The sequence below is a fragment of the Vibrio barjaei genome (assembly GCF_001639065.2).
GTDB lineage: Bacteria > Pseudomonadota > Gammaproteobacteria > Enterobacterales > Vibrionaceae > Vibrio > Vibrio barjaei.
In genome coordinates this window covers 230,687-346,029 of record NZ_LQXO02000053.1, presented here as the reverse complement: position 1 = coordinate 346,029, position 115,343 = coordinate 230,687, and the positions used below count along the sequence as shown (strand labels likewise).

At 44.0% G+C, this 115,343-nt stretch carries 105 protein-coding genes and 2 pseudogenes (2 of these 107 running past the window's edge); 71 read left to right on the top strand and 36 right to left on the bottom strand.

Translation table 11 applies throughout. The features are described 5' to 3' along the window. Both AWH66_RS22195 and AWH66_RS22190 read right to left on the bottom strand, forming a co-directional pair. A protein-coding gene (locus AWH66_RS22195; protein WP_063603419.1) for a peptide ABC transporter substrate-binding protein crosses the window boundary here: on the bottom strand, positions 1 to 93 show its start. 1,530 nt of this gene lie to the left of the window's left edge; 93 of the gene's 1,623 nt are visible here — the first part of the coding sequence; the start codon lies at positions 91 to 93; its stop codon lies beyond the left edge, outside the window. Positions 94 to 469: 376 nt separating this feature from the next. After that, positions 470 to 1,087, bottom strand: coding sequence for a TfoX/Sxy family DNA transformation protein (locus AWH66_RS22190; RefSeq protein WP_083400106.1), 618 nt, complete (start codon positions 1,085 to 1,087; stop codon positions 470 to 472). Positions 1,088 to 1,534: 447 nt separating this feature from the next. On the opposite strand from AWH66_RS22190, the gene AWH66_RS22185 reads away from it, so the two are divergent. Continuing rightward, complete coding sequence (locus AWH66_RS22185) at positions 1,535 to 2,203, top strand: hypothetical protein (RefSeq protein ID WP_063603421.1); 669 nt, start codon at positions 1,535 to 1,537, stop codon at positions 2,201 to 2,203. 117 nt (positions 2,204 to 2,320) lie between these two features. After that, complete coding sequence (locus AWH66_RS22180) at positions 2,321 to 2,710, top strand: nuclear transport factor 2 family protein (RefSeq protein ID WP_063603422.1); 390 nt, start codon at positions 2,321 to 2,323, stop codon at positions 2,708 to 2,710. A gap of 1 nt (position 2,711) precedes the next feature. Here the strand turns inward: AWH66_RS22180 and AWH66_RS22175 are convergent, their stop codons facing one another. From AWH66_RS22175 to AWH66_RS22160, 4 genes are all read right to left on the bottom strand, one after another. Next, complete coding sequence (locus AWH66_RS22175) at positions 2,712 to 3,956, bottom strand: quaternary amine ABC transporter ATP-binding protein (RefSeq protein ID WP_063603423.1); 1,245 nt, start codon at positions 3,954 to 3,956, stop codon at positions 2,712 to 2,714. Then, positions 3,956 to 4,849, bottom strand: a complete 894-nt coding sequence (locus AWH66_RS22170) for an ABC transporter permease (RefSeq protein WP_006070440.1) — start codon at positions 4,847 to 4,849, stop codon at positions 3,956 to 3,958. The genes AWH66_RS22175 and AWH66_RS22170 overlap by 1 nt, the downstream gene beginning before the upstream one ends. A gap of 167 nt (positions 4,850 to 5,016) precedes the next feature. After that, entirely contained in the window at positions 5,017 to 6,027 is a 1,011-nt protein-coding gene (locus AWH66_RS22165) for an ABC transporter substrate-binding protein (RefSeq protein ID WP_063603424.1), read from the bottom strand. Between the two features lie 91 nt (positions 6,028 to 6,118). Continuing rightward, positions 6,119 to 7,000 (bottom strand): DMT family transporter, encoded by an 882-nt coding sequence (locus AWH66_RS22160; RefSeq protein WP_063603425.1) that lies wholly within the window; start codon positions 6,998 to 7,000, stop codon positions 6,119 to 6,121. Between the two features lie 93 nt (positions 7,001 to 7,093). Here AWH66_RS22160 and AWH66_RS22155 point away from each other — a divergent pair, with 93 nt between their 5' ends. After that, on the top strand, positions 7,094 to 7,975 hold the full coding sequence (locus AWH66_RS22155) for a LysR substrate-binding domain-containing protein (protein WP_063603426.1): 882 nt from the start codon (positions 7,094 to 7,096) through the stop codon (positions 7,973 to 7,975). Positions 7,976 to 8,022: 47 nt separating this feature from the next. Here the strand turns inward: AWH66_RS22155 and AWH66_RS22150 are convergent, their stop codons facing one another. The 4 genes from AWH66_RS22150 to AWH66_RS22135 all read right to left on the bottom strand — a co-directional run bounded on the left by AWH66_RS22150 (position 8,023) and on the right by AWH66_RS22135 (position 12,671). After that, positions 8,023 to 8,919: a hypothetical protein gene (locus tag AWH66_RS22150; RefSeq protein ID WP_063603427.1), complete on the bottom strand. Its 897-nt coding sequence runs from the start codon at positions 8,917 to 8,919 to the stop codon at positions 8,023 to 8,025. Between the two features lie 165 nt (positions 8,920 to 9,084). Continuing rightward, positions 9,085 to 10,284, bottom strand: coding sequence for a porin (locus tag AWH66_RS22145; RefSeq protein WP_063603428.1), 1,200 nt, complete (start codon positions 10,282 to 10,284; stop codon positions 9,085 to 9,087). Positions 10,285 to 10,694: 410 nt separating this feature from the next. After that, entirely contained in the window at positions 10,695 to 11,927 is a 1,233-nt protein-coding gene (locus AWH66_RS22140) for a porin (protein ID WP_063603429.1), read from the bottom strand. Between the two features lie 345 nt (positions 11,928 to 12,272). Next, a complete protein-coding gene (locus tag AWH66_RS22135; protein ID WP_063603430.1) occupies positions 12,273 to 12,671 on the bottom strand; it encodes a hypothetical protein in 399 nt (132 codons plus the stop codon). 96 nt (positions 12,672 to 12,767) lie between these two features. Between AWH66_RS22135 and AWH66_RS22130 the strand changes: the two genes are divergently transcribed. From AWH66_RS22130 to AWH66_RS22115, 4 genes are all read left to right on the top strand, one after another. Beyond that, positions 12,768 to 13,694 (top strand): aldo/keto reductase, encoded by a 927-nt coding sequence (locus AWH66_RS22130; protein ID WP_063603431.1) that lies wholly within the window; start codon positions 12,768 to 12,770, stop codon positions 13,692 to 13,694. Between the two features lie 184 nt (positions 13,695 to 13,878). Continuing rightward, positions 13,879 to 15,177, top strand: a complete 1,299-nt coding sequence (locus tag AWH66_RS22125) for a peptidoglycan DD-metalloendopeptidase family protein (RefSeq protein WP_063603432.1) — start codon at positions 13,879 to 13,881, stop codon at positions 15,175 to 15,177. After that, positions 15,170 to 15,820, top strand: a complete 651-nt coding sequence (locus AWH66_RS22120) for a DUF1007 family protein (protein WP_063603433.1) — start codon at positions 15,170 to 15,172, stop codon at positions 15,818 to 15,820. The genes AWH66_RS22125 and AWH66_RS22120 overlap by 8 nt, the downstream gene beginning before the upstream one ends. Next, positions 15,813 to 16,682, top strand: coding sequence for a hypothetical protein (locus AWH66_RS22115; RefSeq protein WP_063603434.1), 870 nt, complete (start codon positions 15,813 to 15,815; stop codon positions 16,680 to 16,682). Before AWH66_RS22120 ends, AWH66_RS22115 begins: the two co-directional genes overlap by 8 nt. A 3-nt stretch (positions 16,683 to 16,685) precedes the next feature. Here AWH66_RS22115 and selD read toward each other — a convergent pair whose 3' ends face one another. Together selD and AWH66_RS22105 are read right to left on the bottom strand one after the other, a co-directional pair. After that, entirely contained in the window at positions 16,686 to 17,729 is a 1,044-nt protein-coding gene (gene selD / locus AWH66_RS22110; protein ID WP_063603435.1) for a selenide, water dikinase SelD, read from the bottom strand. A gap of 130 nt (positions 17,730 to 17,859) precedes the next feature. Continuing rightward, a complete protein-coding gene (locus AWH66_RS22105; protein WP_063603436.1) occupies positions 17,860 to 19,611 on the bottom strand; it encodes a sigma 54-interacting transcriptional regulator in 1,752 nt (583 codons plus the stop codon). A 525-nt stretch (positions 19,612 to 20,136) separates the two neighbouring features. Here AWH66_RS22105 and AWH66_RS22100 point away from each other — a divergent pair. From AWH66_RS22100 to arcC, 8 genes are all read left to right on the top strand, one after another. Further along, complete coding sequence (locus AWH66_RS22100) at positions 20,137 to 23,361, top strand: molybdopterin cofactor-binding domain-containing protein (protein WP_063603437.1); 3,225 nt, start codon at positions 20,137 to 20,139, stop codon at positions 23,359 to 23,361. A 12-nt stretch (positions 23,362 to 23,373) separates the two neighbouring features. Next, complete coding sequence (locus AWH66_RS22095) at positions 23,374 to 23,880, top strand: (2Fe-2S)-binding protein (protein ID WP_062459114.1); 507 nt, start codon at positions 23,374 to 23,376, stop codon at positions 23,878 to 23,880. Positions 23,881 to 23,891: 11 nt separating this feature from the next. Further along, positions 23,892 to 25,187, top strand: coding sequence for a nucleobase:cation symporter-2 family protein (locus AWH66_RS22090; RefSeq protein WP_063603438.1), 1,296 nt, complete (start codon positions 23,892 to 23,894; stop codon positions 25,185 to 25,187). A gap of 411 nt (positions 25,188 to 25,598) precedes the next feature. Continuing rightward, positions 25,599 to 26,786: a knotted carbamoyltransferase YgeW gene (gene ygeW, locus AWH66_RS22085; protein WP_063603439.1), complete on the top strand. Its 1,188-nt coding sequence runs from the start codon at positions 25,599 to 25,601 to the stop codon at positions 26,784 to 26,786. A gap of 99 nt (positions 26,787 to 26,885) precedes the next feature. Further along, positions 26,886 to 28,088 (top strand): diaminopropionate ammonia-lyase, encoded by a 1,203-nt coding sequence (gene dpaL / locus AWH66_RS22080; protein ID WP_063603440.1) that lies wholly within the window; start codon positions 26,886 to 26,888, stop codon positions 28,086 to 28,088. Positions 28,089 to 28,189: 101 nt separating this feature from the next. Then, positions 28,190 to 29,410, top strand: a complete 1,221-nt coding sequence (locus AWH66_RS22075) for a YgeY family selenium metabolism-linked hydrolase (RefSeq protein WP_006073544.1) — start codon at positions 28,190 to 28,192, stop codon at positions 29,408 to 29,410. A 187-nt stretch (positions 29,411 to 29,597) separates the two neighbouring features. Beyond that, entirely contained in the window at positions 29,598 to 31,034 is a 1,437-nt protein-coding gene (gene hydA, locus AWH66_RS22070; protein ID WP_063603441.1) for a dihydropyrimidinase, read from the top strand. A 94-nt stretch (positions 31,035 to 31,128) separates the two neighbouring features. Then, entirely contained in the window at positions 31,129 to 32,070 is a 942-nt protein-coding gene (arcC, locus tag AWH66_RS22065; protein WP_006073540.1) for a carbamate kinase, read from the top strand. A 115-nt stretch (positions 32,071 to 32,185) separates the two neighbouring features. On the opposite strand, the gene AWH66_RS22060 is transcribed toward arcC, so the two are convergent. Genes AWH66_RS22060 through AWH66_RS22045 form a run of 4 tightly spaced genes read right to left on the bottom strand, consistent with a single transcriptional unit; the run spans position 32,186 to position 35,454 of the window. Further along, entirely contained in the window at positions 32,186 to 32,902 is a 717-nt protein-coding gene (locus tag AWH66_RS22060; protein ID WP_063603442.1) for a phosphate ABC transporter ATP-binding protein, read from the bottom strand. Position 32,903: 1 nt separating this feature from the next. Then, complete coding sequence (locus AWH66_RS22055; RefSeq protein WP_063603443.1) at positions 32,904 to 33,764, bottom strand: PstA family ABC transporter permease; 861 nt, start codon at positions 33,762 to 33,764, stop codon at positions 32,904 to 32,906. Continuing rightward, positions 33,761 to 34,618: a PstC family ABC transporter permease gene (locus tag AWH66_RS22050; protein ID WP_063603444.1), complete on the bottom strand. Its 858-nt coding sequence runs from the start codon at positions 34,616 to 34,618 to the stop codon at positions 33,761 to 33,763. Before AWH66_RS22050 ends, AWH66_RS22055 begins: the two co-directional genes overlap by 4 nt. Positions 34,619 to 34,620: 2 nt before the next feature. Further along, positions 34,621 to 35,454 carry a phosphate ABC transporter substrate-binding protein gene (locus AWH66_RS22045; RefSeq protein WP_063603445.1) on the bottom strand — a complete coding sequence of 278 codons (834 nt, stop codon included), beginning with the start codon at positions 35,452 to 35,454 and terminating at the stop codon, positions 34,621 to 34,623. Between the two features lie 454 nt (positions 35,455 to 35,908). Here AWH66_RS22045 and AWH66_RS22040 point away from each other — a divergent pair, with 454 nt between their 5' ends. The 33 genes and pseudogenes from AWH66_RS22040 (at position 35,909) to AWH66_RS21880 (ending at position 60,486) form a co-directional block, all read left to right on the top strand. Next, positions 35,909 to 38,407 carry a hybrid sensor histidine kinase/response regulator gene (locus AWH66_RS22040; protein WP_063603446.1) on the top strand — a complete coding sequence of 833 codons (2,499 nt, stop codon included), beginning with the start codon at positions 35,909 to 35,911 and terminating at the stop codon, positions 38,405 to 38,407. Positions 38,408 to 38,614: 207 nt separating this feature from the next. Then, a complete protein-coding gene (locus AWH66_RS22035; protein WP_063603447.1) occupies positions 38,615 to 39,727 on the top strand; it encodes an NADH:flavin oxidoreductase in 1,113 nt (370 codons plus the stop codon). Positions 39,728 to 39,988: 261 nt separating this feature from the next. Beyond that, on the top strand, positions 39,989 to 40,633 hold the full coding sequence (locus AWH66_RS22030; RefSeq protein ID WP_006073522.1) for a M91 family zinc metallopeptidase: 645 nt from the start codon (positions 39,989 to 39,991) through the stop codon (positions 40,631 to 40,633). 188 nt (positions 40,634 to 40,821) lie between these two features. Continuing rightward, positions 40,822 to 41,664 (top strand): histidinol-phosphatase, encoded by an 843-nt coding sequence (locus AWH66_RS22025; protein ID WP_063603448.1) that lies wholly within the window; start codon positions 40,822 to 40,824, stop codon positions 41,662 to 41,664. A gap of 179 nt (positions 41,665 to 41,843) precedes the next feature. Next, on the top strand, positions 41,844 to 42,107 hold the full coding sequence (locus tag AWH66_RS22020; RefSeq protein ID WP_063603449.1) for a hypothetical protein: 264 nt from the start codon (positions 41,844 to 41,846) through the stop codon (positions 42,105 to 42,107). A 169-nt stretch (positions 42,108 to 42,276) separates the two neighbouring features. Further along, the gene (locus AWH66_RS22015) at positions 42,277 to 42,507 is read left to right on the top strand and encodes a hypothetical protein (RefSeq protein ID WP_006073518.1); all 231 of its coding nucleotides are present in this window, start codon (positions 42,277 to 42,279) and stop codon (positions 42,505 to 42,507) included. A 206-nt stretch (positions 42,508 to 42,713) separates the two neighbouring features. Beyond that, on the top strand, positions 42,714 to 43,391 hold the full coding sequence (locus AWH66_RS22010; RefSeq protein WP_063603450.1) for a hypothetical protein: 678 nt from the start codon (positions 42,714 to 42,716) through the stop codon (positions 43,389 to 43,391). Positions 43,392 to 43,524: 133 nt separating this feature from the next. After that, positions 43,525 to 44,346: an HNH endonuclease gene (locus AWH66_RS22005; protein WP_063603451.1), complete on the top strand. Its 822-nt coding sequence runs from the start codon at positions 43,525 to 43,527 to the stop codon at positions 44,344 to 44,346. A 114-nt stretch (positions 44,347 to 44,460) separates the two neighbouring features. Continuing rightward, positions 44,461 to 45,978: an SIR2 family NAD-dependent protein deacylase gene (locus tag AWH66_RS22000; protein WP_240495649.1), complete on the top strand. Its 1,518-nt coding sequence runs from the start codon at positions 44,461 to 44,463 to the stop codon at positions 45,976 to 45,978. 82 nt (positions 45,979 to 46,060) lie between these two features. Beyond that, the gene (locus AWH66_RS21995; RefSeq protein WP_063603452.1) at positions 46,061 to 46,462 is read left to right on the top strand and encodes a bleomycin resistance protein; all 402 of its coding nucleotides are present in this window, start codon (positions 46,061 to 46,063) and stop codon (positions 46,460 to 46,462) included. Between the two features lie 128 nt (positions 46,463 to 46,590). Further along, positions 46,591 to 47,007, top strand: coding sequence for a GFA family protein (locus AWH66_RS21990; protein ID WP_063603453.1), 417 nt, complete (start codon positions 46,591 to 46,593; stop codon positions 47,005 to 47,007). A gap of 80 nt (positions 47,008 to 47,087) precedes the next feature. Next, on the top strand, positions 47,088 to 47,408 hold the full coding sequence (locus AWH66_RS21985) for a DUF4144 family protein (RefSeq protein WP_063603454.1): 321 nt from the start codon (positions 47,088 to 47,090) through the stop codon (positions 47,406 to 47,408). A gap of 86 nt (positions 47,409 to 47,494) precedes the next feature. Beyond that, positions 47,495 to 48,232 carry an SDR family NAD(P)-dependent oxidoreductase gene (locus AWH66_RS21980; protein ID WP_063603455.1) on the top strand — a complete coding sequence of 246 codons (738 nt, stop codon included), beginning with the start codon at positions 47,495 to 47,497 and terminating at the stop codon, positions 48,230 to 48,232. A 119-nt stretch (positions 48,233 to 48,351) separates the two neighbouring features. Next, on the top strand, positions 48,352 to 48,618 hold the full coding sequence (locus tag AWH66_RS21975) for a hypothetical protein (protein WP_063603456.1): 267 nt from the start codon (positions 48,352 to 48,354) through the stop codon (positions 48,616 to 48,618). 7 nt (positions 48,619 to 48,625) lie between these two features. Beyond that, positions 48,626 to 49,268 (top strand): annotated as a pseudogene (locus tag AWH66_RS21970) (alanine--tRNA ligase-related protein). Positions 49,269 to 49,318: 50 nt separating this feature from the next. Further along, the gene (locus AWH66_RS21965; protein ID WP_083400104.1) at positions 49,319 to 49,804 is read left to right on the top strand and encodes a P-loop nucleotide/nucleoside kinase family protein; all 486 of its coding nucleotides are present in this window, start codon (positions 49,319 to 49,321) and stop codon (positions 49,802 to 49,804) included. Positions 49,805 to 49,967: 163 nt separating this feature from the next. Further along, the gene (locus AWH66_RS21960) at positions 49,968 to 50,405 is read left to right on the top strand and encodes a GNAT family N-acetyltransferase (protein WP_071487869.1); all 438 of its coding nucleotides are present in this window, start codon (positions 49,968 to 49,970) and stop codon (positions 50,403 to 50,405) included. A 35-nt stretch (positions 50,406 to 50,440) separates the two neighbouring features. Continuing rightward, positions 50,441 to 51,214, top strand: a complete 774-nt coding sequence (locus AWH66_RS21955; protein ID WP_063603458.1) for a hypothetical protein — start codon at positions 50,441 to 50,443, stop codon at positions 51,212 to 51,214. A gap of 5 nt (positions 51,215 to 51,219) precedes the next feature. Next, the gene (locus tag AWH66_RS21950) at positions 51,220 to 51,996 is read left to right on the top strand and encodes a carbon-nitrogen hydrolase family protein (RefSeq protein ID WP_063603459.1); all 777 of its coding nucleotides are present in this window, start codon (positions 51,220 to 51,222) and stop codon (positions 51,994 to 51,996) included. A 37-nt stretch (positions 51,997 to 52,033) separates the two neighbouring features. Next, on the top strand, positions 52,034 to 52,534 hold the full coding sequence (locus AWH66_RS21945) for an opioid growth factor receptor-related protein (RefSeq protein ID WP_063603460.1): 501 nt from the start codon (positions 52,034 to 52,036) through the stop codon (positions 52,532 to 52,534). Between the two features lie 8 nt (positions 52,535 to 52,542). Further along, complete coding sequence (locus AWH66_RS21940; RefSeq protein WP_063603461.1) at positions 52,543 to 52,779, top strand: hypothetical protein; 237 nt, start codon at positions 52,543 to 52,545, stop codon at positions 52,777 to 52,779. 38 nt (positions 52,780 to 52,817) lie between these two features. Further along, on the top strand, positions 52,818 to 53,348 hold the full coding sequence (locus tag AWH66_RS21935) for a GNAT family N-acetyltransferase (RefSeq protein WP_063603462.1): 531 nt from the start codon (positions 52,818 to 52,820) through the stop codon (positions 53,346 to 53,348). A 31-nt stretch (positions 53,349 to 53,379) separates the two neighbouring features. Further along, positions 53,380 to 53,976, top strand: coding sequence for a DJ-1/PfpI family protein (locus AWH66_RS21930; RefSeq protein ID WP_063603463.1), 597 nt, complete (start codon positions 53,380 to 53,382; stop codon positions 53,974 to 53,976). 161 nt (positions 53,977 to 54,137) lie between these two features. After that, complete coding sequence (locus AWH66_RS21925) at positions 54,138 to 54,824, top strand: hypothetical protein (RefSeq protein WP_063603464.1); 687 nt, start codon at positions 54,138 to 54,140, stop codon at positions 54,822 to 54,824. 92 nt (positions 54,825 to 54,916) lie between these two features. Continuing rightward, positions 54,917 to 55,441 (top strand): GNAT family N-acetyltransferase, encoded by a 525-nt coding sequence (locus tag AWH66_RS21920; protein WP_063603465.1) that lies wholly within the window; start codon positions 54,917 to 54,919, stop codon positions 55,439 to 55,441. A 33-nt stretch (positions 55,442 to 55,474) separates the two neighbouring features. Continuing rightward, positions 55,475 to 55,939 (top strand): OsmC family protein, encoded by a 465-nt coding sequence (locus AWH66_RS21915; RefSeq protein ID WP_063603466.1) that lies wholly within the window; start codon positions 55,475 to 55,477, stop codon positions 55,937 to 55,939. Positions 55,940 to 56,051: 112 nt separating this feature from the next. Beyond that, on the top strand, positions 56,052 to 56,834 hold the full coding sequence (locus tag AWH66_RS21910) for a carbon-nitrogen hydrolase family protein (protein ID WP_063603467.1): 783 nt from the start codon (positions 56,052 to 56,054) through the stop codon (positions 56,832 to 56,834). A gap of 42 nt (positions 56,835 to 56,876) precedes the next feature. Further along, a complete protein-coding gene (locus tag AWH66_RS21905) occupies positions 56,877 to 57,254 on the top strand; it encodes a DUF805 domain-containing protein (RefSeq protein WP_063603468.1) in 378 nt (125 codons plus the stop codon). Between the two features lie 77 nt (positions 57,255 to 57,331). Then, positions 57,332 to 57,910 carry an O-methyltransferase gene (locus AWH66_RS21900; protein ID WP_063603469.1) on the top strand — a complete coding sequence of 193 codons (579 nt, stop codon included), beginning with the start codon at positions 57,332 to 57,334 and terminating at the stop codon, positions 57,908 to 57,910. 61 nt (positions 57,911 to 57,971) lie between these two features. Further along, entirely contained in the window at positions 57,972 to 58,481 is a 510-nt protein-coding gene (locus AWH66_RS21895; protein ID WP_240495648.1) for a hypothetical protein, read from the top strand. Between the two features lie 166 nt (positions 58,482 to 58,647). Further along, positions 58,648 to 59,097 (top strand): GNAT family N-acetyltransferase, encoded by a 450-nt coding sequence (locus AWH66_RS21890; protein WP_063603470.1) that lies wholly within the window; start codon positions 58,648 to 58,650, stop codon positions 59,095 to 59,097. A gap of 41 nt (positions 59,098 to 59,138) precedes the next feature. Further along, the gene (locus tag AWH66_RS21885; protein ID WP_063603471.1) at positions 59,139 to 59,654 is read left to right on the top strand and encodes a 2-thiouracil desulfurase family protein; all 516 of its coding nucleotides are present in this window, start codon (positions 59,139 to 59,141) and stop codon (positions 59,652 to 59,654) included. Beyond that, positions 59,647 to 60,486, top strand: coding sequence for a DUF3626 domain-containing protein (locus tag AWH66_RS21880; protein ID WP_063603472.1), 840 nt, complete (start codon positions 59,647 to 59,649; stop codon positions 60,484 to 60,486). The genes AWH66_RS21885 and AWH66_RS21880 overlap by 8 nt, the downstream gene beginning before the upstream one ends. Positions 60,487 to 60,555: 69 nt before the next feature. On the opposite strand, the gene AWH66_RS21875 is transcribed toward AWH66_RS21880, so the two are convergent. Together AWH66_RS21875 and AWH66_RS21870 are read right to left on the bottom strand one after the other, a co-directional pair. Beyond that, positions 60,556 to 60,786, bottom strand: coding sequence for a PAS factor family protein (locus AWH66_RS21875; RefSeq protein WP_063603473.1), 231 nt, complete (start codon positions 60,784 to 60,786; stop codon positions 60,556 to 60,558). A 415-nt stretch (positions 60,787 to 61,201) separates the two neighbouring features. Beyond that, positions 61,202 to 61,621: a BLUF domain-containing protein gene (locus AWH66_RS21870; RefSeq protein WP_063603474.1), complete on the bottom strand. Its 420-nt coding sequence runs from the start codon at positions 61,619 to 61,621 to the stop codon at positions 61,202 to 61,204. Between the two features lie 166 nt (positions 61,622 to 61,787). Here AWH66_RS21870 and AWH66_RS21865 point away from each other — a divergent pair, with 166 nt between their 5' ends. The 3 genes from AWH66_RS21865 (at position 61,788) to ygjK (ending at position 66,242) form a co-directional block, all read left to right on the top strand. After that, complete coding sequence (locus AWH66_RS21865) at positions 61,788 to 62,036, top strand: DUF3297 family protein (protein ID WP_006074773.1); 249 nt, start codon at positions 61,788 to 61,790, stop codon at positions 62,034 to 62,036. Positions 62,037 to 62,539: 503 nt separating this feature from the next. Then, the gene (locus AWH66_RS21860; protein ID WP_063603475.1) at positions 62,540 to 63,022 is read left to right on the top strand and encodes a tetratricopeptide repeat protein; all 483 of its coding nucleotides are present in this window, start codon (positions 62,540 to 62,542) and stop codon (positions 63,020 to 63,022) included. Positions 63,023 to 63,440: 418 nt separating this feature from the next. Continuing rightward, on the top strand, positions 63,441 to 66,242 hold the full coding sequence (gene ygjK, locus AWH66_RS21855; RefSeq protein ID WP_063603476.1) for an alpha-glucosidase: 2,802 nt from the start codon (positions 63,441 to 63,443) through the stop codon (positions 66,240 to 66,242). A 122-nt stretch (positions 66,243 to 66,364) separates the two neighbouring features. Here ygjK and yqeB read toward each other — a convergent pair whose 3' ends face one another. Continuing rightward, a complete protein-coding gene (gene yqeB, locus AWH66_RS21850; RefSeq protein WP_063603477.1) occupies positions 66,365 to 67,954 on the bottom strand; it encodes a selenium-dependent molybdenum cofactor biosynthesis protein YqeB in 1,590 nt (529 codons plus the stop codon). Between the two features lie 22 nt (positions 67,955 to 67,976). Next, on the bottom strand, positions 67,977 to 68,780 hold the full coding sequence (gene yqeC / locus AWH66_RS21845; RefSeq protein WP_167360981.1) for a selenium cofactor biosynthesis protein YqeC: 804 nt from the start codon (positions 68,778 to 68,780) through the stop codon (positions 67,977 to 67,979). A gap of 57 nt (positions 68,781 to 68,837) precedes the next feature. Here yqeC and AWH66_RS21840 point away from each other — a divergent pair, with 57 nt between their 5' ends. From AWH66_RS21840 to ssnA, 8 genes and pseudogenes are all read left to right on the top strand, one after another. After that, a complete protein-coding gene (locus AWH66_RS21840) occupies positions 68,838 to 69,431 on the top strand; it encodes an NTP transferase domain-containing protein (RefSeq protein WP_063603479.1) in 594 nt (197 codons plus the stop codon). A gap of 294 nt (positions 69,432 to 69,725) precedes the next feature. Next, positions 69,726 to 70,523: a molybdopterin-dependent oxidoreductase FAD-binding subunit gene (ygfM, locus tag AWH66_RS21835; protein WP_063603480.1), complete on the top strand. Its 798-nt coding sequence runs from the start codon at positions 69,726 to 69,728 to the stop codon at positions 70,521 to 70,523. Continuing rightward, positions 70,523 to 73,393 carry a molybdopterin-dependent oxidoreductase Mo/Fe-S-binding subunit gene (locus tag AWH66_RS21830; RefSeq protein WP_063603481.1) on the top strand — a complete coding sequence of 957 codons (2,871 nt, stop codon included), beginning with the start codon at positions 70,523 to 70,525 and terminating at the stop codon, positions 73,391 to 73,393. Before ygfM ends, AWH66_RS21830 begins: the two co-directional genes overlap by 1 nt. 118 nt (positions 73,394 to 73,511) lie before the next feature. Beyond that, positions 73,512 to 74,828, top strand: a complete 1,317-nt coding sequence (guaD, locus tag AWH66_RS21825; RefSeq protein ID WP_063603482.1) for a guanine deaminase — start codon at positions 73,512 to 73,514, stop codon at positions 74,826 to 74,828. Positions 74,829 to 74,944: 116 nt separating this feature from the next. Beyond that, on the top strand, positions 74,945 to 76,303 hold the full coding sequence (locus tag AWH66_RS21820; RefSeq protein ID WP_062459333.1) for an NCS2 family permease: 1,359 nt from the start codon (positions 74,945 to 74,947) through the stop codon (positions 76,301 to 76,303). Between the two features lie 105 nt (positions 76,304 to 76,408). After that, positions 76,409 to 76,888 (top strand): annotated as a pseudogene (locus tag AWH66_RS21815) (MarR family winged helix-turn-helix transcriptional regulator); the annotation flags it as partial. Positions 76,889 to 77,299: 411 nt separating this feature from the next. Beyond that, complete coding sequence (gene ygfK / locus AWH66_RS21810; RefSeq protein ID WP_063603484.1) at positions 77,300 to 80,416, top strand: putative selenate reductase subunit YgfK; 3,117 nt, start codon at positions 77,300 to 77,302, stop codon at positions 80,414 to 80,416. Positions 80,417 to 80,431: 15 nt separating this feature from the next. Then, positions 80,432 to 81,760 (top strand): putative aminohydrolase SsnA, encoded by a 1,329-nt coding sequence (gene ssnA, locus AWH66_RS21805; protein ID WP_063603485.1) that lies wholly within the window; start codon positions 80,432 to 80,434, stop codon positions 81,758 to 81,760. A gap of 74 nt (positions 81,761 to 81,834) precedes the next feature. On the opposite strand, the gene AWH66_RS21800 is transcribed toward ssnA, so the two are convergent. Next, a complete protein-coding gene (locus tag AWH66_RS21800) occupies positions 81,835 to 83,400 on the bottom strand; it encodes an arylsulfatase (protein WP_063603486.1) in 1,566 nt (521 codons plus the stop codon). Between the two features lie 334 nt (positions 83,401 to 83,734). On the opposite strand from AWH66_RS21800, the gene AWH66_RS21795 reads away from it, so the two are divergent. Together AWH66_RS21795 and helD are read left to right on the top strand one after the other, a co-directional pair. Further along, on the top strand, positions 83,735 to 85,282 hold the full coding sequence (locus AWH66_RS21795) for an arylsulfatase (protein ID WP_063603487.1): 1,548 nt from the start codon (positions 83,735 to 83,737) through the stop codon (positions 85,280 to 85,282). 208 nt (positions 85,283 to 85,490) lie between these two features. Then, a complete protein-coding gene (helD, locus tag AWH66_RS21790) occupies positions 85,491 to 87,560 on the top strand; it encodes a DNA helicase IV (protein WP_063603488.1) in 2,070 nt (689 codons plus the stop codon). 53 nt (positions 87,561 to 87,613) lie between these two features. Here the strand turns inward: helD and AWH66_RS21785 are convergent, their stop codons facing one another. Beyond that, positions 87,614 to 89,359, bottom strand: a complete 1,746-nt coding sequence (locus AWH66_RS21785; protein WP_063603489.1) for a methyl-accepting chemotaxis protein — start codon at positions 89,357 to 89,359, stop codon at positions 87,614 to 87,616. A 224-nt stretch (positions 89,360 to 89,583) separates the two neighbouring features. Between AWH66_RS21785 and AWH66_RS21780 the strand changes: the two genes are divergently transcribed. After that, on the top strand, positions 89,584 to 90,225 hold the full coding sequence (locus AWH66_RS21780; RefSeq protein ID WP_063603490.1) for a beta-phosphoglucomutase family hydrolase: 642 nt from the start codon (positions 89,584 to 89,586) through the stop codon (positions 90,223 to 90,225). Between the two features lie 65 nt (positions 90,226 to 90,290). On the opposite strand, the gene AWH66_RS21775 is transcribed toward AWH66_RS21780, so the two are convergent. Continuing rightward, positions 90,291 to 90,764, bottom strand: a complete 474-nt coding sequence (locus AWH66_RS21775; protein WP_063603491.1) for a BamJ family beta-barrel-assembly machinery protein — start codon at positions 90,762 to 90,764, stop codon at positions 90,291 to 90,293. A 15-nt stretch (positions 90,765 to 90,779) separates the two neighbouring features. Beyond that, a complete protein-coding gene (locus tag AWH66_RS21770) occupies positions 90,780 to 91,406 on the bottom strand; it encodes a thioredoxin domain-containing protein (RefSeq protein WP_063603492.1) in 627 nt (208 codons plus the stop codon). A 189-nt stretch (positions 91,407 to 91,595) separates the two neighbouring features. On the opposite strand from AWH66_RS21770, the gene AWH66_RS21765 reads away from it, so the two are divergent. Further along, entirely contained in the window at positions 91,596 to 92,222 is a 627-nt protein-coding gene (locus tag AWH66_RS21765; RefSeq protein WP_083400103.1) for an OmpA family protein, read from the top strand. Between the two features lie 68 nt (positions 92,223 to 92,290). Here AWH66_RS21765 and AWH66_RS21760 read toward each other — a convergent pair whose 3' ends face one another. Continuing rightward, positions 92,291 to 94,039: a formate--tetrahydrofolate ligase gene (locus AWH66_RS21760; RefSeq protein ID WP_063603493.1), complete on the bottom strand. Its 1,749-nt coding sequence runs from the start codon at positions 94,037 to 94,039 to the stop codon at positions 92,291 to 92,293. Positions 94,040 to 94,204: 165 nt separating this feature from the next. After that, a complete protein-coding gene (locus AWH66_RS21755; protein WP_062459330.1) occupies positions 94,205 to 95,509 on the bottom strand; it encodes an inosine/guanosine kinase in 1,305 nt (434 codons plus the stop codon). Positions 95,510 to 95,722: 213 nt separating this feature from the next. Between AWH66_RS21755 and AWH66_RS21750 the strand changes: the two genes are divergently transcribed. After that, a complete protein-coding gene (locus tag AWH66_RS21750) occupies positions 95,723 to 96,670 on the top strand; it encodes a sensor domain-containing diguanylate cyclase (RefSeq protein WP_063603494.1) in 948 nt (315 codons plus the stop codon). Positions 96,671 to 96,722: 52 nt separating this feature from the next. Here AWH66_RS21750 and AWH66_RS21745 read toward each other — a convergent pair whose 3' ends face one another. After that, positions 96,723 to 97,199, bottom strand: a complete 477-nt coding sequence (locus AWH66_RS21745; protein ID WP_006074376.1) for a CreA family protein — start codon at positions 97,197 to 97,199, stop codon at positions 96,723 to 96,725. A 73-nt stretch (positions 97,200 to 97,272) separates the two neighbouring features. Between AWH66_RS21745 and AWH66_RS21740 the strand changes: the two genes are divergently transcribed. Then, positions 97,273 to 97,773 (top strand): hypothetical protein, encoded by a 501-nt coding sequence (locus AWH66_RS21740; protein WP_063603495.1) that lies wholly within the window; start codon positions 97,273 to 97,275, stop codon positions 97,771 to 97,773. A gap of 124 nt (positions 97,774 to 97,897) precedes the next feature. Then, the gene (locus AWH66_RS21735; RefSeq protein WP_063603496.1) at positions 97,898 to 98,557 is read left to right on the top strand and encodes an HAD-IA family hydrolase; all 660 of its coding nucleotides are present in this window, start codon (positions 97,898 to 97,900) and stop codon (positions 98,555 to 98,557) included. Here the strand turns inward: AWH66_RS21735 and AWH66_RS21730 are convergent. From AWH66_RS21730 to AWH66_RS21720, 3 genes are all read right to left on the bottom strand, one after another. Then, the gene (locus AWH66_RS21730) at positions 98,532 to 98,744 is read right to left on the bottom strand and encodes a hypothetical protein (protein ID WP_006074373.1); all 213 of its coding nucleotides are present in this window, start codon (positions 98,742 to 98,744) and stop codon (positions 98,532 to 98,534) included. The genes AWH66_RS21735 and AWH66_RS21730 overlap by 26 nt on opposite strands. Before the next feature lie 299 nt (positions 98,745 to 99,043). Further along, complete coding sequence (locus AWH66_RS21725) at positions 99,044 to 100,480, bottom strand: methyl-accepting chemotaxis protein (protein WP_063603497.1); 1,437 nt, start codon at positions 100,478 to 100,480, stop codon at positions 99,044 to 99,046. A gap of 144 nt (positions 100,481 to 100,624) precedes the next feature. Continuing rightward, entirely contained in the window at positions 100,625 to 101,863 is a 1,239-nt protein-coding gene (locus AWH66_RS21720) for an aromatic amino acid transport family protein (protein WP_063603498.1), read from the bottom strand. Positions 101,864 to 102,440: 577 nt separating this feature from the next. On the opposite strand from AWH66_RS21720, the gene AWH66_RS21715 reads away from it, so the two are divergent. Beyond that, entirely contained in the window at positions 102,441 to 103,382 is a 942-nt protein-coding gene (locus tag AWH66_RS21715; RefSeq protein WP_063603499.1) for an endonuclease/exonuclease/phosphatase family protein, read from the top strand. A gap of 61 nt (positions 103,383 to 103,443) precedes the next feature. Here AWH66_RS21715 and AWH66_RS21710 read toward each other — a convergent pair whose 3' ends face one another. Then, entirely contained in the window at positions 103,444 to 104,010 is a 567-nt protein-coding gene (locus AWH66_RS21710) for a PhnA domain-containing protein (protein WP_006074368.1), read from the bottom strand. Positions 104,011 to 104,361: 351 nt separating this feature from the next. Between AWH66_RS21710 and AWH66_RS21705 the strand changes: the two genes are divergently transcribed. Then, positions 104,362 to 106,776: a beta-mannosidase gene (locus AWH66_RS21705; protein WP_063603500.1), complete on the top strand. Its 2,415-nt coding sequence runs from the start codon at positions 104,362 to 104,364 to the stop codon at positions 106,774 to 106,776. Here the strand turns inward: AWH66_RS21705 and AWH66_RS21700 are convergent, their stop codons facing one another. From AWH66_RS21700 to AWH66_RS21680, 5 genes are all read right to left on the bottom strand, one after another. After that, positions 106,777 to 107,694 carry a hydroxymethylglutaryl-CoA lyase gene (locus AWH66_RS21700; protein ID WP_063603501.1) on the bottom strand — a complete coding sequence of 306 codons (918 nt, stop codon included), beginning with the start codon at positions 107,692 to 107,694 and terminating at the stop codon, positions 106,777 to 106,779. A 6-nt stretch (positions 107,695 to 107,700) separates the two neighbouring features. After that, on the bottom strand, positions 107,701 to 108,498 hold the full coding sequence (locus tag AWH66_RS21695) for an enoyl-CoA hydratase-related protein (RefSeq protein WP_063603502.1): 798 nt from the start codon (positions 108,496 to 108,498) through the stop codon (positions 107,701 to 107,703). A gap of 12 nt (positions 108,499 to 108,510) precedes the next feature. After that, positions 108,511 to 110,124, bottom strand: coding sequence for a carboxyl transferase domain-containing protein (locus AWH66_RS21690; RefSeq protein WP_063603503.1), 1,614 nt, complete (start codon positions 110,122 to 110,124; stop codon positions 108,511 to 108,513). Between the two features lie 11 nt (positions 110,125 to 110,135). Next, positions 110,136 to 111,305 carry an isovaleryl-CoA dehydrogenase gene (locus tag AWH66_RS21685; RefSeq protein WP_063603504.1) on the bottom strand — a complete coding sequence of 390 codons (1,170 nt, stop codon included), beginning with the start codon at positions 111,303 to 111,305 and terminating at the stop codon, positions 110,136 to 110,138. Between the two features lie 71 nt (positions 111,306 to 111,376). Then, positions 111,377 to 111,754, bottom strand: coding sequence for a MerR family transcriptional regulator (locus AWH66_RS21680; protein ID WP_038226714.1), 378 nt, complete (start codon positions 111,752 to 111,754; stop codon positions 111,377 to 111,379). Positions 111,755 to 111,998: 244 nt separating this feature from the next. On the opposite strand from AWH66_RS21680, the gene AWH66_RS21675 reads away from it, so the two are divergent. The 3 genes in view from AWH66_RS21675 to AWH66_RS21665 are tightly spaced (at most 59 nt apart) and all read left to right on the top strand, a layout consistent with a single transcriptional unit that may run on beyond the window. Beyond that, complete coding sequence (locus tag AWH66_RS21675; RefSeq protein WP_063603505.1) at positions 111,999 to 113,198, top strand: thiolase family protein; 1,200 nt, start codon at positions 111,999 to 112,001, stop codon at positions 113,196 to 113,198. 16 nt (positions 113,199 to 113,214) lie between these two features. Next, positions 113,215 to 114,708, top strand: coding sequence for a CoA-acylating methylmalonate-semialdehyde dehydrogenase (locus tag AWH66_RS21670; RefSeq protein ID WP_063603506.1), 1,494 nt, complete (start codon positions 113,215 to 113,217; stop codon positions 114,706 to 114,708). Positions 114,709 to 114,767: 59 nt separating this feature from the next. Then, on the top strand, positions 114,768 to 115,343 hold the 5' portion of the coding sequence (locus AWH66_RS21665) for an acyl-CoA dehydrogenase family protein (protein WP_063603507.1). Its footprint extends 579 nt past the window's final position; 576 of the gene's 1,155 nt are visible here — the first part of the coding sequence; it begins with the start codon at positions 114,768 to 114,770; its stop codon lies off the right edge, out of view.

Below are 115,343 nucleotides of genomic sequence, written 5' to 3'. Positions count from 1 at the left end.
TATCGTCCCATCAGGAACACTGGCAGAGAGTGCATGAAAAGAAGTTGCGGCAAGTAAAGAGGCAATGGTGATGGGGAGCGTTTTTTTGTTCATTGAGTACATCCTATACGTAAAACTTTGTCCGTAATAACTCCCATTTATAACTAAAATTGTCTCCTATTTAAACAACTCAACTACAATTAACCTCAATAAATTTAATGATTTAATTTATAAATTAGTACAGTGGAATGTGATTAAACTCTGATAACCTATGCATGACGGGGCTTGATCTACATTTCGAAACAATTGGTCATCGATTGAAGTGGGTTTGCAATCACTTGATAAGGTTATTCGCTATCGAACCACTGAAGCACGTGGTTTAATAACGGCATGTGCTTAGTTGTCCTGTCCACTTTCAATTAACACATGCATCCAACATAGACATTGTATTAATGTTTTGCCCTGCAGTCTTTGGCCGCAGGGCGTTTTTTTAATGAGCAAGATAGTCAGAGTTTGCTTGGCGAGAAAGCGTCTCTCGCAGTGTCTCTGGAAGGATACTCCAATGGATGCCTTCCAACGCACCGGCGATATAAAACAGTAAGTTGATCCCCGGCTGTTTGTCTTGGCTACCACACACTGCTTTATACGCATTCACGGGACCTTGCTCTCGTAATTCATCTATGGAATGGATACCCGCCTTACGTAACATTCGCTCCGTCTTGTATTGCATATTAGGAAGGTCTTTGATGCGCGTGGGTGTTTCTTTACGCCTTTTTTCTTCCAAACCTACACTCCAAACTTCTTCGCAGAGCTTTGCTATTTGTTTATCGCAATGCTTTACAGCTTCAGGAATGGAATAGTAACTAGATAGGCTAGGGTAGTTGCGAGATGATGAGCGCCAGTGAAACTCGTATGGCATACACCCTAATTGCGAAAATTCGTCCTTAAACTTACTATTCGGCGCTCTAAGGTAGAGCTTGTTGCCCTTTATTAGTGCAAACATCACACCATTAGACAGAACGCCTTTCCCGCCAAATACAGAACGGATGCTTATCTCTTTAAGCTCAGTGTACGCCTGTATTGAGTCTACAAAGTTATCTAACATCATCTCTCTCCTTGAATGTGTTACGAATAGTGCAATTTGCGCTTTCGATAAGAAACTGTGATTACATTTGCATTAATTGTTCCAGATTCTTAGCCGTTACAAATTTTATGAGAGTGAGGTTGGAGTTATAGAGCGGTTAGAAACGATTTTAACGTAGAGATTCTTCGTTGTTCATAAAACTGAAGTGTGACTTTGCTAAAACGTAAAGAGGCAAACCGTGAGCAGCGAACAAGTTAAGCTCTAGTTTTTGATGCAAGTTTGAGACAGATTAGTTTTCATTCTGTTTGCTACTTACTTGAATAATGAATCGCAGCTACATTCATTAGATTACGTGTTCAGAACGTTTGTTGGTAAAGGCTTTACTGAGGTGGCTTAAGTTTGAAGTAAAGGTAACTTGTTTTAGGTTGTCGAATGCTTCAATGTAATTTCTGAATATCGTGAGGAATGGAAATGCTCAAGCCCTGCACCGTTCTAACATGGACTGATAGTCAATTGATAACGCCTGAGACTTCGTGGGTTCTGACCCATCGTCATTGCTACCCTCATTACGAACAGCTCGTACCAACCAATGCCCTATGTGAGCTAGACATCTATCTTAGACTACACCGATACTTTACCGAACCTTGTGGTGTCGTTGACCCTAGATTTCCGATTTTGGCCTTTTCATATGGAGAAGGCAAAGAGGTCAATCAACTCATTGCCGAGCAGGTCATTATCATTATGCTCAGCCAGCCAAGGATTCAAGCCTTCCTGCAGTGGGAAATTTGCGACATTGTTCTAGAGTCTCAGCCAAGTTTTAAGTCGCGTGTTACTTCCATCAAGTTCGGGCCTAACGAGACTTATATGACGACCAAAGAAGTCGCCTTGAAGGCTATTCAGTATACCCAAGTTCGCAAGGTGAATATTGTTGCTCAACTCTGGCACGCGAGCCGTTGTATTCGTCAGGCTGAAGAATGCGGTTGGCGTTGTGTTTCCTTGCGTGGGGTCGATGCTTTTGCTCCAAACGATCCACAACCTTGGGTTCGCCATCCGTTGTCTTGGTTGTTAAAAGAAAGTCGATATCGTTATACCGAGTCTCAGGAGGGTAGTTTCGCCGTTCAACCTGGTACGACGGTATAGCTGCCGTCATATCATTCGCTTCTTATAAGTCCGATCTCTCAAAATGCATTTTACTGTATGGATATACATATCCCTATGCGCTAACTTATGACTAATAACAACGCGTAAGGTAGATTTATGGAAAACGTTAAACAGGTAGTAGAAGCGTATTGGCGTGCAATGGAAGGGAATGATTTCTATTATGCAAGTGAGTGTTTAGCAGAAAGCATTGAAGTTCATTGGCCTCAGTCGAATGAAAAAATCGTAGGAAGAGAGAACTTTGCTGCGGTAAACACTGAGTATCCCGCTAATGGGTTATGGCAGTTTGATATTGTTTCTATTGTTTCTATTGTTGCAGACGGCAATATGGTCGTTACCGATGTTAATGTCACTGATGGAAAGATCAAAGCAAAAGCCATTACGTTTCATACCGTTGTAAACGGAGAAATCGTTAAGCAAGTAGAGTATTGGCCGGACGATTATCCGGCGGCAGAATGGCGCAAACGCTGGGTTTGCGCCATTAATTAGGTTAGGCTGCGCCCTTTTTTGGCTCAGACGTTTCCTCTTCCGAGGTTTCATTTTCGCTGGTGTTATCACTTAGCACATCAGCAAGCGTTGACTTAGATAGGTGGCCTTGAAGGTCACCGTTGTCATCCACAACCGGAAGAGGGTGATCGTTATCCAACGTTTCTGGAATCACTTCCTCTAATAGAGCATCGCTTTTCACCGCTGGGACATCGTCCAACATCTCATCAGGAATTTCCTTATGGTAATCAGAGCGTTCAACTTGCTCCAACGCTTCTTGGGTGATGACTCCTTGGTATCCTTCATCAGTGACAACGTAACCATAATCGTGTTTTGAACGACGCATTTGTGTCAGCGCTTCTCCCAGAGTTTCGGCGGTAATGCGCGAAATAGGAGGTTGCATCACTGTCTCTACGGTTAACGCACGCGCACGATTAACGTCTTTAACAAAGGCTTCTACATAGTCATCCGCTGGGTTCAGCAATATATCGACAGGTTTATCTTGTTGAACAACCACACCATCGCGAAGAATGGCGATGCGGTCACCTAGGCGTAGCGCTTCATCCAAATCGTGAGTGATAAAGATAATAGTCTTGTGCAGCTTTTCCTGCAGTTCGATCAGTTGGTCCTGCATTTCGCTGCGGATTAACGGATCGAGTGCCGAGAATGCTTCATCCATTAACAGGATATCGGCATCGGTACATAGGGCGCGAGCAAGGCCAACACGTTGTTGTTGTCCTCCTGAAAGTTGGCTAGGGTATTGCTCCTCATAGCCTTCTAAGCCTACGGTCTTAATCCATTCTTTTGCCTTGGCTAAGCGATCTGTTTTGCTTAAGCCTTGAATATGTAGACCATATGCCACGTTGTCGATGACCGATTTATGTGGAAGCAACCCAAAGCGCTGAAAGACCATTGACATCTTATGGCGGCGAAAATCTCGCAAGTCCTTATCGGATAGTTTCATTACGTCAGAGCCATCAACAATAATCTCACCTTCAGAAGGGTCGATAAGGCGGTTAAAGTGACGAATCAATGTGGATTTACCCGAGCCGGAAAGTCCCATAACGACGAAAATTTCGCCAGGGTAGACATCAAGGTTGATGTCTTGAAGTCCGAGAGTATGGCCAGTACGCGCCAGTAGCTCATCTTTAGTCTCACCGTCCTTGACGGCTTGTAAGTATGACTTATCTTTGGGACCAAAGATTTTATAGAGGTTCTTAATTTCAATAATCGGTTGAGGCTGAGTCATTATTCTCTTCCTCCTAAATGAGCTTGAGTACGTTTAGCGTAGCTTTGAGAAACACGGTCGAAGATGATAGCGAGTGCTACGATCGCTAAACCGTTGAGTAGACCAAGAGTGAAATACTGGTTGGTAATTGACTTAAGTACAGGCTGACCTAGTCCCTTTACACCAATCATGGATGCGATAACGACCATTGCTAGTGCCATCATGATGGTTTGGTTAATACCCGCCATGATATTCGGCATGGCTAGCGGTACTTGAACACCAAATAGACGCTGCATAGGACTTGCACCATAAGCGGTTGCGGCTTCTAGTACTTCTTTATCAACTAAGCGAATCCCCAGATCTGTCAAGCGAATGACTGGTGGGATCGCATAGATAACCACGGCGATAACGCCAGGTATTTTGCCAATACCTAGTAACATAACGACTGGGATCAGATAAACAAACGCGGGCATGGTTTGCATAATATCCAGTATTGGTGTGATGACGGCGCGTGCTTTTTTAGATTGCGCCATAATGATACCTGTGGGTATCCCAAGCGCTATAGCGACAAAGGTGGAGACGAGAATAATACTCATGGTTCTCATGGTATTGTCCCACATTCCGAAGAAGCCGATTAGAAAGAATGCAATCCCAACTGAAGCGCTGAGCTTCCATGAACGACTAGCCAAATAGGCAAGGCCGACCAAAATACCGAGGATCAGCCACCATGGACTAGAAAGAAGCAGTTTTTCAAACCAGATTAAAAAACTTAAGAGAGGATCAAAGATGGATTCTATGGCGTCGCCATATTCGCGAGAGAAGTCGCGATAAGCACCGTCGAGGGTTTTACGAATATCGAGTAGTTGTTTTCTATCGAGCTGAGGTATTTCACTCAACCAACTGGCATTAGACATCTGTTACTCCTTGATTACTTCTGCCATTTGAGAAGATCCCTATGTTAGGGATCTTCTTTTAGTTTGATTGACGCCAACGAGTGCCATCATGGCGAGTGTTGGGTCAATCTCTGACTCTAATTTGCCTCTAAATCCGAAGAGGCAATCCTTCTAGAGCTTTATTTCTTTTACAGTGCATCAACAGCTTTTTGTACTTTTGCGGCTACGTCTGGTGACAGCCAAGCTGCCCACGTATCTTTGTATTCCTTCATAAAGTGCTCTACGGCATATTCACCATCCGCTTGCTCGTCTTCCATCCAAGCTAGTAGGCCATTCATTTGAGCATTGGTAAACTCACGCTGTTTGAAGTACGCCATTGCGTCTGGTGACTTCTTGGCAAAGCTATCGGTAACGACCGTTTCAACGGCTGAAGGTGGGTACATGGTTGGTTTAGGGTCTAGACATTCCTCTTGGGTAATACAGTCTTTGAACATGGTCTCGTCAACACCGCTGCCGAAGTCTACTTTGACCATTTTGTATTTACCAAGAACCGCAGTCGGTGCCCAGTAATAACCAAACCACGCTTCTTCGCGCTCATAGGCTTTCGCAATCGAGCCTGAAAGACCTGCACCTGAGCCAGGGTCAACCAGTTCAAATCCGGCTTTTTCCATGCCTAGCGCGTTGAAGAGATTACCGGCTGAAATTTGGCAATTCCAACCTGCTGGGCAAGTATAAAATGCTGACTTACTTGGATCTTCAGGGTGTGTGAACTTCTTCGCGTTGGCGAGTACACCTTCGATTGTTGCGAGAGAAGGATCTTGTTTGACCATATACTCAGGAACCCAGAACCCTTCTTCACCGCCATCGGTAAGTGTGGTTCCTGCGTATTGAATCTGACCTTCCTTAACACCGAGATCTAAGGCTTCACGCATTGAGTTACTCCAGAACTCAGGTGCGATATCAGGTTGTCCTTTTGAAATCATGGATGCGCCTGTTGGCATGGTATCGCCGGGAACAAGTTCTGCATCACAGTCAAAACCGTGTTCCAGAATAAATTTATCGATGTTGGCGATGAGTGTGGCTGAATTCCAGTTCATGTCAGCGATAGTGACAGTACCACACTCGTTTGCGGAGGCTGTTTGAAGACTTGATGTAGCTAAAAGAGATGAGAACAATAACGTCCTAGTTAAGCGTTTCATAGTGATTTTCCATTTCAGAGTTCGCTATTAAGTATATGAAATGGAAAAAATATTACAAATTGCATTCACAAACTGTTCACATTGCTGTGAGCTAGGTTTCAACAATCGCGGTCTCTTTATGCATTCGTTTGCGCTTCTTCTCATGTTTGGTTAACCAGACAATAGGAACGACAATCATCAAGGTACCAATTGCCATAAAGATATCGGGGACTTCACCAAACCACAGCAAACCCACTGCCACTGCGCCAATCAAACCGCTGTATTCTGCACTGGCGATTTTGTTGCTATCCACAGAACGATAGGTCAACACGCAGGTCGCCGCATAAATCAAAATAAAAGTGCTTGATGCGGCGGCCACTGGAAATGAACTCCAGTCCCAAGGTTGACCTTCCATGTATGCCAAACATAACGAGACTGGCATTCCAACAAGGTTAGTGACGAGTAACGTGTGTACGACAGATTGCTGTTTAGGCAGCTTGCGAATTAATAGGTTGTTTACCGCAATAGTAAGCGCAACCACTAAGGCCGATAAGGCGGCAAAGTCGACTTGATCAGGCCTTATAATGACTAACACACCGGCAAAGCCCATAACCGCTGCCGCGATGGTTTGGCGCGATAGTTTCTCACCGAAAAACAGACCAGCTAAAGGTAGCATCATCAGCGGCGCTGCATAGAAAATAGCATTAGCTGTTGCCAACGGCATCGATGAAATGGCGTAAACCATAAATATGGCACCAAACAACCAAACGTGCGCGCGCAGTGCATGCCACTTCAAACCTTCGGTGATGTCTTTTGGTTTACTAAATAGGAAAAAAGGCAACAAGATCAGAACGGCTGACAACTGACGGAAGAAGACAAACTGAAATACAGCGACGTCATTACCCACACTTTTAATCAGTGCGTCTGACAAAATAGCAATTTGATTACCAAACACGAGCAAAAGCATCGCTACGCCGACTGTCATTGGTTTCATGTTTATTCTCCTCTTCCACTTTACGAGAGCATACGAGATGTCCTAGGATGAAGTGAAATGATAAATATTCACTTAGTATGAGATATTTAGATAATGAAACTTCCTCCGTTACGTGCCGTCCATTGTTTTGAATCTGTAGCAAGAAACCTCAGCTTTTCACTTGCCGCTGAAGAGCTCAATGTGACCCAAAGTGCCATCAGCCATCAGATTCGTTTGTTGGAAGAGTATTTAGGCGAAGTGTTGTTTATTAGGCAGGGGAGGAAGCTGTCACTATCTCAGATTGGCGAAAGCTATTTGGAAGAGATTAGCCCCGCCGTTGCGTCTATTGCTAAGGCCAGCCAGAGAATTAGAGAAGGGGAGCGTGGCACGATCCGTTTGGCGCTCTACAGTTCGTTAGCCGTAAAGTGGTTGATTCCAAGGTTGTCTGATTTTAAGCGCCTGTATCCAGAAATCGAGCTGACACTGAACATGGTGGCGGAAGACCCTGAGTTATCAGATAACATCGGTGATTGTTTTATTACGGTAGAGAAACCAAAAAGGAACTTTGTCGCCGAGCCATTGTACAACGAGATTCTATACCCTGTTTGCAGCCATAAAATATGGAAAGAGATAGATGGAAAAAACCTTCCTGAAGCGTTGTGGAACTATCCCATCTTGTCGACGGATTCAGTATTCAGAGAAAGAGGTAAAGACTGGCTAAAATGGTGTCAAGCAGGCGGTATTACCATGCCAAAAGACCTAGATATGCAGCACTTTAGTCATATGTTGTTGGCCGTAGAAGCGGCAAAGTATGACCAAGGAATTACGTTCGCCAATGGTTACATGATGACTGAGCGAGACTTACAAGATTTGGTCGTGATCCCTTCACATGGATTGGAAACGGGCGACAATTTCTATTTTGTTTACAAAAAGAGTCGTGCCCGACAACCGGAAATTAAGAAGCTGGCAAGTTGGTTACAACAGCAGTGTGGTTAGCGTTCTCCCTAGTTCGATTAGGAAGAACGCTTAGTGTATTTAACGTATTAGGCTGGCTCTTTCACTTGCTTAGTGACAAGAAGTAGCTCATTGACTTTATTGATAGAGAAGGTTTTGTCGACCGCTAAGGTAAACTCGCATAATCCCACTTTAATGATGAGCGCGTTTAGTTCAGGGAAGTGAGGATGAGGCTCTAGTGATACGTTTTCAATCAAGCCTATTCGAATAAAGGTGTGACCGAATTTATAGTTGGCATCTTTAACATCAATAATATGTTTACCTTGGTTAGCGATAATCAAATCAACGCCATCGGTCATGATCATTGAGCGCAACAGTTTGTACTGTACGAAATTATGGTAAAGATCCATGATGCTCGTGCGTTTTCTTTCGGTGAGCATCATCTCGCTTTGGTAAGCCAGTATGTGCAGCGGTTCCAACAGCTTTTCAGTGCCGCAATAGAAACTGTATGTCACTTTGTCCAACAAACTCGCGTCATTTAGTTCTGTAGAAATAGGGTAACTGGTTCTAGGAGAGACGATTTCACGCAATAGTTTTATCACATGGCTGGCAACATCTTGAGACACGAGGTTGTATTTGATGATCATCTCACCTTGAATCGATTGAAGGCCAATGTAGTTGTCGAGCAAGTCTCCACCATGTGTGAGGAACAGCACATCGGTGTACCACATTTTCTCTGCTTGAATGCGCTCACCATCAATCTTCAAATGCATGATGAAATCTTGTTGAATGATGACAACTTCAGGGTAAAGCAACATGCCTGGCTTCATATTTCTACGTTCTTGATGCACAGGGATCTTAAAGCTGTATACCGCGTCTTCAAAAAAATGCTGTTGTTCAGAGAACTGGGGTGGAATGTCTTCTTGCGATTTTATTTCGATCAACCAGGGGCCAAACTGGTCATACTCTTTCTTTAGATCGTACATACCTACCTTCCTTGTTGTCTATTATTTGCTCAATATAACTCTATGTAAAATAATAGCAGGTTGTTGTGATCTTACTCGAAAGACCACCAATAAATGATGGTGATTTGAATTGTTTTATGTTGTGGAGCAGAGGCTAAACTGCTCCACTTTGTTTATCCCTAGTCTTTAAAACAACACTGCTGCTCCTAAGAATAAATGATTAGATGAGCCGCGATAGTCGGTCGGTTGATTCGTGTTCCAGTTTAACGTGTCGTTGAGGGTGACATCGTCTCTATAACCCTCAACATAGATTTCCCCCCACGGGACGGGAGCCCAAGCCGCACCCAAATTAATCATCGCTACTTTAGTATTGGTCTTGCTAGCCAGATCATCTTTGTCTAACGCCCATTCATAGCTGCCGTAGAGACGAATATTTTCAGTCACATATAGGTTAGCACCTAGACCAACATTATCCGTGGTGCCTTTGAACGCCGGATTGGTTGCGCCATCTTCAGACATAAATCGTTCGTAGCGTCCGGAGACAGAGAGTAACCCCTCAGAAAAATGATGTTCAAAAGCAACGGCAAACTGCTTAATGGTTGCATCCGTTGCGGTCAGGCTAGCACTTGGGTCTGGTATACCAAGCAAGTCGATAAACTCGCCATTAATATGATTGGCTTGGTTATATGCAGCTGCTACGTAAGTACCGAAATCAAAAGTATAGGTTGCAGCGGCACCAAAGCCATTATCTATGGTGATAGTAGGGCGCGTCGCAACAGGTGCATACACGGAGCCAAAGTTAAGGCCATTACCAAACGAGATTTGGTCCTCATTACGACTGGCTTGATATTGCAGTCCAACATAGTAATTCTCGGACTCTTTTGACCACACGACAGTATTCTTGGTTCGTCTGCTACCCAGCTCATCAGACTGCATCATATTTAGGCCGCCAGCCCAGTATGCGTAATAGCCCTTGTCTGTTTTCATATAAGGGCTTTCTTGGCGACCAATGGTTACTTGACCATAAATATCATGGCCGAAGCCAACATAGGTTTGGCGCTGCTGTAATGCAATGTCCGATGTATCTGATTGAGTGCCAAAGTTAACATCCCATTCCAGCTTCACGAGACCTTTAAACTGCCCATGAGTGTGGGAGATATCGAAGCCCAAATATGAGCCTGGATCTTCTACGTGGATAACATCACTATTGTAGTTGTAGCCATTGGCGTTACCCATGGCGGTAGTTGAGTTGTAATCATAACGGCTAAGCTGTGCGGCTATCGCCCCGTAAATTGATAGCTCAGTGCCTTCATCGTTGTAAAGCTCTATTGCATTGGAAGAAAAAGTTGCCAAAAGTGCTAGGAAAATAGGGTTCAGTTTAGTCATGTTTCTTAAGCTTATAATTAGGTGTAAAAGTCTCTGCCTACGTTTTAAACGCTAGCGTGTCATAGTATTTGATTATTGTTTTAAAAATGGCTTTGTTTGAATTTGTTATATTTTTGTTTAAGTTCCAATATTCCTCTTGATTAGGTGGTTGATTGACCGGAGTTTAATTAAATTGCGTAGAGTTATTCATGGTATAAATCACAACTTATAGTTTTATAAGTTTTTATGTAATTAATTAGGCTATGGTAATGACTCTTACTTATAGAATTAATGAATGGATTAGGGTTGAGGGGAGTAAAGAAATCTGTCGGTGATTTAGGTATGTTGAAATATCAAGGGTGAAATGTGGTTGGAATGTAAAAATGCCTCCTGAGAAGGAGGCATTAAATAGGTCACGTTTTAGTCACTGTTTAGAAGAAAACAGCTGCGCCTAGGAAGAAGTGAGCGCCTTTGGATTCAGTGTCTGCTGGAGCAGCGCCAGTCTCATAGTTAATGCTGTCGTTAAGCTGTACGTCATCGTAGTAACTTTCTAGATACACTTCACCCCAGGCGACTGGCGCCCAACCAAAGCCGATATTGTATATATTTGCTTCAGATTGCGTTTTACCTGTCAGGTTGTTGTTTTCTTTAGCATATTCATAACTTCCGTAGATTCGCATTGATTCCGTAAAGTAGAAGTTAGCACCTAATCCGAAGTTGTCAGTTTTACTGTCGAAGATTGGGCTGTTACTACCATCTTTTGCTTCGAAGTGCTCATATCGTCCGGATACAGAAATCGCCCCATCCATAAAGTGGTGCTCAGCAGCCAACGCATATTGTTTCACTTCAGCGTTGTCGGCTGTACCAGTGGCGCTGCCTAAGATATCAATGAAATCACCATTGATATCATTCGCTTGGTTGTATGCAGCAGATAAATAGGTACCGAAGTCAAACGTATATGCTAAAGCGCCACCGAATCCATCTTTTATTTTTATCTTTGAACGAGTTAAACCATTCGCGTCGATCGAGCCACCGACGATAAAGGAACCAAAGTTTAACCCATTACCGAAAGCAATTTGCTCAACATCGCGTCGCGCTTGATATTGCAATCCTACGTACAAATTATCGAAATCATTTTGCCAAACGACAGTATTCGGAGAACGGCGACTTCCTAGTTCGTCAGACTGCATCATATTTAGACCACCAGCCCAGTATGAGTAATAGCCTTTATCAGTTTTCATATATGGGCTTTCTTGGCGACCAATCGTCACGGTACCAAAGTCCTCGTGGCCGAAGCCGGCGTAAATTTGTCTTGCGGTAAGTGCCTCTAAACTATCTCCATATCCATTAACGTCTGTTTGAGTCCCGAAATTAACATCAAACGCTATCTTAGCTACACCTTTAAACTTTCCTTGTGTATGACTGATATCAAATCCAACATATGACCCTGGATCTTCGATAAATGTAGAGTCACCGTTAAGGCCATAGGCATCATCTGATCCCATTGGTGTTGATTTATCATAATCATACTTACTAACTTGTGCAGCAATCGCACCATACATAGTAAGTTCAGTGCCTTCATTATTATATAATTCAATAGCATTAACTTGAGACGCAGCAAATACACTTACCGCTAATGTAGAAAGTTTGAATAGACTTTTCATAGTTATTCCCTTTTTTATAATTTCCGTTTTTTGGATAAAACAATCCCCATTCAAAAATAAATTCATTTTTGAATACCACTATTAGGGGACATGGTTTGAAGCAGATTAATTATGCTTTGTTGATTGTTTCCTACTTTATTAATAAATGCGTTATTTATATTTAGTGTAAGATATTTTTTTCAAACATGTGTTTAACCTCGGTCACATTTATAGGACCGATGATTGCTCATGTATAGGTTAGTTAGATAGAAGGAGGTGCGTTCTTTTTATAAAACGAATAGTTGTTAATGAAATGTTATTCTTGGTGATGTTTCGGTAATAAAGTTGAGGGGTTTTTGAGTGGATTCATAACTCAGCAAGCGAAGTCAGTAGTCGTTTCATTCCTGATTGGTCCAAATATCCATCTGGCTTTTTGGTCGCGCGCAAATATTGATAAGCAGTGATGCGCTTACGATGCTCGAAAATGTCCTTTTCAGCCAGCCGAGTACCGTTAACGGCATCGTAGGCCAGTTGGTAGGCTTCCATATCGACAACCTCTGCTTGGCGGTACAGGTATCCGCATCCTGTCGCTAACCATTCGAGTGAGCAGTTAGCTTTCATGGCTATTTGGTTAGCTTTTGCTAAGCTTGGTTCACTACCTTTTAAGTATTTGCGAATGAGTGCTTCTGATAGTTCGACACGTCGAGCAAATCCACTAACACTCTCTTGTCCAATCAATTCTTGTAGTCTGTCTGCAAAGCTCACAACTTCGTACTCTAGTTCGTTTTTTCGAAGTTTACCCGTTGAGAGCTAGGTAAAACAAGCATAGGATGTTGGCAGACTTAAATAAGGAGATAACCAATGGTTTCGAGTGTTACAGCTGTTTCGAAAGTGACAATGGCGCCAAATGGACCAGAGTTTTCAGAACTGGTTCAGGGGTATTGGCGATTAGCCGATTGGGGAATGACACCGCAACAACGTCTGACCTTCCTTAAACAGCATATTGAACTCGGTGTTACTACTGTTGATCATGCTGATATCTACGGTAACTATGAGTGCGAACGTTTGTTTGGTGAGGCGCTAGCACTAGATAGTTCAGTCCGTGAACAGATTCAAATTGTCTCTAAATGCGACATCAAACTGTGCTCAGATAAATATCCGGATCGTAAGATCAACCATTACGATACCAGTGCAAAACATATTTATGAATCAGTAGATAACTCGTTACAGCGCTTGGGCGTAAATGAGCTAGATGTGCTGTTAATTCACCGTCCAGACGTTTTAATGGATGCTGATGAAGTTGCTGATGCGTTTAATGAACTATACAAGATTGGTAAGGTCAAACACTTCGGTGTTTCAAACTTCTCGCCACGCCAGTTTGAATTATTGCAATCGCGTTTGAGCAAACCACTAGTGACTAACCAAGTAGAAATTAACCCGCTTAATTTTGAAGTGGCTCATGACGGTACGCTAGATCAATTGCAACAACTTCGTGTGTTGCCAATGGCATGGTCAACACTTGCTGGTGGAGAAATCTTCAACGGCAAATCGGAACAAGCGAAGCGAGTCCGAGCAGAGCTTGAGGCAATTCGCACCGAAGTAGGGGCGGTCAGCATCGATCAGGTGATTTATGCGTGGGTTAAGCGTCTTCCTTCGAATCCTTTACCTATCATTGGTTCAGGCAAAATTGAACGAGTTAAAGCAGCCGTTGCTTCTCTAGAAATAGAACTTACTCGTGAACAGTGGTTTAGAGTTTGGGTTGCAGCAAAAGGTCACGGTGTGCCATAACCCCCTTAATTTGCCCTCATTAAATGACGAAAACCTTGCTGTGATTCATGGCGAGGTTTTTTTCTAACAATCGCTGACTTGGCGAATAATGCTTACTGTGATACATATTCTGACACAAACGGTATTTATTATTAGTTAAGGTGATGTTATAACATAACAATTGTGTTTTAGTTATTGTTATCTTATGAAGTCTCCACGATACGTCTTGTTTGCTATCGCTGCTGTCTCTTTTTCCCTCGCAGCATATCTCTCAATAGAACAAGAACAGCCTCAGCCCGAACCTGTAACCATTAAAATTACACCATACAAATCTACGCTGAATAGCCCTGAAACTAGCGCTCCAACCCAAACGACATCGCTGCAAGCAGAAAAGCCTGACCTTGCTAAAGTGCATTACATCGTTAAAGTTGGTGACTCGCTAAGCACCATTTTCAATGCCTGGGATTTGTCGTATAACACCCTGCAAAGTCTACTAGAGGCCGATTTAAACTCGCTGAAACTCGATACTATTAAGCCCGGCGATCACCTAGAAATGGTGATAGATCGAACGACTAACCAGCTCAAGCAATTGACCTATCATGAGAGTTTAGTGGAAAGGGCAGTATATAAACGCTTGGAAGATGGCAGCTACAGCTATGAATTTATTGAAGAGCAAGGTGAGTGGAAAACACATCTCTTCTCTGGAGAAGTGGTTGGCAGCTTTTCGAGTTCGGCGCATAAAGCAGGATTAACGATCACACAGATCGCCAACATTACCCGAGTCTTGAGAGACAAAATAAACTTCGCCAAAGACTTTAGAGCGGGTGATACTTTTAACATTCTGGTCAATGAGCAATACCTGCGAAACCATTTAACGGGTAACACTGAAGTACAGGGAATCTCGATTACAATTAGAGGAAAGGAAGTCGCTGCGTTTCTGGCTGAAGATGGTCGTTTCTATGATCGTGAAGGCAATAGTTTAGAGCAAGCTTTTGACCGCTATCCCGTTGCTAAACCATATAGAAGAATCACCTCACCATTCAATCCACGACGTATACATCCTGTCACTGGACGTATTTCACCACATAACGGTACTGACTTTGCAACGCCTGTCGGCACGCCTGTTCATTCAACCGGTGATGGTAAGGTAATTGCGGTGCGCAACCACCCTTATGCGGGCAAGTATTTAGTTATTGAACATAACAGTGTCTACAAAACACGATATTTACACTTGCAGCGTATTCTTGTGAAACGAGGCGACCATGTTAAACGGGGTCAGAAAGTAGCGTTATCCGGGGCAACTGGGCGCTTAACGGGGCCGCATTTACATTTTGAAGTGCTAGTGCGAAATCGTGCTGTTGATCCAATAACAGCTAACTTGCCAATGGCAACGTCAATCCCAGCAGAAGATAAGCCCGCCTTTATTGCTCGAATCTCAGAATTCGACCAACTTGTAGGTAACAAAGACGACAGTCGTATTGTTCAAGAAAAACGCCATGTTTAATTGGTTCGTATTGAAGGCTTTCTATTGGCGCAGAGTATTCGTTGTTGCTTTGTTGACGCTGGCGACCAACGCCAACGCACATCCGCATTCGTGGATAGGCAACCAGTTAACGGTCAATGGCAAAGGGACGTTGGTGGATAGCATCAGCATGGAGTGGGTGTTTGATCCTTTCACCAGTGCCTACGCACTAGATGGTGATTTTTCAGTCTTCGATAGCGATGAAACAGCGCATAAAGAAGCGGTAAGGTTGATGTCTAATCTATTGAATACGCATTACTTTACTTATTTGTATGTTGATGGCGAACCGCTTAAATTTCGTTTGCCACAGGTCTACGCATTAACTAAGCGAGGACGACGTATGGTACTGACTTTTACATTGCCGTTGTCGCGCGCTATCGATGTCTCGACTCAGGAGCTGGATGTTCAGGTTTACGATAATACGTACTTCATTGATATTTCATGGAAAGACCCGTCGACCATTGCGCTTAGTCCAGACGTAAGTGACAAGTGCAAAATTACCCTTGAAACTCCAAGTCCGTCTCAAGAAATTCTTGATTACGCGAACTCATTAGGCATCGATGAACAAGGAGATGACGACCTTGGTGCCCATTTCAGTCAAAAAGTGAGCATACATTGTGAATAGCTTTAACCGCTGGGTTCAAGCTTTAACGCTGGTGCTAATAGTGGCTGTTTTTGTCACAGTGATTGTGGGTGTGATAGAGAACATTGACTCCCTTAGATGGACGTTTGTTTCGGTACAGCGATCACTGCTAGAGCAACTATCTGACTACTTGGATCGAGTTGATTCTGGCGACTGGCAGGCACTCATTATTACTGCGTTGTGCACATTTGCCTATGGTTTTACTCATTCATTAGGACCGGGGCATGGCAAAAGTGCTGTGATGTTGCTCGCGACAAGCTCAACCTTAAGCCGATGGAAACTAGTTTGGCTAAGCCTACTTATCAATATGTTACAAGCTGTAGTGACGATCTCCATTGTTTTACTTGCCAATCAGTTCTTATCTATTGGGTATCGGGCTTCCATAGGCTGGGTTGCATCCATCAATCAGTTTGTAGGCGCTGGTATGGTAGTGCTTGGCGTCGTTTATTTGATTAAAGGTTGTATCAAGCAAAAACGGCCGCGCGGACCTGAAGTCAGTGCAGTGGTGACATGGAACTTCTCAAACGTTGTATTATATGGATTGCGACCTTGCAGCAGCACGGCATTGATAGGGCTTTTCAGTATGCTTTGGTTTGGTTGGCAACTGTCGTTAGGTTTGATGTTGGCGAGCTTTTTCGGCAGCTTTTTATCGTTAAGCTTAGTGGTAGTGTTCGGTCAAAGCGCTTGGTTTAAGCTGGAATCTTTACTTCATCGTCGACACAAAAACCAAGAGAAACAATGGATGTGGGGTTATGTCGCGGTTTTCGCTATTGCAAGCTTCTATATTATGGTTGGCTGGTTGTTTTGGGAGACAAGTGCAGTACAAATGTCTCCCATCTTGTGACTATTAACGTTCTATTTTAATTTGTGGTTGCTGACTATTGGCTGGCTGAGTCAGTGACCCAATTCTTGTCGCCGTAACACCACAACTTCTGCAGAAGTTCAGCATATCGTTTACGCCGCTCTTTTCTACCGCCAGAAGCAGGCCACCAGAAGTTTGTGGATCGCATAAGATGGCTTTGTCAAAGTCGCTTATTTCACCCAGCATGTGTTTGACTGAGTCATAGTTTCTATGGGTGCCCCCGGGAATGGTGCCTAACTCAATATATTCCTCAACGCCAGGTAACAAAGGGATTGCAGGTAAATCGATATGGGCATCTAGATTGGAGCCATTACAGACTTCAGTAAGGTGACCAAGCAAGCCAAAACCCGTCACATCTGTAATAGCTTTTACTTGTGAAAACTCGGCGAGCTGTTGACCAATCACGTTGGACTCACACATCCATTTAACTGCTAGCCCTTTATGCTCTGGCTTAAGCTGCTTTTTCTTTTCAGCGCTGGTTAATAAACCGATACCTATAGGCTTGGTTAAAAATAGATCACAGTCAGCGGTGGCTTTTGAATTCTGTTTGATTTGATCTAATTTGCCAGTTCCGGTTACGGCTAAGCCAAATATCGGTTCTGGAGAATCAATAGAATGGCCGCCCGCAAGCTCAATACCTGCTTTTTGGCAGACGCTGCGTGCTCCCTCTATAACTTTTCCTGCAATCTCTGGAGCCAATTTGTCGATAGGCCAGCCTAAAATCGCTAGTGCCATAATAGGTTTCCCACCCATCGCATAGATGTCGCTAATAGCGTTAGTGGCAGCAATACGGCCAAAATCAAACGGGTCGTCAACGATTGGCATGAAAAAGTCGGTGGTACTGATAACGCAGTGTCCATCGCCAATATGATAAACCGCGGCATCATCACGGCTAAGGTTGCCAACGATTAATTGATCACTGCTTGGCGTAGGTGTGTAGGAGGCGAGAATTTGGTTAAGGACTTTAGGTGACAATTTACAGCCACAACCGGCACCATGACTGTATTGGGTAAGCGCGATATTTTCCATAGCAACAACTCCGTACGTAAGTGAATTAGGGAGAGAAGCATCAATGGGGTAATAACCAAGTGCAGACTTGGTTATTACAGCGCCCCATTTTAGCTATTGAGAGCGTTCAACAAGAGATTGTCGAAAATAGTTAGCTATAGCACTTCTCGTTCAGACCATATTTTTTGAGTTTTCGATAGAGAGTAGCAATTCCTATGCCTAGTTCTTCCGCGACTAATTTACGGTTGCCTAATCGGCCAATTGCTTCTTCGATTCGGACTCGTTCCATGTCTTCTAAGCTCATTCCTGAATCCTGAATAGGGCTAGGTTTGGGCTCAGGCTGATGTGCTTCAAAGTGAGGGGGGAGAAGGTCAACATCAATCTGTTCGCCTTCCGGTACGATATTAATCAGATACTCTACTAAGTTACTCAATTCACGAACGTTGCCCGGCCAGTGGTAACTGGTTAAACAGCTCATAGCTTCTTCAGACATACCCGGGTAATTGGTACCCAGTTTTTGGGTATGTATGTCCATAAAGTGATGAACCAACAAAGGTACGTCACCTTCGCGCTCACGCAATGCAGGTAGTTGCAAAGGAATAACGTTAAGTCGGTAGTAAAGGTCTTCACGGAACTTGTTGGTAGCAATCATCTCGGCGAAGTTTCGGTTGGTCGCAGAAATAATTCGAATGTCTACTGGAGTAGCTGTGTTAGAGCCAATCGGCATGACTTCCCGCGCTTCTAGTACACGAAGCAGTTTCGCTTGCAACTGCATCGACATATCGCCGATTTCGTCCAGGAACAGTGTGCCGTTATTTGCGGCTTGGATTAAACCAACCCGGCCTTTGCTGGACGCACCGGTAAAGGCACCCTTGGTATAACCAAATAGTTCACTTTCCAGAAGCTGATCCGGAATCGCCGCACAGTTAATCGCAATAAATGGGTTTTGTGCTCGTCCGCTAAGCTTATGAACAGCGTTGGCGATGACTTCTTTACCTGTACCACTTTCACCATTAATAAGAACACTCGATGGGCTCTTAGAAATGCGTGACATGAGTCCTTTCAGCTTTTGCATTTTTGCACTTTCACCGATGACTTCGGCAAATACGGCATTGGTCTCGTAAGGCAGGACAGGGTTATGTGGTTGGTAGAATGACATTAAGAATAATTTGTGACTTCGGCAATTGTAAAACTGACCGACTAATAATTCTTCTCGACGACCAATAGAAACAATATGTTGCTGTTGGTGATCATTACTACCGCGACATTGTGATAGAGGTCTAATATTTATTTTCTTTTCTGGTAGTTCCTGAATAGTAATATTTAGGTTAGCTAGGGCTGGTTGATTGCCATATTTAACGTAGTTATTTTCATCAAGAACTAAAACTCCTTGGTCCATATTGTCAATTAAGTTAATAAAGACATCTTCGAGGCCTTTATTTGGTGTTTGGTTTTCTGTGACTTTTGCCACAACAAGTTGCGCGGTATGTTTTATGTAGTCGGAAAAAAGCTTCGCATTGTCTTTAATAGTCTGTTGAGATTCTTCTGTAAAAGCGACAAGGCTCATTACGCCAATACAACGATCTTCAAGAAGAATAGGAACACCTAGGAAGGCAGTTTCTCGGCACGCATCCTTAGTTGTGCACTCGGCACAGAGCGGATCGGCTTGAGACTTGATGAGTGTTTTTTCTTCTTTTGTTTCAATGATGTATCTAAAAAGTCGTGAGCTGGCGTTGAGTTTTTTTCCAAAAAATTGGCTATAGGGGCCTGTTCCCGCGATACGGACCAAATCCGCGTCAACCACTTCAGCATCCACCTTGAGAACGGTAGACAGCATCTGGGTGAATCGGATGATGGTTGGCTGTATAGCCATGAGTTCGGAAGCGTTCTTAGTTTCAGGCATAATGTTTTAATCGTTATTAAGAGAATGACATTCTATTTTTAATTACTCCTTATGAGTTTGATTTAGGTCAGAGACAAATGTACACGCCTGTCAATTTTCAGAGCTTTGGTATCTGGGTCACATATTTATCAATACGCACTTTTGAATAAATAAGCATTATTTCCATTTGATGTCTGAAAATGAGAATTTCTCCAAATGAGTCTATCAACCCGTGAGGCTATCAAATTGATAGTCTCACAATGATAATCTGCAATTTTCAGGTTTATAAATAAATTAACTTAGATTCGAGTATTTTATAGCTAAGATATATATCGCCGTTATATCAACCGATAAATAAAATCTCCATCACAGTTTTTTAGGTAGTTCATTTTTAACAAGAATATTTATGCTGACGATTGACTTTATGAAATTAATGGCTTGATAAATGCTTTGATCTAGCTTTCCGGCACGCCTGCTTTACTGCTCTATTTCGTGGGCGTGCCGCGAATCGTGATGCACACCTCATTCAACCAAGAGGGAGTTATTATGAATGAAGCTGGCTTAGGCAGCAGAATGCCTCGAGTAGATGGACGAGCCAAAGTAGAAGGTACGGCAGTTTACGGCGACGATGTTCACATATCGGGTTCTCTTCACGGAGTTTGCCGTTACACAGATATACCTGCGGGTAGAATTCTTTCTTTAGATACCACGGACGCAATGAAAGTCCCTGGCGTCGAGCGAATCATTACTTATGACGATATTCCAGGAGACCCCAAAGTAGGGGTGATCATTCGAGACTTTTACCCTATATGTCAGGAATGGGTACGTTTTAGTGGTGATGTCATTGCACTCGTTATTGCAGACAGTTACGAGACTGCTTGTGAAGCAAGTGAAAAGATCCGAGTCGAATATGAACCATTTCAACCCGTTACTGACCCAGAGTCAGCGTTAGAAAGTGATGCAAGACTGATTCATCCGGATAAAGATTCTAATGTCGTTAACACTCACCACACCGTTAAAGGTGATGCAGATAAGGCCATTGCGAAGGCCGATGTGGTTATCGAACACACCTATCAAACGCACTATCAAGAACATGGCTATATTGAGCCAGAATCAATAACCACTTATCTCGACCCCAATAATAACGAGCTGACTATCGTTGGTTCGATTCAAAACCCTCATAGAGTAAGAAGCTTTGTAGCCGGATTCCTTGGCATTCCACAAGCAACCATCAATGTGAAGCGTTCTGTGCTTGGTGGCTCGTTTGGTGGTAAAGATGACACCATTGATCATCTTGCTTGTCGAGCGGCGCTATCCACTTACCTTACCAAGCGTGCAGTCAAGTTCTCCTATAACAGAGAGCAATCGCTCATCGAAAGCACCAAACGTCACCCATACACCATGCGTTACAAAGTAGGCGTATCGCGTGAGGGTAAAATTGAAGGGATTAAAATCAACATCATCGCGGATGCTGGTGCCTACGCGACATGTACACCGTTTGTAACTTGGCGCTCTTCGGTTCAAGCCGCTGGTCCGTACGATATTGACCATGTTCGAGTAGACGTGACAGGGGTTTACACTAACAACAGCGTATCGGGTGCAATGCGTGGTTTTGGTTCTCCTCAGATTATTTTCGCCCACGAATCCTTGATGGATGAGATAGCACTAACATGCGACATCGACCCAATTACTGTGCGTGAACGCAATGTTCTGAAACAAGGCTCCTTGAGCATGACAGGGCAATGTTTTGACCAGCACACGGTCTCGGCATCAGAAGTATTGAAAACCGCAGCAGAAAAGTCTCAGTTTTATGAGCGCATGGCGGAAATGAACGCTAAGAACAACGTCAATTCGCCCATCAAATATGGTATTGGTTTAGCGCTTAGTTATCGTGGTTGTTCTTTAGGCGCGGAAGGTGCGGATAACTCCACCGCGTTATTATCGTTAAATGCAGACAGCAGTCTAAATATCTCTACTGGTGTGTGTGAAAACGGACAAGGCCTGCAAACTACCATGGCGATGATAGCGGGTGAAGTGCTAGGTGTGCCTTTGGATATGGTGCGTTTCTCAGAGTCGCCTACGAGCCTAATCGCTGACGGCGGACCAACCGTTGCATCTCGCGCCACAATGACGGGCGGTAATGCGGTGAAACTCGGCGCAGAAACCATCCGAGCTCGTTTGTTTGATACCATAAAATCCGACCTCGAAGTCACGCGAATTGAAGACACTACATGGCGAAACGGTCAGATTAAATCGAACTTACAATCTGATATTCAAGTGCCACTGCAAGAGGCGATTTCACGTTGTCGTCAGCAAGGGATTAACCTTGCGGCCTACGGTTGGTTCGATCCACCGCCGATTCACTGGGATGAGGAGAAGGGCACAGGCTCACCTTACTTTACGTGGGTTTACGGCTGCCAAGTTGCAGAAGTAAAAGTAGACACCTCGACCGGTAAAGTAGATGTACTTGGGGTAACCGCAGTACACGATGTAGGTAAGGTCATTAACCCTGTCGGTTTTGAAGGCCAAGTAGCGGGTGGTATCGCTCAAGGTATTGGATTCGGTATTTTAGAAGACTACAATATCGAACAGAGCGAAGTGAAATCCGACAACTTCGACACCTACTTAATGCCTACCATCAAAGACATTCCTAACCTCAATATCCACGCGATAGAAAACCCCGACCCAGCAGGCCCTTACGGCGCGAAAAGTATTGGTGAACCTGCCGCAGAGCTCGCAGCTGCTGCCATCGTTAATGCTGTTGCGTTTGCCACTAAAAAACGTCACAGAACGTTACCACTGACACTGGAGCAAGTGTACTTAGGCTACAACCTTAAAAAGCCAGTACGTCAAAGCGAGCTCTTATGCAGCGGTGATAACCATCATCAAGTGAACCGCTTGTGCGATCTCAATGTGACTCGACCTGAAACCTTGGGTGAGGCGTTGTCGTTAATGCAGCAAGGTTCAATGACTATCTTAGCGGGTGGTACCGATGTGCTTGTTCAGCATCGTTTGCAAGAAACCGCAGCACCGCTACTCGATATCACGGGCCTCAAAGAGCTAAAAGCCATCACTCACGAAGGTAACAGCATAATGATTGGTGGTGGTGCATGCATCACTGATGTAGTGGAGCACGAAGAAGTCCGTCACCACTTCCCATTATTAGCAACAGCATGCAAAACCATAGGTTCAACACAAATCAGAAACCGTGCAACGTTAGGTGGCAACATTGCCAATGCAGCACCATGTGCCGACTCAATTCCGCCGTTGATCGCTTACAAGGCAGAAATTGAGCTAGCGTCTGAAAAACAAGTGAGACGTTTACCTATTGCTGAGCTTCTTAAAGGTGGTTATCGCACGGACATTCAACCAGATGAGCTACTGACTAAGATCATTCTTACGATTCCAGATAAACCATTCGAGCTAACCGAATACGTTCAACTAGGACGTCGTAATGCACTGAACATCACGCGTTTGAGCTTGAGCTGTTTGATGAATGTCGAACAGGGCATAGTCAAAGAGTGTCGCCTCGTTGATGGCGCACTATTTAGCTACCCACGACGCTTGTATCAAGTAGAAGAAGTATTGTGTGAAACCACGTTAGACGAGCAGGTTGTTGGCCGTGCTATCAGCGTACTATCAGACATTATCGAAACAGAAATTGGTGGACGTTGGTCAGCGGCGTACAAACAGCCTGTTTATCTGAACATGTTCCGAGAGCTTATGTCGGAAATCCAAACCAAGCTGTCAGATGGCCAGTCGTTAGCATAGGAGTGCATTTCAATGGTTAAAGAAACAAAACAAATATCGCTAACGGTGAATGGCGGTGTGTATAACCTCGAAGTCACGGGTAATACACGGCTACTCGACATGTTAAGAGAGCAATTGTCACTTACTGGCACGAAAGAAGGGTGTGCGGTAGGTGAGTGCGGTGCATGCACCGTGATTAAAGATGGCAAGCCGGTTTGTTCTTGTCTGGCACTAGCTGTTCAGTGCGAAGGCAGTGAAATCGTCACCATTGAAGGGTTAAGAAAGGACCCACTGGGTGTGGTTCTTATGGATGAGTTTTTGACCACTGGAGGAACGCAGTGTGGTTTCTGTACACCGGGCATGATCATCAGTGCTTGGGCGTTGCTTAAACGCTATCCAAACCCGACTGAAGAAGAAATTCGTGATGCTCTGGAAGGCAACCTGTGCCGATGCACTGGTTATCAGCCGATTGTAGAAGCAATTAGGCGCGCCACAGAGTTTTGCAACATTCCTCAATCTCAAGTAGAGCACAGCCTATAAAAGGAAGCAGTATGGAACTCCTCTATGAATTAGACGAAAAACCCCCGTATGGCGTTACCTTATTTCTCGCAATACAGCACATGTTGGCATCAATAGGAGGTATTGTCGCAGTGCCGCTTATTGCGGGTAGCGCAATTGGCTTGCCGCCACAAGACATTGTCACGCTAATCAGCGCGTCATTGCTTGTGTCTGGTTTGGTCACTATTGTGCAATGTATCGGCTTTAAGCAAATCGGAATCCGACTCCCCGTCGTTATGGGGTCGAGTTTCGCCTTTATTGGCAGCATTATCGCCATTGGCAAAACTGAAGGGTTGGATGCAGTGCTTGGAGCCGCATTTGTAGGGTCATTTCTAGTGGTAGGTTCAAGCTTTTATATGAGCCATATTCGCAAGCTATTCCCTAACATTGTTAGTGGTGTGGTTGTGACCTTGATTGGTCTAACTATCTTACCTGTAGCAATGAACTGGATTGGTGATGCCCCTCAAGGTCACCCTGAGTTCGCGACGCTGCCGAAAATATTCTTGGCAGCCGCTTCTTTAGCCGTGGTGATAGGCGTTTCGGTGTTCTGTAAAGGCGTCGTTGCCGCATCGAGTATCATTATTGGTTTAGCCGCAGGCTATATGATGGCTATTCCATTGGGAATGGTCGATGTTACTCAAATTGCCGAAGCGAATTGGGTGGCAGCACCTATGCCCCTACATTTTGGGATGAGTTTTTCCATCCCAGCCATCATTACCATGAGTTTGGTCTATTTGGTGGTGGTTGCAGAAGCAACAGGAGACTTTATGGCACTGGCAAGCAACTGTCGTGTTGAGCTGAAAGGTAATGACTTGAAAAAAGGGCTGTTAGCCGATGGTTTAGGCAGTACCTTTGGCTCGTTCTTCTCAGCCATGCCAGTGGCAAGTTTCAGTCAGAACGTTGGTATCGTCGGTATTAGTGGAGTCGCTAGCCGCTTTGTCGTCGCAGTGACAGGCTGTTTGTTGGTACTTGGTGGTCTGTTCCCTAAATTTGCGGCATTAGCGGTGACGGTGCCAAAACCTGTGCTTGGTGGGGTTGGTTTCGTTATGTTCGGTATGATTGCTTACGCGGGTATTCGAATGCTAATGAAAGCCACGGATTCACGACGTAATGCGATTGTGGTGTGTGTGGCGTTAGCATCAGGTTTGGCGGTTACCTACGAGCCTAATCTGCTGCGTCATTTCCCTGAGAGTTTGAAACTTGTTTTCCATTCTGGCATCACCACAGGCACCTTAGCTGCCGTGACGCTAAACCTTATCCTTCCTAAGTCAAAAGCCAGCAAAGAATAACTCTTCTAAGACACTCTTCTCACCCTGAGAAGAGTGTCTATCATCCAATATCAATATGATACTCACCCTTTTACTATCGCTATCAAATTGGTTTCGGCGCTCTAGTCAGACTGATAGTTGAGTCTGTCATCGTTTTCATCCTTTCAATCGCCAATCGACGAGCCCTTATAACACGGGGCTTTCAAAGAAATTTCATTCTTTTTTATTTGATACGAATTATTGGCACAGAACTTGGAATATAAGAACCAGTGACAGAAATCTGAAGGCCAGACGATCGGCCAGTTAGGAGTAAATACAAATACAAACAAGAGGGCAAATACGCTTTGTTAGCCTGTTAAATATAAATAGCATGCGAATATTATCTTGAGTTGTATTTTTTATAGTTAATCTAGATGGATAATGGGATAGCAAATGAAAAATATGAATGAACTGATTAAAGAAATTTCTCAACTAGAATCAAAACTTCACGATAAAGACTTTCTATTAACGTGGGAGCAAAGCCCAGAAGAATTAGAAAGAGTATTAAAAACTGCACAAGTACTAAAAACCATGCGTGGTGAAAATATCGCCACTAATGTATTTAAAAACGGCCTAGGCATTTCCTTATTTAGAGACAACTCGACTCGTACTCGCTTTTCTTATGCTTCCGCTATCAATATGTTAGGCCTAGCACAACAAGATCTTGATGAAGGTAAATCTCAAATCGCTCACGGTGAGACTGTTCGTGAAACAGCGAACATGATTTCTTTCTGTGCTGATGCGATTGGTATTCGTGATGACATGTACTTAGGTGCTGGTAATGCTTACATGCGCGAAGTAGGTGAAGCGTTAGATGATGGTGTTAAAGAAGGCGTACTTCCTCATCGTCCTGCATTGGTTAACCTACAGTGTGATATCGACCACCCAACACAGTCTATGGCTGACCTAGCTTGGTTGGAAGAGCATTTCGGTGGTTTAGATCAACTTAAAGGTAAGAAGATTGCGATGACTTGGGCGTACTCGCCAAGTTACGGTAAGCCTCTATCTGTGCCACAAGGCATCATCGGTCTTATGAGCCGTTTCGGTATGGATGTCGTGCTAGCACACCCAGAAGGCTATGACCTGATTCCTGAAGTTGTTGAAGAAGCGAAGAAAAACGCACAAGAGTCTGGCGGTAGCTTCACTCAAGTAACTTCGATGGAAGAAGCATTCAAAGATGCAGACATCGTTTATCCAAAATCTTGGGCACCTTACAAAGTTATGGGCGAGCGTACTGACCTGTTACGCGCTAATGACCATGATGGACTAAAAGAGCTAGAGAAAGCGTGCTTGGCACAAAACGCACAGCACAAAGACTGGCACTGTACTGAAGAGATGATGAAGCTAACTAAAGGCGGTGAAGCGTTGTACATGCACTGTCTACCTGCTGATATCACAGGCGTGTCTTGTGAAGAAGGTGAAGTAGAAGAGTCTGTATTCGAGAAGTACCGTATTGCGACTTATAAAGAAGCAAGCTGGAAGCCATATATTATCGCTGCAATGATTTTGAACAGAAAATATCAAGATGTAGCTGGCGTTCTTGACGAACTATTAAAAGATTCAGCAAAACGAGTTAAATAAAGCACTCCCGTAATATTTACCCTAAGTAAAAAGGGTATTACACCTCGCCTTAACTCCTTTCTAAGGCGAGTGTGTAAATGGATTAAATAAGGTATCGCTATGTCAAAGTTGAATTTTAATATTCATATTGCCGATAACCAGCATTTTAATGGACGCCTCTCCGATCAGTTTTCCATCAGTGAAGCCGAAAAAGCGCGCCGATTTCATTTGCAATTAGATGGCTATCAACCAACACCTCTTCACAATCTAACTCACCTTGCAAAAGAGTTTGGTGTGAAGAACATTCTTGTTAAAGACGAAGCGTATCGCTTTGACCTAAACGCATTCAAAATGTTAGGCGGCGTATACGCTATTGCACGACTCTTGTGTGATGAATACAAGATGGACATCGACGGTTTCAATTTCGAAACTTTCAAAACTCAAATCAAAACCAAAATGACCTTCGCAACGGCTACTGATGGTAACCACGGTCGTGGTGTCGCTTGGGCGGCGAATCAACTGTGTCAAAACGCAGTTGTCTACATGCCAAAAGGCGCAGCTGATGAGCGCGTTAACAACATTCGTGCCCTTGGCGCAGAGTGCATTGTTACTGACATGAATTACGACGATACCGTAAGACTAGCCATCAAAACCGCTAACGAGCATGGCTGGAAAGTGGTTCAAGACACGGCGTGGGAAGGCTATACCGAGATCCCAACATGGATCATGCAAGGTTATAGCACCTTGGCAGTGGAAGCCGTTGAGCAAATGGTTGAGCTAGGTTTGGATAAACCGACGCACGTGTTCTTACAAGCGGGTGTAGGCGCAATGGCTGGTGGCGTATTGGGCTATCTGGCTGAATATTGTGGCCCAGGTCAGCTTCGCTCAGTCGTTGTGGAACCAAACCAAGCAGACTGTATTTATCGTTCAGGTATTGCTGAGACTGGAGACATGGTCAACGTAGACGGCGATCTTGCAACCATCATGGTTGGTCTAGCTTGTGGCGAGCCAAACCCATTAGGTTGGGAAGTGCTTAAAAACTGTGCCACTCAGTTTGTTTCCTGTGAAGACCGTGTAGCTGCGTTTGGTATGCGCGTATTGGGTAACCCTCTAAGTGGCGATCCTGCGGTTATCTCTGGTGAGTCCGGTGCGGTTGGTTTGGGTCTATTGGCAGCGGTGGAATACAGCCGTGAAAAAGAGAGCCTAAAAGAGCATTTAGCGCTTAATAAAGATTCTGTTGTTTTGGTTATTAACACTGAAGGCGACACAGATCCTGTGCACTATCGCGAAGTCGTTTGGCAAGGTAAGCACGCGACAATCTAAAACAACGTAGAAAAAAGTGACAAAGAAAGATTAGTAATTTCAAGCATTAACACTCCCAGTGGGGCAAGGCTCCATTGGGAACAGAATTTGGAGTAGTAACAATGACTGTAAGTATCCCTTTTGCAACCGTATTGGAAAAAGCGCAAGAATACAAAGCTGATATGTCTCGTTTCCTTCGCGATATGATTGCGATTCCAAGCGAAAGTTGCGACGAAGAAAAAGTCGTTCTTCGCATCAAAGAAGAAATGGAAAAAGTAGGTTTTGACCGCGTTGACATCGACCCAATGGGTAACGTATTAGGTTGGATTGGTAACGGTCCTACACTGATCGCAATGGACGCGCACATCGATACCGTAGGTGTGGGTAATCTAGACAACTGGAACTTCGACCCATACGAAGGTATGGAAGATGATGAAGTCATCGGTGGTCGTGGTGCATCAGACCAAGAAGGCGGTATGGCGTCGATGGTTTATGCAGGTAAGATCATCAAAGACTTGGGCCTAGAAGACGAGTACACATTGCTTGTGACTGGTACGGTTCAAGAAGAAGATTGTGACGGCCTATGCTGGCAGTACATCATTGAAGAAAGCGATATTCGTCCTGAATTCGTTGTGTCCACTGAGCCTACAGATTGCCAAATTTACCGCGGTCAACGTGGCCGTATGGAAATTCGTGTAGACGTATCTGGTATTAGCTGCCACGGCTCTGCACCTGAGCGTGGTGATAACGCTATCTTCAAAATGGGTCACATTCTTAACGATATCGAGAAATTGGCTGGCAACCTTGGCGACGACCCATTCTTGGGTAAAGGTACGCTAACTGTGTCTGAAGTGTTCTTTACTTCTCCAAGCCGCTGTGCGGTAGCAGATAGCTGTGCAGTATCTATCGATAGACGTATCACTTGGGGTGAAACTTGGGAAGGCGCAATCGAAGAGATTCAAAACCTACCTGCAGTTCAGAAGTATGGCGCGAAAGTGTCTATGTACAACTATGACCGTCCTGCTTACACCGGTTTGGTTTACCCAACAGAGTGCTACTTCCCAGCATGGAAGATCGACGAAGACCACATTGCAACTAAGACTCTAGAAGCATCTTACGAGCTACTATTCGACAAAAAACCACTTGTCGACAAATGGACGTTCTCTACTAACGGCGTATCTATCATGGGTCGTTACGGCATTCCAGTTATCGGCTTTGGCCCAGGTAAAGAGCCAGAAGCTCATGCGCCAAACGAGAAAACTTGGAAAGAGCATTTGGTGACTTGTGCAGCAATGTACGCGGTTATTCCTCAAATGTATCTAGAGAAAAAACGTAACCAATAAGGTAGTACCTCGCGCTAACACGTTGAGTTGTATCTGTTAGCGCGTGACGACTCACGTCGTTCTCCATCCTAGAGTGCCAACTTGTGTCTGCCTGAAGTTGGCGGAGTCCGCTCTAGGATGGGATTTTCCGTCACAGCTTATCGCGACTCCTTTATCTTGATGCGACATGTAACTTTCCGGTGATCTTATGACTTTTGAACAATTCAACAATATCGAATCCCTTCTCGATAACTCATCGTCACCATTGCTGATTCAAAATGGCACTGTGGTTGACCATGCTGAAATTCGTAAAGCCGATGTTTTGGTCATTGATGGAAAGATTGAGCAAGTCGCTGAAAACCTAAAACCCGTGAGCGAAGATACTCGCGTGGTTGATGCAACAGGGTTGTACGTCATGCCGGGTGGTATTGACGTACATACCCATTTCAACATTGATGCAGGAATCACTCGAAGCTGTGATGACTTTTTTACCGGTACCAGAGCGGCTGCTTGTGGCGGCACGACGATGATCATCGATCATATGGGCTTTGGTCCCAAAGGGTGTGATTTGTTCCATCAACTGGACGTTTACCATGGTTATGCGGCTGATAAAGCGGTGATTGACTACAGTTTCCATGGCGTTATTCAGCACATTGATGACCAGATTTTGGAACAGATGCATGCCATGGTACATGAGCGCGGCATTCCGAGCTTCAAACTGTACCTCACGTACTCTTACAAGCTGGATGATTGTTCGGTCCTTAAAGCGCTAACGCAATTGAAAAAAGTTGGCGCACTGACAACGGTTCACCCAGAGAACGATGCAGCACTGTCACTGAAACGCAAACAGTTTATAGAGCAGGGCAAAGTAGAAGCGAAATATCATGCGCTAAGTCGTCCGCTAGAATGCGAAGCGGAAGCGATAGCAAGAGTGATCAACCTTGCCAAACTTGCAGATTCTGCGCCGCTCTACATCGTCCATCTTTCTAACGGTCTAGGACTGGATTACACCCGCCTAGCAAGAGAGAACAACCAGCCGGTGTGGGTCGAAACTTGTCCACAATATTTGGTGTTGAACAGTGACCGTTACGAACGTGAAGACGCGCTGAAATACGTGCTTAGTCCACCATTAAGAGACAAAGTAGAAAGCGAAAAACTCTGGAAAGGTTTAGCGGATGGATCGATTGATACTGTCGCGACTGATCACTGCTCGTTCACGTATGCAGAACAAAAACAGCTAGGCGCAAAAGATTTTACCAAAACACCAAACGGCATTCCTGGCGTCGAAACTCGTATGCCTCTGATGTTCTCAGAAGGTGTCATAGCCGGACGAATTACCCCCAATCAGTTCGTGTCTCTAACCAGCTATGAGCCTGCCAAATTATTTGGTCTCTATCCACAGAAGGGCCATCTAGGCTGTGGCGCGGATGCCGATTTGGTGTTGTTTGACCCGAACAAAAAACAAACCATTAGACACGATAACTTACATGACAATGCAGACTACACGCCTTATGAGCCCATTGCCTGTCAAGGTTGGCCACTCATGACGTTCAGTCGAGGTAGGTTAGTAGCGTACGACGGCGAATTTACCGGAGAAGCGGGGGACGGACAGTTTATTCACCGTCAGCCTTTCTCAGCAGAATAACGACAGAAACAACTCAAATAACACACGATTTATTACATATACAGAATGTGGAGGCCGAGCACAGCGAATGATCGGCGTCTTTCAAGGAGTCCCTATGAACGCAAGCAAAACAAACAAAAGCACTGTAGTGGTTGCCCTCGGTGGTAACGCACTATTAAGACGTGGCGATGAGCCAAGCTTCGCTAACCAACTCGACAACATCAAAATTGCCGCCAAAGCGATCGCTGAAATTGCCAAAGAATACCGCGTGGTGATTGTTCACGGTAATGGCCCTCAAGTCGGTCTGTTAGCATTGCAAAACCTAGCATACGACAAAGTATCACCTTATCCACTGGATGTATTGGGCGCAGAAAGTGAAGGCATGATCGGCTACATGCTAGCTCAAGAGCTACAAAACAAATTGCCTGAAAGAGACGTGACTACGCTACTAACTCGTATCGAAGTTGACTGTGATGACCCAAGTATTTCCGATCCAACTAAGTTTGTGGGTCCAGTTTACGATGAAGCAGAAGGTCGCGCGTTAGCCGAGAAGAACGCATGGACGATGAAACGTGATGGTGAATACTGGCGTCGAGTAGTGCCTTCACCACTTCCGAAAAACATCATCGACAAACACTCTATAGATACCCTGCTAGAAGCTGGACAAGTTGTCATCGCTTGTGGCGGTGGTGGTATCCCGGTATGTAAATGCGAATCTGGCTTTAAAGGTGTTGAAGGCGTGATTGATAAAGACTTAGCCGCAACCTTGTTAGCGAAACAGCTAGGTGCAGAGAAGCTACTTATCCTAACTGACGCACCAGCAGTGTTCCTAAACTGGGGTAAAGAGAACCAACAAGCACTGCGCAGTGTGGGTCCAAGTGAGTTGAAACAATACCAATTCCCAGCAGGTAGCATGGGACCAAAAGTGGATGCGGTTGTCGACTTCGCAGAGTTTGGTGGCAGAGCCTATATCGGTGCACTTGATGAGAGCTTAGATGTACTGGCTGAAAATTGCGGAACTTGTGTATCGCTAGACTTTGAGGCGGTTCCGGCTTAAACGATTTAACTTAACCCACTCAGGCCGTGTTTGTTTTACGGCCTGTTTTTTTTCCTTACTTTTATTCGATACCTTATTTCTACTCAACACATTAGTTTACTTCGTGAAGATGTGGTTAACGTGTAAATACTTTTCCTGACTCAAAATGGCTAACTCGGTTAGCCAACTTTTCCGTTTGTTTGGCTGAGTGAGACACCATGATAATGGTGTAGCGTTTGACTAATTCTACAATCAACGCCTCTATTTGCTGCGCCGTGTGTTTATCTAATGACGCGGTAGGCTCATCAAGTAATAAAATTTCTGGCTCCAAAGCCAACGTTCTCGCCAAACAAAGCCGTTGCTGCTGTCCTCCCGATAGCGAAGCAGCATGATCACTCAAGCGATCACTGACTTCCTCCCAAAGAGCTGCTTGTTTGAGTGCGGTTTGGGCGATTTGATGTGCCTTTTGTCCGGTGACTGAGTTGACTATTCTCAATGGAAGCAACAGGTTATCGAGAATTGAACCCGGCAACAGTTGAGGATGTTGAAATACCATCCCGACTTTTTGCCTAAGTTGGGGAAGTTGGTGTTCAGGCATTTGCTGAACATAGTGTTGAGTATCATTGAGCGTAAGCTTGATATCACCTGTAGTTTTACACTCTGCAAAACAGTCATTGAGGCGATTTAGAGCGCGTAAAAATGTAGTTTTTCCAGAGCCAGAAGCTCCAGTAAGCACATGGATCTGGTGTCGATAAAAATCCATATTGGCGTTTCTGACAACTTGATTGGAGCCAAAGGCGATGGTCAAGTTTGAAACTGAACCAGCAAGCTGTGAAGAGGGTTGAAAGCTCATGTTAGGCTCTCCTTATCGATTTACGCTGAGTGAGTCCAGCTAACGAAAATAAGCTGGCAGTCAGACAAAGTAAGGTAAACGCTGCACCGAACGCCATATGCAGTTCAGTCTCACTTTGATATTGCGCACTGTAGTAAAAAATGGTGAAAGGTAGCGCTTCGTAGCGTTCAAAAATACCACCGGGCAATCCAGCGTTGGCAACCGCCCCAGTTAACATAATGACTGCTGTGTCTTCGGCGGCTCTGCCTATGGCGAGCATAATGCCTCCGATAATGCCGCTTTTCGCTTGTGGTAACAAAACGGTTCGTAACGCCTGCCATTGCGACATCCCCAAAGAAAGGGCTGTGACGTTGAGTGATGACGGAAGAGCTTGTAAAGCCGTTCGTGTAGCAACGGCCAAATAAGGGATGATTAGCATGGCGAGGCATAGTGCGGATAACAGCAAACAAGCATTGGCAGAGGGTAAAAACCAATGCCTTAAAGAGAGAATCAGCGTAAAACCAAATAGCCCCATCAAAATAGACGGAATGCCTGCAAGAATATCGATGCCAATCGCAAGGCAGCGCTTTAAGAACGACGGTTTACTCGTCGCGAGCCAAATTCCGGTAGCGATTCCAGGCAAGAGGGCAAGTGTTAGCGCCAATAAGATGACCGACAGTGTTCCAACGCACGCCGGCCAGATACCATCCCAGATAGGTTCCCGACCTAGCATGGCGTTAATGGGCAACGCATCACCAAAAAATAGCTCAGTACTTATCGTTGGTGCACCGCGATAAATAATAAAGCCGATAAAAACACTCAAAGTCGCGAGCAGCAGCAACGTGCACAGCACACTCCAGAGATGGAAGAACCGAGCTTTCATCCGTTTATTCCTCCATCAGTTGAGTGTGTCAGTTTTCGAATCAGTAAAGTAATGCAAACGCTAATGGTGAGTAGAAGTAGCCCAGCCGCAAATAACGAATTGTACATAGCGCTGCTATTTTCGGTAGCGAGAACCAAGCCAATATGAGCAGTGAGGGTGCGAACAGAATCTAAAATACTGCCTGTGATTTGTGGCGCATTGCCTGCCAACATCAGTGGTAATAGAGTGTCTCCAATCGCTCGGCTAAACCCTAACAAGGCGGCGCTTGCTATGGCGTGCATTGAGTTTGGTACGATGACGTGGGCAATCATTTGACTGTCCGTCATGCCAAGTGAACAAGAGGTTAATCGCAACTGCTGCGTCAAGGATTGAAACCGAGAGTCCAACATCATGACCATGACGGGTAAGATCAGCAATACCATCATCAACATAACAGCAAGCAGGGAAAAGCCGGAACCAATACGAAAGGTCTCTCTTAATAGTGGCACCAACAAGAAAACCGCGGCTAAACCGTAGACCACCGTCGGAATGCCAGCCATTAGTCTGACTAGGCGACGAATCCAAATAGCGATAGGTTGGTAACGGCTATATTGGCAGAAACTGGCAATGCCAAGAGCAAAAGGGAAGGCAACTAAACTGGCGGTAATAGCAAGAACACCAGAGCCGAATACCATGGGTAAAATGCCATAGTGTCCTTGATCAGGTTGCCATTGAAGAGAAAAGACGGCGACGCTTGGGTCAGTAACAACAGGCAATGCAAACCAAATCAGAAAACCAAACAATAATGACATCAAAACGAGCACTACCATCACTAGGGAAAGTAGTACCCGCTCTGGTGCAACCAAATGGTGCATGGTTAACGCTTGCTTAATGGGATATAACCAGATGCGCTGATATACTCTGCGCCTTGAGGACTATAAATAAAGTCAACAAACTCGCTGACTAAACCTTGAGGTTCACCTTTCGTGTTCATATACAATTTGCGTACGATTTTGTATTCGCCTGATGCACAAGCTTCGTTGGTTGGGTGGACACCATTGAGCGCTGGGGCTTTCACTGTGTCATCGATGTAACCAACACTGCTATAGCCAATGGCGCCAGGGTCACGGGCAATGGCGGTTTTCATGGCACCATTTGATGGGATAACGTTGGCGTTCGTTACGATAGCGGTACTGTTGAGCATCTTTTTAAAGAATACCGCGCGTGTGCCACTGGCTTCATCACGGGTAAAAAGGTTAATAGAACGGTCTTCACCACCCAGCGCTTTCCAGTTGGTGATTTTTCCAGAATAAATGTCGATAACTTGCTGTTGGGTTAGATCTTTAACGGGGTTCTCTGGATTAACGATGATAGCCACACCATCTATCGCAAAAGGAAATGTGACCAAACCCTGCTCAGCTTCACTAGGTTTTAATGCGCGACCGGTGTTGCCGATATCAACTAAACCTTTGGCAACCTGCTGTGCCCCAACACCAGAACCACCTCCAGCGATGGTGATACGAATATCAGGGTTGGATTTCATAATCGCGCGCGATGCGAGTTTCATTACGGGAATATGTGCGGTGCCGCCCGCAATATTAATGGTGCCTGATTGGCCAGCAAATGTATCGGTATCTGCGGCCTGACTAACGACTGGAATAAAGCACAGACTACAGGCCAACAGTCTGATGAGACCAGTTTTAAAACGCATAACTACTCCTTTGTCTTGAATCGAAAACATAGGGGACGAATCACGGAATGTATTCGGTGTAAATCATGTCAAATTAACCAATCTAGATTACGCCTAATCATTTTCGAAAACTATGTGACTGCTAGACAGAACTGACGATTAGTGTTTGATTTAAATCATAAAAGCCTATGATTTAAGGTTGGGGATGTATAGCTCTGCGGGATGGGTTGATGAGATGGAATCGCTTTCAATTACAACTATTTAAAATTTAAAGTTAATAGCATTTTTGCTATCGAGATTTGAACTGTGAAAGGCGAGTAAAATTTTCCTCGAAAGAGTGATGAAATTCAGTTGTGATGCTCAGTTTTTTATTATTAATTCATACTATTAGTCGTTAATTCGGTGTCGATTTTCTAACATTCTAAATTTCCTATCCTAGACTACAAATAATTGCCTCAATAGTGATAGGTCAATTATGTCCAGACTCAATCGATGGTTCGATAATATTTCAGTAACCAAGAAGCTGTTATTGAGCTTCTCTGTACCTGTCTTATTGATGTTTGTCGTTTCTGTCGCGGTGTTTCAAAACACTCAATCTATGGTGGAAGACGCACGTTGGGTGGAGCACACTCATAAAGCAATTGGTCGTGCTCAAGAACTACTGAGCCTGACTGTTGATATGGAAACAGGTAAACGCGGTTTTCTGCTCACTGGGGATGAGATCTTTTTAGAGCCATTTCATTTATCACTAGAAGTTTGGGATGAAAAAATCACCACGTTATCGAGGCAAGTGAGTGATAACCCCAGCCAAGTTGAACTACTGACACGAATCGACAACCTACACAATACTTGGTTAAGAGAAATCGCCGACAAGGTTATTATTCAACGACGTTTGGTGGAAAGCAGCCTTGCTTCAATGGAGACAATCCATGATATTGCCCTGCAAAAAGAGGGCAAGCGGCTGATCGATGAGATGCGTGCAGAATTTGCAACGTTTATTCGGGTGGAAGAAGACCTTATCACCATACGCACTATGGCGTCGTCAAAGTCGGCAAATCAAACGTCACTGGTACTGTTTTTTGGAACCTTGTTCGCAGCCATCATCTCACTCTTTGTGGCTGGTTGGAGTGCTAAACGAGTAAAGCAACGCATGGATACCCTAATCAGTGCTACCAGACAGGTAGCTGAAGGCCAGCTTCAAAATGGGTTAGAGACATTAAATCGAAGCCGTCACCTGAAAGGCGTTGATGAGTTTGCCATGTTAACGGCGAGCTTTAGGGATATGACCTTTAACCTGCTTAAGAACGACCAGCAGATGAAAGAGTATACCCAACAGCTGCGTTCTGAGAGTGAGCGAGCAGAGGCGGCAGCCAAAGCGAAGAGTGAGTTCTTATCAACCATGAGTCATGAAATTAGAACGCCAATGAATGGTGTGATAGGCATGACTAACTTACTACTCGATACCAAGCTCGACGAGCAGCAAATAAGAATGACTGAAACCACCAAAAATAGCGCTGAGTCATTGCTTTCTATTATTAATGACATACTCGATTTCTCGAAAATTGAGGCCGGCAAAATTGACTTAGAGTTGATTGACTTTGACTTGGGTGAAGTGGTCGAGGATGTCGGGGCTATGCTCTATTTTGCGGCGGAACAGAAGGGGATTCAGCTTGTTTGCCCGGCTACGCCTGTGATGGAGCTCTGTTATCGCGGTGACCCTGGTCGTATTCGCCAAGTGCTCAACAATTTGGTTAGTAATGCCATCAAGTTTACTGAAGATGGAGAGGTGGCAGTGTACGTGACCGTGGATGAGAAACGACTCACCGATAGTGTCTTGAGATTCGAAATACGCGATACCGGTATTGGTATTAGTGAAGAGCAGCAACGAAAGCTGTTCTCGCGTTTCTCACAAGCAGACAGTTCAACCACTCGAAAATATGGTGGGACAGGTTTAGGGCTGTCCATCAGTAAACGTTTAACGGAAATCATGGGCGGTGAGATTGGTGTCACCAGTGAAACGGGTAAAGGTTCGACATTTTGGTTTACGGTCTGTCTTGAAAACTCATCTAAACAATCCGTGGTCTATTTGCCTACTGGAGACCTGAAAAAACAACGTATTTTGGTGGTGGATGACAACGATACGAACTGCAATTTACTCGAGCAGATCTTCACTCGTTGGGAGATTCCATATCAGGTAGCTAATAGTGGTGAAGAGGCATTGAGGATTTTAGCTGATAACCACAAACAGCAGCAAACCTTCACCATTGCGATTCTCGATTACCAAATGCCGAATATGGACGGGGTCGAGCTAGCAAAACAAATCCAAGATAACCCTGATTACAATGACACTCGCTTGGTGATGTTCTCATCGGTGGTGCAGCGTGGCGATGCGAAGAAAATGCAGAAGGCAGGCTTTAGCGGTTATCTCACCAAACCGATGCAGCAAGCCGACCTGTTGAGTGTGTTAGAAAAAGTATCGGGATTGTCGGGAAGTGATAGAAGTGAAGCGTTTGTGACACGTCATACACCGGTGAAGAAAACGCAATACAACGCGCGTATTCTTATTGTAGATGATGTCACCACCAACCAAGTTGTGCTGCAATCGCTGCTTTCGAAATTTGGTATCAAAGTCGATAAAGCCAAGAATGGACTTGAGGCACTTGCTGCTCTTAGAACACCTGCCAACTACGACCTTGTCTATATGGACTGCCAAATGCCAGAAATGGACGGCTATGAAGCGACGAGGGAGATAAGAAACACCAACAATATCAATATCAACCATTCCATTCCCATTGTCGCGATGACAGCTAACGCACTACAAGGCGACCGAGAAAAATGCTTAGAAGCAGGGATGGATGACTATATTTCTAAACCTATTAACGCAAAAGCACTTGGTGAGTCGCTGGAACGTTGGATTTCTCATTGTCAGATAGACGACGATGATTCCAAATCAGAAAATCGCACTAGTGCTTAGCGTGACAATGTCACAAAAATGAGTCAGTCAGGCCGTTGTTTATGGCTGACTTTTTTTGTTTCTATTCCAATGAAGTAATCAAACATTCCATTGATTGCACGCCAATATATTAATCTAGATTAAGTTTTACCTCGTCCATTCTCTGTATTATCGCGCCTCGCTTTTGATACCAATAATAAGCATAACAGTACATTGAGGAGATTGGAGTTGAGCCACTTGTTCACAGAGAGTCGCATCGGCAATTTGGTGCTGAAAAACCGCTTCATGCGAAGTGCAACTTGGGAAAATATGGCGACAGAAGACGGTCATATGACTGACAAGCTTTACGCCATCTATGAAGAACTTGCCCAAGGTGAGGTTGGTCTTATTGTGACTGGCTATGCCAACATCGTAAAAGAAGAAAAACCCAATGCTGGCATGATGGGGATGTACGATGACTCTTTTATCGAAGAGTACCAAAAGCTGACCGATTTGGTTCATCAGCATGATTCGAAGATTGTAATGCAGTTGGCTTATGGCGGCACGAAAACCACGTTTAACGTTGGTGAAAGGGTGATCTTTGCGCCGAGTGATGTCCCTGAAATGGGTACGCAAACACAAGGCAAAGCCATGACAAAAGCAGAGATTGACTACATTGTTGATGCCTTTGCTAAAGCAACGTTAAGAGCGAAACAGTCAGGTTTTGATGGGGTAGAACTGCATGCTGCACATACCTATCTGATTAACCAGTTCCTGAGCCCGTACTATAACCGTCGCGATGATGAATATGGCGGTAGCTTAGAAAACCGCATGCGATTCTTAGTTGAAATCTATCAAGCTTGCCGCGAGCAAGTTGGTGATGACTTCCCGATTTTGGTAAAACTGACAGCTACCGAGTTTTTTGAAGGCGGTTTAGCGTTCGATGAAACGCGAGTGGTATGTAAAACCCTTGAATCGATGGGTGTTGATGCGCTGGTTATCTCTGGCAATATCCACGGCAAAGCTAACACTATGGTTGGCGAAACTCACGATGGTTATACCATTCAAGAGGAAGGCTATTTTCACGAATACGGTCATGCGATTAGCCAAGAAGTGAACATTCCTGTAATTACAGTTGGTGGTTTGACGGATATTGCTGCGATTGAATCGATTGCAGAAAATACCGGTATTGAGTACTTCGCACTTTCACGCCCATTGTTATCAGAGCCTAGGTTGATTAAGCGTTGGAAACAGGGTGATCGAGCGCCAGTAGAGTGTGAGCGCTGCTCAAAATGTCGTACTAAGCGCGGTAACTTCTGTGTGGTGAATAAGGAAAGAAAAGTTGCGCTTGCCGCCATGTAATCTTACCGCTACGTAACGTCGCTGTTTGCTAACCAAGTCGCTGTGTAAACTTAGTCCCAAACAGAATTAGTGTATAGGAGCCAGAATGCCACTGGCTCTTGTCGATATACCAATCTTCATGATCTAGCACGAAAAATTCCATTTTATGCCTACAACCTCTGAATAGTGACTACACTAAGTATTAACTCAATACGATCATCGCAATGATCGGTTCAGGATGAACATTGAGTGAGTAGTCGAGTATTCAAATAGAGGTAAGCTATGGCATTAATTACGCAAGTACTTAATAACTTCCCCGGATTCGCTGTTCAGTACGATCCAAGCAAAAATCCCTTTTTTCGACCAATCATGGAAGAGAACCTAAGAAAACTTAAACAAGTATCAGCGGGCAAATCGCTGCTCTCTGAAATTCAAGCGGCTAAGCCTGCGGCGCGAGGCTCGTTCCCTAACAACATCAACGTCATTTGTGTGCCAACACACCTTAACTTCACTCAAAGTGGCTTTAAGCGTGATGTGCTCTATGACAGCGATGGTCAAGCAAACGTAACGGGTATGACTGCGAGTAATCAAGCAAGGTTTGCTCCCCAGGGTTGTCCGTTCTGGATGGCTGGTGGTAGTCATAACTCCGCTGTCAATCAAACCGCAGCCACCAACGCCACTGGCTCAGTGTGTTATATGCATTTCACTAACGTGCAGGTGATGACGCGCAAAGGTGAAAAAGCGGAACCTTATGTCGTACTTGCTCACGAGCTCATTCACTCGCTCCATTGTCTTCAAGGTACAAAGATGGATGGGAAAGATGAAGAACTCTGGACAACCGGGTTAGGAAAATATTCCAACAATCCAATGAGCGAAAACTGCTTCCGCCGTCAATTCGGCTTAGCGGAGCGTACTCAATACTTCTAATCCTTTATTGCTAATCAGTTAGATAAGAGCCGCGGTGTTTATACTGCGGCTTTACTTTTGCGCGATGGCTCCTCACACCACTTTACAAAATCAGCGCTAAATCAAGGCAGTTATCGCTTGCTTGGATGATAACCAGGGTTACTATATCCATAGCTAAAATAAGGATTAACGGGTTTGGAGAGTCAACCATGTTACTAAGCAACTACCATATGCATTGTCACTATTGTGATGGGAAAGGAACACCAAAAGAGATGGTGGATAAAGCCGTATCCCTTGGTTTTAAATCGGTGGGCTTTAGCTCTCACGCTCCTTTGCCTTTCGACAACGATTTCTGCATGTTAGCGGAAAACCTAGAGGCCTACGTTGCCGACATTAAACAGCAAAAAGATCGTTCTGACATTGACGTGTATTTAGGATTAGAAATCGACTTTATCGTTGGTTTGACTGCGCCAAGCGATACGAAGTGGGACGCGTATCCCCTCGACTATAAGATTGGCTCGGTTCATACATTAGACGCCCCAAACGAGCATTATTCTATGCTTAGTGTCGACGGCCCACACGATGAATTTAAAGTGTTGTTGGATGAAGTGCACAACGGCAGCGCGCGCTCGATGATTGAAGTCTATTACCAGCGCGTTCGAGAGTTATGCGAAGCTGGTGGGTTTGATATTTTAGGTCATTACGACTTGGTCAAAAAGCACAATAAAGCGCTCGCTTTCTTTGATGAACAAGATAGCTGGTACCAAGAGATCGCCATTGCCACACTAGACGCAGTTGCAAAGGCTGGCGTGATATTGGAGGTCAATTATGGCGGTATGCTGCGCGGCGCAACCGACGATGTTTATCCATCCCCTTGGCTACTTAAGCATGCTAAAGCAAAGAATATCCCAGTACAGATTAACGCCGACGCTCACGCGCCTCATCACTTAGGTGTGTATCACGAGAAGTGTCGAGAAATCCTATTAGACGCGGGGTATCAACAGCAGCGTATCTTACTTGATGGCAAATGGCAGGATGTGTCCATTCTCTAATAGCAGCGCCGCTTTTAAACCTAATTTTAAAGCCTCAATCGTAAAGTATGTTGTAAAGCGGCTTAGCTCACAGTTATTCCTATTCTGTACTCTGTATTTCGGCTTCGTGAACTCACCCCAATTATGTGCAACGCATTGGCGTTAGGATGAACTCAGACGAAAAGTAGAGTGGTGGTTGTATGACACTGTCTAGTAAAAACAAAGCCATAACGGCATTGGTTGTCGTTATGATTTCCGCTGCGTTATTGTGGTTAGAACAATTTGGCGTAGTTCCTTTCCTGACTCTGATTATCGGCTTCTTCACTTTTATCATTCAAGTCACGTTACACATTATGGGCTACCACAACGGCGACGTTTTCGAAGCCTACCAATCCGCTGAACGCACCGAAGCCACTGCACTCACTAATCTCATCAAAAACAAGAAAGACTGCGAAAAGCGTTAGCCAAAATCAGTCCCATCTCACCTATGTACGAATAATCGACATTGATTGCATATCAATTATGCAACCAAGTTAACAGTATCCTGTGCCACAATTTCATAAAGTAACGCTCATTAACAGACTTTAACAAAATCAACAGCTTGCTCTTGCTAAAAAGAGTGCGGTAGCCGTGATGGAAAAAAGAGAAAACCGTTATTGCAGTGTTTGCGGGAAAAACACTGACCACGTCGTCGTATTGGTACGCAAAGAAAGCCCATTCAAAGAAGACAAAAAGCGTAAACGCAAAGAGTTTTTGACTGGCTTTTTGAAAGGGTGGGCTTTTGGCGCATTTCTGGCCTCGATGGACGATTTCTCACGTCATTGTATTTGCGAACAATGCGGGACTAAAACCATCGAAGACTGACGATAACCATTCAAGCGTGCTTCGCAGGACTAGAAATCCGTATTTACCTACATTAGGCGGAATAATTCCGCTTTTTCTGTTTAATATGCAACTGCATTTGCATTTTTTGTTGTAGGTGATTGAAAGTTAGGGGTAAGTTTTGCATTGTGTGGGGAAGTTAGGCGGATTAAATCCGTCTAATAAGCGTTAAGTTTCAAGGAGAGTATGTGGATCTATTAAATAATTCTTGGGTGGTTGGTATTGGTGGGGGAATACTTAGCGGCTTGATCGTAACTCTGATCACTCGCTACCTTTTCTCCAAAAAAGATAACAAAGAGTATGCTCAAAAGATTTCAGCGGTTAACAAAGAGGTCGTTTATGCACTTCGTCCAGGTATATCGGAAGGGCATATTCCAGACAATGAAGTATTAACATCGCTAATAAATGCAACCGCTCGAAAATACAGAGTTGAGCGAGATGATGTATACCAACCTAAACAAATAGCTGAAGAATTGATAAAAGAAATAATGGATTCAAGTTTTATCTCTTCTGAAACGAAAAAAAACTACTGTGAAACACTAGCTCATTTAGTGACTAAAGAGAAAACTACAGATGCGGCTTTGTCTTTGCGAGTTGAACGTAGTTCCATAGAATCTGAATATCGACAAAAGCAGACAGAAAGAATGAGTGCTATGTTGGGGGTCACGGCTGCAATGGGCACTATGGCAGTTGCGTTATCGACAGTGCTAGACAAACCCACGTTGTCGTCACCAATCAAAGAGCTGATAAATATTACCTTGCCAACCGTAACAGTTTTAGCATCAGTATTACTTGCAACAGTTGCAATGCTCGTGAGTGTAAAACTAAAAAGGTCACGAGATGAGCGCGACGAAAAAGAAACTTAACAAATTGTTCAAGCAGACAGCTAACAGTCGGCGATTTTGGTTTGGTCGAGTTTAGTGATTATGGTGGCCATGTTTGAGTGTAGAGGCAGTTAGCTGCTACTTAACAAGGCGTTAGGCAAATAAGGAGAGTTCATTGTTCGAAGTTGGAAAAATCTATAACCGTCGTTCTGAAATTCATGGAGTGTACAAAGGACAACAGTATGGTGGCATTGCAACACCTGCTCAACATCCTTACGTTTTTATATTTACCAGTGACGCTGGCGAAGAGTTCGGTTATTCAGATGGATTTGGTCCTGATGGTATATTCAGATACACGGGAGAGGGGCAGGAAGGTGACATGCAGATGGCCAAAGGGAATTTGGCAATCTTCGAGCACCAGAAAAATAAAAAAGAAATACTGCTGTTTGAATCGACCTCGAAAGGTTTTGTCCGTTTTGTCGGAGTGTGTAACTACATTGAACACCATATTGAACAACGTCCGGACAAAAATGGTCAGCTTCGTAATGCGTTCATTTTTCACTTAGATGTACTTTCACAACCAAGGCTTTCAAATGTAGAAAGCCCTAAAGCAGCGTACTTAACAAAGCCAACTCGAAGTAAGTCACTCAAGCAACTGCGTGACATTGCTACTTCAGTTACTCCGAGTAACTTAGACCCCAAAGAACAAGTCATTTATGTCCGTTACCGTAGCGAAGCCATCAAATTGTATGCAAAGAAGCGTGCGGGTGGAATTTGTGAAGGCTGTGGAGCAAAATCACCTTTTGAGACCAAATCAGGTCCTTACTTAGAAGTGCATCATTTAACTCGGCTTGCGGACGGTGGCGCTGATTATCCAGAAAATGTTATAGCTCTTTGTCCGACATGTCACAGAAGAGCTCACTATTCAATCGACAGTAAAGTATTCAACGAACAGTTAGCAATATTGGCTCTTAGTATCGAGGAAAAATTAGCCTAACAAGTTACTTAAGTGGACGCGTAACGTTCGGCGGTTTTGGCCTGAAGGAAAACGCGTTTGGTAGGTATTACGTAAGCGCCACTTAGTAAAGCGTTATGTTTTAATAGGATAGTTATGAGTTGTATTGAACAATTGTCTGAAGATGCAAAGCAGAGTCTTTTTGCATCAGTCTTTACCGAAAACTACTTCTTTTGGGTTGGTTCAGGTTTTTCTTATAATTTTGGTTATGGGAGTTGGGGGGATGTTCTTGTAGAGATAAGCAAGAAAATCGAGTATCCGTTAGTATTGGATCTGAGCAATCCTCTAAAAGCTGCCGAGCTACTTTTCTCTTTTGCTAGAAATCATCACAATTATTCTGAATATGAGTTTAATTCGCTTGTTTCAGAGGCTCTACTAGATCTCAAGAAGGAGGTTGCTGATCCTAGTTGGGTAAGACGCTTCCGGGTTCTTGCACCTAACATGATAGTTACTACTAATTGGGATAATTTGCTCGAAAGTATCTTTGATGGATTAGCCAATGTCGTTGTTAGAAAGGACTCGTGCCCTAAAGTCGCAAGCAATGGAAAAAATATATTCAAAATTCACGGAGATTTAGGTCGACCAGATTCAATCGTCGTGACCCAGAGTCAGTACTTTTCATTTCAACGTGAAGACACTTATTTGAATCGTAAAATTTACACTCTATTCTCGGAAGCATCTCCGATATTTATCGGCTACAGCTTAACGGATCCAAATATTGGCTTTCTCTATGATGAAGTTTACGCCGATTTGGGTGAAGAGAAGCCCCCTGCATTTATGATTGTTCACCCAAGTGTAAGTAATAATGTGTTAGAAGAGTCTCGCTTATTATTCCAAGATAAAAACATCTTTATCATAAAAGCTGAAATAGGTGAGTTTCTTGAAGATCTCGCTAAAGAGTACACCGAGTACAAAAAATCAAATAAGCGTTTCTTAATCCAATACAAAAATATTGAAGGTCGTTTGAGGGAGCTCTCTACAAAAATCGTAGAAAATAAGCCTATAAAAGACGAAGATATTCTCAATAGTTTCAACAATAAGGAGTCTCGAGATCAAGCGATTTCTGCATTAGTTGAGATCTTATCTTATCCGGTGCTCTATAAAGAGTTTGGTGGTGAGTTACTACAACCCGAAAATAGAATGTCATACAGAGAGGTTGACCAGTTCATTCAGGCTGTTGTCACTATATCTAATAAAAGCCGTTACCCTTCTGAAGAGGTTCGTGATCAGTTCCATATGTCGGTTCTAAAAGCATGCTCAAAAACAGATGGAGTATGGGACTTTTATACTGCTAGCAAACCTTTCATGAATGTTTTGAGAATATCTCCATTTCCGAACTCGCCAGTTTTTGAGCCTAGGATCCTTCACATTATTGATATTTTGCGTTGGTCGGCACCATCAGAGCGGGGTAAATGTTGGTCAACTTGGCGAACATTTTGTGACTATTTGGAGTGGCTATCTACTAGTGACATTGATGCTATGCTCAAACACTTGGAGGCTGATGATCAACTCAATATGAGAGCCTCAGACGTTCGTTGGTTGGAGAAGCTAAAAACTAGTACGCATTGTAATGAAGCTTTTAAACTAAGAATCGATGAACTAATTAAAACATAACAAACGACTATGGCGTTGTTACGCTCATCATCTTCCACATTAATATCACCTCAGGCATCCACCAAACAAAGGAAACCTCAACATGAGAGTCGTCCCAGAACTCTATTGTCAAAGCATCAAGGACAACATCAAGTTCTTTGTCGACGTGCTTGGCTTTGCTATCAAGTACCAACGAGAAGAAGAGGAGTTTGTTTACTTAACGCGTGAGGGAGTTGACTTGATGCTTGAGGGAGTAGGTGGCGACTCCCGAAAATGGTTAACTGGCAACTTAGAGCATCCCTTTGGACGAGGTGTTAACTTCCAATGGGATGTAAGTGATATCAACGCGTTATATTCAACAGTGCAGTCTAAAGCACCCAGTTCGGTCTTTCTTCCCATGGAAAGCAAATCTTATTTAGTTGACGGTAAAACGGTCACACAAACTCAGTTTATTGTCGAAAGCCCAGATGGTTATTTATTCCGATTTTGCGAAGATGAACGTTAATGACAAATGCTGAGTACATTATTTAGATACTTGCCCTCAAAGCCACTTTTCAGTTAGCAAACATCCATTTATGTGAGCCAGTCGCTCGAGAAAATCACACTCTATTTCATTAAATTAGGAGTAGTTCAATGTCTTATACAGAAGCAAGTTGCCTTTGCGGCGCGGTGACAATCAAGGCCGAAAATGTTAATCCCAAGTTTACTGTGTGCCATTGCCAATCCTGCAGGAAGTGGGGCGGTGCTCCATATTTTGCAGTGAAGTGTGGCACTCAAGTGAAGATTGAAGGTGGTGATAAAGTTAAAATGTATCAGTCATCGTCTTGGGCTTCTCGTGGTTTTTGCACAGAATGTGGCACTCATCTTTTCTACAAGTTTAAAGCAACCGGTGATTACAATATGTCATTAGGTCTGTTTCCTAACGTAGAAGGGTTGGAAATGGATATGCAGTATTTTAGTGATATGCGCCCAGGGTATTATTGCTTTGCAAATGAAACCAAGGAAATGACCACTGAGGAGATCATGGCGTATTTTGCTGACGAGGTATAGAGCACTATTGAGCGAACGCTACAATGGCGTGTCTCACTTGTTATCGTTAGTGCTGATCGCACAAGTATATGGGAACAACAATGGTTAAATGGCCATGTATTTTCAAACTAGAGGGCGACCCAGAGCTTATGTATCTTGGCTCTGAGTCAGCGTTAGCGAGTGAACTAGAGTCTTTGATTTGGAGTAGTGCTGACCGTTTGATCGATAGTGATGGTCACTGCTTCATAATTTGCCAAGCGAGCGGACGTTATACATTCGAACTGAACGACTCTGTTTTGTCATTATCTGAAATTACTCAACTTATTCAAGAGCACGAGTTTTCAAAAGCTGAAGTGTGTTTGACAAAAATACAGTTTGCGTCTGTGGAGCAGGCTATTCAATCGCTTTCGTTTGAGAGGTAAATGGAGTGGGGGATTCAAGCTGATAGCGACACGGGAGTTTTTAAAGGTGCTACGGTCAAGAGATTCAGATTGAAAGGAGTTTAACGGTGAAAGTTGCATTGGTTACTGGTGGTTCAAAAGGAATTGGTTTGCACGTGGTTATGAGGCTTGTAAACCTAGGATATAAAGTTGTTACCTGTTCTCGCTCAAAAGAAGCTTGGAGTAGCGCGCTTGCTGAGTATCCAGAGTTAAGTAGTGTAGATTATCACTCGGTAGATATTTCTGACGAGCATCAATTAAATCAACTGTTCAATTATATCTCTAACCAGTACGGTAAGCTTGAAGTTGCGGTGAACAACGCTTCTCCAGCACTGGTCTCGCGCGGGCAGCTGTCTGAGGTTGATACACCGCTACTTAAAGAAACGCTTCAGGTGGACTTTTTCAGTCAAGCATTATGCCTACGTGCTGAACTGCAACTAATGAAGACTGGTGCTTCGATTGTAAACGTCAGCTCCATCAACGGTCTTAGACCTACTCCGAATGCATCTATGTACAGCGCTTCAAAACATGCTTTAGAAGGGTTAACCCGATCCGTAGCGCTGGAAAACATTGGTGCTGGTATTCGGATTAACGCTGTTGCGCCAGGTGTTACGTGGACGCCTCGCTGGGAAGAAAGACAAATAGAGTCTCCTAATGTGCTTTCTGAGGTTTCTGAGGTAGTGCCTATCAAACGATTTGGGAACGTTGACGAAATAGTGAATGCGATAGAGTTTTTACTGTCAGATAAAGCCAGCTATGTTGTTGGCCATACGTTGGTAGTCGATGGTGGGCTTTCATTGACCTAGGCGCTGATGTATCAGCGTTGAGGCTTGTCATCACGACTCGAATAAAGACGTTCTGGTTTGCATTTCAATGGCGAAATTGCTGATATTAACAATAAGATATGTCGAGAGTGAGTGGTTATATGGAAGCGCCAAAAGAAGAACTTCTAGCCTTATTAGTTAAAGAGTGTGAGCTATACACATCTATTCCTGCCAGTGAGCACCAGCAAAAGCGCGATAAAAAGTGTTTTATCGATGGACTTATGACGGCTTGCCGTGTGGTAGGTATCAGTTATCAGGAATTGAATTCGATTATTGAGTCAATGCCAAAGCAGCCGAAGTTCAAGGATTTAGACGAGGAGTTGTCTACTCCTACTTATGTTCGAAATAACGTAGATATTAAGTTGTAAGTTGCGGATGACTGAAAAAGTATTTTGGATTAACCCGTACCAAACTGAGCTGCGTTCCGAGGTTACTCATATTGAAGGCAACAACGTTGAATTAAATAACACGATATTTTATGCAGAGGCTGGGGGACAAGAAAGCGATCGCGGGACGATTAACGATGTCTCCGTTTTACAGGCGACTCCAAGTGGTACACGTATTATCTATACCTTAGCCTCGCCGCCAGATTTTAAAGTTGGAGATACAGTGGTTACGTGTATTGATTGGGAGCGTCGCTATTCCTTAATGAAACTGCACTTTGCTGCGGAGGTTGTGTTAGAAAAAACTTTATCAACACTGTAGTGGCATTGTGAGAATAGGCGCTCATATTGCACAAGATAAGAGTCGTATTGACGTTGAATGGCCAGAAAACTTAACCACGTTATTGAAGGAAGTCGAAACTGAGGCGCAGCTGCTCATTGATTCTGACGCGAGAATTATCAGTGATTTCTCTGACAAAGAAAATGAGCGCAGATACTGGGAAGTAGAAGGCTTTACTCAGGTGCCATGTTGCGGTACGCACTTAAATAGAACATCTGAAGTAGGGCAGATTCAGCTAAAACGTAAAAATCTAGGTAAAGGCAAAGAACGCGTAGAGATAACGTTGTGCACATAGTTGGTTTTGCCACAACTTTGACTAAGTGTGATTAAGCTAATGGGGACGACATGGAAAGCTTAGGCAAATTGATTTTCTTTTGCGGAAAAATGGGTGCTGGCAAGACAACACAATCCAAGCTAATTGCGGCCAAGCAAAGAGCGGTACGCATTTCTGAGGATGAGTGGTTAGCCACACACTATCCCAAGCAAATCCAGTCGTTTGAGGACTACATCAAGTTCTCTACTCTTATTAAACCTTTTATTAAGTCACATGTTCAGAGCTTATTAACGGTGGGCGTTGATGTGGTCATGGACTTTCCTGCCAATACAGTTAGACAGCGTTCGTGGTTTTCATCTCTATGTTCTGAAGTGCGATGTGCTCATGAGCTTTGCTATCTCGATGTGCCGGATGAGGTTTGTTTGGTTCAAATCGGCAAGCGTCGGGTTGAGCAGCCAGAAAGGGCACATTTTGACACTGAGGAGGTGTTTCATCACGTGACGCAGTACTTTGAAGAACCGACGGATGATGAAGGTTTGAACATAGTGAGAGTATAAGCTGAAGCTTGCCTTAAGTAAGAAAAGTAATTATAAACAAGGTGTTAGTGCCATTTTCTATAGCATTTTGTTTGACTAAGTAAGTTGGTGAACAACATAGCATTGAGTGGCAAGTGGTATTGGAAACTCCACACCAACCATGAAGTAAAACAAAGGAATGACCATGGACGTTACTATCGGTAAGAGTCTTGAACTGATCTCAATGAGTCAGGCTATACGCTATCAAGTATTTACGCTTGAACAAAATATCCCAACAGAGTTGGACTTGGATGGTTTGGATAATGACTCATTTCACGCTCTAGTCTGGGATGGCGATAAGCCTGTCGCGACCGCTCGTTTAACGGTGAATCAAGACGGTTCGTCGACCATGGCGCGAGTGGCGGTTTCTGAGGAATATCGTGGTGATGGCGTTGCATCAAAAATTGTCCGGGCCCTAATAAAACACGCCAGCAATATCGGAGTGAGATGTATCGATATCCACGCCCATGCTTATTTAAGAAAGTACTACGAGAACTTTGGATTTGAATATATCAGAGAAGTTGAGATTGTTGGTGAGCATCAGCTTATTGAAATGAAGTACCAAATGGAACCTGCCGTTTAATTACGTGGGTCGTGCAGTACAGCTTGGATAAAAAGATGAATAAAAGTGTGTTGGTAGTGGGTTCAATTGTCGTCGTAGCGGCGCTATTTTACTTTGGTAAGCGAAGTGGAGAAGAATTGTCTTTGCCGGAATGTGAGCTAGCTAAGGTTGCTGAAACGCCAGTGTTTTTCTTTACCGATGACTCTATTGATGAACACCGGTTACAGGAATATATCGACTATTCAAACTTAGTATTAAGCAATTCATGTGTTCCCCTTAAGCGTACCTTGGCGGGTGTCTCTAATATCGATACCGGCGAATTTAAAGGGAATGAGGTTGGGAGTTTGCATCAACAGCTATTAAAGCAAATGACACCGAATGACCATGAAAAGCTCAAACAAACCGATAGTTACTATGTGTTGGTGCTCCCAAGCAGCCACGAGTTCACAGAAGATGGAACGGTAGGGACTGCCCATGTGAACTTTAGTCGTCGATTCTTGATCTTAAGTTCAGATAGTGACGTGCATGTTTTAGAGCATGAACTTGGGCATTTGGCTTGGGCATGGCATAACGATACGCCAGATTACTGGTTGAAAGGGGGACTGCTGCCTGAGTTTCATAAACATATTAGGTCCTATGCCAGAGGGGCGCTATGCGGTGATGCTGGTACCGTTATGACTTATGCTGAGAATCAACTGCCAATTTATTCATCACCAGATATTAAGTACTACGGCAAAGCATGTGGTAATGAAAATAGTGCTAACAATGCGCGTCTTATGCGCGAGTTCGCTGCCTCTTTGTTAAGTGCCGAAGACGATTTCAAGGAGTAGACACTGTGAAGTTTGCATTGTTACAGTTCCCAATTAGTGCTCAATCAACCAAAAACCATGAACAAATCAAGCGTGCTATCTTCGAAGCCAAGTGCGATGGTGCAGATGTGTTAGTTACTCAAGAATGCGCCTTATCTGGTTATCCACCAATTGAAATTGGTGCTGTTGCCGATATTGATTTTGAACTTCAAGACGCTGCGTTTAATCAGATTGTAGATTTGGTTAAACACACGCAGATCACTGTTTTCTTGGGGCTTATTCGCAAGTTTGGAGATAAAGCGGCGAATTCTGTTGCGATCATCAAACCCTCAGGTGAGGTGTTTTACTACGACAAAAGAGCCCTTTGGGGCTGGGATGCGGAGAATTTTGACGTAGGGAATGACTTTAATGGCGTTGTCGAGATTCAGCGTATTAGGGTTGGTGTTCGAATCTGTTATGAAATTCGATTCCCTGAGTACTTTAGAGAACTCTATAAAGAACAGGTCGATGTCGCTATCGTGAGCTTATGTGATGTCCAACAAGAGTTTGATGCCAATCGTTATTCAATTATTAAATCGCACCTTGTTACTCGGGCTATTGAAAATGTGTTTACAGTGATATCGGTTAACTCTACAACCTTTGAGCAAACCGCTCCTACGGCAGTTATCGATAAACAGGGTAATCTTGTTGTTGAAGCAGAGCGAAACACGAAATCTATCACCTATTTCGACTATGAAAAGACGGAGTATGGCTTTGGTGCAAAAGGCTGTGTCACATACTCAAATAAGCTGTTAGGTTTATAGCTAAAAATACAACAATAACTATTGTCAGGGTGAATAAATGAGTGAGATTGCTCGTTTTATAACTGGAGAAAGTCCAGATAAATTTGGTCGTTATATTGATGAGCTGTTGGCGTATAACCACTTTTGGTTGGAGCATGATCATAAGTATATTCAGGTGTTCTTCCCAATCGACGAGGGAACCAAGTTTAATCAGCATGCTCCTTTAGTAACACAGAAAGATAGAGACGTGTTTGCCGATTCAGAAGCACTTCGAGTTGCTCATTTGAAGATACTTGATGTCATGTTGGATTTTTGGGGAATGCAGAGAAATGGATTTGAAATCACCTCTGTCTTGCCGCTGAGTGGGAAGAATCACGTTTGGTTAAAAAGTCACGATCATAATCAATTAAGACTGACACGAGCGATTCGTAGTTTGTATTTGATGGGCAATGAACAGGTTGCAATAAACCTATCTGAGTTTCTCGTTGCTGCAGCTAGAGAAGACGGCACTGTGTCGGATAAAACGATCCAATATTGGCGTAATGCCTTGGAGGACTAGAGCAACTAATGAGCCAGTACAGTACGGAGAAGATGAAGGCGTTCTGTTGTAATTGCAAGGCGTTAACACAACAGAAATACACCTCGTTTGGAACAGAGGGTAAACACCCAAAGAACGAAGCTACGGGCTTTTTCTCTGGGTTATTCGCAGCGATATTAACGTTGTTGATGGATGGAGAGGCGACAGGGGATTATAAATGCCAGGTCTGTGGGACCTACCTTCATACCCCTGACAATTTAGATTAATTGGCGCTATTGCGTGATGAAGTTAAGGAGTAATGCCCGTGGAATCAGACAGAATAAAACTCGTTCCTCCTTCATTGGAGTACCAGCCTCAAATGTTGGCGGCAATCCAAGCGAGTAAAGCGGAGCTTGGAGAATATCTTCCTTGGGTACCATACGCTTTGACCCAAGAAGAATCGGTGGAGACCACCAAACAAGCGATGGAAGATTTTGAAAACTTCGAAAATGAACTGCGCTTTTCAATCATTGATAAAGAGACCGATACGTTAGTAGGTGCTGTGGGGCTGATCATTCGTGATAAGGCGGTGCCATTTTTCGAAATTGGTTATTGGCTGAATACATCAAGCGTAGGTTCAGGTTATGTAACAGAGGCGGTAAAGCTTGTTGAGCGCTATGCCTTTGAATCATTAGAGGCGAATCGGGTAATTATCAGAGCTGCTGAAACGAACGCAAAAAGTCGTTCAGTTGCTGAGCGTTGCGGCTATCACTTAGAGGGCATTGCCCTCAATGAACGTCGATTGCCAAACGGTGAACTATGTAACACGGTGATTTACTCAAAAATCAGTTTATAGAAAGCGATGGGTGTATAGGAGTAGGGGTTATATGGATATAGCAGTATTAACGTTTGATGGATTTAACGAACTGGACTCTTTTATTGCCTCGGCAATTTTGAATCGAATGAAACCGCACGGGTGGAATGTTCAGATAACGTGTCCGACGGATGTGGTGAAATCAATGAATGGTGTAGAGGTGGTAGCGCAGCAACCGTTAGAGTTTGCAAATCAAGCCGATGCCGTGTTGTTTGGCAGCGGTATATTGACGCGACAAATTGCGACGGACCAAACCATTCTGTCACGGCTTTCTCTTGACCCTAACAGGCAAATAATTGGCGCACAGTGTTCCGGTACGTTGCTTCTGGCAGCGTTGGATTTACTGAATGGAGTATCCGCTTGTACCGACCTCACCACGAAACCTTGGGTCCAAGATCTAGGAATCGAGGTGTTGGAACAACCTCTACATGCACACGGTAATGTGGCTACATCCGGTGGTTGTATTTCTTCGCAGTATTTAGCGGCTTGGGTGATAGGTAAACTTGCTGACATAGAGCATGCAAAAGCCGCTATACATTACGTTGCCCCTGTAGGTGAGAAAGAAAAGTCGGTCGAGCATTGCTTATCGGTGGTTGAGGCATATTTATAGCAAACCTACTTTATGGCAAACCTAGGCCATTCATTGTCGGTTCCTACGTAGACACAAGACGACCTTTCCATACATAGCACGCTCTTTCAGAGTGTTATTCTTCATGGATAAAAATATTGTCGGTAAATACCGATAAAGCATATTCATGTAGGCAGTGTTTGATGGGCAAATATAAACGAACCATTCCTTTATCTCTGACATTCTCATTGATTGTTGTGTTCCTTACTATATTCGCGGGAGCGAGTCTGATGGGAGAGAATCATAGAATCAATGAAGTACTCAGCGAGCGCTTTAAGAGGTTTAAAACCGAAGATTTTTCTGCGCCTTGTTTTCCTATTTCCGTTGATTCGCATTTGGTGAATATCGACGAGTCTGGGATTTGCAACAACCAAAACTTTTTACTCTACATTAGTTTGTTGAAGCGTTTTGATTTAATGGGTGGCAGCGCGTATACGCTCAAGATTAAGCGTAATAGCTTTTGGATACCGTTTCTTTTTTCGGATGAGGTAGGTGTGAGCATTCGGTTGCAAAAAGAAGATGAGAATAACTGGTTCTCTTTTGATTGGTTGCCATTTGTCGAAAAGCCAGAAGAACACTACATCGATGGCTTGTTTGTGATGGGGCGTGATCATTGGAAGTGGGCAATCAACGACGTAGAGATCAACGATGTGAAACTGCAACAGATATTCTCGGAGTATGAGCAAACGATCGACTTTAATAAATACGTCGAAAAGGTTGGCTCTCGCTATGAATTCAAAAATGGTGTGGTGGATAGCGAAAGTGCCAGCGATTTTGATAAGCGGTTACTGAGATTCAATCTTCAAAAAGTCACGGAGTTTTTGAAGTAATCGACTTGGTTTTCTAGAAGCGAAGGTATTATGTCTGCTATGGTTGTTGGCATAAAGAACTAGCAGCTTGCAAAGATAAAGGAATCAATAACATGGAACTCGTTACCCCGTCGTTAGAGCGGATGCAAGCCTTTGAGGCTTTCTACCAAGATTTTGAGCTTAACGATGTGGATAATGCGGAGTATTACCGCGAAGGTGTTAGCGATTTTCCACGGTATGTTCAGCGTTTAATCGATGAAGCAAAGGGTATCAATTTACGCCAAGGCTATGTGCCTTGCAGTCATTTCTGGTTGCTAGATTCTGAACAGAGAATTCTAGGTGCAATTCGTGTCCGCCATCATATTGATAATGGATTTCTGTCATTAGAGGGCGGTCATATTGGTTACGATATTGCCCCCTCTTATCGAGGGGCAGGCTATGGAAAGCACATGCTCAAACTTGTCTTACTCAAAGCGAATGCCTTAGGCATAGAGCGAGCCTTAGTGACCGCAGATGAAGATAACGTCGCTTCAAGACGCGTTATTGAATCCAATGGCGGTGAGTTAGAAAATATCGTAATGGGTAAGGTGTACCCTAATCCAATTGCGAGATATTGGGTTGAGTGCATTCAGGGCTAGTTTAATTATCGCCATTATTATCAGGAGGATGAAATGTCAGAGCATTACGCACAGGTAAGTTGGAAGCGAAAACAAGACGAAGTATTTAGCGATAATAACTACAGCCGTGGTCATGTATGGGAATTTGATGGCGGTTTGACGGTTCCTGCATCACCTTCACCTCATGTGGTGCCATTGCCTCTCTCCATAGAAGAAAATATTGATCCAGAGGAAGCCTACATTGCTGCCTTATCGAGCTGCCATATGCTAGTTTTCTTATCGATTGCTGCAAAACGAAAATATGTTATCGACAGCTACATCGATAAAGCAGTAGGAATACTTGCAGAGAATGAAGTGGGAAGAATGGCAGTCACCAAAGTCATTTTGCGCCCGGATGTGGTGTTCTCTGGAGAGCGTGTACCTACCCGAGAGCAGCTTGAAAAAATGCACCATTTGTCGCATGAAAATTGCTTTATCGCCAATTCCGTAAAGACTGAAATCGTGACCGAAATTAGTTAAGGATTATTGTCGTCCGATCTAGTTCTGACAATACCCGACAAAACCACTATACAATTCATTGAATAGCTATCGTATGTTAGATCAAGTTTAACAAGGACACGGCTATTCAGTGATGAAGATCTCTATTGTTCAAACCGATGTGGTCTATAAAGACAAACATCAAAACCTACTCCAAGTCGCTCAACTTCTCTCAGAAACTCAAGAGGTTGGGGATGTCATCTTGCTGCCTGAATTGTTCTCAACTGGCTATATTTTTGACTCGCCTCAGGATATCCATGAGCTGAGTGAGGAGTACCAACACAGTCTCACCATTGAAACGTTACAGCAACTGGCAGCGACTTATCAATCAGTCATCGTTGCTGGCATTGCAGAGCATGATGAAGGGCGTTTCTACAATAGCGTTGCAGTTATAGATAGCGCTGGCTTACAGCACCGCTATAGAAAAATCAGCCAAACCAATATAGACAAACAGTACTTCTCTCGCGGCGATTCATTGCTGACGTTTGAATGCCAAGGTTATGTTTTCGGAGTAGGGATTTGCTTTGACTTGTGGTTTCCGGAAATTACTCGCGAATACGCGATATCCAATGTCGATGTTTTGTTGCATCCAGCAAACTTTGGTGGCGAGCAGAGCCTACTTCTCTCTCGCACTAAAGCGATTGAAAACCACTGTTATGTAGCGACATGTAATCGAGTCGGCATAGATAAAACCCGGAGTATCGTTGGCGAATATTGTGGTAATAGCCAAGTGATATCGCCCAGTGGTGAAATTTTGGCGCAGCTGAAATCAGTAGCTGCTGTTGAAACTATCGAACTGAGTAAGATCGAGACCAAGAAAGTGATTGGTGTGGATCTGATACGCGAGATTGGAAAGATAGAAAAGCAGCTTAAGTAAAATCTGTCTTTAATGAGATAACAAACAAAAGGTAAGTGGTCTATGAATTGGTTCCTAAGTGTTTTAAAACGGCCTGTTGATTTTAAAGGTCGCGCCAGACGGAAAGAGTATTGGTACTTCTTTTTATATAGTCTGATATTAACGATTGTTCTATCGGTGATAGATAATGCGTTAGGCTGGTACAACTCTGCGGAAGACGTCGGGATTTTGAGTGGAGTGTTCACGCTGTTGATTTTGTTGCCGAGCTTAGCTGTCACTGCACGTCGTTTGCACGATACTGGTCGCTCTGGCTGGTGGATGTTGCTGTATATCATTCCAATAATCGGTTTTTTAATACTACTGTACTTCTTGGTGTTGGACAGCAAACCAGAGTCCAATCAGTATGGTAGCAACCCAAAGGCATACGAGATTAACGGATAATCGTTTTGGCTCAGATCTGGAGGTTGGATCTTAGCTGGTCTTGTTTAATTAGCGCCACATTACAAGGAAGCTGAAGTATGAATACTAAGACGCAAGAGGTTTTAGAGCGATTGGAGCGGTTAGGCAATGACAACGATCGTCTGCAGTCAGAGCGAGCGAAAAAGTACCTCAACATTACAAAAGATACCGGTGAGTTTCTCTCAGTACTGGTTAAAGCCACGAACGCGCAGCGTATCTTAGAAATTGGCACCTCAAATGGATACTCAACGATTTGGTTAGCCTCATCAATCGCGAACACCGGAATGGTGCATACCATTGAAGTCAATCCGCTTAAGATAGAAGAGGCTCGTGACAACTTCGAACAAGCTCAAGTTTTGGAAAATATTACCCAATGGTCAGGCGATGTTTGTGAAGTTTTAAAGCAAACACCTGAACAGGTCGATTTTATTTTTCTCGATGCAGACCGCAGCAAGTATTTGTCCATTGCTGAATCTCTATTCTCGCGCCTAAAATCAGGTGGGTTGCTTGTGTGTGACAATGCCATATCCCATGCTTCAGAGCTAGAAGCGTTTGCCGCCTGGGTAAAGAGCCAGAGTAACTTAACTACGTCATTGGTTCCTGTTGGGAAGGGGGAGTTGCTGGTTTTGAAACGATAGAATCGCCATAAAATCATAAGGTTATTATAGAAAATTTGCTCAAGGTCATTCAGTTTCATAAGTGCTTGGTTTAGTATTTGCTTCCCAAAAACACAACAATATGAGAATGAATGTGAAAATAATAAAATTACTGCTGTCATTAGGTGTCTTTGCGTTATTAACGGGATGTGCGACTAGGCTGGAAGCCACAGTCGCTCCGGGACAGTCGTTAAGTGAGTTGGGGAATGTATATGTTCAGCATTTTTCGCCAGACAAAAGACACTTGAATTATGTAATTGCCGATAAGTTAACGTTGCTAGGTTATCCAGCTACCCCACTTAATAGCGATAACATCCCAGACGATGCCGACATTGTGATTACATATGTCGATAACTGGCAGTGGGATATTACAAATTACATGATAAAAATAAAGATTGATTTTAGAAAAGCAGCGAGTAGACAACTATTGATTACAGGCGAATCTTACCGTACATCATTGGCTAGAAAAGAACCTGATCTCATGATTCAGGAGGCATTAGAGAAAATTCTTCAAGAAGCTGGCCTCAGGTACAATCATATCGCCATGAACTGAGCTTTGATTTAGAGAGCTTGGATATATCACTAAGGGTTCGAACTTGGGTTTTGAACCTTTTTTGTCATCTAGGTATTCACAATCCAAATTTTGAAATTAACTATGTTTAACCTCTGCCAGCCGTGATATTTTCATTCTATGTGAGTCCCTTACTAGTAGCTGAAACATGAACATAGCGTTAAGAACCATCACGCGTGACAACTTCTATGCTATTTGTCAGCTTGAAGTCGCCCCTCATCAAACTTCACATATCGATAGCAATGCCATCTCTCTAGCGGAGGCGAATTTTATGGCGTCTCCGTGGTATAGGGCTATCTATGTCAAAGAACAGCCCATTGGCTTTATTCTCGTTAACGTTGACTCCCAATCTAATAGATTCTCGCTGTGGCGATTTATGTTAGATAAAAACTATCAAAAGAAAGGCTTTGGACGTCAGGCTATTGCTTTGCTTTATCAGGAGCTAAGGCAAGAGTTTGGCATAATAGAATTATTTACGAGTGTCGTTATTGATGAAAAAGGACCTAAGCGCTTTTACCTAAGCTGTGGTTTTATTGAGACTGGCACCTTAGTGGATGGGCGAGAGATTGAGTTGGTGTTTTCTTTGGATTCGAACTGAGTTATTGCTGATTGATTGGAGTGTTTTGCACGGAGATAGTAATGGAAAAAGTGCTTATTAGTTCATGTTTGCTAGGTAACAAGATTCGCTACAATGCGAGTGGTTTATCTGTTTCAGCTCAAGAGTTAGCGTGGATTAGGTCGAATGTTGAGCTAATAGCAATGTGCCCTGAAGTCTCGGCCGGTCTTCCAACGCCGAGAGCGCCAGCGGAAATTATTTTAGGACAAGGTGCCGATGTTATTGATCGCAAAGCTTCTGTTGTTGAGGATGATGGTCATGAGGTGACCGCTGAATTCTTGCATGGTGCTGAGCTTACACTTAAGAAGTGTCGCGAACAGGGTATTCGTTACGCCATACTAGCCGAGGGGAGTCCATCATGTGGTAGCTTACAGATTTATGATGGCACATTCACTGGCGTAAAAATTCCTGGGCAAGGAGTGACTGCCGCTATGTTACTTAGGGATGGCATCAAGGTGTATAGTCAACATACGCTCGCCAATCTCAAACATGAGTTGGAAACTCTGGAGTTGCATGATCGGATGAAAGTTAATGGATAAAGACATCATAAATACAGCACTAGATAATATACGAGCTAAATCGAAGGGTAAGCCATCCACGAATACTAGCCGCATTACAATCAACTTTCACCCTGATAGATACACGGCTGAAGGGCAGCCTCTTTTACTCGCCATCGCCAAAGATGGTGAGCTGAAATCCCAGTTTGAAACCAATACGAGTAACGGCGGCTTGACGGCTTTTGAAGGTGGCGACCGTTGGTTATGGGAACAACGGGTATTTGATGGTGCTTATGACCGTGCACCTATGAATTTAAGGCCGAAATACGGCGCAGTTAACTTCCGAAGCTATTCAACTGGAGCGTCACCTAGGTTTGGGTCTGCATTTTTTGAGTTAAAACCGCATGTGCTCGAAAGAGCGACGTATTGTTACCCAGACAGTTTTTTTGAACCAGAAGATTTTGCTGTTTCAGAAACACTGAATAACCTGATCAATATAGCAACGTCTTCTTCTACCGACTTACTCGATGACTACATTGAAGCACACATTCACGGGACAGTATCGTTAAAAGATGACATAGAGTGTTTAGTCTTAGATCCTGTTTTCCAAGCCACTATGATTGAACAATATGCGCTTGAATTGGGTATTCCCATCCAGTGGCATAACGGCTATCAACTGTCTATTGAAGCAATGAACCAATACCCTGATTATCGAGGTGTGCAGTTTATCGAATTAGCGAGAGAACTAGCGCGAGATGGAATGATCGATGCAAAGTTACTTGGCATGGCGGTAACGGAACAGCACTTTGACGAGCAAGATATTAAGAAAATCTGGCACTATTTAGCGAGGTTTGGCTATCGAGATCAACCATAAAGGCGATGTATGGGGTATGACTACAAACAGAGCGTTGATTCTAACATTTTGAGAATCAACGCTTATTTTTTATGAGTTTAAGATTGAATCGGCAAGGTTAACGGCATTGTCGAGACGTTCTTTGTCGTCAAGTCGTCCTAGGCTGGCTGGAGCAAGTACGTTGGTATAGAGAGCAACCTGCTTGCTAAAGGGCAGTTCTAGTTGCTCATACAAATCTTGACGGATTTGTGCATGTTGTTCCGGGGCATGATCAGCGAGACGAATTAAAGTATCGTAAATAAGAGTTTTAGTAGTATCCATGGTTCATTATTTTGTGTGTAGCTTCGGGGGACCCCAAGTTTATCCTTTTTTGTAGCAGAATCTCTGTGATGCAGATCTATGTTGTAATTGAAATGTAAAAATATGTGCTTTGTTGCTCATTTAAACTAAGTTGATCCACTGCTTGTAAATGTGATTAGAAAGATACTATTGGTCAAATTGTAAGGACTGCATGGTGAGAATGTTGAAGATAGACACGTTTACGAGAATGGATTGGAAAGCGATAGTGCCAATGTATCGATTACACTAGCCAGAGTAGCGATAGCACCACCCACTAGAAAGTTGTGTATTTTCTATCACTTAAGTGAGCAACGAAACAGTCAGAGGTAAGCGACCTAACAGGTCGCTTTAGTACTTTCTTTCGGTTTTTCTAGATGAATATTTGGTCACGAAGGCGCTATTCGGAAGGTAGGTTTTTCTTCAGTTCCAAAAGCATAAGATAGGCACTTTCACCAGACAGTTCGTAGGGATTAAATTCGTTCGAACCAGAGAATTGAAGGTTGAGTAATGTAGTCAGGTGAGAATGTGGAATGTCCCCCATAGACCAATCACCAAATTCACGCTGGCTGATCTCTTTATAATCCAATATGAGTACATTGCTGTGTCGCGAATCGTTCAAGATATGGTTATAAGTATGATTGACCGCAGAGCGAGAACCTTCTAAACACTGTAGAAAGTACTTGTTATTGTGACTAAGTAGTCCAGTTAGGTGACGTTTTTGGTTGTGTTCACGTGATATATTGAGAATATCGTTTAACGCTTTATCATCGCAGCTTTCGCAGAGCGTACTGACATATATTAACCGTGTTAAGAACATAGCAATAACTCTGATTTTGTGACTAAGGTACTATCAAATATAATCCATGTTAGCTAAATCTGCTTAAGAAAAAGGCAGTTACCCCTTTCAAGGAGATGACTCTTCTTGAGCGCTCGTGCGGTATTGACTACAATAAGCCACTTCTTAAATACACTAGGTCATAATCATGAGCGACAACAACGCAAAGCCAGCTTTACCAGATCATCTTTCAGGTAACCCACGCAGCCCACATCACGTAGCTGAGTGTTTTGAGCACCAGATTGGTATTCGCCTAAACGGTAAAGAGCGTACTGATGTTGAAGAATACTGCATCAGCGAAGGTTGGGTAAAAATCCCTTCACCAAAGGCACTGGATCGTCGCGGTCAACCTATACTAATCAAATTAAAAGGCACTGTGGAAGCGTACTACGTTTAATTCGTTAACCACGTTTGCTTGTTCAACACATAGAGGCGTCACTCGATGTCTTTATGTGTTGAGATTTCACTTTCCACTTCACATCAAGTTCTGCGCTATTCCTCGTCTACTTCTTGCCTACCATGACAGTTCCTTACGATCACTCAGATTAAGATATGTTAATTTATCTTATCTACATTACGTTAAATTGAAATGTTCTAATGAGATCTCAAGGAAGGATAGGTCATGGAGCACTATAGCGACTATCAGACGCGCCCATTTCTCTGCCGCCATTGTAATCAACTAACGTCACACTTGTTGATATATAGCCCCAACTCAGAGTTAAAACTACAGCGAAAAGCTACCAGTGATTCGACACCTAACACGGTGTTTGGGTTAATTATCAGGCTGTTTTCGAGTCGCGAAATCGAAATAGTTGGCTATCCTGATAATGAACAACTGTATCGATGCGACCGATGTGGTAAGGCTGAAGTACATTAAAGATAAGGACTCGTTATTTACCTATGAAGACCGTCATTTCAGAAGCCATAGCGCTTCGCAAGGCCGGAAAGCACAAAGACTCTCGTCAACTCCTCGAAACATTGCTTGTTGATCCACTTTACGCCGCTTCCGCGCATTTACAGATTGCATGGTCATACGATAATGAAGGCAAAGAAAAACTCGCGATTCCACATTATAAATCGGCATTACTTGGCAAGTTAGCGGATAAAGAGCGTTTTGACACACTGTTTGGCTTAGCTTGCACTTACAGAAGTTTAGGCGAATTTGTTGAGGCGTTGCATTACTTTGAACAGACCATGTCTGAATACCCGAAAGCGGAAGAAGTCCAGCCATTTTATGCAATGTGCCTGTACAACTTAGGACGTCACAAGGAGGCCGTTCAGTTGCTATTGAATCTCTTGTTATCGACAACCAATAGCGAAGCCATAAAGGAATATAAACGAGCAATCTCTTTGTATTCAGAAGATCTTGATAGAACTTGGTAAAAAACAAGCGTAGTAGATTAAAAGTTTCTATAGCAGTAGTGAAGTAGAAATATGATATTTATTCCAAGTTTAACAGTTGTAATTTACTATTCTATTATTAGTGAATGACAACTATTAATTATGGTTGCTACTCTGAAAATATAAATTATCATATTATTCGTAAATAACTTCACATGGTTTCGGTATTTATATAAATATTGGTTTGCTTTATATTCATTTGACGAATGATGCTATTTAAATTGTCAAGTAATGTAGTGCAACGAAAGTAATCTTTCCCCAGAACCACAAATTTTCCTTCGACATTTATTGAGCGAATAACGCTAGTCAGTACTATTCATCTCACATCCCCTGCGTAGAGATTTGTTCTGCAAATCTCCATTAATAATAGTGATTAATATCACAATAAATGGATTGAAAGATGAAAAAGACTATCTTGGCTATTCTTGTAGGTTCGGTTATCTCCCTCTCTGGTTGCAACAGTTCGAGTTCAGATTCGACGGAAACACTACCTTCAACAGACGTAAGCAATTTTGTTAACGTATTAGATAGAGTAGGCAATCCGGATCGAATGAAAGACCGTGATGCGCAAAGTAACTTAAGTTATAACGCATTTACGGACTTAGGTGCGTGGCATGGTCATTTATTACCAAGCGATGATTCTGCGATAGGTTCTGCTGGTGGCATTATGATTGTCGATCAGGAGTACTCTAGTTATATAGCTAATGAAAATTTTGACAAACTTACTCTAATTGATGCAGACAACAATCAAGAAATAAATTTATTATCTGCGGAAGTTAAGGCTTTTTCTACACCAGACGCGTTACATCAAGTTATCGAAAATAATGAATTTAAGATTGAGATGACGACACGTTTTGGTACCAATCGTTCATCAATTATTGAAACCAGAATTAGCAATAAGTTAGAACAAGTGCGTAATCTTAAGCTTGTTTGGACTGGTGGTTTCCTAAGAGATTTTAGTACCGTAGGGGATGATGCCGCTGCTAATACGGTTTATAAGGCGCTTACTGGCGAAAATGGTGGTGTTGAGCTGACGTTTAACAAAGCAGCGTCTTGGTCGGGCTTAAAGAGTGAAGAGGGGGCTGAGTTTTTTGTGACTCGCTCTGTCGATAATGCGACAACTACAGTTACTGACTATAACTATCGTTCCGAAGGCTCGGTCACTATTAACGCGAATGGCAATACTACTTTCTATAACGCGTATTCTTATGTGCACAACCCAACAGAAGCTATCAGCGAAGCGAGTGCGGTGAGCACGTTGTTGCAGCAAGGCGCAACAGCAATGAGCACAGCTAAGGCTCGCTGGAATAATTATTTAAAGCATGGTTTAGCCAACGACGAGGCGACTAAAGCAGAAAGTAATGTTGCAGTGAAAGCCATGATGACCCTTAACGGAAACTGGCGCTCACCAGCGGGTATTGTTCAGCACGGTACCGTCACGCCATCGGTAACGGCTATCTGGTTCTCTGGTAACAATACTTGGCCTTGGGATACATGGAAACACGCGTATGCGATGGCTCACTTTAATCCAGATGTAGCGATGGAGAACATTCGTACTGTGTTCCAGTTCCAAGTGAAAGATGATGACCCAATCAGACCACAAGACGCAGGTTATTTATTGGATGTTGTTAACTACTCGCTACCACAAGATCGAATTGACTCTCGTTACTACGACGACAAATACGACATTCCTTCTGCGGCACAAAACGATGCGTCAATGAACTGGAATGAGCGTAATACTAAGCCTTCGCTAGCGGCTTGGGCTGTAATGGAAATCTACCATTCTCTTATCAACGAATTTGACCGTGCTAATGATGCTCAAGCGTGGATTGATGAAATGTATCCAAAGTTGGTGGCGTATCATGATTGGTGGTTATCAAACCGTGACCACAACTCGAATGGAGTTCCTGAGTATGGTGCGGCTGTTGATCCTTCGCACAACACTGATGATGGACATATGTACATTAAAGTGTGGACAGAGCTAGGTGACGATCTAAAAGCTCTCGTAGGTGCTGATAAGGTGAAAGAGATTGATAGCAACGGCACGTCGAAGCAGTATCAAGTTATCGGTGTGGACTCGTATAACTTGGTTCTGGATAACTACGAAGAGCTGGCTATTACTGGTTACAGCAATGGTTCACAAACAGCGACGTCATGGGAGTCGGGTATGGATGATGCCGCTCGTTTCGGTTTTATCTATGATTTGGCGAAAACAAACTCTCGCGATTGGATCACAACAGTATCTGCAGCAACGGAATACGATCAGCTAGGTCGTTATGCTCAGCAGCATTATAACTTCGATAACACGATTACTGGCTCGTCAGAAAACTGGACCTACAGTGATGTTTCTGATGCAAACATGGCAAAACTGCGTGATGCACGCAAAGACTGGCAGGTACGTTTTGGTGAGAACCACGATAGTGGCACCAACCTAGTTGGCTTCTCTATGCTGCAAGAATCGGTAGACCAAGCGTCTTACATGTACAGTGACAATAAGTACTTATCTGAAATGGCTGGCTTAGTCTCTGATGGCGTTGAAGGGAAAGGCCGTGGACAAGAATTTGTGGAGCATGCAGAGTTTATTAAAGACTACATCAACACTTGTATGTTTGATTCTGCTACCTCGTTCTACTACGACATTCGACTCGTTGACAAAGATGGTAACAGTTTCTTAGATTCATCAGGAATTCCAGTACCTGGGGCCGATTTGAAGCGAGTTGATACGCCTTATCAAGGCAAAAATGTTTATTGTGCGGGTGTCGTATTAACAGAGCGCGGTCAGGCTCCAGACGGCTGGTCACCATTGTTTAACGGCGCGGCGACTCAAGCGAACGCGGACAAGGTCATGGATGTCATGCTTGATGCGAGTAAGTTTGATAGTTCTACAGAATATCAAGGCGAAGGGGTGTCATTAGGAACAGCAAGTCGTGACAACCCAGCTTACGGAGCTGATATCTATTGGCGTGGACGTGTATGGTTGGATCAATTCTACTTCGGCCTTCAAGCTCTTGAGAAGTATGGACGCCATAATGATGCGGTACGCATCGCTGAAGACCTGTTCCAAAACGGTGAAGGCTTTGGTAGCGACGGCGCAATTCGTGAAAACTACAACCCAGAAACAGGGGCGGTTCAAGGTGCCAGCAACTTCAGTTGGTCAGCAGCCCACACTTACATGATGTACCGTAACTTTTACGGAAAGTAGGTGAGTTAGCTTTGTAAGTTCTAATAAAAGAAAACGCCTGATGAGACCATCAGGCGTTTTTTAATATAGTCACTACTATGGTTACCATGCGCTGAAGATGATGGATTACAGGTTAATACCCACTACCGACCACTTAAACACAACATTGCCTCAAGAACACCGCCTGCAACCGCACGAGCTTTATCAGAAATCGTGCAGTGATCAACGTTTTCACCACGCGGATCGACATCGCCCACCTTAAAGCCTTGATGAACGCTCAACCCGTTGTTGAGTAAGCCTCTGACTTTACCGCTCAACGGTGCGTAAACAACCATGTCATCGACTTTCGCGATAGGTTGTCCTTCTTCAACCAGATCACCAAGTTTTACTTCGGCAGTAAAGATACCTACGCCAGGCGCTCTAATTACCCGTTGCTCTGTATACCCTAAGATGCTGCCAGGTATACCTGAATTAGGCTGACATGGACCGTCGTAAATTACTCGACCGAGCTGATGTCCCCGATTGGTTTCTATTGCTGCGTGGCAGTCTTCACCAGCGGTGAAGCCTGGGCCTAAAGCGATGGTGACGGGTGCCATTCTTTTGTGTGTACCAAGGTTCTTTTTCGCAAGAATGGCATCAACAACAAAATCAGGTTTGATGGCCTCTGCGAGTTTTCCTGTTTCGTCAACAAACACAGGAATCTTGCCTTTTTCTAACAATCGGCAGGCTTTATCAAAAGACTGAACTTTTTCCGCAGTAATGCCTTCTACTGTGACAGGTTTACCGTAAAGGCATTGACCAAATGAGACCGTGCAGCGAATCATGGTTGGTTTTTCAATATCGCTCATGACTACTTTAAAGCCGGAATTGTGCAATCTCGCAGCGACACCTGTCGCGATATCACCTGCACCGCGTACAAGCACCAGTTTTTGATTGAAGCTGCCAACGCGTTCTTTCAATTTGGCTCCTGAAGCGCCATTTTTCGCATTAAGTACTTCAGCCAAAATGCTGATGGCGATTTCTTCAGGCGTTTCAGCGCCAATATCAAAGCCGATAGGAGAGTGAATATGATCGATTTCTTCTTGGCTGGTGCCTAATTCGCGTAAGCCTTGGAATAGTGTCTGTACTTTTCTGCGGCTGGCCATTAAACCCGTATATGTAGTCTGTTTCTGGGCGATTGCGTTGATAGCGTCTTGATCTTGGTGGTTGGTGGCGATTATCACGTAGCTGTCTGGTGTGATATCAAGAGAGTCGATGGCACTGAGCATAGTGTCGCCTAATACTCGATGAGTGCCTTGGGGGAAATGCTCCTCTGCTAAGCTGCCTTCATAAGCATCGACAACAGTAATATCGAATCCTAATGGAGCGGCGGCTTGAGCAACGGCTCTGTTTACATGACCAGCCCCTATTAAGTACAGGCGAGGGCGAGAGCCATAGACATCAATTGAAAGCGTCATTGCGCCGCCGCAATCCATACCCATCGCTTCAGGGCCGGTGCGAGTCATTCGTCCAGTAACGACGCGAGGTTTGTTTTCTTTTATTGCTTCAATGGCTTGATCGATCACGTAGCGCTCTATCATGCCGCCACCAATCGTGCCATGAATTTGTCCGCTTTGTTCTACGAGCATGGTTCCAGTGTGACGAGGAGAAGAGCCTTTTGTTTCAATGATATTGGCAAACGCAAATGGTGTATTGGTTTGCTCTAACTGTGCTGCCTTGGCGAAAATGTTCATCCAAACTACCTCTGTGTAAATGCTATAGAGTCCGATTGAAAATGTGGTGGATTGGGTTATCTGCCGTCATTTGTGTTAACGCGAGTTGAGCGAGCTGAGGTTCTTCATCAAATATCTGCTTGGCCAATTCAGTCAGTTGTGCTTTATCGCTGGCTAAATCGAATCTATTGATGACCCATATTTTTTGTTGTTGCTCACTGCATCCTTTAAACAGACCTTGGTCGCTGTGCACCAGTGCTTGAATTTGATTTTTCCCAATGACTGACCCTTCTTTGCATTTCGTTAACATACTGAATTCATTCCAACGATGAATGGCTTCAGGATTAGCCGGGTTAAGTATCGGATCTGCACCAGTGACACCAATTACCACATCACTATGGTTAGGAATGCAAGGCTCGTGCCTAGCAGGTGCCTTAAGAGGAAGTCGGTGTGAACCATCTGCTTCGACGATAAAAACAGAGTACAGTTGTTGTCGCATTAGGGATTCAATCTGGTCACCAGAGAGGCCACGAACCTTCACTTTCGCATCGTTGTCGCTAGGGCATAAACGTTCGCTATAAACAAAAGTAATACCCGTTGATGGTAATGGTGAATGAGAGGCAAAGTCCGTGACTTGATTCAGCTCTGGCGCATTAGGGAAGTACATCTTGGTGGTTGTCGTAACACATACTTTGTGGCCAATTTGCTGGTATTCATTAGCAAGCCGATACAAGAGTTGTGTCTTTCCTCCGCCACCCACCAAGGAAATAGTTATTGGCTCACGGGCACTGGTGGTTCTTGAAATTAATGAATGTGCAAACTCGGAAAAAGAATTATTTGACGACATTGGCATATTTACCCAATTCAATAGATTAAAATACAAAAAACTCAATTCGAATTTCGTATGATAAAAAATAAAAATAACATTGACTGTGTCATTCCAGCAGCCGGATTATCGTCTCGAATGGGATGCTGGAAATTAACTCTACCTTATAAAGACAATACGATCTTAGAGCAAAGTATCACAAATGCGTTGTCATTCTGTACTCGTGTGATCTTAGTGGTTGGGCATAGGGAAGATGAACTGATTGAGCAGTTTCAAGACAACAAAAAGGTCACCATTGTACGAAACCAACATTACCGCTCAGGCATGTTTTCTTCACTTCAATTAGGTATTAATGAGGTCGATACGGAGTTCTTCTATATTAGCCATGGCGATATGCCTTGTATCGCAAGAGAAATTTATAAAACTCTTTGGGAACATAAGGTTACTGGAACGTTGTTCCCCGGTAAACCGCTCGCAACAGGTCACCCAGTGTTGATACATACGACAAGCTTTAAGGCTCAACGAGAGCAAGGGAACTTTGATTCGATGAAATCGATTCTTAAGCTAGGAGAGATAGCCTACCTTAAACTTAGTGACCCTGCTATTCATTTAGATGTTGATACTCCCGAAGCCTACCAAAAACTGCTTAAGTTAACGCAATCAAAGTATTAACTATCAACTTGATAAAATAGTATCGAAAGTATCAATTTGATATTCATCTATCACCTAATAATGAATAATTAATTTGTTAATTGATGGTTAAAATCAATGACAATAAATAACACTTAGCTGGTCTGTGCAGTTTAATTTGATATTGAAAATCACGATCTATATCGCAAATTCTTTCAATATTAGACCGAGCTCACGAATACTAAATAACAAAGTAAGCATTGGCTCAAATGTTGCCTTTTACCTAGTAACAGTTTTTCTGTAATTCAATCTAATCAATGCTAAAAGGCGAAGAATATGAATATTAAATACCTCACGCCGGACACAGTGAGTGCAGCGTTGGAGCTTAAAGCTAACCATGGAAGTCAAGCGGTGTGGTTTGCCGGAGGATCTAAGTTAAACGCAGCACCGACTCGCAGTGATGCAGGTGTTTTTGTCGCAATCGACAAACTGGGTTTGGACTATATCAAACTAGATGGCAACACCCTCACTTTGGGCGCTATGAGCCGAATTCAAGATCTTGTCGACAGTGAGTTAGTCCCAAGCAACATTAAACAAGCTGCGGGGTTCATCTATTCCAGACATCTAAGAAATCAATCAACGATTGGTGGTGAAATAGCTGCTCATCAGTGTGAAGCTCCCCTGGTTCCTGTCCTGATGGCTCTCAATGCTTTAGTTCGCTTCGCGGATGACAAGCAGGTTGAATTGGAAGCTTACATTCAGCAACCAAGTGATGAGCTTATTAAAGAGATCGTCATTCCTGATATCACGCTTGCTGCACTAAGCAAACGAGTTGCAAGAAGCGCTGATGGCCTACGCGTAATTAATGCGTCGGTGTCTGTAGATAAGCAAGGCAAACAGATTGTTGCCATGGAAGGGATTGCGACTCGTTTTGACGAAATCGCTAAGCCAATAAGACTGCGCGATGTTGAAGGTCTGACATTTAGTGGTGATGAACTAGAGCAAGCCATTAAGAATTCAATTCACGCCGTGGACGATATTTGTGGTAGCGCTGAGTACAAAACTTACCTAAGTGCCATAGTGATCTCTGACCTACTAATTGAATGCCGTGAAATGGCAAAGGGGGTAGCGTAATGTCTATTCAATTTAACCTTAATGGCCGACCTGAAACGGCTCATTGCGCACCAGAAACCAACGTTCAAACACTATTGCATTCTATGGGACTACATTCCGTCCGAAATAGTGATGATGGTTGGGGTTATGCGGGCTCAGATGTGGTGTTGTTCAACGGCAAACTTGTGAACGCATCACTGCTTATCGCTGCTCAATTGGAAGGTGGCGAAGTCAAAACGGCCGAAGCACTATCTTCTTGGAATCAACTCAGTTTAGTTCAACAAGCGATGATCGATGTTGGTGTTGTTCAATCGGGATATAACGACCCAGCATTGGCATTGCTGTTGACTGATTTACTAGAGCGTATTCAACAGCCTACACGCGAAGAAATAGACGATGCACTATCTGGTTTGTTTAGCCGTGATGCTGGTTATCAGCAATTCTATGAAGTTGTTGAACTGGCAGTGAAACGCCAAGCTGATCCTCAATACACAGAGATGTTTGCGCCAGAATTTAGAGATGACTTGGATATCGTTGGTAAGAACTGTCCAAAACTCGACTCTGCGAAAATGGTTCAGGCTAAGCCTTGTTATGTAGAAGATCGAATTCCTGCTAATGCCTGTGTCATCAAAATGCTGCGCAGCCCACATGCTCATGCTTGGATCACGCATTTAGACGTATCTAAAGCAGAAGCCTTACCAGGTGTAGTGAGTGTCATAACTCACCTTAACTGTCCTGATATTCCTTATACGCCGGGTGGTCAAAGTGCACCAGAGCCTTCACCGCTTGATCGACGTATGTTCGGTCAAAAAATGCGTCACGTTGGTGACCGTGTTGCTGCTGTTGTTGCCGAGTCTGTAGATATTGCTAACGAAGCGCTGAAACTGATCGATGTTGAGTACGAAGTACTCAAGCCTGTCATGAGTATCGACGAAGCGCGCGCTCCAGATGCACCAATTGTTCATAACGAGCCTATTGAATATGGAGTAGGGGCACCAGACGATCTAGAGCAGCAAAATGCCAACGCTGATCCTCGCGAAGGTAAGCTGATTGTGAATTTCCCAATTGGCTGTGAGCCAAGAAAGAACATCGCTGCAGGCGTTCGTGGACACATTGGTGATCTAGACAAAGGTTTTGCAGAAGCGGACGTTATTTTAGAGCGTACATATGAGTCGAAGCAGGTACAGCAACTGCCAGTCGAAACCCATATCTGTTACAGCTACATGGATGGCGATCGCGTCATCATGCACGACTCTACACAAGTGCCTTGGCACGTACGTCGCCAAGTCGCCAAGATCCTTAATGTGAAACAGAACAAAGTTCACATCGTCAAAGAGCGTGTCGGTGGTGGCTACGGCTCAAAACAAGACATCCTTCTTGAAGACGTGTGTGCTTGGGCAACCTATACCACGGGTCGTCCAGTATATTTCCACCATACTCGCGAAGAAGAGTTTATTTGTAACTCCACTCGTCACGTAGCGAAAGTGACCGTGAAACTGGGGGCGACCAAAGACGGTAAGCTTACCGCTATTGATATGGAGTTCCTCGCGAATACTGGCCCTTATGGTAACCACGCATTGACGGTACCATCAAATGGTCCTGCCTTGTCACTACCGCTTTACCCTTGTGACAACGTCGATTTCCGAGTCACTACGTACTATTCAAATATCTGTCCAACAGGTGCTTATCAAGGTTATGGTGCGCCGAAAGGTAACTATGCATTGACGATGGCGATGGCGGAACTTGCGGAAGAATTAGGTATTGACCATCTCGATATGATTGAGAAAAACCGAGTCGTTGAAGGCCAAGAACTTAAGATTCTTGGTGCAATCGGCGAAGGTAAAATGCCAACTACCACTCCTAAGGTACACAGTTGTGCGTTAGAAGCGATTCTTCGTGAAGGTCGTAAACTCATCGAATGGGATTCACCAAAAGATCATCAAGGTGATTGGAAAGTGGGTCGCGGTGTGGCGATTATTCAACAGAAATCAGGGATTCCTGATATCGACCAAGCGAACTGCAGTATCAAGATGGCTTCTGATGGTACTTTCATCGTTCATTCAGGTGGTGCAGACATCGGTACAGGTCTTGATACAGTGATCGCCAAGTTAACTGCTGAAGTTCTTAAGTGTCCACTGGAAGATATTACGATTCATTCTGGTGACACTGACCATGCACCTTTCGATAAAGGCGCGTATGCCTCTTCGGGCACTTGCTTCTCTGGTAATGCAGCGAAACGCGCTGCAGAAGCGATGCGCGAGAAAATCTTGAAGTACGGTGCGGAAATGCTTGAAGAGTCGGTTGAAAATGTACAAATCGTCGCACCTGGCTTGGTAAAAGGGCCTGCTGGTGAAGTAACTTTCTTCGACATCGCTCATAAAGCAGAAAGCGGAACGGGTTGGGGACAACTGTTGGCTTCAGGATGCTTCACTACTGCTGAGTTCGCTTTCCCTTACGGGGCAAACTTTGCTGAAGTTGCTGTCAATACTAGAACCGGTGAAATCCGACTTGATAAGTTCCATGCATTGCTCGATTGCGGTACGCCAGTGAACCCTGATTTGGCACTTGGTCAAATCTACGGTGCGAGTATGCGCGCTATCGGTCACAGCTTGTTTGAAGAGCTAATTTACGACGACAACGGTGTGCCAATTAACACCGATCTTAAGAGCTATGGTGCGCCGAAGATTGGTGACATTCCAAAAGATTTCAAAGCGGTGTTGGTGCCAAGTGATGATCCAGTTGGACCATACGGTGCGAAATCTATCTCTGAAATTGGTGTAAACGGTGCAGCGCCTGCCATTGCAACAGCAATTCATGACGCTTGTGGCGTATGGCTACGCGAGTGGCACTTTACACCAGAGAAAATCCTCAAAGGTCTCAACAAATTATAACAAACAGTGCGGCAGCGGAGACCAAAAAACGCTGCCGCACATTTATTACAAATAACGGGAAGTAATGCCTCTGTTAGTGAGCAAAGTAGTGAATAGGGGCGTTAAGGTCGAGGTAATTATGCAATATACCCAATCAATTAAGGCTATTAGGGCTTCAATACTTGATATCACAAAAGTAGTTGATAAGCCTGAAGATATCGAACAGCACGTACGTTTTATTGAAGATGGACTTCTTCTTGTTGACCAAGGTCGTATCGAGTGGGTCGGCGAATGGGAAGAAGGCAAAGATAAAGTCCCAGACTCAGTACGTATTCGTTTTTATCCAGGCAAAATTGTCATGCCAGGATTTATTGATACCCATATTCATTACCCACAAGCAGAAATGGTTGGCGCGTATGGTGAACAGCTACTTGAATGGCTGAACAACTATACGTTCCCGACAGAAGCGCGCTATAAAGACAGAGACTACTCCAAGGAGATGTCTAAGTTCTTTATTAAGCAGTTGCTTCGAAATGGCACGACAACAGGCATGGTATTCGGAACGGTTCATCCAGAGTCCGTAGATGCACTATTCTCTGAAGCAAACAAACTCAATATGAGAATCGTCGCTGGTAAGGTCATGATGGACCGCAACGCGCCAGATTACTTACTAGACACACCGGAGACAAGTTACAACCAAACTAAAACACTGATTGAGAAATGGCATAAAAAGGACCGTCTGCTTTACGCGATTACCCCAAGATTTGCACCCACTTCCACACCGGAACAGTTGGAAATGGCGCATAAGTTAAGAGAGGAATACCCAGATACGTATATTCATACGCATTTGTCAGAAAACAAGAACGAAATTGCTTGGGTTAAAGAACTTTTCCCTGAACAAGACGGTTATTTAGATGTTTATCACCATTATGGCCTGACTGGATCAAAGAGTGTATTCGCACATTGTGTTCATCTAGAGGACCAAGAGTGGGACTGCATACAAGAAACGGATTCAGCTATCGCGTTTTGTCCAACTTCCAACCTGTATTTAGGCAGCGGCCTATTCAAAATGCAGGAGGCGTGGAAACGAAACGTGAAAGTAGGTATCGGGACGGATATCGGCGCAGGAACCACTTTTAATATGATGCAAACGTTAAACGAGGCATACAAAGTTGCTCAATTGCAGCAGCAAAAGCTCTCGGCGTTTGAGGCATTATATTTGGCGACATTAGGTGGAGCGAAAGCACTCTCTCTAGACCACCTATTGGGCAACTTTGAGGTTGGCAAAGAAGCTGACTTTGTTGTGATTGATCCTTGTGCGACACCGCTCCAGCAACTTCGATACGACAACTCTTCTGAACTTATTGAAAAACTGTTTGTGCTCATGACCCTCGGCGACGATAGAAGTATTTATCGTACCTACGTTGACGGGTGTTTGGTTTATGAGCGCAGCTGATTTTATGGCAAATATAGCAAATACAGCAGATGCATTGGTCTCAATACAAGGGATGACCAAGACTTAATGAAAAGGAATATAACATGTCCGAAAATATCTCAAATCAGCAAAGTACGATGGAGATTGCTGAAGATAAACCCACGTCAACCAACAATAGTTGGGTCGACAATTACTTCTTAATCTCACAACGTGGTAGTAATTTTAGGCAAGAGTTAATTGCCGGACTTACTACCTTCTTAGCCATGGTTTACTCAGTGATCGTAGTACCAAGCATGCTTGGTGTTGCTGGGTTTGACCAAGGCTCCGTCTTTATCGCCACCTGTTTGGTTGCGGCATTTGGTTCACTGCTCATGGGCTTTTGGGCTAACTTGCCGATGGCTATTGGTTGTGCGATATCCCTAACCGCCTTTACCGCTTTCAGCTTGGTGCTCGGGCAAGGAATATCTATACCTGTTGCGCTGGGAGCGGTCTTTTTAATGGGTGTTGTCTTTACTGCGATTACCGTTACAGGGGTAAGGCAGTGGATCCTAACAAACCTACCTTTTGGTATTGCGCACGGCACGGGTATTGGTATCGGTTTGTTCTTGCTACTTATCGCAGCGAATGGTGTTGGTCTTGTGGTGAAAAACCCAGTGGAAGGTCTACCTGTTAGCTTGGGTGAGTTTACTTCGTTCCCTGTTATCATGTCAGTACTTGGCTTAGCAGCGATTTTCGGCCTAGAGAAGCGTCGTGTTCCTGGTGGAATTTTACTGGTTATTGTTGCGATTTCTGTGCTAGGTCTGATGTTTGATCCAAGCGTTAAATTCCAAGGCGTCTTCGCCATGCCATCGTTTGGTTCAGGTGAAAGCTCACTACTTGGTTCAATGGACATTATGGGTGCATTAAGTCCACTTGTTCTCCCTAGTGTATTAGCCTTGGTTATGACGGCAATTTTCGATGCGACTGGTACGATTCGTGCGGTAGCGGGACAAGCTAATCTACTCGATAAAGATGGCAACATCATCAACGGTGGTAAAGCACTGACGTCTGACTCAGTCAGTAGTATTTTCTCTGGTTTTGTTGGTGGTGCGCCAGCAGCGGTTTATATCGAATCTGCGGCAGGTACTGCTGCGGGTGGTAAAACAGGTCTGACTGCCGTTGTGGTAGGTGGTTTGTTCCTATTGCTACTGTTCCTTGCTCCACTTAGCTACCTTGTTCCAGCTTACGCGACAGCGCCTGCACTGATGTATGTAGGTCTATTGATGATGAGCAATGTTAGCAAGCTAAAACTTGATGACTCTGTTGATGCGTTATCTGGTCTTGTTTGTGCGGTATTCATCGTACTAACCGGTAACATCGTGACAGGTATCATGCTTGGTTTCCTAACGCTAGTATGTGGCCGCGTGGTATCAGGCGAGTGGAAAAAACTTAATGTTGGTACTGTGTTGATTACTATCGTATTGGTGGTGTTCTACGCGGGCGGTTGGGCGATTTAAGACGCATGTCGATAAGCTCGATGAACGTGATTATAAGTAGATAAAAGCAAGGGCACCTCGAATCACTTTCTTGGTGCCCTTATTGTTGGTTGGAAGGGGATTAATATGGACCTGATGGATTGTATTGCTGAACTGTGGAAACACGAGCGACCGGAGCTAGATACAGAGCCAATGGTTCTTATTGGGCGATTAATGCGAGTGAGTAAATGTGTAGAACAAGAACTCGCGAGTTTATGCCGTCAATACAGTTTGAAAACCGGAGAGTTTGACGTGCTGGCTTCACTATTGCGCTCTTCTGCACCTTATCGTTTAACTCCCAGTGAACTCACGCAGTCTTTAATGCTGACATCAGGCGCAATGACTCATCGCCTTGACCGTTTGGAGAGTAAAAAGCTGATTGCCAGATACCATTCGAACTGTGATAGACGTTGTGTTGTGGTTCAACTTACGCAAACAGGATATGACATCGCTAACGCTCTGATTGATGCTCACGTTGATAAACAAAAACAGTTGGTGTCCGGTCTTTCTTTGGAACAACGACAACAAACCACAGCGCAATTGAAAGTGTGGTTGGAGCATGTAGAGAAGGGCGGTTATACGGAACCTCAACAGGACGAGAATGTACTTCAACGGCAGCGTAAAGCGAAAGCTATCGATATACCTAACCAGCCGGAAGTCGTATTAGAAAGCTAAACATTTAGCTGACAATTAATGTGAGAATAATGAGCTATCAATATGATAGCTTTTTTATTGTTATGATAGATGTAATTAACAAAACACTCGAACTTACTATCATAAAAAACCGCATTAAATAAGATTACACTTTAATCAAATTAATAACTATTCTCAACAGCCTTTATTATCAGACCTCTGTCACGAAATAGCAGTTAAAATGTCTTCATGTTAAGTAATTAGACAACCTTGGCTTAGTGATTGCTCTTATCTCATTAATTCATTTACACAGAAGTACAAGCGAATTAATAAAGGAGTGTTACCATGGGAGATATCATGCGCCCAATTCCATTCACCGAGCTGCTTGAACGCATGTTTGGTGAGTATCATCAAAGCAAATCGATTTTCGGCATCCCAGAAAAGCAGTTCTATAAAAAACAGACAAACCAACACCTTGCGGTCTGGGGTGAAAACTGCGAAACCCCTGTAGGACCTGCCGCCGGACCTCATACTCAATTGGCACAGAACATCGTTACGTCTTGGCTTGCTGGTGGTCGCTTCATGGAGCTTAAGACTGTTCAGAAGTTAGACCGTCTTGAAATTGCTAAACCATGTATTGATGCAGAAGATGAGTGTTTTAATACGGAATGGTCAACTGAGTTTACGTTACACAAAGCGTATGACGAATATTTGAAAGCATGGTTTGCGCTGCATCTACTGGAATCAGTATTTGATAGTAAAGCGGCGAAGCAAGCGAAATCATTTATTTTTAATATGAGTGTTGGCTATGATTTAGATGGTATTTTGACTGAGCCAATGCAAGAGTATATTGATAATATGCTCGATTCTTCAAAGCATCCAAAATTTGCACAATATTCAACAGAGTTAAAAGACTTTATCGCCAATAATAAACTGTTGAATAGCAAAACATCAGAAACTGAACTGCAACAATTATTCGAAATGGTAGATGATATTCCAGTCAGTTTGACTGAAGGGGTGACACTATCAACCATGCACGGTTGCCCACCAAACGAAATCGAAGCGATTTGTCGTTATATGTTGGAAGACAAGGGCATCAATACCTTCGTTAAATTGAACCCTACGCTGCTAGGTTATGACCGTGTTCGCAGTATTCTTGATCAAACGGGCTTTGATTATATCTCCCTTAGCAAAGAAGCATTCTCTCACGACTTGCAACTGCAAGATGCGAAGGCCATGCTTCATCGTCTAGTTAAGCTTGGTAAAGATAAGAATATCGGCTTTGGTGTCAAACTGACGAACACTCTTGGTACATTGAACAATAAAGGTCGTCTTCCTGATAAAGAAATGTACATGTCTGGTCGTGCCTTGTTCCCTCTATCTATCAATGTGGCGTTGGAATTGTCTCGCGAGTTTAACGGAACGCTACCCATCTCTTATTCTGGAGGTGCAAGCAAGTTCAACATCAGAGAGATCTTTGAAACCGGTATTCGCCCAATCACTATGGCGACAGACCTACTAAAACCAGGCGGCTACTTGCGCCTTGCTGACTGTGCCAAAGAGCTTGAAGTGAGCACTGATTGGGCAATGCGCGGCGTTAACCTAGAGCGTTTGGAAAAACTGGCAGAGAAGTCTTTGTGCGCTGAATACACGCAGAAAGAGTGGCGTGGTCCAGAAGAAATTACTGTCGAACAACCAGTGCCACTAACGGATTGTTATGTCGCACCTTGTGTAACAGCGTGCCCTATCAGCCAAGATATCCCTGAATACCTGCGTCTAATGGGGCAGCACAAGTATACCGAAGCGTTGGAAGTCATTTACGCTCGAAACGCTTTGCCTTCCATCACAGGTCATATTTGTGATCACCAATGCCAATACAACTGTACTCGTCGCGATTACGAAGGTGCATTAAACATTCGTGAAATGAAGAAAATTGCGCTAGATAAAGGTTGGGATGGTTACCAGTCAAAATGGCATCATCCAAATCTGGATACAACCAAGCAACCAGTCGCGGTTATTGGTGCAGGTCCTGCGGGTCTATCAGCGGCATACTTCATTGCTCGTGCTGGTCATCCTGTGAAAATCTTTGAGAAAGAAGAGAGCGCAGGTGGTGTGGTCAAACACATTATTCCTCAGTTCAGAATTCCTGAGAAAGCCATTAGACATGACATTGAGTTTGTTGAAGCTCATGGTGTGGAATTTGAATATGGCGCGAATCCAGATATCACTATCGACCAGCTGAAAGAGCAGGGCTATCAATACATCTGTTTGGGTATCGGTGCAGACAAAGGTAACCCTATCAAGTTAGCGGGTGACAATAACAACATTTACAAGTCTCTAGACTTCTTACGTCGCTACAACGATGGTGAAGCGTTAGCACTTGGTAATCATGTAGTAGTAGTGGGGGCAGGTAATACCGCGATGGATAGTGCGCGTGCCGCGCTTAAAGTCAAAGGTGTTGAGAAAGTAACGGTACTTTATCGCCGTACTGAAGCTGAAATGCCAGCATACAAAGAAGAGTATGACGAAGCGGTTGAAGATGGCGTGAACTTCAAGTTCTTAACCAATCCAGAAGAGTTCCATCAAGATGGCACTATCGTAGCGCGTGTCATGACATTGGGTGAATCTGATGAGAAAGGCCGCAGACGTCCAGTAGCAACCGATGAAACCATTTCACTCAAAGCAAGCGCAGTAATTACAGCAGTCGGTGAACAAGCGAACCGTGATGTGTTAACGCGTATTGGTGTGCCAATGGGTGAAGACGGTTGGCCAGCAGTCAACAATGACACTTGCGAGACTCAGGTCGAAAACGTGTTCTTGCTAGGTGATGCGCAAACTGGTCCATCATCGATTGTTTCGGCTATTTCAGGTGGTCGTAAAGCGGCGTCGGCAATTATCGAGCGTGAACTTCAATCTGAAACGTTAGCTCAAGTTGAGTCTTCAGTAACGGCAGCGGAAGTGTATCGTAAGAAAGGTGAAATCAAAGTTGCGCTGCTTGAAGCGACCAAGCTTGAAGAAAATGACCGCAATGAGTTTGTTAAGCAAGAAGCAGAGCGTTGCTTAGAGTGTTCTTATGTGTGTAGTAAGTGTGTGGATGTGTGTCCGAACCGAGCCAACATGTCACTGCCGATTCCTGGCTTCAAAGACCAGTATCAAACACTCCACCTTGATGCTTACTGTAACGAGTGTGGCAACTGTGCTCAATTCTGCCCTTGGGACAGCAAACCTTACAAAGATAAATTTACGTTGTTCAGCTTGAAAGAAGACTTTGATTCAAGCACTAACCCTGGTTTCTTAGTTCAAGGTGATGAACTGTTGCTAAGAGCTCAAGGGGAAGTCGCAACCTATCAAATTAATCAAAATGGTCAAATCGAGTTGCCAGAAACGTTAGCTGATGAAGCCACTATTATTCAGTACGTTCTATCGAACCACAAATACTTGCTTGGCGCTGTAGAAGTGTAAAAGGAGAATAGAATTATGTTGATAATTAAGAACGCAACAGCGGTACAGATGGAACCGGCCTTTATTAAGGAAGGGATTGATATTGCGATCGAAAACGACCTTATCATAGAAGTCGGTGAGTCGCTCAGTGCCAAGTATCCAAATGCTGAAGTGAAGGACTTTACTGGTAAGCTAGTAATGCCGGGCATTGTTTGTTCGCACAACCATTTCTATTCAGGATTGGCTCGCGGCATCATGGCGGACATCAAGCCAAGTCCAGATTTTATCTCCATCCTGAAGAACCTATGGTGGCGAATGGACCGCGCATTGGATGAAGAAGCCTTGTACTACAGCGGCTTGATTTGTTCATTAGAAGCCATTCGTCATGGCTGTACATCGGTGATCGACCATCACGCCTCACCAAGCTACATTGAAGGTTCACTGGCGACGTTACGTAAAGGCTTCTTAAAAGCGGGCCTTCGTGGTATGACGTGTTTTGAGACGACTGACCGTAACGGCGGCGTTGAAGAAATGGCGGCAGGCGTAGAAGAGAATATTCGCTTCGCACAACTTGTAGATGCAGAAAAAGAGCGAGGTGTTGAGCCTTATCTGGTTGAAGCTCATATCGGCGCTCATGCTCCGTTTACCGTGTCGAATGAAGGTATGGCAATGCTGTCGGAAGCAGTGAAAGCGACTGGGCGTGGCTTACATATTCACGTTGCAGAAGACCGTTACGATGTGACTCATAGTCATCATCATTACGACCAAGATATTGTTGAGCGTCTCGATAGCTTTGGCTTAATCGATAACAAAACACTGCTTGCTCATGGTTTATTCTTGTCCGAGAAGGACATTAATATCTTGAACAAACACGATGGCTTCTTGGTTCATAATGCGCGTTCGAACATGAACAACAACGTAGGTTATAACCACCAGTTACGTCAGTTCAAAAACGTCGCGATTGGTACCGATGGCATTGGTGCAGATATGTTCGAAGAGCTTAAATTTGCGTTCTTCAAGCATCGTGATGCTGGTGGTCAAATGTGGCCTGATAGCTTTATGCGTCATCTATGGAACGGTAATGAGATTCTTGGTCGTAACTTTGGTGCTAAGTTTGGTCGTTTGGAAGCGGGATATAAAGCGGATCTAACGATTCTCGATTACACCTCACCAACACCTTTGGTTGCTGACAACTTACCGGGTCACTTTGCATTCGCACTTAACGCGAGTAACGTAAACAGTGTGATGGTGGAAGGTAAGTTCTCTTACCTAAACCGTGAGTTCCCATTCGATGTTGAGCCTATTTACAAAGAGGCGCGGGAAGTCGCTGCTCGTTTATGGAAAGACATGGACAATCTTGATTAACCCTTTCGCTTGATTGACCAATAATAAAAAGACCAGCATAAGCTGGTCTTTTTTGTGAAGAGAATCTGTGGAGATTACTTCATTTGTTGTACTTGTTTTTGAAGCTGATCAAGTTGCTTCATCTTGCCCTGAAGACCTAGAGACTGATAGTCAATTGCTGCTGGGTTCATCATCTGACCTTGCTGCATTGGGTAATCAGGCAGAGTTTGGAAGAATTCGCCAAGTACGTCTTGAATTGGTACGAATAGCCACATGTTGTCTGCCATCCAACGTAGGTACATGCCAGATTCGTGTGGTGCTTTCTCAAATGGGTCAGCACGTAGGTGAATGATCTTCGGCCAGTTAGGAGAGAAACGTACCGCGTCAGTGATGTTACCTTCTAACGTTGCGAAGTGCAGTTTCCAATCATTCCAACGAACCGCGTTCAATTCGCCGTTTGCTGTGAAGTAAAGTAGAGACTCACGAGGTGCTTTGTCAGTTTTACCTTCAAAGAATGGCTTGAAGTTGTAGCCATCAATATGTACGCGCCAGTCTTTGCCGTTTGCTTTGTAGCCTTTAGCTAGCTTTTCTTTCACATCAGGAACACCTGCTGCAGCAAGAAGTGTTGGTAGCCAGTCTTGGTGAGCCATCATTTCGTTGATCTTAGTACCTGGTTCAATTACGCCAGGCCAGCGAACAAGTTGAGGAACGCGCATACCGCCTTCCCAAGTGGTGCCTTTTTCACCGTGGAATGGCGTCGCACCGCCATCAGGCCAGCTTACTGTTTCAGCACCGTTATCAGTAGAGTAGATAACAATCGTGTTGTCAGCGATGTTTAGTTCATCCAGTTTGTCTAGTAGGATACCAACTTGGTCATCGTGCTCTAGCATGCCATCCGCATAGATAGAGATACCAGATTTACCTTGATACTTCTCTTGTAGACGAGTCCAAACGTGCATGCGTGTTGTGTTGTGCCAGATGAAGAATGGTTTATCAGCTTTCACTGCCTTTTCCATAAATGCCAGAGACGTTTCTAGGAACTCTTCATCAGCATGCTCCATACGCTTACGCGTCATAGGACCAGTATCCTCAATTTTGCCATCAGCAAACGACTTGATTACACCACGAGGGCCATAGTTCTTGCGGAACTCTGGATCTTTAGGATAGTAATAGGTCTCTGGCTCTTCTTCAGCGTTAAGGTGGTAAAGGTTACCAAAGAACTCATCGAAACCATGGTTAGTCGGCAAGTGTTGGTCTTGGTCACCTAAATGGTTTTTACCAAACTGAGCCGTCATGTAACCTTGCTCTTTGAGTAGATCTGCAGTGGTTGGAGCCCAGTCAGGGATACCGTGTGTTGAACCTGGCATACCGATCGTTAGTAGACCAGTACGGAAAGGTTCTTGACCAGTAATGAAGGCAGCGCGACCTGCTGTACAAGATTGCTGACCGTAATGGTCAGTGAAAAGTGCACCTTCGTTAGCAATACGGTCGATATTTGGAGTTTCGTACCCCATCATACCTTGGTTGTATGCGCTGATGTTCCAATAACCAACATCGTCACCGAAAATCGCAAGGATATTCGGTTTATCTGCCGCAACTGCAACTGAAGATGTAGCAATAAGCCCAACGCCCATTGCAATCTTACTTAAGTGGTTTGCCATTATAGACTCCATCGTCTTTTACTCATTGATTTTGCAGTAAACACCTGTGTCGGTGCTTATTTGCTTTGCACTCTATTTGAGCGCTGCGATGGTGTCGTCTTATACAGACTATAAAAAAAAGTTATATTTGGTAAATATTCTTATCTAAATCATAAGGTTGAGTTTTTACGATCCCCTTACTTGCTAGTTAATTGCTATGTGAGATGAATCAAAAAATCCAATTAATGTTTATTAATCTATTAATAGTAGGAATTGTCTTAGATTTTTGGCGGTTATGTGTGTTTGCGACTATACGTTAATGGGCAGGAAGCGACCAACTAACGTAGAGGTTTACATGACAACACATAGAAGGTTTAAGCGGAGCTTAGCAGTTTTGGCTACCGCGTTATTTGGTATATCAGCCAGTGCATACGCAGAAGATAAGCCCAACATCTTGGTGATATGGGGAGATGATATTGGTCAGTCCAACGTCAGTGCATATACATTTGGTCTTATGGGATATAAGACGCCTAATATCGACTCTATCGCTAAAGAGGGCATGATGTTCACTGACTACTATGGCGAGCAATCGTGTACTGCTGGCCGTTCTACATTCATCACCGGTCAAAGTGTATTGCGTACAGGCTTAAGTAAAGTGGGTCTACCGGGGGCTGACCTTGGGTTGCAAGCGGAAGATGCGACTATTGCGGAGCTACTTAAGCCTCATGGTTATATGACAGGGCAATTTGGTAAAAACCACCTTGGCGACAAAGATGAGTTTTTGCCCACTAATCACGGCTTTGACGAATTCTTTGGTAACCTTTACCACTTGAATGCTGAAGAAGAACCCGAGAATATCGATTATCCGAAAGATCCCGAATTCCGTAAACAATTTGGACCTCGAGGGGTTATCAAATCCTATGCAGACGGCAAAATTGAAGATACTGGGCCTTTAACTCGCAAACGTATGGAAACCGTGGATGAAGAGACTCTTTCTGCGGCTCTAGATTTTATGGATCGCGCGGTAGCGGCTAAGAAACCTTTCTTCGTATGGTGGAACGCGACACGTATGCACTTCCGTACTCACGTTAAAGATGAGAACCTCGGTAAATCAGGCATTAGTTTTTATGCTGATGGGATGATTGAGCACGATAACCAAGTCGGCGAACTACTTAAAAAGGTCGATGAATTGGGAATCGAAGACAACACAATTGTCTTTTACTCAACGGATAATGGTCCGCACATGAACACGTGGCCAGATGCGGGTCTTACTCCTTTCCGAGGTGAGAAAAACACTAACTGGGAAGGAGCGTATCGTGTCCCTGCAATGGTGAAATGGCCGGGTAAAATTGAAGCGGGCTCGGTATCCAACAATATTATGCATCACATGGATTGGTTACCTACGTTATTAGCAGCGGCTGGTGAACCGGATGTAAAAGAGAAACTTCTGAAAGGGCACAAAGCAGGCGACAAGACATTTAAACTTCACCTTGATGGTTACAACTTCCTTCCTTACTTAACGGGTGAAAGTGAAGAGTCACCGCGTGCGGAGATTTTCTACTTCTCAGATGACGGTGATTTAACCGCTCTACGTTATAACAACTGGAAAGTGGTATTTATGGAGCAGAGGGTAGAGGGGACGTTGCAAATATGGGCAGAACCTTTCGTGACACTTCGCGTGCCAAAAATCTTCAACTTGAGAATGGACCCCTATGAGGTCGCTGATGTTACCTCCAATACATACTATGACTGGATGTTGGATCGTGTATATTTGTTAGTTCCAGCTCAAGTATATGTAGGGAAGTTCTTAGAGACCTTTAAAGAATTCCCACCAAGGCAAAAAGCGGCAAGCTTTAACTTGGACGAGGTGATGGACAAACTTCAGACCCCGACGAATAAGTAGCTAATCTGTATCTGGAAAGCGCCCTAAGTTTTGGGCGCTTTTTTTGTGGGTGTTCGTAATAAGAAGAGCTCTGTATGTTAGAGGACGATAGGAAATCGTAATTCGAGTTTAGATTCCTTTTCGCAGATTTTACATAAAGTTATCTGGAAATCGTTGGCTGATACAGTAGACTAGTGAGAGATTTGCTGATTAGAACCCTTAGAACAACATGCTGCTAACTGCCTCCCCAACCGCTGAGTTATTTACTCAACACGAATTTCGCTCTCTTGAACTTAATGGCGATAGCCTTGTGCTGCACTCGGTGCGCGCCGAAGTTCGAATTCCGTTTAGTGAATGGTCGGGAAAATTGAGTGTTAAGCGAGGGTTAGTTTGGTCATCAGTGTCGGTGTTTGCACACGAAGAGAATGGCAAACAAGTGTGTTGGGTTGTTCAGGGGGTACCTTGGAGAGAAGCGCAGGACTTTGCCAAACATGCTGTGAGTTGTTATCAGCAATGGCATCATAAACAATGCGGTTTGCTGAATACCTATCTACCGAAATGGGAAGATGAGTTACGACGCTTGCGTTCTCTGCCGCAATTTTTGCCTCAATCGCAAATGGTGTCATGGGCGGATGAAGTGAACGCGGAGTTCCTTGAAATCAACATGTCATTGTCTGAAGCGATGCGCACAATGCCAAAGCGAATCAACAACCTTATCCCATGGTTGGATGATACAGCGACAGTGCTAGCAGAACGAAACCAAACATGGTTGGAAAATGAGCGTGAGAATTGGCAGGTATTATTCTCGCAATCTGAGTCATCTCCACTTAATTACTCACAACAAATGGCGGTTCTGCATAACAACGATCAAAACCTGATCCTTGCCGGAGCAGGTTCAGGTAAAACGAGTGTGCTGATGGCGCGTGTGTCGTATTTGCTGCAAAGTCATCTCGCGCAGGCTGAACAGATACTGTTGGTGGCGTTTGGTCGAGACGCTGCTAATGAAATGAAGCAACGCCTTGAGAAAAAACTGGGTCAAACGGCCGATGCTATTTCGGTGCTGACCTTCCATCAATTAGGACTGAAGATACTCAAAGAGACTGAGAATCAACCACCTCAATTAACGCCATTAGCGACTGAGCAAACACAAAAAAACGCTTGGTGCATTGACTGGCTGAAAAAGCATTGGATGACACCAACTAACTTCAAACGTTGGCAAAAGCACTTATCTAAATGGCCTATTGCCTACTTAAAAGGAGATGAGGAACTTGGCAGTCAAAGTGAAAACCCCAAGCTCATCGCCTGGCTAGAACAGCAACTAGACCAATTGATCTCTGCTGGATTATCGAAGAAAGCGATTCAACAGAAAGTCATCGACGAAGAAGAGTATGCGCGGCTTAATAGCGAATTGGCGCTATGTTGGCCTTGTTATCAGGCCTGGCAAAAGATGCTCAAAGAGAATGAGCAAATTGATTTTACCTCGATGATTACTAAAGCGACCAAGCATGTTTCTGCTTCGCGCTTTAAATCGAACTGGAAGTTTGTCATGGTCGACGAGTATCAGGATATTTCCCCTGATCGTTTAGAGTTGGTTCAAGCCCTTTGTGAGCAAAAGCTTCAAGATGGTACCAATGCAACACTTTATGCTGTAGGCGATGACTGGCAGTCCATCTATCAGTTTACAGGCTCTGATGTTGATTTGACGACAGGCTTTGAGCAACGATTCCCTAACGCCTCTATCCACTTGTTAGATACGACATATCGTTTTAATGACAAGTTGTTGGAAGTTGCGTCTGACTTCATTCAAGCCAATCCGACACAACTGACTAAAGATATTAAGAGCCACAAATCCGCTAAGCAAAAAGCAGTGATTGTGGAGCAGGGCAGCCGTGTAGAGAAAATTCTTGAGGAACTGAATAGCAAGTCCAAACAAGGTAAATCAGTGTTGCTGTTAGGACGTAACCACTATCATAAACCGGAATTGTTTGGTGATTGGTGTAAGCAGTTTGCAAACTTGTCGTTGGAGTTTATGACCTGTCACTCTAGTAAAGGCAAAGAGGCGGATTACGTTATTGTAGTGGGTGCTGACGAGGGACAGTTCCCAGCGAAAAGGAAGTTCGTTCACCTAAATAATGCCTTGACCATAGGCACTGATACCTATGAACACGCAGAAGAACGTCGCTTGTTCTATGTTGCATTAACAAGAGCAAAAACAAAAGTGTGGGTGACGTATCAATCCTCACCATCGATATTTGTACGCGAACTGATGGAGCACGAACAAGTGCTTGTTAAAAAGTAATTGAATACAAAAAGGCCACATTTTAATGTGGCCTTTATCTTAGTTACCGTTTCCTAAATCTTAAAGATTGAAATGGCACTGTCCATTTTTGTGGTTTGGCTAGACACGTTTTTCACTTCATCTAAGCAGTTACGTGCGTTTGACATGTTGTCATTAGAAATCTCATTGAGTTCTGTAATAGATTCGCCTACCTGACCCATTACTATGCCTTGCTCTTCAATCGCAGCAGCTATTTGATCGGAGTTGGTCTGAATTTCAGCCATGTCCTCAGAGATTTGCTGTAGTGCACTATCAAGCTTCGCAGAGGCAGACAATGTTTCTGCTCCTTGAGCGTTGCATTGCTCTATGTCGGTGACCACCGTTGTCATTTGAGCCTGAATTGCACTGACGAGGTTGGTGATCTCTTCCGTGGATTGATGTGTTCGGCTAGCCAAGGCACGAACTTCGTCTGCAACTACTGCAAATCCGCGCCCTTGTTCGCCAGCGCGAGCAGCTTCAATAGCGGCATTTAGTGCCAGCAAATTGGTTTGCTCTGCGATGTCTTGGATAATGTGAACCGCTCCGCCAATTTTGCCAACATGCTCATTCAAAGAACGAATTTCATTGTTACTTTCCGCTAGCACGGAAGAAAGGGACTCGATATTGCCGACAGTGTTTTCAACAAATGCGCGGCTGTTCTGAGAGTTGTCCGCTGCTTTGTTGACCACATCAGCGGCGCTGTGAGTAGTTTGTGCAATTTCGTCAATGGTGGTTACCATTTGCTGAACAGCCGTTGCCATTGAGTTAGTGTGGTCACTTTGACTATGGAATTGATGAATCACATTCTCCAATTCATCTTCCATATTGGTGCTGCTGCTTCTAAGCTCTGACGATTGCTTTTGTGTGTTACCAACTAATGAAGCAAAGTTATCCAGTAATGAATTGACGGCTTTACCAATCGAAGCTATCTCATCGTTACCCTTAACTGACACTCTTTTAGTTAGGTCATTGTGTTCGGCGATATCCGAGATAGTAGACTGCAAACGGTTTACATTAAGGTTGATTGCCCTAACGATGTAAGTGATGAGAGCGGCAATGACAACAAGTAATAGAACAGAAATGGTCCATTTTGCGGTCATGATGGTTTGGATCTTGTCATCAAGTACACGGTTTAATTGAGCATTAAAATCTTCAAAATCTGTTTCAATCTTATGAGAATTGCTGCGAGTTAGACCAAGCAAACCTTGGTCGTAGGCAAAGCCAATGACTTCACGTTGCTTAAGGACATTTTGACCAACAGTATTAAGTGATGGGTTGTTGGTTGATTTCACGGTCACTACATTGCCAAACATAACATCATCGTGGTACTGCAATAATTCACGAGTGATGTATCGATCAAGCTCTTGATGGAATACTTCAAGAAATTGCTTAGACAAACCCTGTGAAAGGTTTAGACCAAGTACAACATAACCATTTACCAGTTTTGTGAAGGCTTGTTCGTAAGCGGTAAGTTCCGCTGATAGTTGATTTGGAAGAGAGACTCCAGCGTTGGCAAGGGTTAGCTGAAGTTCATTCTGTTGGTTACGGAACTGTTCAGCGTTAGCTCTGAACTTTACTAGGTATTTTTCGTCTTTACGTAATAAAAAGTCTTTTTCATTTCTACGCAGATTCAATAAAGTGACTTCAAGTTGACTCAGTTTAGTGAGAGCATTGGTAAGGTTCTCTGTAGTCTTCGCAAAGTAGCTACTAGACATTAACATTGAGGCGATAGCCAAAACGGATATTGACCCTAAAAGTAGAAGTTGGTGCTTGATCTTCATTATCAACCTTTTCATATTCGCGAGAAAGATATTGCCAGCAATTGGATTGGCAATATGAATATGTGTGCTTAAAATTTTCTGAGCGCGGAATGTATCAACTTGTTGATTTCTAGTCACTTATAAAAGTTTTTCTAAACTCAAAAATGGAAAGACTACACAAAACTAAGCCGTTTTTTTATTATTTACTATTGTATCGGTAAGCGTACGCTGTTCTTTAGTAATAAATGTGTAATATATCTGTCGTTGATGAATTAAAAGAGGTTAACTGCTTGTTAAATTTAGAGTTGTATGAAGGAATTATCTTCGATATGGATGGCACGTTGTTAGATACTATGCCAAATCATGTCTTAGCGTGGGAAATGACGGCGACGAAATTCGACTTTCCGTTTGATCGCCATTGGCTGCACTCATTGGGAGGTATGCCAAGTGTGAAGATCGCGGGTGAGGTGTCGAAGCGTTATGGTATTGAATTGGATCCGAAACAAGTGTCGATATTTAAGATGAATGCTTTTGCACAATTACCACTAACAGGTAAACCAATAGCACACACCTATAAAGTGTTTCAGAAATATAAAGGTACCAAACCCATGTCGATAGGTACGGGCAGTCAGCGCGACTCGGCATTGAAGCTCTTGACGCACGCTGGGGTTTTGAATGACCTAGATTGCGTAGTGTCGGCCACCGATGTGGAGAGTCACAAACCTAATCCAGAAACGTTCTTGTTAGCGGCTAAGAATATGGGTGTAGAGGCTAAGAAGTGTGTAGTTTTTGAAGACACTCAACTAGGTCTTCAAGCTGCGCATGCTGGTGGAATGGATTGCTATTTGGTTACTGAGTCAGGCTTTGAATTTCATCCGGTACAATGACCTTTACGATAGAGAACGAAACAAAAAGAACACCTTATAGGTGTTCTTTTTGTTTATCGTTTTGATTATTGAATTTCAATCAATTCAACATCAAAAATCAGTACTGCCGACGGAGGGATAGGGCCAGTACCTTTCTTGCCGTACCCCAATGTGCTCGGTATGTACAAGCGATATTTATCACCTTCAGACATGTGTTGAAGGCCTTCTTGCCACCCTTTGATAACTTGGTTCAGACCGAAACTAATTGGTGTACCGCGGTCAACTGAGCTATCAAACACAGTACCGTCGATAAGTGTGCCGTGATAGTGCACTTTAACTTTGCTTTTAGGGCCAGGCTTCTCTGTATTACCACTGGTTTCCAGTACTTCGTATTGTAAGCCGCTCTCAGTAGTAATAATGCCTTCTTTCTTAGCGTTTTCTAGAAGAAATGCTTGGCCTTGCTGGAAGTTCTCTTCACCAGCTTTGCTGTTGCTCCAAGTTCGATAGATCATGAATGCCGCTAATAGCAGGACAATGAGAGGGATTAAGACTTTAGACACAGTAATTCCTTATTGTTATTTTGTTTTTAGGTAGTTGATGGTTTCAGCAATTTCATTAATGTCTTGGTGACCCGCTAGCATCACTTCGTATTTACCATTAACGATAAACGTTGGAACTGCATTAATTTGTGCTTTAGTTGATACGGTTTCTGCTGTTTGGATGTAATTAAACAGTTCTTTTTGTTGCTCCTCACTCAGATTGTATGGGCTAACCATTCCACGAGACTCAAAGATTCTATCTAATTCAGCTTTCTTTGCGCTGCCATCCATATCTGGGTTTTGAACGAGCGCGAATAGCTCGTCTTTCATATCAGCAGGAACCACGTTGTTTTCTGACTGCATGACCGCAGAGTAGAACAACATACCTGCGATTTGTGCGCTTTCATTAAACATCACATGGACTTTACCAAGTTTACTATCAGTTAATGACTCTAGCTCAGGAAGCATTGGTTCAAGGTTACGACAGTGACCACAGCCTAGAGAGAACACTTCGGTAACTTGAGGTAAGCGCAGTGTGCTCAGGTTGGTATCAAGTGTGCGGTATTGCTTGCCCTCAACGGGTGTCGTATCAGAGTCACTACAAGCCGAAACAACAAGAGCCAAGGCCATCACAGATAAAGTTTTAGTAAGAGTTTTAAACATGTTTAAGCTTCTATAGGAAAATAACTCACAGAGTTTAACGTTTATTTAAGTCTGCTTACAAGCAAATCAGCTCGCCAAATCGTTACAAAGCAAAACCTAAATTCCGTTAGTTTTTTTCTGATTCACTATAAAGTTTCCTTATTTATCGCCGATAGTTAACAGCGTATAAAGGAATAATTGGAGAGTGACATGTTTACGTTGAAACAAGCAGGGATGGTCTTGGCGGCCTCCTTACTAGCAGGCTGTAGCGCGGTCTCATCGACAACAAGTAAACTGTTTCCAGACATGCTGCAAACGGCTCCGAAGTCGGAGTTTGATGTGATGCACCCAGAATGGGCGGATGCGCCAAAAATCGCCTCAACCAGCGTTCAAGGACCTTACGGGCAAATGCGCACCGAGTCTTGGAATGTTCTCGAGCGCTACTTGGTCAATAACGGTCTCGACTATGAACTAGTGCCAGGTGACTACGTCATGATCCGCCTAAAGCAAAAAATCCACTTTAATACTGGATCCGCACATGTAGCCAACACTTCCGCACAATGGCTGCAACAATTAGCGAGCTTTCTATCTGGTCAGCAAGGGATTGATGTTGTAATTGGTGGGCATACAGATAATACCGGAACAGTGGCAATCAACGATAAGCTTTCTGACAAACGTGCTGAGAGCGTTCGTCAAACCTTGATCAGTCAACAAGTGCCTAGGCAGATGATCTATACGCGTGGTTATGGCGAAAATGTTCCAGAGTGCACCAACCAAACACAATATGGAAAGGCCTGTAATAGGCGCGTCGAGTTGACCTTGATAGTAGCGCAGTAGATAGTTAAGACATTAAAAAAAGCGACGTTGTAACGTCGCTTTTTTCATAGCTATATCAGATAAATAGATTAACTTAATCCAATAATATTGCCTTCGTCATCAAGATCAAGAGACATAAAGGCAGGTTTGTCAGGTAATCCTGGCATCGTCATTACATTGCCGCAAAGAGCATAGATAAAACCAGCACCAGCACACAAACGCAACTCACGTATTACAACATCAAAATCTGTTGGTGCACCCTTGATACTGCCATCGGTGGTGATAGACAGCGGGGTTTTAGCAAGACATACGGCGAGGTGATTGAAGCCATGTTTTTCATAGAGCTCAAGCTGCTTTTGCGCTTGATAAGACAAAGTGACGCGAGCGGCACCGTAGCCACCTTCGCATACTGCCATGAGCTTAGATTCAATGGGTTGATCGAGTGTGTAGAGTGGCTTGAAGTTCGCTTCGTTTTCACAGGCCGCTATAACTTGCTGTGCGAGTTCTTTAGTGCCTTCGCCACCCTTTGCGAAACCTTCACTAATTGCTACTCGGCAATCTTGTTCGAGCGCTTCAATCCAAGATTTTAGAAGGTTAAGTTCTTCGTCACTATCTTGAGGGAAGCGGTTAATAGCAACGACTGCTGGTACACCATATTTAGCTACATTGCTGATATGCCATTTCAAGTTCTCGAACCCTGCTTGCAGGGCATTCGAATCATTGCCGTAGATAGAGTCTGGAATAGGCATACCTGGTTTGAGGTCATAGAGTCCAGAGTTCGCTTTTAAGCCACGAAGTGTCGCCACGATTACCGCACAGTCAGGTTTTTTATCTGTAGCGGAAGCTTTGATATTACACGCTTTTTCAAAACCCATATCAGAACCAAAACCACCTTCAGTGATCGTATAGCGGCTCAACTTTGTCGCTATGCTATCGGCAATAATGGAAGAATTACCATGAGCGATATTGGCAAAAGGACCCGCATGAATAAGCGTTGGAACACCTTCAAGAGTTTGCATTAAAGTTGGCTCAATGGTTTCTTTCATACTAACAGCCATGGCACCTGCAACCTGAAGATCTTCGGTGGTAATTGGCTCACCATCCAAAGAGTAGGCCACGACAATACGGCCGATACGTGAACGAAGATCTTTTAAGTCTTTTGAAAGCGCCAAAATCGCCATCAGTTCTGAGGCTGCTGAGATATCAAATCCGTCTTCACGCTCATAACCATTAATGGTTTTGTTCACTTCGTTTCGGCCAACTGTCACCATGCGAAGTGCGCGGTCGTTGTGGTCAACTACGCGTTTCCAGACGACATTCTTGATATCGATTTTTAGGGCTTTAAGACCGGTACGAGTTTCAAAAGCTTCATAACCTTGGCGCTGTTCGTGATAAATACGAGCATCAATTGCGGCTGCTGCGAGGTTGTGAGCGGCGGTAACCGCGTGAATATCGCCCGTCAGGTGTAGGTTCAATTCTTCCATCGGTGCAACTTGAGAGTAGCCGCCACCTGCAGCGCCACCTTTAACACCAAAAATCGGACCCATAGAAGGTTGACGAATACATGCCATGACCGATTGACCAAGTTTTTTCAGACCTTGTGACAAACCGATAGTGGTCACGGTTTTACCTTCACCTAGTGGTGTAGGAGTAATTGCGGTGACGACGACAAGCTTGCCATCAATATTGTCTTTGAGTCGGTTTACCGCGTTTAAGGAGACTTTTGCCTTGTGAAAACCTTGAGGATGAAACTCAGAGTCGAGTAGTCCAGATTGCTGAGCAATCTCAGAAATAGGGGAAAGAGACGTCGTACGACAGATATCAATATCAGATAGCATTAACGGTCCTTAAAAGCCACAAAATTATTGAGGAAAACGTTTGCGTCAGGATAATACTGGTTAAAAATTCTTTGTAAAGTTAAATATTCAGCAACCTGTTCTATTTTTAATCACTCTTTATTTAGTTGATTGTTTTGAAAACAAAAAGAGGCCGAAGCCTCTTTTTTATCGATCCCAGTATGCTTCTTCCAAGCTGTCTTCTCGTTCTGGTAACGAGCGGGTGAGTCGTGGCGAGTGCTGTGTTAGGACTTCGTAACTTACTCGGTTCGCATACTTACAAATTTGCGAAAGAGACGAGTAGGTTAAGCAAGGGGCAACATGCTTATCTGACTCAGGAACATTCTGGCAATGAAAGTCATTGGCTGTCATGTCGTGAAGTAGCGCAGATAGAGCACCATCACCTGCGCCATTGGTGTTCTTAATCTCCAGTGGACCACCTAAATATGGGCCAATATGAGAGTAGACTTTCTGTGGGTCTGCACAATCCGCTTTACGCATTGCTCGGCTAAATTCAAACTTGTTGAACTCGTCGATTTCGCCTTCAAGAATATCGTGCGTCGTTTCACGAAGTGCGACATTGTCACAATAACCGGCCATATATAGGCCATCAGGGCCAGCAGTACACAATACCAAATCTACCCAATCTAACGCTTTGTCGGCGGCGAGTAGTGGGTCAGAGAATCCGGTGAGTGCTTCACCTTCTTCTTCATTCATAGCAACGATAGTGACATTGTCTTTAATGTAATCCTGCCAGAACTTTTCGTTGCCTTCGATAACCCACTTAGTTCCCAGCGTTAACACCACGGGTACCGATTTCGCTTTTGCGATCTCGATTGCACGTGCAACCGCTTTAGGCATCGGGTCTTCTGGCTTACCACGCATTAGATAAGAAGAAACAACCAAAGCTGAAGCTTTGTTAAACACAGACTCAGGAATACTTTCTGGCTTAAGCTGGTTCATTTCACCTTCATTGATCGCGAATGTTCGCTCACCATCGTCGGTGATTAACGTGTAACAACGGCCGATTGGACCATCAACGGTTTGTAAATGGTTCAGGTTCATTCGTGAAGAAGTTCGGCATAGATAACGATAACCGTACGAACCTACTTCAATGTTCTTTGACATAACACCCAGCAAAACAGATTTGCTATCTGCCAAAACTGAATAGTTGTGTAGCGTGTTACCAATAGTGTCACCTGGGAATTGGTGAGTAATTAGTCCTTCAGCAACCAGTTCTTCATAAAGCGCGTCTGCCTTACTTTCTTCAAGCACCAGAGAGTGGCCTTTACTTAGGTCGTACTTAGCAAGAAAAGTATCGTCAACTCGTGCTTCGATATCAACGATAGTTTGACCAACACCAATAATAGTCGGTCGGAATAGCTTTGGAGCTGACTGAGCTTGGCTAACAGACAGATCTTTCTTGCTAGTTGGGAAATAGTGTTTTGACTTACGTTGTCCAGGGAATCTCATAGTAAACGCTGATGGAACGAAATTTGGCGGCATGATATCACAATGGCTTCAATAATGTTTCATAAAATTGCAGCATTTATGTGATTTGAACTGTATATGAGAGTGGGTTAAATCCAATCTTTAATCAGACTGTTAACCAATGCATAACCCTAATCTTGACATGGCTTATCAGCCTACTAACCTAAGACTAATTATAATGATACGGATTGCATATTGAATATTTCGAGCCTAAGCCCAGATAAAATTCAAGAAGTGCTTGATCGCATGGATTGTTATTTCTTTATCAAAGACAGAAATGGATGTTACACCTACGTCAATGAAGCGGTATGCCAATTGTTTGCCCGTGCTAGAGAAGAGATCATCGGTGCTGATGACAGTCACTTTTTCTCGATAGAGCAGGCAAGTGATATTATAAAAAATGATGTGTCGGTACTGAATGGCAAAACGGTTTCAAACGTTGAAGTGAACACGTTGAAATCGGGTGAGGTTAAGTACTACCAGAATATGAAGTCGCCTATTTTCAATAACCATAATGAGGTAGTCGGCATCTTTGGGTTAGCGATTGATATTTCAAAGACCGTCGCACGCCACAATGAACTTGAGTTTCTCGCTATTAGGGATGTGTTAACTGGCTTATATAATCGTCGATTTCTTGAACTCCAATTAAAGCATGAAATCGCATCATTTAAACGACATGAGCATGATATGTCTTGTTTAATGTTGGATGTTGATGGATTTAAGTCCATTAACGACCGATTTGGGCATAGTATTGGAGATTACGTTCTTCAGTCGATAGGTAAGACCCTGTTAGGGACGGTGCGAGAAGAAGATTTCTGTTTTCGGTTTGGTGGAGATGAGTTCACTATTTTACTTCCAAAAACCTCGCTGCCCGATGCTTACAGGTTGGCTGAGAGAATACGTGAAGCGGTAGCAAGTAAAACCCTCTACTCAAGTACTGGTCATCCGTTCAAGATCAAGATAAGCCTTGGTGTTGCATCACTGCAAAAAGGGTTGGAAGATCAACTGTTGGCGTTGGCAGATAGAGCTTTGATGGAAGTAAAGCTCAACGCTAAAGGGAAGAATACCAGTTACGTGTTCTGTGACCATTTAGAGTCCGTCACAAGCTGTAATGGCTGTATACAAGCGGGTCAATGTAAATAATAGCGACGGGTGGAAGCGGGTACTTCTAGTTATGAAAGTACCCGCTTATGTTTTATTGGGCTACTTCAGTGGCCGGCTCAACATAGGCGGCAGTATTCCATAGTGGAACAGTTGAGAGACTGTGCTTAAAACTGCCCGATGTCTCTTTGGTAGAATATGAAAGATACATAAGCGTTTGATTATCTTTGTCATAGATGCGGCGTACTTTCATACTCTTAAAGAAAATACTCTTAGACTTCTTGAAAACCACTTCGCCTGACTTCGACTTATCAATTTGCGCGATCATTTCTGGTGTTATCTCACCAGTTTGTCGGCATGAGATAGAGCTGTCACTTGGGTCGGATAGGCTTAAGTCAGCTTCAATGCTGGCAATATGGCAAGTGACACCAGTAACAATAGGATCGGTTAGAGTATTGAGTTTGATATCTTTTAATGTGAACATACCCAGCGATACATCACCTACCTCTTTATCACCACAACCGTATAAGGCTAGTGTCAGAGCAGGGACCAGCAAGAGCTTTTTAAACATAGAGAGCATTCCTTTTTATTAACGCTTTTGTATACCATAACCAAGGTTACTCGAAAAATCGAACAGGATTATTATGAAAGATGTCGCAGAACGACTTTATACCAACAAAAATCAATGGCTGGCGAGCCAGATAGACGTTGATTTCCCAACACCTGAAAGCGTGCAGGGAAGGGCATTGTATCAAGAGTCGTTGTCGAGCAACTACTTAGAGTCGCTTAAGGCGAACTCTGAAAACGATTTGAACATCGAGTGGCACAAGGTTGATTTCCATAGATTAACAGTCATGTTTGCTTTATTGCAGGCGAAAAGATGGGCGGTTGAACAACATCAGAATGCGATTGTGGAATTTTTCGCACAAATTATTTTGGACCAGTCGCATGACCTATATCTGGGCTTTGAGGGAGGTGAAGCTTGCGCCGCGGTGTTAATAAGTAAAGAAGATACCGTTGTTCTTTTCTCGGACTTAGTTACCTGTCATAGCGCACAGGGCTTACGTCCTGAGTCCATTATAGCGTCTCTAATACAAACCTTAGATATTGCAAAAGAATCTGACCTTTGGATTGAAAAACGGTGATCTGCTTGGAAGTTTCGATCATCAAGTAAAACAATATATAAAAACTCACGCCTAGCCCCACATATTGATCAGGGAAGTATATTAATATTTTACGAAAAATAAGTGTTGTAAGGCTTGGTGTTTGATGTCAAAAGTAAAATGTGTGTTGTTTGATTGTGATGGAACACTGGTCGATAGCGAAAGATTGTGTTGTGAGGCGATAGTTGCCACGTTTGAACAGGTAGGGGTAACCCTAAGCATAGAAGCCGTATCGGATAACTTTTCAGGCGGTAAGATAGCGGACGTTCTATCTTCCGCTCAATCATTGGCACAAAGTCATGTTTCGCTGGATTTACTAGAACCTATTTATCGTAATGAAACCCAACGTTTGTTTGAGCAGAAGCTTAGACCTATGGAGGGGGCATTGGAGTTGCTTTCTCACTTGGAGCAACAAGGCATTGAATATTGTGTTGTGACCAACAGTCCACTTTCTAAAGCTCAGAAGATGCTCTCTATTGTTGGTTTAAGTGAGAAATTCAGAGGTAAAGTCATCTCTGCTTTTGATGCCAATAGTTGGAAGCCTGAACCCGATTTACTTCAATATTCAGTGACTATGATGGGTTTTCTACCGGATGAGTGCGTTTATATCGATGACACATCGAAAGGTGTCAAAATGGGCATAGCGGCAGGTATTAGGACCATACACTTCGCCACGAGCTGTGATTATGAACAGAAAAATGCAACCTGTTTGACGTCAATGAAACAGGTCATTGAGCACATTAGTGAACAGAACAGTTTAGTGTAAAAGGTTTGATTGACGTGGCATTGAACTTTTGTTGGTAGCTACGAGTTGTTTGCTTCGTCAATTCCGTGGTGTAGTAGCCACATTCCGCACACAAGAACGTTTCGTTATCTTCTGACAACAGGCCTTCATCAGCTCCGCACTCGGGACATAGTCCTGTATATGGTTCTTGTGATTTGCTATGTGACATATCTCTCCTAACTACTCGAAGTTACCTTGACCTATTAATAGTAATACGAGCTCAAATATCTAGTGTGGAAAACTGCTCTATTTCACGTACTAATGCGACTTATGTCACTAACAGTCATTATTGGTCGCTATTTGTACATATGAGATATTGGTTCAATGAATTAGGATGTGTGTTGATGGGTAATTTTATGTGCATCAAGGTTGGTATTTGTCGTTTCTTTGTTTCTTAGAAGTAAAGCAACAAAAAAGCCAGCAATGCTGGCTCTTTAATTTGAAATGCTGCGTTATGCTCAGAGCATATTAAGTGCGGTAACGAGTCAGTACTTCACCCAGTGTAACCGTCGCTTTAGTAAGGTTTGAGACGCCCACCTCACTTTGTTCCGCTACTTCGCGAATGGTACCGGACTGAACTCGAATATCACTTAGCTCTGCTGCAATTTCAGCAGCCACCGCGCTTTGTTCCGCTGCAGATGTAGAAATCTGCGTACTCATATCCATTACTGCGCGAGAAGAGTCAGCGATAGAGTTGACATCATGTCCAATCTCCGAAATCAGTGCACTACTGGATTCGGCTTGTTCTACGGTTTGTTGAGTAATGGCAGCAATATTCTGACTTTCAGATTGAAGCTTTTCAATCATAGCTTGAATTTCAACCGTAGCTGTCTGGGTACGTCCTGCTAACGTGCGAACCTCGTCTGCGACGACCGCGAAGCCGCGGCCTTGTTCACCCGCTCTGGCCGCTTCAATAGCGGCGTTTAGTGCTAATAGGTTAGTCTGTTCAGAGATTGCATTGATGGTGGTAATTACTTCATTAATTTGGGTCGTATTATCCGTCAAAGCTGCGACAGAGTGTGAAGCTTCTTCGATAAACGCAGACAATTGATTGATATCACCGATAGCTTGTTGAACGCGTTGATAGCTAAGCTCAACTTGCTTAGTATCTTCTTCTGCTTGTTCATTTGACTGGCGAGAAATGTTCGACACTTCTTGAGCGGAAGCCGTCATCTGCTCCATGGCCGTAGCAACTGAGTCAAGTGAGGCATACTGATTGTTGATTTGGTTGTTACTCTTCACCATTTCCTCTTGGAAAGAAGAAGCGGTTTCTTCGAGGCTGGTAGCCGATGATTTAACGGTGGTGACTAACTCAGTTAAAGTGTCCATAGCGCGATCTAACGCCACACCTATGGTTCCAAACTCATCGCGGCCAGCAACAAAATTAAGACGAGAGGTTAGGTCGCCATCGGCAATTTTCTGAGTGGTGGAGTAAAGAGTAAATAGTGCACCACCGAGAAAAGTGGCTAACCAGTAGCTAAAGATAGAAAAAGGCAGTAGCCAGAGATAAGTGAGAGCAAGAGAGGTAAGTGCTTGGGACTTGACGTTGTCAATTTGTATAGAAGCTGAAGTGGTTAGGCTGTAATTTTTGCCATCCAATCCGCGAGCTGTTGCTGTCACCAGGCCGTTATTGATCGAGGATGCTTGGCCTGCGGACTCCATAACGTTGAAGTTTTTCAAAATGCTTGAGTTACCCGTTGCTGAACTTGCCTCTAAATAACTAGATAGCTTGGCTTCAGCACTAGCGATTGCTTGTTGCTCGGCATTTGAGACACTGTCTTGGTAACGACCGACCGCAGAAAAGGTAAGTGCTGCGAAAAATAGGGCAAACAGTACCCACATCTTGTCATTAATCGACATCTTGATGAACAAGGCGTCGATCTTTCTAAATTTCACTTCTCTCATGATAACTCCGGGAGTGATATTGTTATTTGAATAGACTGATAAAATTAAAGGCCCTCATTGAGGACCTTCAATCTTGGTATGATATCGACATTTTATGTAATACATTTAGATGCATTCATTTTAAATGTGATAACGATCACTTAACTAGCCAAGTGCAGGGAGGATCTTAAATGTTACAAGCAACTGAGAACCAACAATAATCACACCGATCAACATTGAAGAATAGAGTGCAATGTGTCCGCCAGCGACTTGATAGCCAGTTTCACTTGTAAGCTGTTTACGTGTTTTCGCCACCATGATGGTTGGTAGGAAGATAGCCAGTACAGCAAGTGCGATCGCTGCGTAACCTAGTGCCATGATGAAGCCTTGTGGATAGAACAAAGCAAAACATAGCGGTGGAAGGAATGTCACTAGCGCAGCAATTGCGCGTTGAGAGAATGACAGACCTCCTGTTTGCTTGGTGCCATTTTGTTTTGAAGTGAACTTGCTGCCCAAATCTCTCAAGTATTCAAAAAGACCTAAGCTCACACCCAAGAACGATGTTACTAGGGCTAGATCAGCGAATACACCAATAATGGTAGCTAGCTTCTCGACATGGACAGCTTCTGCCAATAAGCCAATTAGGTTTGACAAACCAGAGTTTTCAATCAGCGTACTTTGTTGTACCACGCCTAACGTGACGATCTGCCAGAAAATATAAATAACAAGGGGCAAGCTAGAGCCAATAACAATCGCTTTTTTCAGCGCTTTTGTGTCGCCTTCAAGATAGTTCACAATCGCAGGAATACTGCCGTGGAAACCAAAAGAAGTAAAAATGACTGGGATAGAAGCGACGATTAGACCTTGCTGGACAGGCATACTCATTAGGTAGCCTTGGGTGACATTAGGAGCCAACAAAAATAGAACGCTGCCCATTGCGATGAGTTTCAGCGTGAAGAGAACTCGATTGAGTTTATCTACTGCATGAGTACCAATGGTAACCGTTAACGCGACTAAAACCGTAAACAGAAGGGTGGCCACGGTTCCTGACAAACGAATACCAAATAGCATATCTAGACGGTCTGCAAACTGGCCGCCGCCACCTGCAATATAGGCCGCACAAAGTGCATAGAACAAAAACAGCATGGCGAAACTTGCGATGTATTTGCCTTTTTTACCCAGTACTTGTTTAGCTAGTGTGTGTAATGTCGCGGAATGATCGGCGTACTGGTGAAGTTCTACCATCAACAGAGCGGTATAAGCCATTAAGGCCCATAAGGCGAGCATGAGTACTAAAGAAGTGCCAAAACCAATACCAGCAGAGGCTATTGGAAGGGCGAGCATGCCAGCGCCAATGGTTGTACCGGCAATAATAAGTGTGCTTCCGAGAACTTTTGATTTCATTGTACAGTCTACTTTACAGCTTGTAGGTTACTTTGCATTATCGTTTTAACGAACACTCTAATTTGAGTCATTAATGCTGAATTTTCGAAGAGTATGCAGTGTAATAATTCAAATAACAAGCATAATGTAAACATAAATCTATCTAATGTAAATTTATGTTTACAATGGGTGTTGGGGTTGGCGATTTACTGGCTCCGCAATCGTTTAACAATGAGTTGTATCAAAATAAACGTCGATTTCTCTTGGGTTTCTTACTTTTGTCATATACGTTAGGTAAAACTCTATGACGAGTGTTCAAGCGATTTGTAGTTAGCGGTCTGGTGTTTAGGGCTATGAGTACAAAGGCGCTTGTTCTAAAACAGGATGACATTATGGAAACACAAACAAACGAAGAAGCACTCGAATGGCTAGATGCTATGGAGATTGGCTTCAAATTACCTGATTGCGAAGAATTGTCGCAAACGGAAGACTAATCAACATTCCTACATGCAAACCAGCTCGTACCAATTAACTGTGTGAGCACATAGACTTAAAGCCGCTACACTGAATATATGAATTCGGTTGGAGATGAGATGGTTTGCAACGATTACTACTATTCTGCATTATTCTATTCCCCTTACTCTCGGGGTGTTATCTCTACTATTTTGACCTGAACTGGCAGCTGGAAAATCTGGCCGCATTTATTGTCTTTATTCCCGCGTGTTATCTTATTCTCACGATTGTTCTGATTATCATTAAACAGATCTCAGCAGCAATGATGGCTGCGGTGTTGTCGGTTACCTCATTGGTTCTATTCGGAACGACGCCACAGTTTATTACTTCTGATGGTTGTGATGAGAACTACGTCAGTGTGATGCAATACAATACCTATTATGACAATCAGCAGCTTGGGAACTTTATTGACTTTGTTCGTGAGCGACGACCAGACATTTTGGTGTTGCAAGAAGTGTCCCCGCAACATGGGGAACAGCTTAAATTGTTGAAAGACCTTTATCCTTATCAATATGGTGGGCAGAGGCGAGTCGGTTATCCTAGTGGTCAAATGATACTTAGCCGCGCACCGTTGTATGGTATGAATACCACCACTTCGATATCGGGGCACAACATTATTCAAGTTGTTTGGCGAGCATCCAACGAACGAGATTTGTTTTTGATAGCTGCCCACCCACCATCTCCGCGATCAGAAGCACTCTGGCGTGAAAGAAATGAAGTAATTGAAGACGTTGTTGATATGGCGCAAGCGTCGCCGTTAGATGTGACCATTGTGGTCGGGGACTTTAATTTGGCGAGTACGACAGAGCGATTCGATCAACTACTACCGAGTTTTGACAAGCAACCCGTTGCTAGTTGGCCTAAATTCATTAAACGTTGGTCGATACCATTTGTGCCTGTTGTCGCGATCGACCATTTTTGGATACGGCGTGTTGGTGGCTCGCAAAACACTATTTGCTTTCGAGATAGTTTGAAACAGATTCAAGGGTCGGACCATGTTCCTGTTGAAACACGTTTTAGACTTTAGATGGGCAAAAAAAAGCGACCCTAAGGTCGCTCTTCTTTCGTTCATTATGAATTGAACATCATTATTTCTTGCGGCAGTATTCTGCAATCACATACATGGCTTGGCCGTTTGCTTTGCCTTGAACGTGCTTAGGGTCATCTGCGTTAACGCTAATACCACGAATCACAGTGCCTTGCTTGATTACTTGAGAAGAACCTTTGATTGGCAGGTCCTTGATGACCGTTACGTCGTCACCTTTTTTAAGTTCTACACCGTTTACATCACGTGGCTTTTCGATGTTTTCATCTAGACCAAGCTCCGCCCATTTGGCTACTTCTTCTTCTAGATACATCATATCAACAAGATCTTGAGCCCAACCTTCAGCGGAAAGACGCTTAAGTTGACGCCAAGCCATAACCTGAACAGGAGCAACTTGGCTCCACATGCTGTCGTTTAGGCAACGCCAGTGGTTAACATCCATTGTTTCCGGGTTTTCAATTTGGCCTGTGCAAGTGTCACAAAGCATAATCGCGTGATCAACCGTGATTTGGGTATGAGGAGCCACCGCGAAAGGCTTAAGTGCTGTTTCAGCACCACATAGTTCACATTTGTTTTCGCAGCGTTCAAGCATAGTTGCTTCAATAGACATACTTATACCTTTTATTTGGTGAGACGGGCCTAAGCCTCCGTCCGAATAGTTATGTGGTACTTACTTTGAGTATCACCGGTTTGATAGCCGCGCATTATACATGGTTTTAGCCAAAAGTGTGATCGGGAGCGACTAAAACCGCATGATAGACATTTTGGGTCGTAAGAATATTCTCACTGAGTGAGATTAAACTGCGCATCAAGGCTAGGTTTGGGTACCAGCTCAAACTTTTGTTACTCAGCAAATAAACAGCTCACATAACCCATTCGTTTTACTAGATAACTATATAGTTTAAGAGTAAAAGTAAAACTATATAGTTATTATGAGTCTGAAGCATATAAGGGAAAGTGTATGACGCGAATAAATCTCAACGGTGATTGGCTGCTAACCAGTAAACAAAAACCAGCAGTTGAAGTAACGATGCAAGTACCAGGCGACAATTACTCTGCATTACTAAAAGCTGGTGTTATCGACGATCCGTATTGGGGTTGTAATGAGCAAGAGGTCCAGTGGGTACGAGAGTGTGAGTGGCAAATACATCGCGACTTTGAGTTGACCCACGAGCTGCTTTGTTCCCAGCAGTTATTATTATGCTTGTCTCGCCTAGATACGGTAGCGAAGCTAGTCATCAACGGAACAGAAGTCGACACTTTTTCTAATATGTTTGTCGCGCGCGGGGTAGACATCAAGCCTTATGTTCAGATTGGTGTTAACACTATTTGCATCACCTTTACGCCAGCTCACCTTGAAGCCAAAAACCGAACCGTGCAGTTACCTTTCCCAATACCGTCTTCAATGGGAAGCAATAACCAAATTCCGCATATGAACTTGCTACGTAAAACCCAGTGCCATTCGGGCTGGGATTGGGGAATTTGCCTACTTGTTTCCGGAATCTATGACGATGTTTTCATCAGCGTGGTTAACGAGGTTAAATTAGATCGTGTATCAACGGAGCAAATCTGGAAAGAAGACGGTTCTGTTGAAGTTGTGGTAGAGGTTTACCACCAAGCTGTTTCTGGCGTAGAGATAACTATTGGCTTTGATGAAGTTGAAAAGCGAGTAAACAGCACTGATGGCGAGGTGACGTCAGCTAGCTTCACCGTCGAAAAACCGAAACTTTGGTGGCCCGCGGGATATGGTGAGCAACCGCTGTATGATTTAAACGTCAGAATGGATGGTCAAACAGTAAACAAACGCCTTGGTTTGCGCAAGTTGGAGCTTAACAATACAGAGGATGACATTGGCTCCGCGATGGAGTTTCGTATTAACGATTTTCCTATCACGGCGCGCGGCGCGAACTGGATTCCAATGGATGCCATGCCTGCGCGAGAAAGCAAAGCTCGTTATGAGTCGTTATTAGGTGATGCGGTCGCCGCTAACATGAATATGATTCGAGTCTGGGGTGGTGGACAGTACGAAGCCGATATCTTCTATCAAACATGTGATGAATTGGGTTTGTTGGTTTGGCAAGACCTCATGTTTGCTTGCTCGCTTTATCCATCCACTCAGACATTCATTGACGATGTAGAACCCGAAGTTCGCTACCAAGTGCAACGTTTGAAAGACCACGCCTGCATTGCTTTGTGGTGTGGTGATAATGAAGTAATCGGCGCGTTAAATTGGTATGAAGAATCGAGAACCAGCAGAGATCGTTATGTGGTGAATTATGACCGATTAAACCGTAAGCTAGCGGATTTCGTCACTCAAGAAGATTCATCACGAAAGTTTTGGTCTTCGTCTCCCTGCAACGGAGAACTCGATTATGGCGATTCATGGCACGATGATGCTCGAGGTGATATGCACTTTTGGGAAGTGTGGCACTCTGGCGCTTCGTTTAATGCTTACCACAGTATTAAACCACGATTTTGTTCGGAGTTTGGCTTCCAGTCTTGGCCTTCATTATCAGAAGTAAAAACCTTTGTACCGGAGGAAGATTGGAACGTTACATCACCTACGTTTGAAGGTCATCAAAAGAATGCCTCTGGTAATAGCATTATTACCGAGATGTTTACGAGATATTTTCGCTTTCCGGCTAGTTTTGAGCAGATGCTGTATTTAAGCCAAGTCCAGCAATCCATTGCGATTAAAACCGGTTGCGAGTACTGGCGCTCCATATCACCGATTTGTCGAGGTATGTTGTACTGGCAGTTAAACGATAACTGGCCAGTAAGCTCTTGGTCGAGTATTGAATACAGCGGTCGCTGGAAACAACTTCACTATCATACCAAACGTGTATTTGCTCCTACCTATGTACCATTTGTTGAGACTGATGATGCATTGACCTTGAGGCTGGTAAACAACCGAAGAACTCAAGAGAAGGTCACAGGTGAAGTAGTGTGGATGAGTTGGAGTGGTGAACCTCTTGGAAGCTGGAATTTGAACGCTGATATCGCACCAGATGAAAACCAAGAAGTTTGGTCGTTGAACAAATCACAGTGGCAGACGCGAGCTGACCATGGTTTCTTCTTTGTCCGCTTCGAATCTCAAGGCGAGTGGAGTCAGAATACATGGTTTGCTAAACCGGAAGTGAAACAGCTGGCCATTGACAAAGCGAAAATCCAAGTGGAGATCAACGGAAGCGCGATAATACTAACGTCTGATAAACCAGCGTTTTTCGTTCATTTGGAGCACGACGGTTCTGGGCGATTTAGTGATTCCAGTTTTACTTTGTTGCCCAATGAACCTTATCAGGTTAACTATATCGGAGAGGAGCTAGAGACACTGTTATCGACGCTACGTGTTTATGACTTAAGCAATAGCTACTAATTAACCTTGACCTTGTTTCGCCCTAAGAGCCAGAGACACTTTTGACGCTGGCTCTTTATTCAGTGCTTTACAGATTGACCAACCTGCTTGGGCGACAGACTCAAGGTCAACACCTGTAGCGATTCCTAATTCATGGCAGAGATAGAGCACATCCTCAGTAGCCACATTTCCAGAAGCTCCATCGGCGTAGGGGCACCCCCCAAGTCCTGCGACGCTGCTGTCTATGGTCTGAATACCCATTAGTAACGCTTGATAAAGATTTGCAAGCGACTGCCCGTACGTATCGTGAAAATGAACGGCCAATTGCGATGCGGGGACATGCTCCCAAACAGCTTCTAGCACCCTAGCTATTCTCAGTGGTGTTCCTGTACCAATAGTGTCGCCCAGCGATACCTCATAACAGCCCAGCTCTATCAAGGTTTGACTGATCGCTGCCACTTGTTCAGGTTTGGTTTTACCTTCATAGGGGCAATCGACGATGCAAGAGAGATAGCCACGAACTCTTACGTTGTGCTGATGAGCAGCTTCAATGACGGGAATGAACCGTTGAATGCTTTCTTCAATTGAGCAGTGGATGTTTAGCTGAGTAAAAGACTCAGAACAGGAAGTAAACACGGCCACTTCGTTAGCACCTGCCGAGAGAGCCGCTTCGAAGCCTTGTAAATTAGGCGTTAGGGCAGAGTAGGTGACTTTTTTTTGCTTAGTTATTTGTTGAAAAACGTTAGATGAGTCCGCCATTTGAGGAATACGCTTTGCTGAAACAAACGCCCCTGACTCAATATGAGTTAACCCTGCGGCTGTCAGTTGGTTGATTAGGTTTACTTTTTGTGACGTGCTTATGCTCTTTTCATTCTGTAATCCATCTCGCGGACCCACTTCAACAATTTTAACGTGACTAGGAAGGACAGAAATAGCCATTAGAATCTACTCCTCTTCTTTCCAATGAGGCGGCACTTTGTCGAAGAAGGCTTGCAGACCTTTCTGACCTTGAGAAGAGGTACGAGCATCGGCAATAACTTGGCTTGTGAAATCAATCAATTGAGGATCAATTGGATGATTGTGACAGCGCTGAATCAAAGCCTTAGTGTTTGCTATTGCGTTTGGACTATTGGCAACGAATTTGTCGACCAGTGCATCCACGAAGGGGTCTATCTTACTACCTAGTAGCACCTCGTGGATAATTCCAAGCTCCAGAGCTTGAGGGGCGCCCATGACTTCAGCACTCAACATATAACGTCGAGCATAACGGGCGCCTATGGTACGAATGACGTAAGGTCCAATGGTCGCAGGAACAAGTCCAAGTTTCACTTCGCTAAGACAGAAACGACAGTCGGCATGAGCAACTACAACATCGCAGCAGCACAGTAGACCTAATGCCCCGCCAAATGCTGAACCTTGAACGACGGCTACGGTTGGAATCGTTAGCGTGTCTAGACGCTTCATTAGTTCGGCAAGTTTTTGGGCATCTTCCAAGTTTTCGTTTTGACTTTTGTTGGCCATGGATTTCATCCAGGCCAAATCAGCTCCGGCGGAGAAGTGCTTTCCGTTACCACGTAACACTAAGCAGCGGATATTCTTGTCGTTCCCAACGCTAAGCAGTGCATCGAGCAGATCCGCAATCATGGCATCATCAAAGGCATTGCTTTTATGTTGACGATCTAACGTCAGATGAGCGACTCCTTTGGTGTCGACGGTAAGTTTAATAGTATTGAGATTAGTCATAACCGCAGCCCGTTACATTCGAAAGATGCCAAACTCACTATCGGGGATAGGAGCGTTATCAGTAGCACGCAGCGCAAGCATCAGAATACGGCGTGTGTCTTTGGGATCGATAATGCCATCGTCCCAAAGTCTAGCACTGGCGTAATAGGGATGGCCTTCATTGTTATAGCGGTCGACAATATTTTGTTTGTAGCTTTGCTCTTCTTGTTCGGGCCATTGTTGATTCTGACGTTTCTTCACCTCACGTTTTACTTGAGTGAGCACATTAGCCGCTTGTAATCCCCCCATCACTGAGATGCGTGCATTTGGCCACATCCAAATCATTGTTGGGTCGTAGGCTCGGCCACACATGCCGTAATTGCCTGCGCCATATGAACCCCCAATGATGATAGTGAATTTGGGCACATCGGCACAGGAGACCGCCATGACCAGTTTGGCACCATGTTTTGCTATACCGCCTTCTTCATATTGCTTGCCGACCATAAAACCGGTGATATTTTGCAGAAAGAGCAGAGGGATTTTACGTTTGGCGCACAGTTCTACAAAATGCGCTCCTTTCTGGGCTGACTCGGAAAATAAGATCCCGTTGTTGGCAACAATGCCAATGAGTCGTCCATCAATTCGAGCAAAACCGCAGACTAAGGTTGCTCCGTATAGTGCTTTGAACTCGTCAAACTCAGAGTCATCGACGATTCTAGCTATCACTTCACGAACATCAAAAGACAGTCTTAAGTCACTGTTTACAATGCCGTATATCTCAATTGGGTCATAACTAGGTGACCTAGTTTTTGTAGCGGTATGAGTAGCTGGTAACGTATTGCTTATGTTAGTACTTGAAACGGCTTGTCTTGCCAACTCTAAAGCATGTTGTTCGTTGTGGGCATAATAGTCAGCGACACCGGACTTTTTACAGTGTACGTCCGCGCCACCGAGTTCTTCATCGGTCACTTCTTCTCCGGTAGCAGCTTTTACAAGAGGAGGGCCTGCGAGGAAAATCGTACTTTGATTTTTGACCATGATTGATACGTCAGCCATAGCGGGAACATACGCGCCGCCAGCGGTACATAGGCCGAGTACCACGGCGATTTGCGGTATGCCTTTAGCTGACATTCGCGCTTGATTAAAGAAAATGCGTCCGAAATGATCCTTGTCTGGAAACACCTCGGCTTGGTGAGGCAAGTTTGCTCCCCCAGAATCAACTAGATAGATACAGGGAAGATAGCACCGAGCAGCGATTTCTTGGGCTCGAAGGTGTTTTTTGACGGTAAGTGGGTAGTAGGTTCCCCCTTTAACGGCGGGATCGTTAGCGATGATCATACATTGAGTGCCGCAGACCTTGCCAATCCCAGCGACAACACCTGCACAAGGTACCTTATCTTCGTATACTTCCCATGCGGCAAATTGGCCAATTTCAAGGAAATCAGAATGCTGATCGAGCAGGGCATCAATACGCTCGCGAACCGGAAGTTTTCCTTTTGCACGTTGACGTTGAATGGCGTTCTCACCACCGCCTTCTTTGATGGATGAAAGGTCGGTTTCAAGCTGTGCTACAAGCGCATTCATTGCTTTCTGGTTTTTCAGATAAAGCTCTGAGTTGGGTTTTACTTTACTGACGATTTTAGTCATAAATCCCTCCGCTATTGAGACTCTTGGAACAGCTCTCGGCCGATAAGCATGCGGCGGATTTCTGATGTGCCAGCTCCGATCTCGTAAAGCTTAGCGTCACGCAACAAACGTCCTGCTGCGTATTCATTGATATAGCCATTCCCGCCTAACAATTGGATCGCATCTAATGTCATTTGTGTTGCAAGTTCAGCGTTGTAGAGAATGACACCAGCAGAGTCTTTTCGAGTGATCTCACCTCTATCGCAAGCGCTGGCCACGGCGTACAAATAGGCACGTGCTGCATTACAGCGTGTATACATATCGGCGAGTTTAGCTTGGACTAATTGAAATTCACCAATAGAGCGACCGAACTGTTTCCTTTCATGCACGTAGGGGATAACCAAATCAAGGCAGGCCTGCATAATACCCAGTGGCCCCGCTGCTAGCACGACACGCTCGTAGTCAAGCCCGCTCATCAATACTTCAACACCCTGATTGACTTCCCCAAGAACATTTTCCACGGGTACTTTGCAGTTTTGGAATACGAGTTCGCAGGTGTTGGAGCCTCTCATGCCAAGTTTGTCGAGTTTTTGTGCGTGGCTGAATCCATCAAATTGCTTTTCAATAATGAAAGCAGTAATGCCGTGTTGAGCCGCCGAAGGGTCAGTCTTAGCGTAGACCACCACCACATCCGCATCTGGACCGTTGGTAATCCACATCTTGCAGCCATTAAGAACAAAGTGGTCATTGTGCCTTTCAGCATGAAGCTGCATGCTTATCACATCTGAGCCTGCATTCGCTTCACTCATCGCTAATGCACCAATGTGGGAACCATCAACGAGCTTTGGTAGGTATTTTGCTCTTTGGGCATCATTACCATTTCTAAAGATTTGATTAACGCAAAGGTTGGAGTGAGCGCCATAACTGAGGGCAATGGAGGCAGAAGCTCGGCTGATTTCTTCTAGGGCGATGACATGAGCAAGATACCCCATAGCAGCACCGCCATATTCCTCGCTAACAGTTACACCAAGCAGACCCATTTCACCGAGCTCAGGCCATAGATGGTTCGGAAATGCGTTATCCGCATCTACTTGTGCAGCAATAGGGGCGATGCGTTCGCGAGCAAAACCATTAATATGCTCGCGCAGTAAGTTGATGGATTCATCAAGCCCAAAGTTGAGTGGGCTGTACTGACTAATCATAGAACCTCCCTTTATCTGGAAGAGACTCTACATCCTGTTACTTTAGCAATGAATCACAGCTTCAGGAGCAATTAGCTTGCTTTTTGCTTTCCCAACGCTTCGATACAACGTTTCTTTGCCACAGATAAGTCTTCCAGTAGTGCATTAATATCTTCAAGTTGGCGTTTCAAAACCGCTTCTTTTTCATCAATTATGTTGAGCATTTGCGTGAGCTGATGCTCTCCCTGATGAGTGTCATAAAGCTCAAATAACTCTCGTATCTCAGCAAGAGAGAATCCAAGCCTTTTTCCGCGCAGGATTAACTTCAAGCGAATCTTGTCTCTGCGTTGATAAATTCGCATCGTGCCTTTACGGTCAGGTTGTATTAATCCTTCGTCTTCGTAAAAACGAATGCTGCGAGTTGTTACATCAAATTCTTTTGCGAGCTCGCTGATCTTATAAGTTTCCATCGGTTACTGCTCTCCGAACTATGGTTTGGTCAGGCTTCGCGACCACTGCATTAATCTTAAAAGTCATTACTCAATCGAATTATGTTGTGATTTCAGACATTGGCGTAATGAAAAAATGACACGTTATTAAGTTGTTTCTTTACGTTTACGTAAATGTTAGTGCTATGCTTACTCATACGTCAAGGAAATAGTCGAGAATGAAGTTTAAAGACCAACGTCGTCGCTAGGGTACAAGGAGAGAATAATGCATCAACGAGAAGTCTGGGTTGTCGCAGCAAAACGAACACCGATGGGACGGTTTCAAGGTGAACTGTCGTCATTCACTGCTCCACAGTTGGGAAGCTCCGCGATAAAGGCGGTGATGAATGATGTTGCTTTAGACAAATCCTCCGTTGATGAACTCTTAATGGGATGTGTGTTGCCTGCTGGGTGTGGTCAAGCGCCAGCGAGACAGGCTGCTCTGGGAGCGGGAATAGTGGAGTCGGTTCCTTGTACCACGATTAATAAGGTATGTGGTTCTGGCATGAAAACGGTAATGCTCGCCCATTCAATGATTCAATTTGGCGAGGCAAACTGCGTGATCGCTGGTGGTATGGAGAGCATGACCAACGCACCTTACTTATTGCCCGACGCAAGACAAGGTATGAGAATCGGGCACAAGTCTGCCTGTGACCATATGTTTACCGATGGCCTAGCGGATGCGTATGAAGGCAAGCTAATGGGCGTGTATGGCCAAGCTGTCGCTGATGAGCTCGGTTTCTCTCGCGAGCAGATGGATAACTGGGCGGCTATGTCTGCACAACGTGCGCTCAATGCGCAGCAGCAAGGCTTATTTCGCAACGAAGTAGCACCACTCGATAGCAAGTACCATGAGCCAATTAATGAAGACGAACTACCAAAAACCATCAAACTCGACAAAATTCCAAAGCTGAAACCCGCCTTTAGTCAACATGGCACCATTACCGCAGCCAACTCAAGCGCTATCTCTGACGGAGCGGCTGCGCTTTTGCTGATGGAAAAAGAGCAGGCTATAGCTCAGCATCTGAAACCTTTGGCCATCATTAAAGGACATGCATCGTTTGCGAGAAAGCCTAGTGAATTCACTTTGGCTCCCGTTGGAGCTATCAAACAGTTACTTACTAAACTCGAATGGCGAGTGGATGACGTGGACGGATGGGAGATTAATGAGGCGTTTGCTGTCGTAACACAAATTGCGGTGAATCATTTTAAATTGGATAGCGGCAAAGTAAATGTGAATGGAGGAGCCTGTGCGTTAGGTCATCCTCTTGGTGCAAGTGGCGCACGAATACTGGTTACTCTAATTCATAGTTTGCAAGCAAAATTAGCGGATTCAGAGAGCGAGAAAAGATCGCTCAAAGGTGTGGCTGCATTGTGTATTGGTGGTGGGGAAGCGACCGCAATAGCTGTCGAAATTCCGCGTTAATACGGAGAGGGAGATCATGAGTGAGAAAGTGCCTTTGTTTATCGACGGTGAATGCCGTCAATCATCAGCATCTGAATGGTTAGACGTCACCAACCCAGCGACCAATGAAATCATTGGCTCTGTACCAGTTACGCTAGAAATAGAGATGCAGCGTGCTATTGAAAGTGCCGTACAAGCGCAAAAAGATTGGAAAGACGTGCCTATTTCTGAGCGTGCGAGAGTGATGCTTCGTTACCAGCATTTGCTCAAGAAAAATCATGATGATATCGCTGAACTGCTTTCAAAAGAGACAGGTAAAACATTGGCGGATGCTAAGGGAGATGTTTGGCGTGGCATTGAAGTCGTAGAGCAAGCAGCCAATATTGCCAGTAATATGATGGGAGAGACCGTCGAGAATGTAGCGACGGACATAGATGGCTATTCTATTGTTCAGCCTCTTGGCGTTTGCTGTGGCATCACGCCTTTCAACTTTCCTGCCATGATTCCGCTTTGGATGTTTCCTATTGCGATTGCGGCCGGAAACAGCTTTATCCTTAAACCCTCTGAACAGGTGCCGCTAACATCGATTTTGCTCGCCGAGTTATTTCAGCAGGCGGGTGCGCCTAGCGGAGTTCTTCAAGTTATTCATGGCACTAAGCCTCAAGTAGATTATTTGCTGGAACACCCAGATATCAAAGCCATATCATTTGTGGGCTCGGTACCGACCGCGCAATACATCTATCAAGTAGGTACTCAACACCATAAACGGGTTCAAGCATTTGCTGGTGCAAAGAACCATATGGTGATTATGCCCGATGCCAATAAAGCTCAAGTGATAAGTAATCTTGTAGGCTCATCCGTCGGAGCGGCGGGTCAACGATGTATGGCGATTTCAGTCGCGGTATTTGTTGGCTCCTCTAAGCAATGGATAGCCGAACTTAAAGTTGAAATGGCGAAAATCAAACCTGGATCCAAAGAGGATCCTGAAGCCGCATACGGTCCATTAATCAGCCATCAGGCTAAGCAGCGGGTTTTGTCTTTTATTGAGGAAGGCAAGCAAGCTGGAGCGGTATGCGAACTTGATGGCAGTCACTGTAAAGTAGATGGCTATCCCAATGGTAATTGGGTTGGGCCAACGTTGTTTAGTGGTGTTACGACTGATATGTCTATTTACCAACAAGAAATTTTCGGTCCGGTTTTAGTGTGTCTTGAAGTGGAGACGCTTGAGGAGGCACTTGAGTTAGTAAATCGAAACCCTTACGGCAACGGTACCTCAATTTTCACCGCTAGTGGCGCTGCTGCAAGGAAATATCAACACGAAGTGCTTGTCGGTCAGGTGGGGATCAATGTTCCTATTCCCGTGCCGTTACCATTTTTCTCTTTCACCGGATGGCGGGGGAGTTTTTATGGTGATTTACACGCTTACGGTAAGCAAGCCGTGCGGTTCTACACGGAAACCAAAACCGTCACGTCGCGTTGGTTTGACGATGATATTCCTGATGGACCTAATTTGACGATTCAACTTAAGTAGTTTCTCTGCGGGAAATCGTAGAGCGCTTGAATCATGTAAGTGGATGGTGAGGTAATGCTATGGATTTTGAACTGAATGAAGATCAAAGAGCGTTTTCGGAGACGGCTTTTCAGTTTGCCAATGAGCACTTAATGCCTAATGCAGCACAATGGGACGAAGAATGTATCTTCCCTAAAGACGTGTTAAAGCAAGCTGGTGAGTTGGGCTTTTTGGCACTGTATACACCAGAAAAAGAAGGCGGTTTAGAGTTAAGTCGTCTTGACTCTTCTATTGTGTTTGAAAAGTTAAGCATGGGTTGTACGTCCACCACGGCCTTTATGACCATCCATAATATGGTGACATGGATGGTAGCCAGTTTTGGTACAGAAGAGGCTAAGCAGGCGTTTTGTCCTAGTTTAATTAGTGGAGATTGGCTGGGTTCTTACTGTCTGACGGAGGCAACTGCGGGCTCAGATGCAGCTTCATTGCTGACAACTGCCGAGAGACAAGACGACAGCTACATCATTAACGGTTCAAAAGCCTTTATTTCAGGAGGTGGAGAGACCGATGTACTAGTAGTAATGGCAAGAACGGGTGGCGCTGGTGCTAAAGGGATTTCGGCATTTGTTGTACCAGCAGACTGTGATGGAATCAGT

What these genes read in the sequence shown, in the direction of transcription:
- ssnA (WP_063603485.1), top strand. Translation starts at nt 80,432, where the DNA reads ATGTTGATAATTAAGAACGCAACAGCGGTACAGATGGAACCGGCCTTT.
- AWH66_RS21695 (WP_063603502.1), bottom strand. Translation starts at nt 108,498, where the DNA reads ATGACTAATCTCAATACTATTAAACTTACCGTCGACACCAAAGGAGTC.
- AWH66_RS21720 (WP_063603498.1), bottom strand. Translation starts at nt 101,863, where the DNA reads ATGAAATCAAAAGTTCTCGGAAGCACACTTATTATTGCCGGTACAACC.
- AWH66_RS21670 (WP_063603506.1), top strand. Translation starts at nt 113,215, where the DNA reads ATGAGTGAGAAAGTGCCTTTGTTTATCGACGGTGAATGCCGTCAATCA.
- AWH66_RS21740 (WP_063603495.1), top strand. Translation starts at nt 97,273, where the DNA reads ATGAAAGATGTCGCAGAACGACTTTATACCAACAAAAATCAATGGCTG.
- AWH66_RS21685 (WP_063603504.1), bottom strand. Translation starts at nt 111,305, where the DNA reads ATGATTAGTCAGTACAGCCCACTCAACTTTGGGCTTGATGAATCCATC.
- AWH66_RS21745 (WP_006074376.1), bottom strand. Translation starts at nt 97,199, where the DNA reads ATGTTTAAAAAGCTCTTGCTGGTCCCTGCTCTGACACTAGCCTTATAC.
- AWH66_RS21915 (WP_063603466.1), top strand. Translation starts at nt 55,475, where the DNA reads ATGTCAGAGCATTACGCACAGGTAAGTTGGAAGCGAAAACAAGACGAA.
- AWH66_RS22185 (WP_063603421.1), top strand. Translation starts at nt 1,535, where the DNA reads ATGCTCAAGCCCTGCACCGTTCTAACATGGACTGATAGTCAATTGATA.
- AWH66_RS21975 (WP_063603456.1), top strand. Translation starts at nt 48,352, where the DNA reads ATGGAAGCGCCAAAAGAAGAACTTCTAGCCTTATTAGTTAAAGAGTGT.
- AWH66_RS21765 (WP_083400103.1), top strand. Translation starts at nt 91,596, where the DNA reads ATGTTTACGTTGAAACAAGCAGGGATGGTCTTGGCGGCCTCCTTACTA.
- AWH66_RS21920 (WP_063603465.1), top strand. Translation starts at nt 54,917, where the DNA reads ATGGAACTCGTTACCCCGTCGTTAGAGCGGATGCAAGCCTTTGAGGCT.
- AWH66_RS21940 (WP_063603461.1), top strand. Translation starts at nt 52,543, where the DNA reads ATGAGCCAGTACAGTACGGAGAAGATGAAGGCGTTCTGTTGTAATTGC.
- AWH66_RS22025 (WP_063603448.1), top strand. Translation starts at nt 40,822, where the DNA reads ATGTTACTAAGCAACTACCATATGCATTGTCACTATTGTGATGGGAAA.
- AWH66_RS21710 (WP_006074368.1), bottom strand. Translation starts at nt 104,010, where the DNA reads ATGTCTATTGAAGCAACTATGCTTGAACGCTGCGAAAACAAATGTGAA.
- AWH66_RS22165 (WP_063603424.1), bottom strand. Translation starts at nt 6,027, where the DNA reads ATGAAACGCTTAACTAGGACGTTATTGTTCTCATCTCTTTTAGCTACA.
- AWH66_RS22090 (WP_063603438.1), top strand. Translation starts at nt 23,892, where the DNA reads ATGGAACTCCTCTATGAATTAGACGAAAAACCCCCGTATGGCGTTACC.
- AWH66_RS21705 (WP_063603500.1), top strand. Translation starts at nt 104,362, where the DNA reads ATGACGCGAATAAATCTCAACGGTGATTGGCTGCTAACCAGTAAACAA.
- AWH66_RS21730 (WP_006074373.1), bottom strand. Translation starts at nt 98,744, where the DNA reads ATGTCACATAGCAAATCACAAGAACCATATACAGGACTATGTCCCGAG.
- AWH66_RS21760 (WP_063603493.1), bottom strand. Translation starts at nt 94,039, where the DNA reads ATGCTATCTGATATTGATATCTGTCGTACGACGTCTCTTTCCCCTATT.
- ygjK (WP_063603476.1), top strand. Translation starts at nt 63,441, where the DNA reads ATGAAAAAGACTATCTTGGCTATTCTTGTAGGTTCGGTTATCTCCCTC.
- AWH66_RS22030 (WP_006073522.1), top strand. Translation starts at nt 39,989, where the DNA reads ATGGCATTAATTACGCAAGTACTTAATAACTTCCCCGGATTCGCTGTT.
- ygeW (WP_063603439.1), top strand. Translation starts at nt 25,599, where the DNA reads ATGAAAAATATGAATGAACTGATTAAAGAAATTTCTCAACTAGAATCA.
- AWH66_RS21930 (WP_063603463.1), top strand. Translation starts at nt 53,380, where the DNA reads ATGGATATAGCAGTATTAACGTTTGATGGATTTAACGAACTGGACTCT.
- AWH66_RS22180 (WP_063603422.1), top strand. Translation starts at nt 2,321, where the DNA reads ATGGAAAACGTTAAACAGGTAGTAGAAGCGTATTGGCGTGCAATGGAA.
- AWH66_RS22055 (WP_063603443.1), bottom strand. Translation starts at nt 33,764, where the DNA reads ATGAAAGCTCGGTTCTTCCATCTCTGGAGTGTGCTGTGCACGTTGCTG.
- AWH66_RS22075 (WP_006073544.1), top strand. Translation starts at nt 28,190, where the DNA reads ATGACTGTAAGTATCCCTTTTGCAACCGTATTGGAAAAAGCGCAAGAA.
- AWH66_RS21870 (WP_063603474.1), bottom strand. Translation starts at nt 61,621, where the DNA reads ATGTTCTTAACACGGTTAATATATGTCAGTACGCTCTGCGAAAGCTGC.
- AWH66_RS21795 (WP_063603487.1), top strand. Translation starts at nt 83,735, where the DNA reads ATGACAACACATAGAAGGTTTAAGCGGAGCTTAGCAGTTTTGGCTACC.
- AWH66_RS22155 (WP_063603426.1), top strand. Translation starts at nt 7,094, where the DNA reads ATGAAACTTCCTCCGTTACGTGCCGTCCATTGTTTTGAATCTGTAGCA.
- yqeB (WP_063603477.1), bottom strand. Translation starts at nt 67,954, where the DNA reads ATGAACATTTTCGCCAAGGCAGCACAGTTAGAGCAAACCAATACACCA.
- AWH66_RS21770 (WP_063603492.1), bottom strand. Translation starts at nt 91,406, where the DNA reads ATGTTTAAAACTCTTACTAAAACTTTATCTGTGATGGCCTTGGCTCTT.
- guaD (WP_063603482.1), top strand. Translation starts at nt 73,512, where the DNA reads ATGCAATATACCCAATCAATTAAGGCTATTAGGGCTTCAATACTTGAT.
- AWH66_RS22190 (WP_083400106.1), bottom strand. Translation starts at nt 1,087, where the DNA reads ATGATGTTAGATAACTTTGTAGACTCAATACAGGCGTACACTGAGCTT.
- AWH66_RS21840 (WP_063603479.1), top strand. Translation starts at nt 68,838, where the DNA reads ATGATAAAAAATAAAAATAACATTGACTGTGTCATTCCAGCAGCCGGA.
- AWH66_RS21955 (WP_063603458.1), top strand. Translation starts at nt 50,441, where the DNA reads ATGAATAAAAGTGTGTTGGTAGTGGGTTCAATTGTCGTCGTAGCGGCG.
- AWH66_RS21965 (WP_083400104.1), top strand. Translation starts at nt 49,319, where the DNA reads ATGGAAAGCTTAGGCAAATTGATTTTCTTTTGCGGAAAAATGGGTGCT.
- ygfM (WP_063603480.1), top strand. Translation starts at nt 69,726, where the DNA reads ATGAATATTAAATACCTCACGCCGGACACAGTGAGTGCAGCGTTGGAG.
- AWH66_RS22050 (WP_063603444.1), bottom strand. Translation starts at nt 34,618, where the DNA reads ATGCACCATTTGGTTGCACCAGAGCGGGTACTACTTTCCCTAGTGATG.
- AWH66_RS22100 (WP_063603437.1), top strand. Translation starts at nt 20,137, where the DNA reads ATGAATGAAGCTGGCTTAGGCAGCAGAATGCCTCGAGTAGATGGACGA.
- selD (WP_063603435.1), bottom strand. Translation starts at nt 17,729, where the DNA reads ATGGAAAATATCGCGCTTACCCAATACAGTCATGGTGCCGGTTGTGGC.
- AWH66_RS21945 (WP_063603460.1), top strand. Translation starts at nt 52,034, where the DNA reads ATGAGTGAGATTGCTCGTTTTATAACTGGAGAAAGTCCAGATAAATTT.
- AWH66_RS21700 (WP_063603501.1), bottom strand. Translation starts at nt 107,694, where the DNA reads ATGGCTATTTCTGTCCTTCCTAGTCACGTTAAAATTGTTGAAGTGGGT.
- AWH66_RS21755 (WP_062459330.1), bottom strand. Translation starts at nt 95,509, where the DNA reads ATGAGATTCCCTGGACAACGTAAGTCAAAACACTATTTCCCAACTAGC.
- AWH66_RS21875 (WP_063603473.1), bottom strand. Translation starts at nt 60,786, where the DNA reads ATGGATACTACTAAAACTCTTATTTACGATACTTTAATTCGTCTCGCT.
- AWH66_RS22145 (WP_063603428.1), bottom strand. Translation starts at nt 10,284, where the DNA reads ATGACTAAACTGAACCCTATTTTCCTAGCACTTTTGGCAACTTTTTCT.
- AWH66_RS22020 (WP_063603449.1), top strand. Translation starts at nt 41,844, where the DNA reads ATGACACTGTCTAGTAAAAACAAAGCCATAACGGCATTGGTTGTCGTT.
- dpaL (WP_063603440.1), top strand. Translation starts at nt 26,886, where the DNA reads ATGTCAAAGTTGAATTTTAATATTCATATTGCCGATAACCAGCATTTT.
- AWH66_RS22060 (WP_063603442.1), bottom strand. Translation starts at nt 32,902, where the DNA reads ATGAGCTTTCAACCCTCTTCACAGCTTGCTGGTTCAGTTTCAAACTTG.
- AWH66_RS21905 (WP_063603468.1), top strand. Translation starts at nt 56,877, where the DNA reads ATGAATTGGTTCCTAAGTGTTTTAAAACGGCCTGTTGATTTTAAAGGT.
- AWH66_RS22015 (WP_006073518.1), top strand. Translation starts at nt 42,277, where the DNA reads ATGGAAAAAAGAGAAAACCGTTATTGCAGTGTTTGCGGGAAAAACACT.
- AWH66_RS21995 (WP_063603452.1), top strand. Translation starts at nt 46,061, where the DNA reads ATGAGAGTCGTCCCAGAACTCTATTGTCAAAGCATCAAGGACAACATC.
- helD (WP_063603488.1), top strand. Translation starts at nt 85,491, where the DNA reads ATGCTGCTAACTGCCTCCCCAACCGCTGAGTTATTTACTCAACACGAA.
- AWH66_RS21830 (WP_063603481.1), top strand. Translation starts at nt 70,523, where the DNA reads ATGTCTATTCAATTTAACCTTAATGGCCGACCTGAAACGGCTCATTGC.
- AWH66_RS21675 (WP_063603505.1), top strand. Translation starts at nt 111,999, where the DNA reads ATGCATCAACGAGAAGTCTGGGTTGTCGCAGCAAAACGAACACCGATG.
- AWH66_RS22000 (WP_240495649.1), top strand. Translation starts at nt 44,461, where the DNA reads ATGAGTTGTATTGAACAATTGTCTGAAGATGCAAAGCAGAGTCTTTTT.
- AWH66_RS22105 (WP_063603436.1), bottom strand. Translation starts at nt 19,611, where the DNA reads ATGCCTGAAACTAAGAACGCTTCCGAACTCATGGCTATACAGCCAACC.
- AWH66_RS22140 (WP_063603429.1), bottom strand. Translation starts at nt 11,927, where the DNA reads ATGAAAAGTCTATTCAAACTTTCTACATTAGCGGTAAGTGTATTTGCT.
- AWH66_RS22160 (WP_063603425.1), bottom strand. Translation starts at nt 7,000, where the DNA reads ATGAAACCAATGACAGTCGGCGTAGCGATGCTTTTGCTCGTGTTTGGT.
- AWH66_RS21735 (WP_063603496.1), top strand. Translation starts at nt 97,898, where the DNA reads ATGTCAAAAGTAAAATGTGTGTTGTTTGATTGTGATGGAACACTGGTC.
- AWH66_RS21860 (WP_063603475.1), top strand. Translation starts at nt 62,540, where the DNA reads ATGAAGACCGTCATTTCAGAAGCCATAGCGCTTCGCAAGGCCGGAAAG.
- AWH66_RS21880 (WP_063603472.1), top strand. Translation starts at nt 59,647, where the DNA reads ATGGATAAAGACATCATAAATACAGCACTAGATAATATACGAGCTAAA.
- AWH66_RS22125 (WP_063603432.1), top strand. Translation starts at nt 13,879, where the DNA reads ATGAAGTCTCCACGATACGTCTTGTTTGCTATCGCTGCTGTCTCTTTT.
- yqeC (WP_167360981.1), bottom strand. Translation starts at nt 68,780, where the DNA reads ATGTCGTCAAATAATTCTTTTTCCGAGTTTGCACATTCATTAATTTCA.
- AWH66_RS22130 (WP_063603431.1), top strand. Translation starts at nt 12,768, where the DNA reads ATGGTTTCGAGTGTTACAGCTGTTTCGAAAGTGACAATGGCGCCAAAT.
- AWH66_RS21890 (WP_063603470.1), top strand. Translation starts at nt 58,648, where the DNA reads ATGAACATAGCGTTAAGAACCATCACGCGTGACAACTTCTATGCTATT.
- AWH66_RS21900 (WP_063603469.1), top strand. Translation starts at nt 57,332, where the DNA reads ATGAATACTAAGACGCAAGAGGTTTTAGAGCGATTGGAGCGGTTAGGC.
- AWH66_RS21985 (WP_063603454.1), top strand. Translation starts at nt 47,088, where the DNA reads ATGGTTAAATGGCCATGTATTTTCAAACTAGAGGGCGACCCAGAGCTT.
- AWH66_RS21785 (WP_063603489.1), bottom strand. Translation starts at nt 89,359, where the DNA reads ATGAAGATCAAGCACCAACTTCTACTTTTAGGGTCAATATCCGTTTTG.
- AWH66_RS21990 (WP_063603453.1), top strand. Translation starts at nt 46,591, where the DNA reads ATGTCTTATACAGAAGCAAGTTGCCTTTGCGGCGCGGTGACAATCAAG.
- AWH66_RS22040 (WP_063603446.1), top strand. Translation starts at nt 35,909, where the DNA reads ATGTCCAGACTCAATCGATGGTTCGATAATATTTCAGTAACCAAGAAG.
- AWH66_RS21910 (WP_063603467.1), top strand. Translation starts at nt 56,052, where the DNA reads ATGAAGATCTCTATTGTTCAAACCGATGTGGTCTATAAAGACAAACAT.
- AWH66_RS22150 (WP_063603427.1), bottom strand. Translation starts at nt 8,919, where the DNA reads ATGTACGATCTAAAGAAAGAGTATGACCAGTTTGGCCCCTGGTTGATC.
- arcC (WP_006073540.1), top strand. Translation starts at nt 31,129, where the DNA reads ATGAACGCAAGCAAAACAAACAAAAGCACTGTAGTGGTTGCCCTCGGT.
- AWH66_RS22170 (WP_006070440.1), bottom strand. Translation starts at nt 4,849, where the DNA reads ATGTCTAATGCCAGTTGGTTGAGTGAAATACCTCAGCTCGATAGAAAA.
- AWH66_RS21725 (WP_063603497.1), bottom strand. Translation starts at nt 100,480, where the DNA reads ATGAGAGAAGTGAAATTTAGAAAGATCGACGCCTTGTTCATCAAGATG.
- AWH66_RS22120 (WP_063603433.1), top strand. Translation starts at nt 15,170, where the DNA reads ATGTTTAATTGGTTCGTATTGAAGGCTTTCTATTGGCGCAGAGTATTC.
- AWH66_RS21885 (WP_063603471.1), top strand. Translation starts at nt 59,139, where the DNA reads ATGGAAAAAGTGCTTATTAGTTCATGTTTGCTAGGTAACAAGATTCGC.
- AWH66_RS22095 (WP_062459114.1), top strand. Translation starts at nt 23,374, where the DNA reads ATGGTTAAAGAAACAAAACAAATATCGCTAACGGTGAATGGCGGTGTG.
- AWH66_RS21800 (WP_063603486.1), bottom strand. Translation starts at nt 83,400, where the DNA reads ATGGCAAACCACTTAAGTAAGATTGCAATGGGCGTTGGGCTTATTGCT.
- hydA (WP_063603441.1), top strand. Translation starts at nt 29,598, where the DNA reads ATGACTTTTGAACAATTCAACAATATCGAATCCCTTCTCGATAACTCA.
- AWH66_RS21865 (WP_006074773.1), top strand. Translation starts at nt 61,788, where the DNA reads ATGAGCGACAACAACGCAAAGCCAGCTTTACCAGATCATCTTTCAGGT.
- AWH66_RS21820 (WP_062459333.1), top strand. Translation starts at nt 74,945, where the DNA reads ATGGAGATTGCTGAAGATAAACCCACGTCAACCAACAATAGTTGGGTC.
- AWH66_RS21925 (WP_063603464.1), top strand. Translation starts at nt 54,138, where the DNA reads ATGGGCAAATATAAACGAACCATTCCTTTATCTCTGACATTCTCATTG.
- AWH66_RS22045 (WP_063603445.1), bottom strand. Translation starts at nt 35,454, where the DNA reads ATGCGTTTTAAAACTGGTCTCATCAGACTGTTGGCCTGTAGTCTGTGC.
- AWH66_RS21690 (WP_063603503.1), bottom strand. Translation starts at nt 110,124, where the DNA reads ATGACTAAAATCGTCAGTAAAGTAAAACCCAACTCAGAGCTTTATCTG.
- AWH66_RS21960 (WP_071487869.1), top strand. Translation starts at nt 49,968, where the DNA reads ATGGACGTTACTATCGGTAAGAGTCTTGAACTGATCTCAATGAGTCAG.
- AWH66_RS21780 (WP_063603490.1), top strand. Translation starts at nt 89,584, where the DNA reads ATGTGTAATATATCTGTCGTTGATGAATTAAAAGAGGTTAACTGCTTG.
- AWH66_RS21680 (WP_038226714.1), bottom strand. Translation starts at nt 111,754, where the DNA reads ATGGAAACTTATAAGATCAGCGAGCTCGCAAAAGAATTTGATGTAACA.
- ygfK (WP_063603484.1), top strand. Translation starts at nt 77,300, where the DNA reads ATGGGAGATATCATGCGCCCAATTCCATTCACCGAGCTGCTTGAACGC.
- AWH66_RS22175 (WP_063603423.1), bottom strand. Translation starts at nt 3,956, where the DNA reads ATGACTCAGCCTCAACCGATTATTGAAATTAAGAACCTCTATAAAATC.